Below are 115,343 nucleotides of genomic sequence, written 5' to 3' on the forward strand. Positions count from 1 at the left end.
GTCGTTGGCTGTGTGTGGTAACCACCAACCTAAGAGGTCTTCACCTATTCACGATGTAACCAACGTCCTGACCCAGTACACCTAGTCGACGAACTCGGACTGCGTTTCGATGAAGTCCCAGTCAGCTGCCGTCAGCACTGCCGCAGGATTGTCCGGGTGCGGTCCGCCCGCTTCAGCGATGCCCTGGAGCACCGGCAGGGGCAGGTCACCCGTCCGAAGGTTCTCGCGCAGCCACTCCTTGCTGTCCAGGTCTAGGTCCAGCCACCACATGAAGATTTCCATGCCAGATCCACCTGCCTTTCGTTGACTTAAACGTTAGGCGCGGGCGAATCCCGGGACAAGGCTCCGCCCGCCCGTACAGGTACTACTCCCGGGCACAGATCGGGTACCGGCAAGTAACCTGGCGGGCTTCAGTCCGGGAAAGACGAGTACACCCTACTGAGGACCTTCCCTGGCGCCGCCCCTAGCCTGAAAACTCAAGCAAGCTGACCGTGCCGCTGGGGCATACGGGCGCCACCGCTGGCCTTTCCCAACCATGGTCCGTTTCACGCAATCAAACTGGGGAGATCACCATGAAACGCACCATAGGAACCCTCGGCGCCGTAGGCCTGGCGGCGCTCGTCGTCGCCGCCCCCGCAGTAGCCGACCGTGGCTGGAGCGATGACGATAAGGTCATCATCTGCCATGCCGGCTCGGGCTCGAACGCCGATCACTACACCGTGAACGCGGTTGCGGTCCCGTCACTGAACGGTCATGACAAGCACGGCAACGACATCATTCCGCCCAACGACGGCCTGAAAGACGGGCAGAACTGGGATGCTGCGGGACAGGCCATCTACAACAACGGCTGCGTTGCGGCGCCTCCGGTCGACAACCCACCCGTGGACAACCCGCCCGTCGATAACCCGCCGGTCGACAACCCGCCCGTCGACAACCCGCCCGTCGACAACCCACCTGTCGATAACCCGCCCGTGGACAACCCACCCGTCGTCAACCCTCCGGTCAACAACCCTCCGGTCAACAACCCGCCCGCGGTGACGCCCGTTGTCCCACCCGCCACAACACCAGCCGTGGTGACTCCGGCAGTGCCCGCCCAGCCCGCCGCCACCCAGGTGCAGCAGGCAACCGGTGCGGTGGCCGCTGCACCCGTCGGCAAGGGCACCAACCAGGGCTACAACGCCCAGACCGCCGTCGGCGCCAACCCGGCATCACCCGCCTGGCTGGGCGGCATCGGCGCACTGGCTGCGGCCGGGGCTGCGGTGGCCATCCGCCGCCGGTCTGCTTCCTCGCCAATGGCCCGCTGACGCCGTCGTCACCCCCGCAACGCTGCGGCCCCTGACAAGGAAGGCGTTCCGCCAGTGCCCGGCGGGACGCCTTCCTTCCTTTCACCAGTGACCCACCGGAGGAGCAAAATGGCCGAGGAGAACAGCCGCCCGGAGCCACCAAAGCGGCCGTGGCATCTCCTGAACCGCGCTGACCTGGCAATCCTGCTGTGCGGTGTCACGGCAGCCTTGGGCATCACGTTCGGCACGCCGCTCCTGCAGCAGGGCCAGCCTCCCGCCGTCGTCAACGCCGTGGCGGCCGCACCGGCCACCGCCGAACCTGTCCCTTCCGCCACTCCCATTGCCGCACCCAGCAGCACGGCACCGGCGCTTGACCCCCTTGCCACAGGGGCACCGTGGCAGGCGACACCGGGACCTGCACTTCCGGAGGCGGCGGCCCCGGTCCGCATCAGCTACCCGGCCGCCGATCTCGACGTGCCGGTCCACCCGCTGGAACCCGACTCGGCCGCGGCCGCCAGCCAGACCATCGTTCCGCCGGAAACCAAGGACGCCTACTGGCTGACTCCGTACGGAGTACCCGGCAACCACTCCGCCAACACCACGTACGTCATCGGCCACAGCTGGGACGGCGCAGACGCCCCCTTCAACCACCTGAGTTCAGCCGCCAAAGTGGGCGACAGCTTCACTATGGAGACCGGCACCGGAGCCATCCCCTACCGGGTGGACAGCGTGACCACCTACGTGAAGGCCAGCCTCAAGGACAGCCCCATCTGGGAGATCGTCCCCAACAGGGTGGTCCTCATCAGCTGCTATACGGAGGATCCGTGGGGCAAGAACGTGGTGGTCACCGCCTCTCCCGCTGGCCCCTGACAAACGCCGGCGGGACCTGTTCACCTGCCGCGTCCCGGGCGGACAATGGGCTATGACATCCGAACGGTTCAGCGGTACGGCTCCGCTTCTGGTGGGCATCATGCCAAAGCAGCATCCGGAAGTCCTCCACACCGCTGCCAGCCTGGCCGCCAGGCTGGGCCAGCCACTGCTCTGCGCGTATGTGGACGAGGCCAGCTACCTGGTGGAATGGGACCCCGCACGGTCCGCCCACCGGCTTTCCCTGCATCCGGACGCCGACGACGAAGACATCCGGGCACTGACCACCGGGCTGAAGGCGGACATCCTGGCAGCCGTGGAAAAGGTTCCTGCCGGCAGTGGAACGGTGGAATGGACGCTCCGCACGCTCGCCGGCGACCCCGCCCGGGCGCTGGCCCGCCTGGCAGCCGAAACCAATGCGCCCATGATCGTGGTGGGGACCTCCGAACGGGGATTTTCGCACCGGCTATCGGAGGCACTGAACGGATCGGTGGGCGCCTGGCTCAGCCATCACCAGAGCCTGCCGGTACTGGTGGTTCCGTACAGGATGCCGGCGCACCAGGACAGCTGAGTTCCGGCGTTCACCCGCTGAAAGCACGTTAAATCCAGGTCCCAAATAATAAAGCGAAAGTACTTATTCCGGGTGCTGGCGGAGTTCCCTACCAGACAGTAAGCTAAATCCTGCAGGCCGGTTCCGCAGTGAGTAGATGCCGGGCTTGCCCAAGAGCTGCTCCGGAGTGCGTATCCCCCAATAACGCACTCCGGAGCTTTTTTGTGTCCTGACTTAGCCAGCTTAGATACCCCCTGGGGGTACTTGCGTCCATACCCCAACGGGGTATAGGTTGAAGGCATGGACGCCATCGAAGAGGCCGTAACCGCGCAACCCACAGAGCTGGCACCGCAGCGTGCGGCCGAGCATGGATACACGGCCAACAAGGATGCCTACCTGCGCCGCCTCAAACGCATTGAGGGCCAGGTCCGGGGTATCGCGCGCATGGTGGACGAGGACAAGTACTGCATCGACATCCTCACCCAGGTATCCGCCGTCACCAAAGCCCTGCACGCCGTCAGCCTGGGGTTGGTGGAAGAGCACATCGGCCACTGCGTGGTGGGTGCCGCTGCAGAACCGGACCCTGAGGCACGCGCCGAAGCAATCGATGCCAAAGTCAGGGAAGCCGCGGAAGCCATCGGCCGCCTGCTGCGCTGACAGCAGCCCCCACGCCTGAACCACCATCCATACCGGCCACCGCCGGAAGCTACGAAGGAGCAGCCATGAGCACCACCTCCCCCACCACCACCAAAGTCAGCGTCTCCGGCATGACCTGCGGCCACTGTGTTTCCGCTGTCAGTGAGGAGCTCGAGGCCCTCACCGGTGTGGAAGCAGTGGACGTGGACCTCAACGCCGGCGGCATTTCCACCGTTACCATCACCTCCACGGGCAAACTGTCACCCTCCGAAATCGGTGAAGCCGTGGCCGAGGCCGGTTACTTGGTCGTCGCCAACGAAGCGTAGGGACCCCCGCGCACCGTACCAACCCCTGAGAGGACGGCATGGCCCACCAGGAACTGCTGCAACCGCCCGGCACCCGCGTGGTGGAACTGGACATCCAGGGCATGACCTGCGCTTCCTGCGTCAACCGGGTGGAGAAGAAGCTCGGCAAACTGGAAGGTGTGGCAGCCTCGGTCAACCTCCCGCTGGAATCGGCCCACGTCACGGCTCCGGAAGGGATCACCGACGACCAGCTGGTGGCTACCGTCAATGCCGCCGGCTACACCGCCACCGTGCGTACGCCGCCTGCACCCTCGGACACCGGCGGACCGGAGGCGGGTGGAACTGACCATCACATGGCGCACGGCGGCACGGCCACGCAGCTGCGTCCGCGCCTCATCCTGGCGGCCATCCTCACTGTTCCTGTGTTCCTGGTATCCATGGTGCCCGCGTTCCAGTTTCCTCATTGGGGCTGGGCAGCAGGAGCCCTCGCACTTCCGGTGGTCACCTGGGCTGCCTGGCCATTTCACCGCGCCGCGGCCGTCAATGCGCGGCACCTGGCCTCCACCATGGACACGCTGGTCTCCATCGGCGTGACGGCGGCCTACCTGTTCTCGGTCTGGCAGCTGGCAGCCGATCCGCGGATGACCGAGCACCCGGGCATGGAAGGCATGGACGCCGGCGGCCTCTACTTTGAGGTGGCAGCGGTGGTCACCACCTTCCTGCTCCTGGGCCGCTACCTGGAGGCCAACGCCAAGCAGAAGGCCGGGAACGCCCTCAAGGCCCTGATCAGCCTGGGTGCCAAGGACGCCGCAGTCCTACGCGAAGGGCTGGAACAACGGGTTCCCGCGGACCGGCTGCAGGTGGGGGATGTCCTGGTGGTCCGCCCGGGTGAGAAAATCGCCACCGACGGCGTGGTCCTCGACGGGTCCTCGGCGGTGGACGCCTCACTGGTGACAGGCGAGTCGGTGCCCGTGGAGGTGGGCCCTGGAAGCAAGGTCACCGGAGCCACCATCAACACGTCGGGCAGGCTGCTGGTCCGGGCAACCCGCGTGGGCGCCGAATCCACGCTCGCGCAGATGGCCCGCCTGGTTTCACAGGCGCAGACCGGCAAGGCGCCCATCGCGAGGCTGGCGGACCGCATCAGTGCCGTCTTCGTCCCGGTGGTGCTGGCCATTGCCGCGGCGACGTTCCTGCTGTGGCTGTTCATCGCGGAACCGGACGGAACGGACAGCGGGCTGCGCGCCGCCTTCACCGCCGCCGTCGCCGTTCTGGTCATCGCCTGCCCGTGCGCCCTGGGCCTGGCCACCCCGGTGGGCCTGCTGACGGGAACGGGGCGCGGCGCCCAGTTGGGGATCCTGATCAAGGGACCGCAGGTCCTGGAGGATACCCGCACGGTGGACACCATCCTGCTGGACAAGACGGGCACCGTGACTACCGGTGTACTGGCGGTTGAGTCCGCCGTCGCCTTCGGCGGATTCGACAGGCAGCAGGTGCTGCGTCTCGCCGGTGCCGTTGAGTCTGCGTCCGAACACCCCGTGGCGCGGGCCATTGCGACGGCGGCGAAGGAGGTCGTTCCGGCACGCCCGGGCGGTGCCGCGGACGACGACGGCCGCCTGCCCGCCGTCGATGGCTTCCGTTCGGCTCCGGGTGGCGGAGTCACGGGAACGGTGGAGGGCCTGCTGGTTTTGGCCGGCCGCACGGGCTGGCTCCGCGACAACGGGGTGGAGCCCTCTCCTGGGCAGCTGGAAGCACTGGCGGAAGCGGAGGCAGCCGGCGCCACGGCCGTCTGGCTGGCCGTTGACGGCGTCCCCGCAGGAATCGTCAGCCTCCGGGACACGGTCAAGGAAGGCTCACCCGTCGCCGTAAAACGGCTGAAGGACCTTGGCCTGCGCCCCATCCTGCTGACCGGAGACAACCCCGCCGTGGCCGCCCAGGTGGCTGCCGCCGTCGGGATCCCCGCTGCAGACGTGTATGCGGGAGTACTGCCGGAAGGCAAGGTGGAGGCCGTACGCAGACTGCAGGCCGCGGGAGCAACCGTAGCCATGGCCGGGGACGGCGTGAACGATGCTGCCGCCCTCGCGCAGGCGGACCTGGGGATCGCGATGGGGTCCGGAACTGATGTGGCCATCGAGGCCGCGGACCTCACGGTGATGGGAAACGACCTTGCCCAGGTGGCACAGGCCATCGAGCTGTCCCGCAGGACCCTGGCCACCATCAAAACGAACCTGTTTTGGGCCTTCTTCTATAACGCCGTCGGGATCCCGGTGGCAGCGCTCGGCCTGCTCAACCCCATGATCGCGGGCGCTGCCATGGCCGCCAGTTCGGTGCTGGTGGTGGCCAACTCGCTGCGGCTCCGGAGCTTCGGAAAGTAGCGGTTCACCTCTAGGGGGCTGGGTTCAGGCAGCACCGTAGCGGACGGCGGCGCGGGCCCGGGCCTTGGCGGCTTCCTCGTCGCGGTCCTTGGGCGGCGCCTGGGTCACCAGCGCGTCCAGCAGGTGCTGGGTGATATGGGCGATCTCGTGGACCGCGTCATCGAACGCTTCCTGGTTGGCCTTGGACGGCTTGGTGCTGCCGCTGATCTTGCGCACGTACTGCAGCGCGGCGGCGTGCACCTCCTCGGAGGTGGCGTGCGGCTCGAAGTTGTGAAGGGTTCGGATGTTCCGGCACATAGGCCCATGCTAGGCTCTGGAACGCCTAAGATCGACCCTTCTAGGCTTGCTTTATCAGCAGGTTGAGCGGGCCCGTCCATGGGGAGGACAGCATGGGCAGGGGTGCCCATCGACACTCCTTTGAGCGCCGGGATAGGTTTTAGGCAATGGATCTTCCGGATGAGCCGGGGGGCCGCTGGGGATGCCGACCTGGTTCGGATCCACTTACCAACAAGGAGATACTGATGGCTATTTGGGGTGCAGACGTTCAGCAGCTTCGTCAGCTGGGCAGCAAGCTTCAGGCAGGTGCGTCCGAGATCGAGACGCAGAAGTCCACTCTCACCAAGGTTCTGAGCAGCACCAACTGGGAAGGCCCCGACGCTGACAAGTTCCGCAACGAATGGTCGGGCCAGCACACCACCATGCTGACCAAGGTTGCCGAAGCACTGAAGGAAGCCGGCGACAAGGCCAAGCGCAACGCTGAAGAGCAGGACCAGGCTTCCCGCTAAGCCCCGGTTGCGCAGGACCTGTCACCAGGCACCTGTTTGTAACGGCGAGGGCCCGGACACCGCAAGGTGTCCGGGCCCTCGCGCGTTTAACCGCTGTATAAAGTGCCGGACCTGCGGCGGGCGAGGGTGCGCGGGCATCCGCGCACGCTGGGGCACTCAGGGCACGGGTTCGACGTCGTTCGCGTGCTCGAGCGGTGAGGTTGCCTTCGCCGCTGGCTGGCCGGGCGCGGGTTCCACCGCGGGAGCCCGGAGTTCGTCGAGCCGGACCAGGAGGACGCCGCCTACGATGAGCACTCCGCCCACAAGCTGGATGGCACCGGGCAATTCGCCCAGCAGCAGCCAGGCCCAGAGGACGGCGAACAGCACCTCGGTAAGTGAAACAAACGAGGCCACCTTGGAGCCCAGGGCGCGCGCCGCCATAATCCCCGAGACGTAGGCCAGCACCGTTGCCAGGACCACCAGCCCGGCCAGCGAAACCCACCACGGGCTCACCCAGGGCCCGAGTTTCGTGTCTGCAGTGTTGAACGCCATGGGCAGCAGTCCGGTGGCACCGGCCAGCCACATGACGGCGGCGCCCACCATCAGGCCGCCCGATGCCAGTACGAGGGGCGGCAGGGTGTCATTTTCCTTGGCGGTGATGAAGAAGTAGATGGCAAGGCAGACCGCTGCGGCGATGCCCCAGAGGACCCCCACCGGGTCCACCTTCACGGCCCCGGTGAGGTCCAGCACCAGGACCAGGCCCGCCAGGGACAGCAGGGTTCCCCCGAAGGTCAGCGCGCGCGGCCGTTTTCGGCTGGCTGCCCAGATCCACAGGACGATGATCACCGGAGCCAGGTACTCGAGCAGCAGGGCGACGCCCACGGAGAGCCGCTCCACCGCGTTGAAGTAGAACAGCTGGCATGCTGCCACGCCGATCAGGCCAAAGAGCACGATGGTGAGCCAGTTGTCCCGCAGCTGGTGCCAGCGGCCCCTCAGGGCGATGACCGCCGGGATGGCGAGGATGAGCGCGGCGCCGGTGAGCCGTGCCGTGACGGCGGCGCCCGGGGACCATCCCGTTTCCAGCAGCGCCTTGCCGAAGGATCCCGACGTGCCGAAGACGGCGGAGGAGAACAGGGCGATGCCCAGGCCGGAGGCCAGGAAGCTGCGGCGGGGTGCCACCGGACTTGTCGTGGCGGGATGGTTCTTTGCGGCAGGCACCGTCGCCTCCTGTCAGGAGTAAAGTGGGGTATTGGTCATGACAGTACGCTTCGGCGCTGTAAGGAGTCAAGATGGTATTTGCCCCTGACACTGAGGTTGCGCTGCGCAGCGTGGTCAACCTCATCAATTCCGGTGCCAACGGACGCGAGGACCTGGAGTCCCAACGGGATCTGGACAGGTTCCTGGCGGCCGAGCAGTTTTCAGGCTCCAGGGTGCGGGATGAGGCGGAGCTGGCCAGCGTCCGGCGGTTGCGCGGCGAACTGGCCGGGGCCTGGGTGGCGGGGGAAGACCGCGCGGTGGAGACCATCAACCGCCTGCTCCGCGACGCCAACGCGCTCCCCCAGCTGGTGCGGCACGATGGCTGGGACTGGCATCTGCACGCCACCACACCCGAGGCCCCGCTCGCGGACCGGATCAGCACGGAGGCGGCAATGGCGCTGGCGGATGTGGTGCGCAGCAAGGAGATGGACCGGCTGCGCGTCTGCGAGGCCGAGGACTGCGACGCGGCGGTACTGGACCTCAGCCGAAACCGGTCAAAGCGGTACTGCGATACAGGCAACTGCGCCAACCGGGCGCATGTGGCGGCCTACCGGGCACGCCAGGCGGCGGCGGGCTAGCGGCCCGCCGAACCTTCAGTGCCGCCGTCGTGGTCCTGCTGCCCGGGCGAGCCGGAGGCACTGGTTCCACCGAAGCCGTGGGACGTGTTCTTGGCCGAGCTGAGGTTGACGCCGGATCCCTTGCCCAGGTGCTCGGCGTTCTCCTTGTAGCTCATCGACAGCATGGCCGCAATCACCAGGGTGACAATGAAGGCGATGCCGGCAGCCGTGAAGGCGAGGTCGAATCGCGGAGCGCGGGCACTGCCGCCGGAAGCGAAAATCACCACGGCGAAGAAGGCCACAACAGCCCAGAACGCGGAGAACATCAGCGGGCCCTTCACAGAGGTCCGCAGGTTGCGCGGTTTTCCCTGGTGCTGGTCTGCCACGGTAAGTCCTCCCTGCGGGCGGCATGGATGGCCGGCCCGGTGTACGTTGTGGGTGGTCCCGGCGAAATTTCTACAGCGAGTAGAACCGGGACCTTCCTAGTTTACGGCTTCGCGGCCGTACTGCGGGAATCGTGCCTGAGCGTCAGCCCGGACAATGCCCACAGCACACCGAGAATGATGGCCCCGCCGCCGGCCACGCCCAGCAGGGCGTGCGCACCGAGGCTGATGAAGAACGGCAGGATCGCCGCCGTTCCGAGGCTGATGAGTCCAGAGGTGATCCAGTCCCGGGCCAGGACGTGCCGGCCCCGGTTCCGGAGACCGCACGCCAGCTCCAGGGCTCCGGCGACGCCGAGCCCCAGCGCCGCGATGACACCGAACAGAAGGTCACTGTGCAGCAGGAGCACCGCGAATCCTGCTCCCGCCAATACCGATCCGGCAGCCGAGAGTATCTTCCCGGCCACAGAGTCGCGCCCGAATCCGGTGGCCGGGATACCCCAGAGGGTGACGGCACCGATGGCCAGGAGGTACAGGCCGCCGGCCCAGCCCATGGCTTCCACGGAGGGCGTGGCCCAGAAGATCGTTACGGCTCCGAACACCAGCGAGGCAGCGGAGCGCAGCAGGACCGGCTTCCACAGGTCGGTGCGGGGGGCGGTTCCGTGGGCGGCGCCTGCGGGCGTCAAGGGTTGTGTCACGGCTCCAGTTTAGTTGCGCGCCCCGGTTAGGCCGAACCCAGCACCATCCACCTGTCACTCCGGGCGCGCAGGCCCAGGGTGAGCGCCCGTGCGGCCATGTATCCGATGGCGAATGCTGCCCAGAGCCAGCCGAGTCCCGCAATCCCTGAGGCCCCGGAAAACGCAACAGCCGCCAGCAGTGGGGCATACACGGCAACATTCAGCAGGCCGGCCAGGGCCAGGTAGCGGGCATCCCCGGCCCCGATAAGCACGCCATCCAGCACGAAGACGTATCCGGCAATGGGCTGGCTGGCGGCCAGGATCCACAGGGCGACGGCCAAAGCGGCTTGCACTTCCCGGTCCGGGGTAAAGAGGGCGCCGGCCCATGGTGCCGCCACCGCGAGGAGCAGCCCCGTGACCACGCCAAAGCCGATGCCCCACCGGATCATGGTGGTTGTCAGCAGCCGTGCCCGGGCCGCGTTGGATCCGCCCAGCTCCTTGCCGATCAGTGCCTGCGCCGCGATGGCCAGGGCATCCAGGGCGAATGCCAGGAAGGAAAAGATGGTCATGGCGAGCTGGTGTGCCGCCAGGTTGACGGCGCCTTGGCCGGTCACCACCAGGACCGTCACCAGGATTGCGGCCCGCAGGCTGAGGGTGCGCAGCATCAGCCAGGATCCCACCCGGGTCATGCTGCGGATGCCGTGCCAGCTGGGCAACAGAGACACGCCATGCCGGAGGGCGTTGCGCCGCACCATCAGCACGTAGACAGCCGCCATGCCCCATTGCGCCACACTGGTGCCCACGGCGGAGCCGGTGACGGACCAGTTGAGTCCGTAGACCAGCCAAAGGTTCAGGACGATGTTCAGCCCGAAACCGGCGGTGGCCACCACCAGCGGTGTGCGGGTGTCCTGGAGTCCGCGGAGCACACCGGTCCCGGCAAAGACCAGCAGCATCGCCACAAGTCCCGGCATGGACCAGCGAAGGTAGTCGACGGCGAAGGCGCGCACCTCGCCTTCTGCGCCCATGAGCCCGATCAGCGGTTCTGCTGCCACAAAGCCTGCCGCCGCCAGGACGACGCCCAGCAGCAGGGCCAGCCAGACGCCGTCGCGCCCTGCGGCCAGGGCTTTGCCGAGCTGGCCATCGCCGATGGCCCGGGCCACCGCTGGGGTGGTGGAGTAGGCGAGGAAGACCATCAGTCCGACGACGGTGTGCAGCACGGCCGATGCCAGCCCCACACCTGCCAATTGGGCCACGCCCAGATGTCCCACAATTGCAGAGTCCGCCAGCAGGAACAGTGGTTCGGCGACGAGTGCACCGAACGCGGGGACAGCGAGACGGAGGATCTCGCGGGCATTGCCCCGGCGCGACGCTAGAGGCGCGGAGGTGGAGGGATGGGACACCGTGCCAGCTTAACGGCCATAGAGCGGGGAGGCGGCTGACTGTGACGTCACGGTCATGACATGTCCCACAGAACGCTTCGATTAGTTGACTCTTCAACCAATCCTGCGAAACACTGGAAGGGTTCAACGCTGCGATCCGGCCCCTGCTTGCATGTGTCCAGCTCCGACCGATATCCGAAACGGTGAAACCCCATGAACCAGTCCCGCCTGACCACCACCGCCATCACAGCCCTCCGGATTGTCCTGGGCTTCCTCTTCGCAGCCCACGGCTGGCAGAAGTTCAACGAATGGACCATCGCCGGCACCCAGGCGTCTTTCGCCAAGATGGGCGTGCCCGCAGCCGACGTCATGGCCCCGGCCGTTGCCGTCCTTGAACTCGCCGGCGGCATCGCCCTGATCCTGGGCATCCTGACCCGCGTGGTGGCCGCCCTCCTGGCCCTCGACATGCTGGGCGCCCTCTTCCTGGTGCACGCTTCCGCCGGGGTTTTCGCTGCCAACGGCGGCTACGAGCTGGTGCTGCTCCTCGCGGCGGCGGCGTTCGCCCTGGCCCTCACCGGCGCCGGCCGCGTTTCCGTGGACCGCGCCCCCTTCGGACGCCGGAACTCCAAGCTGGCAGTCCTGGCCTAAGCCAAAACGCCCGACGGCGGCCGCGCACCCCGGTGCGTGGCCGCCGTCGTGGTTTAACTCCACCCGGGACGCTGGAACGGTGCGAATTCGCTGTTCCGCTACAGCGATCTGGCGCCGTTCCAGCGATTTCGCGAAGTTACGGCCCGTCACACGTCTCTTGCGGCTAACGCTGGGGGCCGAACCGGCCGGTAACCGGGAGCCTCAGTATGATCGGCAGCATGACTGAGACCGGCACGCCCAACTCCGTGACCCTCCGCTTCCTGGCGGCACCCACCGACGTTGGCCACAGCGGCTCCGTGGACGCCGGGACAGTGCTGGAGTGGGTGGACAAGGCCGCCTACGCCGCCGCTGTAGGGTGGGCAAAGTCCTACTGCGTCACGGCCTACGTGGGCAACATCCACTTCGCGGACCCTGTGAACAGCGGCGACATGGTGGAGGTGGAGGCCACCATCGTCTACACCGGCCGGTCCTCCATGCATATCCGCACCGTAGTCTCCTCCAGCGACCCCAAGGGCGGCCCCGCCACCATGCGCAGCCAGTGCATGGTGATCTTCGTGGCGGTGGGCGAGGACGGCAAGCCCACCCCCGTCAAGCAGTTTGAGCCTGTCGGTGACGCAGAGATCGAACAGCGCGACCACGCCCTGGCCCGGATCAAGGTCCGGGAACAGATCGTCGAAGCTATGAACCATCAGGAATATACAGATGCCGGCACTGCCGAGCGGGTGACGCTTCGGTTCATGGCGGCGCCCACCGATGTGAACTGGGGCGGCAAGGTCCACGGCGGAATTGTCATGAAATGGATCGACGAGGCCGCGTACGTCTGCGCGTCGCGCTACTGCGGCCAGGATACGGTGGCAGTGTTTTCCGGCGGGGTGCGCTTCTACCGGCCCCTCCTGATCGGGCACGTAGTGGAAGTGGAGGCCCGCCTCGTCTACACCGGCACCAAGGGGATGCACATCGCCGTCCACGTCCGCTCCGGCGATCCCAAAGGCCGTGAACTGAACCTCACCACGTACTGCCTCACGGTCATGGTGGCGCGCGACGGCGGAGGCAACTCAGTGCCTATCCCGGCGTGGGTGCCGGTCAGCGACGAAGACAAGCGGCTTCACGCCCACGCGCGGGAACTGCTGGAGATCAGGGGCACGGCGCCTGGGAACCGGCTGCCGAACCACCTTCTGGCCGGGGACTGACCCTGGGCGGGCCGCTCCGGCGTCGGGCCTAGAAGCCTCCGCCTCCGCCGGCGTCACCGGCCATGTTGGCGAACCGGGAGTAGTGGCCCTGGAACGCCACCACAATGTCCTTGGTGGGACCGTTGCGGTGCTTGGCGATCAGGATGTCGGCCTCACCGGCGCGCGGGGATTCCTTGTCGTAGACGTCCTCACGGTGCAGCAGGATGACCATGTCCGCGTCCTGCTCGATGGAGCCGGATTCGCGCAGGTCGGAGACCATGGGCCGCTTGTCCTGGCGCTGCTCGGATCCACGGTTCAGCTGGGACAGAGCAATCACCGGAACCTGGAGTTCCTTGGCCAGGAGCTTGAGTGCACGGGAGAACTCGGAAACTTCCTGCTGGCGCGACTCAACTTTCTTGCCGGAACTCATGAGCTGCAGGTAGTCCAGGATCACGAGCTTAAGGTCATGCTGCTGCTTCAGGCGGCGGCACTTGGCGCGGATCTCCATGAGGGACATGTTGGGGCTGTCATCGATGAACAGCGGAGCGTCGTTCATGCGGCCCATGGTGGTGGCGATCTTGGACCACTGTTCGTCCTTGATGGTGCCCTTGCGGAGGTCCTGCAGGCCGATGGTGGCCTCGGCCGAGAGGAGGCGCATGGCAATCTCGTTCCGGCCCATTTCCAGGGAGAACATGACGGTGGCCAGGTTGTTCTTGATGGCGGCCGAGCGGGCGAAGTCCAGCGCGAAGGTGGACTTGCCCACCGCGGGACGGGCGGCGATGACGATCATCTGGCCCGGATGCAGGCCGTGGGTAAGTTCGTCGAGCTCATAGAAGCCGGTGGGCACACCCACCATGCCTTCGCCGCGGTGGCCGGAAGCCTCGATCTCGTCCACGGTGGATTCCATGACGTCCTTGAGGACCACGTAATCTTCCGCCGTGCGGCGCTCGGCAACGGCGTAGACCTCTGCTTGGGCCTGGTTGACCAGGTCCTCCACTTCGCCGTCAGAGCCGTAGCCCAGCTGGACGATCTTGGTCCCGGCGTTGACGAGGCGGCGCAGCACCGCGCGTTCGGCAACGATTTCGGCGTAGTAGCCGGCGTTGGCTGCCGTGGGTACAGTCTGGATCAGCTCGTGCAGGTACGCGGGTCCACCGATCCTGTTGATCTCGGCCCGCTTGGTCAGCTCGTCGGAGACTGTGACGGCGTCCGCGGGCTCACCGCGGCCGTAAAGATCGATGATTGCTTCGTAAATGGTTTCATGGGCGGGGCGGTAGAAGTCCTGGCCGCGAAGGATTTCCACGACGTCCGCGATGGCATCCTTGGACAGCATCATGCCGCCCAGGACGGACTGTTCAGCCGGGATGTCCTGCGGAGGCTTTCGGCTCGCGTCTGATCCGCGGGTGGTTTCGACCTCGTCCAGATGCGCGATTGACAAAGCTGCCGTCCTCCATAGTTGCCGGGCCCGCCCGGTGGTTGCCGTCCTGCATAGGCTTCGCCGGAAATCCGGGTTCCGCCACCTGTCCAATGTCTACCGGCAGGGTCCGACACTGCGGCCGGCCCGGCCCCAGACCGCACTTGTGCACAGGAGTTATCCCCAAATCCACAGGTTTTCCACAGGGACCCCTCCCCCGGGGTTTACCGCTGCTGTCCGGCCTGCGTTCCATGCAGGTCCGCGGGCCGCAATTGATCCCCGGAACAGGTACCCCGCCACGCTAGCGGCCTCCGGCTCCACCGCAAAGTCCACCGCCGTGAATGCCTGTGGATAACCTGTGCACTAACCGGCATAGCTTGTGCACAGCCTGTGTGGAAAGTTGTGGAAAAGAAAAAAGTTTGACCCTAGTCATGGCTCTGACCTGCGAAAACTCGCCGTGAAACATGTGGAGCAAATATTTCTTCTGTGGAATTTCATCCACAGCGGCGTGTCGGGACATGCCGCTCCTGCGCGTGTTGCCGGCATCCGTGATACAGCTCATCCAGGCCTGGGGACGGCTGTCATATTCCCTCGAAGGACTGTCCGGCCACTCGGTGGACCGAGCATGCAACGCGGTGAATATTGCTGTGGATAACCCGGATCTGCCCTAAGCTCGTAGGTATGGCCGAACTATTCCTGGTTCTGTTGCCTGCGACAGTCCTGGTGCTGATGATGCGGGGTCTTGCAACGGCCGCCGGCCCCGGGTCAATTCCACAGCGATCCCGGCCACGTCCGCAGCAGCAGGTAGAAAGAGAACGGCTTTAGAACCATGGAATCGCTTGTCATCCCCGCCCTCATCCTTGTGGCTGTGGCAGTGGCCGTAGTGCTGGTTTCCCGGGCGCTGGGCAAGAAGAAGGCTGCTCATGACGCCACTCCCCGGCAGGCCGCACCCGGCGCCGCGGAACTCGCCCGTGCGGCAGCGGCCAAGCTGTCCGAGACCGAACACCGGCGTATCTACGCGCTGATCGCGCAAGGGCAGGCGATGGCCGCCATCAAGCTGTACTACGAGGCGACCGGGGACGGCCTGCGGGCCTCCCGCGACGCCGTCGGGGCACTGGCCGCCCACCCGCAGCCCTACCGCGGCCCGGAAGCGCCCGGAAGCGCGCTGGCGGACGACGAGGACGACGAGCCCCAGCGCTTCCCGTACCGTTACCGGGCCATCGCCAGCAAGGGCGATGTGACCCGTGAAGTCAGCAGCAACATGCTCAATGACGAGATCTACGGCAGGATCCGCACACTGGCCCGCAACGGAGACGCAGAGGCGGCAGCTGTGGCCCTGACGCGCCACTCCGACATCTCGATGACGCAGGCGCGGGAGTTCATCGAACTCCTCGACGACTAGGGGCGGGCCGGCGGTAAGCTACGCTGCTGGTCAGTTGGTTCCGGAGATTCCCGCGAGCAGCTGCTCGAAGGGAAGGGATTCCATGGGGGCCAGCTTGCGGCCCGGCTGCAGCCCTTCCAGGAGTTGCGAAAATTCGCCGGATGCCCGGTCCACCCTGCTTGCCAGGGAGGTGCCGGCGTCGCCCGCGGTGCCCCAGTCCTGCGGCCCGGCGAACACGGCCGTGGCCGCGATCCGGGTGCGGAGGTAGCTGAACAGGGGGCGCATGGCGTAGTCCAGGACCATCTGGTGCCGGTCCGTCCCGCCCGTGGCGCCGAGCAGGACCGCCTTGCCGTCAAGGGATTTGGGGTCCAGCACGTCGAAGAACGACTTGAAAAGCCCGCTGTACGAGGCGCTGAAGACCGGGGACACTGCGATGATGCCGTCCGAGGCTTCAACCGCGGCAATCACGTCAGCCAGGTGCGGTGCCGCGTAGCCGGTGACGAAGTTGTTGGCGATGTCCACCGCCAGGTCACGCAGCTCGACGGTTTCCACTTCCGCGCCGTATCCGGCGGCCTCCAGTTGCCGCTTGGCCGACGCCGCCAACTGGTCGGCAAGCAGGCGGCTCGACGACGGGACGCCGAGCCCGGCGGAAAGGACGGTGATGCGGCGGGTTTCCATGGCATTCTCCTGTTGCTGGTTCATAGATCGTACATGCATTTGCATCTACTTGTTGAACAGGGGCTGCTTACGGAGTATTCCCGGCACGGGGTAGGAGACCTAAAGCATGACGGTCCCGCGGATGCAGGTAGCGGAGTGGCCACCCACCCAGATGTTCGATCCCTCAGCGGAGATGTGGACCCGGCCTGCACGGCCCAGGATGGTGCCCTGCGCCGCCACGTAGTGCTCCGGCGCCCGCCCGGTGCCGATCAACCATTGGGCCGCGCCTGCGTTGAAGCTGCCCGTCACCGGATCCTCCACCATGGCATCACCCGGAATGAAGGTCCGGACCTCGAAATCGGCGTCGCCACCCGGCTGGTGCGGGCCGATAACCCCGATCTTCAGGCTTCCCATGGCAGCCAGGTCCGGTTCGAGGGACAGAACCAGATCAGCAGATTCCAGCAATACGCCGATCCATTCGGGGCCGTTGACCAGCCAGGATGCGTCAAGGATGTCGGGCCCCGGCAGCCGAAGAGCGGCGGACAACTGCCGGCGGACGGAACTGTCCACGGGTTCGAAGCGGGTGAGCGGCGGCGCGGCGAAGGCGAGCCGTCCGCCGTCGCGCTTTATCCTCACCAGGCCAGCTCCGCATTCCTGCACCAGCCAGTCGGCTGACTTCGGGATACCGCCGGCCTCAAGCCAAGTATGCGCCGACCCCAGCGTCGGGTGCCCGGCAAAAGGAAACTCCTCTGTGCCGGTGAAGATGCGTACCCGGTAATCCGCCTCAGGGTGTGTGGGCGGCAGCAGGAACGTGGTTTCGGAGAGATTCGTCCAGTTGGCGAAATGCTGCATCTGCCCCGCGGACAGGTCATCGGCGTCAACCACCACGGCCAGCGGGTTGCCGCGGTACGGTTCGGCGGAAAAGACGTCGGCCTGGTGGAACGGGCGGATTCGCATGCTCTGGTTGGTCACCGGTGCAGGCTATCACCGGTGTGGCCGCACCCCGGATGCGTCTGCAACACTACGTCCATGGCAGAGAACAAGACCGCCCCCACCGGGGCTGACGTCAGCGCATTCCTGGCAGCAGTGGAACACCCGGTCCGCAGGGCCGACGGCTTCGAACTGCTGGAACTCATGCGGAACGTCACCGGACAGGATCCGGTGATGTGGGGACCCACAATCGTGGGCTTCGGCAGCTACCACTACAGGTACGCCACCGGCAGGGAGGGCGACTCGGCCGCAGTCGGATTCTCCCCGCGTAAGGCCAACCTTGCCCTCTACGGGCTGACGTACGGGCCCGACGCCGGTCCGCAGCTTGAAGCCCTCGGCAAGCACAAAGCCGGGGCCGCCTGCCTGTACATCAACAGGCTGGCAGACGTTGACCGCCAAGTACTGGAGGCCATGGTCAGGAGCGGCTACCAGCACGTCATGGCCGAACTCCACCGGCCCTGACCGCAGATGCAAAAGACCCCCGCCGCCGTTATCCGGCAGCGGGGGTCTTCGGTGCAGTCAGAAATTACTTTCCGGCTACGACGTCGAGTTCGATCACAGCGGCAACATCCTCGTGGAGACGGACGTTGGCCTGGTAGGAACCAACCGACTTGATGTGGACCGGCAGTTCAACCTTGCGCTTGTCGATGCTGCCCAGGCCTGCGGCCTCAACAGCGTTGGCAACGTCGGCCTGCTTGACGGTGCCGAACAGGCGTCCGGTTTCGCCGGCCTTGACTACCAGCTGGACAGGCTTGGACTGCAGTGCAGCGGCCTGCTTCTGAGCATCTTCCAGGGAAGCGTGTTCGCGGGCGGCGCGGGCAGCCTTGATGGACTCAACCTGCTTCTCGCCACCCTTCGTCCAGGTCAGGGCGAAGTTGCGGGGCAGCAGGAAGTTACGTGCGTAACCGTCCTTGACCTCGACAACATCGCCAGCAGCACCGAGGCCGGTGACTTCGTGGGTCAGAATGAGCTTTGCCATGTTAGTAAATCCCTTCCTTAACCGCGGCCAGCGCCGGAGTAAGGCAGCAGGGCAACTTCGCGGGCGTTCTTGATTGCCTGTGCGATCTTGCGCTGTTCCTGGACCGTGACGCCGGTGACGCGACGGGCGCGGATCTTTCCGCGGTCGGAGATGAACTTGCGCAGCAATGCTACGTCCTTGTAGTCGATGACAGTGATGTCAGCGGCCTTCAAGGGGTTGGACTTTGGTTTGGGCTTACGGAGTTCAGCCTTAGCCATCGTGGAGCTCCTATTCTAGGGAGCCCGTGGATATTGATCCACGGGATGGTGGTGGTCCGACGGCGATGCCCGCCACAGTGCCCACAGGCACCATGATGAGGTCCCGACGCCGGGCCGAGATGATTTTTTAGAAGGGCGGTTCGGAGTCGGGGCCGTTGCCCCAGCCACCTGCATTGGAGACGCCGGGCGTTGCCCAGGGATCGTCCTGTGCAGCCTGCTGGTTGCCGCCGCCACCCCAGTTGCCGCCGGAGTTGCCGCCCTGGTTTCCACCAGAGTTGCCGCCTCCAAAGCCACCGCCGCTGTTGCCGCCGCCGAAGCCGCCGCCACCCTGGCCGCCGGAGCGCTGGGTGCGGTTGACCTTGGCGTTTGCGTAGCGCAGGCTGGGGCCGATTTCGTCGACCTCAAGCTCGATAACGGTGCGCTTTTCGCCTTCTTTTGTTTCGTAGGAACGGCTCTTCAGGCGGCCGGTCACGATGACGCGCATGCCCTTTGTCAGGGACTCCGCGACGTTCTCGGCCGCTTCACGCCACACCGCCGCGCGGAGGAACAGGGTTTCCCCGTCCTTCCACTCGTTGGACTGGCGATCAAAGGTGCGCGGGGTGGAAGCGATGGTGAAGTTCGCTACTGCCGAACCTGACGGTGTGAACCGCAATTCCGGGTCATTGGTGAGATTACCGATGACCGTAATGGTGGTCTCGCCTGCCATCTACTGCCTCCTTGTTCGATCCTGGGTGAAGATTCGAGTCCTGCGGGATGAAGAATGAAGAGTGATACCGAAATTACTCGGCAACAACCTTCTGCTCTTCGGGGCGGGTGATCTTGGTGCGCATGATGGTCTCGTTAAGAGACAGCTGGCGGTCAAGTTCCTTGGCGGTTTCCGGCTTGGCGGTGAAGTTCACCACGGCGTAGATACCTTCGGACTTCTTCTTGATGTCGTAAGCCAGACGGCGACGGCCCCAGATGTCAACCTTTTCGATGGTTCCACCATCGTTGGTGATGACGTTCAGGAACTTCTGAAGCGACGGCTCAACGGTACGCTCTTCGACCTCGGGGTCGATGATTACCATCAATTCGTAAGGACGCATATGTGAACCCACCTCCTTTGGGCTAAGCGGTTACGGCATTTCCGTAACAGGAGGTTCATTTGCGATTCCATGCAAGCCCCGCCGCCGGAACGGTGGCTGGGGCGCAGCACAGACTTCAATATCTTAGTGCATTTGGACGGGATAGGCGATTCGCGCTTGACTCAAGGCTAGAGCCCGTGCAGCCGGGATGGCAGCACGGGCTCTCCTATGTGGAAAAGCAGCAGATTACGACGCCGGGCCCGCCTTGGCCGGGACGTCGTCGGCCTGGCCTGCGGAGGCTCCGCGCCGGCGGTAGCGCAGGACTCCGACTGCCACCACCACCGCGGCAAGCGCCACGGACAGGAGCAGGGATTCGCGGGTGGAATCCAGGATGACCATGCCGATGAGCAGGGCAACGATGCTGCCGATCGACAGCCAGGTCAAGTACGGGAAGAGCCACATCTTCAGGGCAAGGTCCTTGGCGGCGGCGCCCATCCGCTTTCGGAGGATCAGCTGCGAGGAGGCGATGACCAGCCAGACGAACAGCGCAATGGCACCGGAGGTGTTGACCAGGAACAGGAATACCGTGTCCGGTGCGATGTAGTTCAGGCCCACGGTGACGAAGCCGACGACCGTGGAGGCGAGGACCGCAGCGACCGGCACTCCGCGGCGGGAAATCTTTGTCCAGGACGAGGGGGCGTCGCCGCGCTTGGACAGCGAGAACAGCATCCGGCTGGCGGTGTAGAGCCCGGAGTTCAGGCAGGACAGGACCGAGGTCAGCACCACGATGTCCATGATGGTTCCGGCACCCGGAATCCCGAAGAGCTCAATGACGGCAACGTAGGGGCTCTTCGCCACGCTGGCATCGTTCCACGGCAGAAGGGTTACCACGATGGCGATGGAACCGATGTAGAAAACGAGGATGCGCCAGACGGTGGACTTGACGGCCTTCTTGACGGCATCCACCGGGTTCTCTGATTCGCCGGCGGCAATGGTGGCAATCTCGGCGCCGAAGAAGGAGAACACCACTACCAGGATGCCGGCGAGGACAGCGCCGGGACCGTTGGGCATGAATCCGCCGTTGTTCAGCAGGTTGTCGAGGCCGGGTGCGGGGACACCGGGCACGAGGCCCAGGATTGCCGCCACGCCGAACAGCAGGAACAGGATGATGGCCGTGACCTTGATGGACGCGAACCAGAACTCGAATTCCCCGTAGGACTTCACCGAACCGAGGTTGGTCAGGGTGAGGAGGACCATCAGGATCAATGCCCAGACCCACTGGTCGATGCCCGGAACCCACCGGTGCATGATGGCTGCCCCGGCGGTGGCTTCGATACCCAGCACGATGATCCAGAACCATGCGTAGAGCCAGCCGATACTGAATCCGGCCCAGCGGCCCAACGCCTTGTCTGCATAGGTGGAAAATGAGCCGGTCTCGGGGTTTGCAGCGGCCATTTCACCGAGCATGCGCATCACCAGGATGACCACGATGCCTGCGGCCATGTAGGCCACCAGGATGCCCGGGCCCGCCTGCTGGATGGCGGCACCGGATCCGACGAAGAGTCCGGCGCCGATGACGCCGGCGATGGCAATCATGGAAAGGTGCCGTGGTTTGAGCGATTTGGACAGTTGCTGGTCAGCGGGCATGCGTGCGCCGTCCTTCTGGTTATTGCGTGGAGTTGGGGCTACTGGCGGCGGCGGAGGTTCCCCGGGGCCCTTCCAGTGCGTTGGATCACAAGTTTCTCCCACCCTAGACCCGCTCCGGCTTCGAGGATTATGTGCATCGGCACAAGCTCGCAGTATCCAAATCAGAACTTCCTCCAGCTGCGGACATCTGAAGGCATCAAAAGATGCATGCAGGGCAACACCGAAATCTCGAAGAAACGAGGCGTCCAATCTTGAGCCAATCCAGCGCCTATTTGGATGGCAGCCCGAACTGCAGCCGCTATATATTCCTTTCTACGGCTGGGTTTCGCGCTGGAGGCGGGAACCAGCCGGGCCGGACCTCCGGGCGGGACCGGCGGTACGGCTGCAGTGCCGGATGTACTCGCGCAAGAATGCGGTCTCGTTCTTCACAGGATGGGGACCTCATGTCTTTGGTAGGCCGGAGTAAGGAACTGGACAGGATCCTGTCGGTGATTCGCGGACCCAAGGACTCCGCCCTGGTGGTGTCCGGCAGCAGGGGAGCAGGAAAATCTGCACTCCTTGCCGAAATCTCCGCCCTGTGCGACTACCCCACGGTGTTCCTCAGCGCCAGCACGTCCGAGTCCGACTGGCCGCTCTCCGGGATCACGGCCCTCCTGAACAGGATGGACGACCCGGTCCTGAACAGGATCGCGGACGAGCTCCTGCGGGACGCGGCGGGCACCCTGAACGTCCCCGCTTTCTCGGCGACGCTCCTCGCCGGCCTGCTCCAGCGGTCGTCATCGCGGACGGTTATTGCCATTGACGACGCCGACCGGCTCGACCCCGGGAGCCAGGCAGTGATCGGTTTCCTGGCCAGGCGGCTGACCGGAACCGACATTGCGCTGTTCCTCAGCGCCCGCGGCGCCCCGCACGACAGCCCCTTCAACGGACTGGAGTCGCTCGTACTAAGTCCGCTGAGCTACAACGAGACGGTGCGGATGCTGGAGGCCATCCCCGCAAAGCAGGCCACGACGGCGGCCGCCCACGCGGTTGCCTCGGCCACCACGGGAAATCCGCTCGCCGCCGTCGAGCTTTACCACCACCTGCTTGAGCGGCAGGCCGACGGGAAGTACGCCATGCCCATCCCGTTGCCCTGCAGGGGCAGCTTTGAAACGGAATTTGCCGCGGTGGTGGGCCGGCTGACTCCGGTGGCACGCGGCATCCTCGACCTTCTCTCCCTGTCCTGCCGGACCGACATCGGAGCACTGGAACAGGTCTGCGGGGACGTATGGTCCGGCGTCGACGAACTGCTGTCCGAAGGGCTGGTCAGCCGAACGGGACCGCATCTGCAGATCCGCGAGCAGTTATTGCGGGGTTACGTCTTTTCCACCATGACTCCTGCGGCCAGGACAGCCAGCCACCGTGCGCTGGCAAACGCGTCGGAGTCCTCTGATCCGTACGCGAGGCGCTGGCACCTGAGCTACACGGCGCTGGAGCGCCAAACGCCATTCAGCCTGCTGCGGCACGCGGTGGACCTGATCCGCGGCGGCGATGTGCCGTTCGCCGTCGAGTACGTTGAGCGGGCGCTGACCCTCAACCCGTGGGAGGCCGAGACCGCTGCCCGCCTCGCGGCCATTGCCGAACTGCTCTTCAGCCTGGGCAAATTCGTTTATGCCCGCCGCTATCTGGACTGGGCGCGCCGGGTCACCCACAATCCGGCCCTCATCCTGCGGCTGACCGGCCTGGCGTTCGAAATACAGTTTGCCCAGGGCGCTTCGGTGCGCTCCAGCATGGTGGTGCGCCTGGCCAAGGAGTTCGGCCGGCACGACCCCGCCTTCACCGCGGCCCTGCTGGCCGGCGCAGCCCTCTACTACGCGGAACGGTGGGAACTGGCGGACGCAGCCGAGGTGCTCCGGTGCGGCGCCGGCTTCCGGGATGCGGCGTCACCCGAGTGCCTGGCCATCGCAGAACGGGCGCAGACCCTGGCAGGTTCCATCGGCGGGGACGCCGCCAGCCTTGCCCGCAAGCATGAGCCCGCCGGGGAAGCCCGGACACTGTGCCTGCTGGTGCAGGGCCGGGCCCTCAGCTACGCCGAGCGGTATGAGCACGCGGCGGAGGCCTTCGCCATGGTGCGCGGTTCCGTCGAGGCCGGTGACACCAACTGGCGGGAGTGCGCCATGTTCCTGGCAGTGGACAACGAGGTGCGGGCGGGCAACATCCGCGTGGCGGTCCGGCTCATCGACGAACTGGAAGCGCAGGAGCCTGAGATCAAGTACTTCCGCGGGATGCGCCACCTCTTCCGGGTGTGGCGGGCACACGCATTAGGGGACGAAGCCCAGGCCACCACGCACGCCACGGAGGCCCACCGGTTCGCAGCGTCCGAAAACCATCCCGCGCTCTCAGCCCAACTGGCAGCGATGCAGGGCCATTTTGCGCTCCTGCGGGGCGACCTGGCGGAAGCCTGCGCCCAGCTGTCCCGGGCCGCGGAAATCGGGATGTGCTTCGGCAACCCTACCCTGCTCCGCTGTGAAGCGGACCTGGTGGAAGTCTTGGTGCGGCTTAACCGGCACCGTGAGGCAACGCTGGCCCTGCAGCGGCTGGAAAGCCGCTCCGTGGGCCTGCGGTCGCCCTGGCTGATGATGGCCGTGGCGCGGAGCCGCGCCATGCTCGCCGACGGGGAACAGTCCCTGCAGCTCTTTGCCCGGGCACTCGAAGCCAGGACCGGGCATGAATCGATCCTTGAGCGTGCCCGCACCCTGCTGTGCTACGCCGAACGACTCAGCGCTTTCGGACGGCTCCGGGACGCGCGGGATGCGCTCATGCGCGCCAAGGTGATGTTCGACGAGGCCGGCGCAGATGCGTGGACCCAGCACGTGGATGTGCTGCTGCTGGACGAACGGGTGGAACCTGCCCGGCCGCAGGGCAACCCGGCCATGATGCTGCTGGCCGACCATGAACGTGCCTTGGCCCGGATGGTGGCGCGGGGGCTCCGCAATAAGGAGATCGCGGCAACCCTCTATGTGTCGGTCCGGACGGTCGAAGTGCGGCTGACGGCCATCTACCGGAAGCTCGGCGTGGAGTCCCGCGCGCAACTGACAGCCCTTGCGAGCACGAAGGAACCGACGCCGTCGGAGCCGTACGTGCTGCCCGTCCTGTAGGCCCCAAAGCCTGTAAATGCAGGTATCCGCAGTATCCACACTGATCCCCGGACAGACCCACAAAGCCCCTTCTGAACCCCGCCGGGCCGGCATTTTGAAAGCTAGTTTTTCTTCACGGCCAGACGTCAGCGGACATGCCGGGAAGGGGTCACCATGGCAGAGATACCAGTAGCCAGAACCCGGCGTGCCGGCCTTCACTGGCCCGTTGCGCCCGTTGCTGCACAACGGATGACAACACCGCAGTTGGCGGCGGCGGATACCGCAGGAACCCGGTTTCTGCGGCCGCCAACTGCACATCCGGCCAGCGCTACTTCCAACTCCCGGGCCCTTCCTCCGGCGGGCGGGAACAGGGCGGCAGTGTCATGGCTCTCCACCCACGTCAATCTGCTGCGGGTGACTGATTCGTTCCTGGTCCTGGGGGCGGTGGCCGTCGGCTGCCAGCTGTCCTACGTGGGATTCGCACCGGCGGACCCAGGCGATGCGGGAACGGTGGCCTCGGCAGCTGTGATTGCCCTCCTGTGGCTCATCGGCCTCGAGGTCTACCGGACACGGGATGCCAAGCTGTTGGGGATCGGCGCCGACGAATTCAAGCGCGTCACCTCGGCAACCCTCCGGGTCTTCGGACTGATGGGGCTGGCCGCCGTGCTGTTCTCCCTGCACGGTGCAACCGCTTTTGTTACGGTTTCGCTGCCGCTTGGCCTGCTGGGGCTGACCGCAAACCGGTGGGCGTTCCGCCGCCGGCTGAAGGCCCAGAAGGCCCGGGGCCGGTGCCTGTCCCGGGCGCTGGTGGTGGGTGATCCTGACGACGTCCGCTACGTGGTGCAGCAGGTCCTTCGGAAATCGGGACCGGTGTACCAGATCCTGGGTGTGTGCCTCCCGGGTGCCCGGCGTGGAGCCCTCCTCCGAGTGGACGGGCGGGCCATTCCGGTGCTCTGTTCCACGGATGACATCGCCCGCACGGTCCGGCTGGCGGAGGCTGATTCGGTGATCATCGCCGGGCCCCTCCCCGGTGGCAACCGTTTCATCCGCGAGCTCGGGTGGCGGCTTGAAGAATCGTCAACGGAACTGATCCTCGCGGCCACGCTGACCAACGTTGCGGGTCCCCGGATCCACTGGCGGCCGGTTGAGGGGCTGCCGCTGATGCACGTCGACATCCCGCAGTACACGGGCGCCAAGCACGCGATGAAGCGGGTGATGGATGTGGGGATGGCGCTATCAGCCCTCCTGGTGCTGTCCCCACTGCTCCTGGTACTGGCGGCCATCGTGCGCCTGGACAGCCCGGGCCCGGTGTTCTTCCGCCAGGACCGGGTGGGCCGGGACGGCCAGGCATTCGGCATGCTGAAGTTCCGGTCCATGGTGGTGGACGCGGAAGCCCGGCTGGCAACGCTGGGTGCGCAGAACGAGGGCGCTGGGGTGCTGTTCAAAATGCGCGACGACCCACGGGTGACACGCTGCGGCCGGTGGATGCGCAAATACTCCCTCGATGAGCTGCCGCAGCTGTGGAATGTGGCCCGCGGCGACATGAGCCTGGTGGGGCCGCGGCCGCCGCTGGCACGGGAGGTCAGCGGGTATGAACGCCACACCCACCGCCGCCTGCTGATCAAACCCGGCATCACGGGGCTCTGGCAGATCAACGGGCGCTCCGACCTCCCCTGGGACGAGGCCGTCCGGCTGGACCTCTACTACGTCGAAAACTGGTCCCTAGCCGGGGACCTGCTGATTCTGTGGCGGACGTTCCGGGCAGTCGTCCGGCCGTCCGGCGCCTACTGACCCAACCGCACTCCGGAAAGAAAGTGATATGAGATCCTTCCCGAATCCTTTCCAGGCCCACACCCACCGGCAACCGTCGCAGAAACTGCGCATCGCCGTCGTCGGCGCCGGGTACTGGGGGCCCAACCTGGCCCGCAACCTGCACGCCAGCCCCGACTGGGACCTCGTTGCCATCTGCGACCTGGACCTGGAACGCGCACGCAAGCTTGCGGCGTCGGTGGGTGGGATTCCCGCCGTCGAATCCCTGGACGAAGTGCTGGACACGTTCGACGTGGACGCCGTGGCGATCGCGACGCCGGCCCGCACCCACCATGGCACCGTGATGACGGCGCTGCGCGCCGGCAAGCACGTCCTGGTAGAGAAACCGCTGGCGGACAGCCGGGCTCACGGGCTGGAGATGGTGGCTGAGGCCGAAGCCAACGGCCTGGTCCTCATGGCGGACCACACCTACTGCTACACACCCGCCGTCCTGAAGATGCAGGAACTCGTCCAGTCCGGGTCGCTGGGCGAGATCCTGTTCGTGGACTCCACCAGGATCAACCTGGGACTGGTGCAGCCGGACGTCAATGTGTTCTGGGACCTGGCCCCGCATGACCTTTCCATCCTCGACTTCGTCCTTCCGGGCGGGCTCAACCCTGCCGAGGTCTCCGCTTTCGGGGCAGACCCGCTGGGTACCGGGCGGGACTGCGTGGGCCACCTGAACTTCCGGCTTCCCAATGACGCCACGGCCCACGTGCACGTGAATTGGCTCAGCCCCACCAAAATCCGGCAGATGGTGATTGGCGGATCGCTGCGCACCCTGGTCTGGGACGACCTCAACCCCCAGCAGCGGCTCAGCGTGTACGACCGGGGCGTCAGCCTGGACCGGCAACCCAAAACTGCCGGGGAAAAGGCCTCCACCAACATCTCCTACCGGCTGGGCGACACGTGGTCCCCGGCGCTGCCGGAACGGGAAGCCCTCAGCCAGGTGGTGGCGGAACTGGCCTGCTGCATCCGCACCGGCCAAGAGGCCAGGACGGGCGGCGCATCCGGGCTTCGCGTGCTGTCCGTGCTTGAAGCGGTGACCCGTAGCCTGACGCAGGACGGCCAGCCCGCGGCCGTTGCGGGATCCGAGCTCGCTCAAGAGATGGAGGGAGTGCGGTGAGCCGGCTGGAGGGGGTCAATGTCCTGGTGACGGGCGGGGCCGGGACCATCGGCTCCACACTGGTGGATGCGCTGCTTCAGGCAGGCGCGGGCCGGATCGATGTCCTGGACAACATGGTCCGCGGCCGGCTTGGGAACCTTGACGCTGCCCTTTCATCCGGACGCGTGGAGCTGGTCCGGGGAACCATCCAGGACCGGGATCTGGTCAACGACCTGGTCAAGGGTAAGGACCTGGTGTTCCACCAGGCGGCCATCCGGATAACCCAGTGCGCTGAAGAGCCGCGGCTGGCGCTGGAGGTGCTGGTTGACGGAACGTTCAACGTCATCGAGGCGGCGGCCGCGCACAAGGTGGGCAAGCTGGTGGCGGCTTCCAGTGCTTCCGTTTACGGAATGGCTGAGGAATTCCCGACGGCGGAACGGCACCACCACGCCAACAATGACACTTTCTACGGGGCTGCCAAGTCGTTCAACGAGGGCATGGCCCGCAGCTTCCGCGCGATGACGGGGCTGGATTACGTGCTGCTGCGCTACTTCAACGTGTATGGCCCCCGGATGGACGTGCACGGGCTGTATACCGAGGTGCTGGTGCGGTGGATGGAGCGGATCATGGACGGGCAGCCGCCGCTGATCTTCGGCGACGGGCTGCAGACCATGGACTTCGTGTACACCACGGATGTGGCCCGGGCCAACGTGCTCGCCGCCGCCGGCGACGTACACGAGGGCGTCTACAACATCGCCAGCGGAACCGAGACGAGCCTCCTGGAGATGGCGCAGGCGCTGCTGCGGGTCATGGGCTCCGGCCTGGCCGTGGAGCATGGTCCCGCCCGGCAGGTTAACGGGGTGGTGCGTCGCCTGGCGGACACCACCGCCGCTGCCCGGGACCTCGATTTCAAGGCCGAGGTGGGTCTGGAGGACGGACTCCGGGAACTGGTGGCCTGGTGGAGGCCGCTGCGCGAAGAGATCGCTGCGTCCCGGAAGGCCGGTGTGTGATGAGTGCTGAAGCGGTGCTTTCGCGGATCAACGTCATGAAGCCGTGGCTGGGGGAGGAAGAAGCGCGAGCCCTGGCCGAGGTGGTTGCCTCGGGTTGGGTGGCGCAGGGGCCCAAGGTGAAGGAGTTCGAGGAGAAGTTCGCAGCGGCGCAGGGGGTGCGCCACGCCGTGGCGGCCTCCAGCTGCACCACCGCACTTCACCTGGCGCTGGCGGTGGCCGGCATCGGCCCCGGGGACGATGTGGTGGTGCCGTCGCTGTCCTTCATTGCGACGGCGAACGCCGTGACCTACCTCGGCGCGCGGCCGGTGTTTTGCGATGTGGATCCGGTTACCGGCAACGTCACGGCGGAGACCATCCACGCAGCGCTCACACTGGATACGCGGGCCGTGATCGTGGTGGACCAGGGCGGCGTGCCACTGGACCTGGACCCGATCCGTGTCCTGTGCGACCGGCACGAGATCACCATCATCGAAGACGCCGCCTGCGCGGTGGGATCCACATACCGTAGCCGGCCCGTGGGCGTCGGCGCGGACGTTGCTGTCTGGTCCTTCCACCCGCGCAAGATCCTCACCACCGGCGAAGGTGGGATGCTGACCACCAACAGGGCAGACTGGGCGGCCCGGGCCAGGACACTGCGGGAGCATTCGATGAGCGTGTCCGCGGCGGACCGGCACGGTTCAATGCTGGCACCGCCCGAGTTCTTCCTCGAAGTGGGGTTCAACTACCGGATGACGGACCTGCAGGCCGCGGTCGGCATCGTGCAGCTGGGCCGGCTCCCGGAGGTGCTGGCCCGGCGGCGGGAGATTGCGGCCAGGTATGTGGCAGGGCTGTCCGGCCTGCGTGGGCTGCGGCTGGTATCTGATCCGCCCTACGGCACCTCGAATTTCCAGTCTTTCTGGATCGAGGTGCTGCCCACCTTCGGCACCACGCGCGAAGGCCTGCTGGAGCGCCTCGCCGAGGCCGGCATCTCGGCGCGGCGGGGCATCATGGCCGCGCACCGGCAGCCCGCCTACAAGTGGCGTGACACGGGCAACGCCTGCCTGCAGCAGACGGAGCGGCTCAACGACAGGACGCTGATCCTGCCGGTCTTCCACGAGCTCGACGATGAAGGACTGAACCGCGTCATCAGTACCATCCGCGGCGCCGCGGCCGGAGCGGACGCATGAGCGAGCTGATCCTGATCGCTGCCAGCGGCCTGGCCCGCGAAGTCCTGGCGATGGTGCGCAGCAGTGGCCAGTACGACGTCGTCGGCCTGCTGGATGACGACCGGGAAATGGCGGGTGTGTCCGTGGACGGTGCACCGGTGCTGGGGACGATCGAGGACGCCGTGAACTTCAAGCACGCGTTCGTCCTGGTGTGCATCGGCTCGGGCAGGGCGCGCGAGGCTGTGGTGGAGCGGCTGACCGCCATGGGGTTCAGTGAATCGCGCTACGCCACGGCCATCGACCCCACCGTCCAATACCCGGAGGGGTGCCGGATCGGCAGGGGTAGCATCCTGTTGCGCAACGTCACGCTGACCGCGGCCGTAACCATCGGCGCCCACGTTGTGGCGATGCCGTCGGTGACCTTCACGCACGACGACGACGTGGCCGACTTCGCCACGTTCGCTGCGGGGGTGTCGCTGGGCGGCGGGGTCCGGGTTGGCCGGGCAGCCTACCTCGGCATGAACGCCAGCGTCCGCGAACGGACGTCGGTGGGTGCCTACGCCACCGTTGGGATGGGCGCGGCCGTCCTCAGCAACGTGCCCGACGGCGAGACCTGGGTTGGGGTGCCGGCCCACGAGATCGAGCGGGCGGCTTTCACGTATGGAGGTGCGCTGTGAGTGCTGGGGTTATGGGACGGCGGGCCCTGCGCGCGGCAGTCTCTCAAGAACCTGGCTATCCGGCGGCGAACGACAGGATGAGGATCCTGGTTTACCCACATGAACTGGCAATGGGCGGCAGCCAAATCAACGCCCTTGATCTTGCCGCCGCTGTCCGCGAACTCGGGCATGACGTATTCATCTATGCCACAGACGGCGTCCTGTTGGACAAAGTGAACGAACTGGGGCTGCCCTACATCCGTGCACCGCGGAGCCGGTTCTCCGTTGACCCAAGAACCATACGGAAACTGAATTCGACGGTCCGACAAATGAATATCGATATTGTGCACGCTTATGAATGGACCGCAATAGTTAATACCGCGTTTGGTCCTCATCTCACGGGGAAGCACAAAGCTGTCATGACGGTGCTTTCCATGGATGTTCCCAATTTTCTTCCACGTGATATTCCCATGATCGTGGGTACACAAGGACTCGCCGAAATGGAGGCGCAGCGCCGGGATGACATCCATGTCATCGAGCCCCCGATCAATACCGAACTTAACAAATCCACGGGGAAAGTAAGAGCGCGCCGGCAAATCGGAATTCACTCCCAGTCTCTGGTCATAAGTATTGTTGGCCGGCTCACCACGGATCTCGGCAAACTCGACGGTGTGCTGGCTGCCATAAGGGTCGTCGACAGGCTTGCCCATGCACAGGACGTTATCCTGGCCATTGCCGGTGAGGGTGAGGGGTCCACGGAGGTGCGCGGGCTCGCATCCAGCGTGAACCAACACCACGGGAAAGAATTGGTTCGCGTCCTGGGAAACGTCCTGGATCCCCGCCCCGTTTATGACGCGGCCGACATCGTTCTTGGCATGGGCAGTTCGGCGCTTCGAGGCATGGCCTTCGCTAAGCCCCTGATCGTGCAAGGACGTTGCGGCTTCTGGCGGACGGCCAGTCCGGAAACTGAAGCACCATTCCTGAAAGACGGATGGTTCGGGACCGTGGGCGCCGGTGAAGTCGAACTCGAAAGAGCCCTGTCAGAGCTTTTGGCCGATGCGCCACGGCGGGAGATGCTCGGAGACTACGGGCGCCGCCTGGTTGAAGAGAGGTTCGGCCTGGCCCAGGCAGCGGAACGTCTCGTCTCCATATACCGCGCCCAGCTTTCCGCGCCCAGGAAACCCGTCGCCCATGCCGCCTCTGTCGCCCGATCTGGATTCGAGACGGCGAAATTCCGACTCTCAATGCGAAGGCAGATGCGTTCCGTTCGCATGAACAGCTCCCCAGGGGGAACCTGACGTGCCGGCGACCGAAGGAAACCTGGACTCCCAGGTTCGGCGTGGAATCGCTTGGAGCAGCGTCAACAGCATGGTCCTCAAGCTTGGGACCTTCGCGATGGGGATTGTTCTGGCCCGGCTGCTTGCTCCGGAGCAGTTCGGTGTCTTCGCCGTCGCATTGACCGTGCAGCTTGTCCTTATGTCGTTTGCCGACCTCGGGATGACAGCGGACCTAGTCCGATCAGCTGCTCCCGAAAAGATTGCCCCCACCATCGCCACGTTCGGCTTCGGCTCCGGTGCACTGCTCACCGTCACGTTGATTCTGTCCGCCCCAAGTCTGGCCGCGCTGATGGGCACCCCCGAAGCAGGCCCTGTCATAGCCGTTATGGCTGTTTCACTGGTGCTCGCAGGAGCCGGAGTTGTTCCATACGCTTCACTGCAAAGGCGCTTTGCACAGAAGGAACTGTTCATCATCGCCCTGGCAGACTTTGCTGTCAGCGCAATGCTCACTGTCTTGCTTGTCCTGGGTGGCTTGGGCGTCATGGCCTTGGCGGTGGGGAGGATAGGTGCCCAATCAGTCACGCTTGTACTCCAGTTCGTATTCTCCGGCGAGCGGGTGCGGCCGGGCTTTGACAAGACCGTGGCCCCGGCAATTCTCGCCTACGGACTGCCTGTGGCCGGGGCCAACGTCCTGTCCTGGGCCCTTTTGAATCTGGATAATGTAGTCGTTTCGCGGCTTGCCGGTCCGGTTGCGCTTGGCTATTACTTCCTCGCATTCAACATCTCCAACTGGCCGATGAGTGCCATTGGCCAGGTGGTCCGCTCCATTTCCATCCCCGCTTTCGCCAGAGTTGCCTCCGGAAAGTCAGATAAGAGTCTCTCCGCAATGATGGGGCCGGTGTGGGCCATCGCGTTATTAGCGGGGCTGATACTCGCCGTCCTGTCCGCACCACTCATTGAATTTGTCTACGGCAGCCGTTGGCTTTCGGCGGCATCGATACTTGCTTGGCTGGGAGTCTTTGGCGCATTGAGGACCCTCTTTGACCTCTCCGCTTCGTATCTCCTCGCACGGGGCGCCGCCAACAGCACCCTCCTGGTGCAGGTGGCCTGGATAGCCGGGTTGACCCCCGCAGTTGTCCTCGCAATGCTGACCGGCGGAACAACCGGAGTTGCCCTCGCCCACCTGCTCACGGGGTTGCTGGTTGTGTCTCCGGCATACGTTCTCGCCCTCCGCCGGGCCGGCGCAGACGTCCGGTCCGTGGCAGCGAAGATCTGGCCACCCCTGGCGGCGGCCCTTCCTTCTGCCGCGGTAACGCTTTTTGTGACCCAAGCTGTCGCTGCGCCAGCGGCGGCTGTCCTCGTGGGAGCCGTAGCCGGCACCTGTATGTACGTCCTGCTGCTCTTCCGTTGGTTCCGCCGGCAACTGGTAGATGCCGCCGGCTTCCTGCGGGAAGTGCCCACAAACGATCCGCTTCGTCCCGCGGACCAAGTACCGCTGTCCACACCTTCTGGAGGTATGCCATGACAAAGACGGTCGTTCCCTTGGTGGATTTGTCTCACCAGCAAATCCAAATCAACGATCTCATTCGCGAAGGCTTCAACCGCGTAATCGCCGAATCAAGCTTCATCATGGGACCTCAGGTAGGAGAGTTCGAGGAAGCCTGGGCACGCTACTGCGGTGTTCCCTTCGCCATGGGTGTCGGCAACGGGACTGACGCTATCGAATTTGCGCTGCGAGCCGCCGGAGTCGGCCCGGGTACAGAGGTTGTACTGCCGGCCAACACGTTTGTGGCTACGGCAGGCGCGGTTCAAAGGTGTGGCGCCCGTGTGGTGCTTACGGACTGCAATGAGCATTTCCTGATCGACTCCGTCCAAGCCACCGACAGGGTTACGGCAAAAACGAGGGCAGTCATTGGAGTCCATCTGTACGGACAACCCGCAGCAGTTGAGGAGCTTCGCAGCGCTACCCCGCCGGAGGTGGCGGTCGTAGAGGACATGGCGCAGGCGCAGGGGGCCACGCGAAATGGCGTGCGCGCGGGTGCCTTGGGTGATGTGGCAGCGACCAGCTTCTACCCGGGAAAGAACCTGGGCGCTTATGGGGATGCCGGTGCCGTCATGTGTGCCACGCCGGAATTCGCCGATCGGGTCAGACAGCTCCGGAACCATGGCGGAATCAGGCGCTATGAACACCTCGTGGTGGGCTTCAACTCAAGGCTGGATACGCTTCAGGCCGTAGTTCTGAATGCGAAGCTTGCACTCCTTGACGAATGGAACTTGCAGCGCGTCGAAGCCGCAATGCGCTACGAGCAACTCCTTGACGACCTGGAGATGGTGACGCTTCCCAAGGCGGCGATTGGCAACGGCCACGTGTTTCACCTGTATGTGGTGCGGGTGCCAGACCGGGACAGGGTGGTAAGGGAACTGAATGCGGCCGGTATTGGAGCAGGAATCCATTATCCCAGCCCAGTGCATCTCCTGCAGGCGTACGCGCATTTGGGGCACCGAAAGGGAGACTTTCCAACTGCTGAGGAACAGTCCGCAGAAATCATGTCTCTTCCGCTGTTTCCGGGAATTACTGCCGGGCAACAGGAACAAGTGGCCGACTGCCTGCGCAGGGTGCTAGGAGCATGAGTACGCTCCAGGAGGCGTCTGAGCGCGTGTCACAACGAATTCGGGTCAAACCGCAAAGGACCAGACCCCACAAACCGAAGGTGTCAGTAGTTATTGCCTGCTACAACTACGCCCGATATCTTCCGAACGCGGTGCAGAGTTGCATTTCCCAATCGGACGTAGACGTGGAAATCATCATTGTCGATGATGCCTCCACAGACGACAGCTTTGCTGTCGCAGAATTGCTCCGGGAACAGCATCCCAACGTTTCTTTTATCCACCGCCCAGAGAACGGTGGGCCGGTGGAAGCGTTCAACGACGGCGCGCGCGTGGCCACCGGCGAATTCCTGGTGCGGCTTGATGCGGACGATTTGCTGACTCCCGGTTCCTTGGGGCGCGCCACCTTGGTTGCCCAGGCTTTTCCGTCGGTGGGACTGGTCTATGGGCATCCCCTCCACTTTTCGGATCTGCCGCTTCCAACCCCACGTGTACGGCCCACCGCATGGACCATTTGGCCAGGGAATGAGTGGCTGACCGATCGTTGCAGTTCCGGCAAGAACGTCATCACCTCACCGGAAGTCCTTATCCGCCGTTCCCTGCTCGAAAGGTACGGCTATCTGTCACCGTTGGCCCACAGCCATGACATGGAGCTCTGGCTGAGGCTGTCTGCGTTCTCCGATGTGGCCTACATCCACGGCGCCGACCAGGCGTGGCATCGCGAGCACGCCAGAAGCCTGTCGGCGACTTCAGTCAATGACCTTGTCGATTTTAGGGAACGTGCGGCCGCCTTCAGGATCCTTTTTGAAGGGCCTGCCGGCGCACACCCCGATTCCACCAGCCTTCATGCCCTGGCGCGGAGATCGTTGGCAAAAGAAGCACTCTGGAAAACACGGCACGAACTCGCCCGCGGCATACAGTTTTCATCGCTGCGAACAACCTGGCTGGATCTGTCCGCGGCCATGGATCCTGCAATTACCGGCAGTCCTGAATGGAACCGACTTCACCGGCCGCCGGCTGAATGGTTCCTACCACCCCTGTTGAGGCCACGAGCCGTCGCCTTGCGACTGCGGGGGCGAATCAAATCCGATTTGGCGTGGCATAGGTGGCACAGGACAGGGGTCTTTTAGATGCGGACCCAGGCCACCTTTCCCTCCCTAGTTTCAGACGAGGACGTGATCAAATGACTGAAACCCGCGTTCGGGAATTAGTCGAAAGAATTCGCACCCACGGTGCCGGGGATATCGGCCGCAGAGCCGTGCGGCGGTTTAGCAACAATCTTGCCGTTGCCTTCGCTACCTCAGCCCTTGATTTCCCGCTTCTGGCACAGGATGTCGCTGACTCAACCACACTTTGCCTGGCGCCGCCCCCAGGGAAGAGAGCGTCGCAGGAAGCCCTGAACCTGGCGTGGCTCTGCACCCCACCAGGTCCGGGATCCGGCGGCCACACCACTCTTTTCCGAATGGTGAAAGGGATGGAGGATCGGGGCCACAAGTGCACGCTCCTCCTGTACGATCGCCACGGCACCAACATGTCACGTGCAGCCGCGATAGTCCGCGAGTATTGGCCTTGGCTGCACGCCGACATACGTGTAATCCCAGCATCTATCCAAGGATTTGATGGGTGTGTGGCGAGCTCCTGGGAAACAGCACATGTCCTTGCGCGCCGGAGCGCTGCAGCAGCGATCCATCGCTTCTATTTCATTCAGGATTACGAACCCTTCTTCTATCCGAGGGGTAGCCTGTACAGCCTGGCAGAGGACAGTTATCAGCTTGGCTTCACGCACATAGCCTTGGGAAACATGGTGGCCGACGCGTTGTTTGAAAACGCGGGCGTCTCGTCTGCTGCAGTTCCCTTCGGATGCGACGGAGACACGTATGTCCTGGACAACCACGGCACGAGGAGCGGCGTGGTCTTCTACGCACGCGAAAGTGTGGACCGCAGAGGCACGTTGTTGGGTGAACTTGCAGTGGAAGACTTTCACAGGCGGCACCCGGAGCAGCCGATCCACGTGTATGGCGATCCACTTCCGTCATGGCAGGTTCCGCACCATCATCACGGGAAGCTGTCGCCGGTTCAGTTGAACCGCCTATATAACCAATGTCTGGCAGGGCTGGCCCTTTCCTTCACCAATATTTCCTTGGTGGCGGAAGAAATGCTTTCCTGCGGGATGGCACCGATAGTGAACGACCATCCCTTCGCGAGGAAAGATCTTGGCACCCCAGGTGTCCGGTGGGCACCGGCAACCCCTGGTGGTATAGCCGACGCACTCTGCCGGGCCGTCGAAGACCCTCCCTCGCCCGGAGAAGCCGCGCACTCAGCGTCCTCAGCGCGGAAGTCATGGGAGCTAACCAAGGCGAAAACTGCCGCCATTATAGAGGCGCAATCGTTCGGAAGGCTTCAACCGGGGGATGTCCACACATGACATGGAACATTGCCCGCGCTTCGAAGGGGAATCCTCCGGCAGTCCTCTACCTTGTCCTTTTGGCCACTCTTGTTCTGCCCTCGTATATGGTTATCCCGGCCCTCGGCGCAAGCGGAAGTGCAGGCCAGGTTCTGGCAGTAGGGACGTTCCTGCTATGGCTAGTAGCGTCGGGGTTAGGGCTGCATGACCCGATGCCTTTTGGTCATCCCGGCAGGGCAGCCATGCTCTTTTGGATCATCGCCAGCTGTGCCAGCTATGCAGCGATGTTTGCCGGTTTCAGCGGCGGCAACGACGCCGCCGGCAGAGCCGGAGCCGATCGATGGCTGATATTGCTGCTGGCAGGTGCCGGCGTGACTTTGCTGACCACCGAAACGGTCCGGTCAGTTGAATCTGTTAAATCCATTGTGCGGTGGGTCATGGCCGGGGCTGCCTTCTGCTGCGTCGTCGCTTTGGTCCAATTTGCCCTGCGGATAAACCCCATGGAATGGGTGGCTTCCATGATGGTCGGATTTGAGGACAACGGCTCCGGCACCGCTTTCCAAGCGCGGGAGGCATTCATGCGTGTTGCTGGAACTACGATGCACCCGATCGAATTGGGTGTTGTCTGTTCCATGCTTTTGCCTTTGGCCATCTGGTGGAGTCTGTTCGATTCAGCAGCACGAAAGTCAGCCCGTGTTCTGCTACCGATACTGATCTTTGCCGGGAACGTCATCACCGTGTCCCGCACGGGCCTCATTGGTTTAGCCATTGCAGCAGTCATCCTCATCCCGTACCTGCCGGACCTGGCGAGGCGATGGGCCATGGTGGTGGTTCCTCTGGGAATCGTAAGTCTCTTCCTCTTGGTTCCCGGGATGGTTTCCACTCTCTTTTCTTCCGCTACAGCAGGTTCATCGGACTCTTCAATAACTTATAGGACTGACGACTACCCGCTGGCCTGGCAATTATTCTTCGATCGTCCATGGTTTGGTCTGGGACCGGGGTCCTGGCTGCCTACAGATGCAAAGGACATCTTCGACAACCAATATTTGCTGACCATAGCAACAATGGGAGGAATAGGACTTGCGGCACTGCTGGCCTATTTTCTGGCCCCACTCTTTGCCAGCCTCACTGCAGCGCACCATGCAAAGACACCTGAGACGCGGGTGCTGGCAGGAGCGGTAGGTGCCGCAATGCTCGTGGCCGCCGTGTCTGCGGGAACCTTTGACGCCCTGTCATTCCAGACGTTCGCCTTACTTTGCCCCTTCTTCGTGGGGCTCAGCGGCGTGGTCTGGCTTTTGGTCAAGAATCAACTTTTCGTATCACACACTGGCGGCGGTACCGCCGCCAGAACGTAGAAGAACTGGGGAAGGAACAATATGGACCCGCTGACAGTCTTGACCACCCTTTGGCGGCACAAGTGGGTGGCCCTGCCCGTAGTACTGCTGACAATCGGCGCCTGCGTCTATGTCTATCTCTTCGCACCTAGATCCTACGAGGCAACGGTGTCATACGCCCTGACGGCACCCGATGTCCCCTCAAATCTGGAACTGGAGAGGGACCCGGATCTTGCCAAATTGAATTCTGATAACCCGTACCTGCGCAGTAACGACAGTTCCCTCCTTGCTCAGGTTGTTATCACCAAACTCTCCGATCCGGCATACGTCGATCAACTTAAAGAGGCGGGCTCGGCCAGTGACTTCAAGATCGCACCTGTTTCAAGTATTGGAATGGGCTTGGTGACAGTAACAGCAACCGCGGATTCCGAGACCGAAGCCGTGGCCACCGCAAAGCTCGTTGGCGAACAATTCACATCCACCCTGTATTCGGTACAGAAGGTCAATAAGGCTGATGACCGCTATCTGTACTCGCCCATCCTGGTCCGCGGCCCCGGTCCGGCAAAAGAGCTCTTCTCAAACCGCTTAAGGTCGTTGATCATGGTCGGAATTGCCGGAAGTGTATTGCTCTTTGGTGCCGTGTCGCTGGCGCGGGCCAGAACCTTACGGCGTGACGGAAAGCAAAACAGCATCACCTTCCTTCCGAAGGAGGCGCCTGATCTCCCCTCAGTGGAAATTTTCCCAGATACGCCCAGAGATGTCCCTGCGCCAGAGACAATCCATGTACCAAGGAAGACCGGACGGCGTGCAAGCACAACGGCTCCGCCTGCCGTAACGGCCGATATGGAATACAGGAATGCCAGTACGGCGACTGCTGCATCAGAACACGATGAGAACGATACAAAGCATCTCGTGGCGGCAGGCGAAAAGTCTCCCGTCCGATAATCAATCCTGGGAGAGCGTGAATGAAACCGCTAAAGCGGGCCGTTCTAGCGGTGTCACTTACCGCCGCAGCAATAGCCATCAATGCATGCCAAGGTTCACTCGCGGTTCAGGAATTTAGAAAAATTGCCACTGAGCGCAATGAGCTAGCGCCACCGCGATCTCTACGGACCGTTGATGGCGGATTGAACTATTACGGAAGATTCAATAATCCCCTACCAGCGACACCGGACTACTTTCCTGTAGGCATTTGGCTGGAAACCATCCTGAATCAGGACGATGTTAGAAATGACAGCGAAGCCGGGATCAACCTCTACGTTGATCTAGCCCCCGGTTCCGACCTCAGCCTTCTGGACGGCCTCCAGCCTTATGCGCTATCCAGCACTCCTGCACCCGGAGATAACGGCGCCGTCCTGGCTGACGAGGCCGACATGTGGGCCGGTCCAGGCGAGGCTGCATGGACCGGAAACTGGCCAGGACAAGGTCCCATCTGCGAACCGGAAAACAGCCCGTGCGGCTATTCGCTACAAAAACAGCTCGCCGCCAGCGCTGGAAACTCCAGGTTGATTTATGGCAACTACGGCAAAGGTGTCACGTTCTGGGAAACTGATGCCCAGGCAGCACGCTTTATCAACGATTACCAGAATGTAGTATCGGCAGACAACTACTGGTTCACCGACCCCAACATCTGCGGCCAAGGTGAAGGTGGAGCGTTAATAGGTGGCGATCGTCAATTAACAGACTCCGAATGCCGTTTGGCGGCGAATTATGGTTGGACTGTGGACCGTGTGCGATCTTTGGTCAACCCACTAGGCAGCATACCTGTGTGGTCCTTCGTTGAGCTCGGACAGCCCTTCGAAGCATCGGCGGAGGCGATAACTGGGGCGCAGATCCGGGCGGCCGTGTGGAGCAGTATTATCCATGGGGCGCGGGGAATCGTCTATTTTAACCACAGCTTCGGCGGCAATTGCCGTTCATTCCATCTCCTCCGCGAACCATGTGCCGCACAGATGAGGGCTGATGTGACAACTTTAAATAGGCAGGTCGCGGAACTCGCACCCGTTCTCAATTCCCCATTCCTCGATGGCGCGCTCACTCTCACCGGCCAAGTACAAAGCGCTGTCAAAATCCATGGCGAGTCGCTCTACATTTTCGCCGGTTCCGCCCAGGTTGCATCCCAGAAGGCACGGTTCGACATTCCCTGCCTGGCAAATGGCGGCGGGACCGTATTGGTTCTCAATGAGGACCGCAGCATCGAGATGTCAAACGGCAGCTTCAGCGACACCTTTGAGAACGGGAATTCGGTCCACCTCTATCGAATCGACGGAGCTGCTACTCTGTGCGCGCCATAGCGGAGTGCCGCTGAGGCCGGCGGAGATCCGCCCCCGGTTCCATAAAGGGGCCGGATCGCTCCACTGCTACCCCGTTCTTTTACAGCCTGCTTGACTCGTCGCTCTCCCACGCTGCTGATTCGAGACCCACCCACCGGCGGCCGTGAAGCCGGCCTGCCAAGGCAAATACAGCGTAAACGCCAGCTTCCACCGCGGATCTCGGACCGCTTACTGAACCGACTAAGTCCCTGAGTGTCTGTATAGTGTGGGACCCCGGAACATCGCGCAACAATACATTGCTGCGATAGTTCCTGCCCAACGTCTTCAAAAGACTCCCGGTTGTGCGGGGTGTTCGAACCGTCGCGGGCGCGCACTGCACAACCGCCTTTTCCTCGTCACTGTACAGCCGGTCAACCAAGCAGTCATCGGCAGCTACCGAGGGAAATTCGGGGAGCCGCGCCTTCCCTTTCCGGCTGATTGCATACACGCCCGCTCCCCATATGGATTCAGCTGGCTTCGGAAGACGGTTCCGTGCCCTGTAGAACGCCCGGACGGGCCACGAAGCGCCGCTAAAGTCATAGCGGTAGGCCGGACGAGCGCAAAGAACGGTTCCGCCCTCACCCAGAAGCTCCAGCGTGGCACACAACGCTTCCAAAGGAAGTTCAATGTCGGCATCAAGATACATCCGCGGCCAACGGGTTGCCACATGATCTCCGGCATTCAGGGCTGCGGTCTTGGAGGCTTCCGCAACTTCAATCACCCTGGCGTCCTTGTAGGAGCGTGCCATCGATGCGGTGTCGTCGGTGCAGCCATTGCATGCAACGATGACTTCCACCGTCCCACCCGCCATGGCCGGGACAAGAGCGTCCAGTGTCCGTCGGAGCACGGTGGCCTCGTTATGGGCTGGGATGATGACCGTGCCAGTCGGTATCGCCACGGGGACACTTACCCCTTCAGGGTAGATCTCGGCGTGAGGCAATTCACCCCACGATCCTTCACGAAGCACCGCCGCGAGGACTCCGATTCCACGGGCCACAGGCACCCGCAGCAAAGCCGAGAGGATAACGGCGCTCCGAAATGTCCGCGAGTACAGTCGGGTGTGGAACTTGCGAATGTACTTGATCCGGTTGATCGCCATTAAGGCGTTTAAGGCCAGTGACGTTCCCGAGCCACCTCTGGAATGGCTCATCACTGCTTTGGACTCGAACCATATCTCCCATCCTGCCTGGCGGACCCGATGCATGAAGTCAGTTTCTTCCGAGTAGAGAAAATAGACCTCGTCCCAATCCCCAACTAGTTGTGCAACGTCGCGATGAATGAGGAGTGCTGCTCCTGTGGCCCAGTCCACTTTATGGGCGTGCATATAGCTTTCTTTGTCGAAGTCCATTTCAGAGAGCCAGGCTGGTCTTCCGGAGAGTTTGCTACCCATGACCGCGTCGCCAATTGCCCTTGTCACGGTGGGTTCGCGGCGCAGCGAGGGGTAAACATTCCCATCGTCGTCTTTGAGGAGCGGCACAACAACCCCGGCTCCCGAGATCGCCATCCGATGACGCATTGCGCGTATGGAACCCGGTTCAACCTGTAAATCCGGATTCAGTACCAGGAAGGAACGGGCAGCACCAATTTCCTGCATGGCTAAATTAATGGCACCGGCATAGCCCAAATTTCCGCCGGTCGCAATCGCATGCACGTCCGAAAATCCTTCCAGGGCCGCGAGTGTGGAGGGACCCGGGGAGTTGTCTGCGACTATGACTTTGATGGTTTGCTCCCGTGACTCCCCTCGTAGGCTTTTGAGAAGCAGCGGAATATCCCGTTCATTGTTGTAAGTGACTATGATGACCGCGACATCCGTTTCCGACGTCAGAGGTGAAAACCCTTCGTCCGTCAGGTCTTCGCTGGCGTAATCCTGCGGCTGTTGTCGAGGCGCAAAGCTTTCCCGGCCAAAGGAACTGACTGACAGCAACCTGAGATACGCCTCCGGCCCCTGAACCAGGTACCGATTGGCCAGGCGCCGAGGTTCCAAGGCCAAGCGCCAGGCCCATTCCATGCCCACGTTCTGGGCGACCGCCGGTGCGCGCCGGACACGTCCCCCCAGGAAATCCACTGCGGCGCCGAAGGCCAACATCACGTTGGCTCCAGTCTGGGATCCGTACTCTGCGATCCACAGTTCCTGACGCGGCTTTCCCAGGCACACAATCAGTATGTCTGTGTCGGTGGCAGCGATCCGGGTGGCAAGGGACGAGGAAGACACATGGTCGGCCAGCTCGCTTCGGGCCGGCGACCAAAAGCCCGAAATCACGAGCCTTGGATGGCTCGTGGCCAACCTCGACCGTACCTGCGTGTGAACTTCCTCGGATCCGCCCAGGAAGCCCACCCGGATGCCGGCCAGCTCCGCGCGGTCCAATATTGGCCCAATCAGATCACTGCCCGAGAGCCGTGGCCACGTTCGGCCCGTCATCCCTTGTACGTGGCGGACCAAAGGAGCTCCGTCCAGCAACGACAGCCACTCGGGCGTATCTTGCCGTTCAAGGATCCCGGCCCAACGGGCACCTGCACCGAAATGCTGGAGGTGGTCAAGGTTCGCGGAGGCCACGGCCAGCGGCGTGCGTCCAGGCCGTGATCGCTGCATGATCAGTTCGACTGCCTCCTCAAAATCCAGGAGCCGAACTGGAGAACCACCCAGTGTGACCCAGTCGTCGTCCGCGGAAAGTTGGTGGGGCGCGCCAGATTTGGCGTTGACGTCTCCGGCAGGATGCCGGGAGGTCGTCCCATCCAACCAAGCTGCCGGCTGCACAAGTGCGCGAAGTGAAGCAGACATTGTCATAGAGCAACCTTTCGAAGGACGGGCTCGAACTAGGAGCGGTTGAAGACGAAGTCAACCCAGTAATTCGTGCTGCGGAACGTCTCTGTGGGGAAGGCACTCGCCCCGTAGACATAGACTCCGTTCGGCCCGTCGATTCCATTCGCGAGGGCATGCAGGGGAGCGTTGTCTACTCCTGAGTTACTGAAGTAGTCCCGGCTGGATGAATAGAATCCGGCGGGTGCGTAGTAGGACACTACGTACGTCGTGTTGGCCTGGATGGCTACGGGGCTGGAGAATAGCGCTTCCTGCCAACCCGAAGCAGACTCGTTCGCGAAGGTGGTCGTGGCCAGCAATGTGCCGTTCGCCGTCCAAAGATGGCCTATGTGTGTGCCGGTGTTGGAACTGCCCTTATAGAAGCGGACACCCGTGATGGTCCCGGCAACGTCAGAACGGAACTTCATCCCCACTTCGGTAGCCTTGCGATCATTTGTGTTTACCGTTGTAGGCACGGCAGCCGGGCTGAACACACTGCAGGGGCAGGCTGCCGGTGGCGCCTTAGTGGTGAAGGACCAGGAAAACGGCGAAGCCATTGCGGTCCCGGACGTGCTGATAGCAGCAGTGACAGTGGCGGTATAGGTAGTTTGATACGCCAAAGCAGCTTGGGGAGCAAACGTAGCCGTGTTGGTAGCGGCGTCGTATCTTATGGATCCTGCGACGTTCGTTCCGGCGGCATTCTTGACTGTAAGGCCAATGCTGGAAGCAGTGACGGACTGATTGAACGTAGCAGTTGGCTGCACCTGCTCGGACACACCGGTGGCAGCGTTCGCTGGTGACACGGCTGCGACCGCCGGTGCTGTCCCAGAAGACGAGGCGGTGAAAACGATATCCACCCAGTAGTTGGTGTTGTTGTAGCTGTCACTGGGGAAGGCTGAGGCACCGTAGCGATAGACGCCGTTTGGCCCGTCAACACCCGCGGCCAAGCCGTGCAAGGGGGCGTTGTCGGCCGAAGTATTGAAGTACCCGCTGTCTGCTGAGTAGAAGCCGTCTGGAGCGAAATATGACACGACATAGGTTGTGCTCGCGGCCAGGGGCACCGGTGAGGAGAAGAGCGCTTCCTGCCAGCCCGACGAAGACTCGTTGGCAAAAGTCACCGAGGCCAGCAAGCTGCCTGTTGAGGACCAAAGGTGCCCAACGTGCGTCCCCGTGTTGGAGGTCCCCTTGTAGAAGCGAATGCCAGTAACCGTCCCGGCTGTGTCAGCCCGGAACTTCATCCCAACCTCAACTGCATTTGAATCGAGGGCGGTAACCGTCCCCGGAACAGACGCCGGACTGAAGATGCTGCAAGGGCAGACCACGGGTGCAGTCTCCGTTGTAAAGCTCCAACTGTAGGGGGCAGTCATGGCCTGGCCAGTCGCATTCGTGGCTCCGCTGACTGTCGCCGTATAGGCGGCTCCGAAGGCCAACGCCGAGGCCGGGGTGAAAGTTGCAGTCCGGCTGGTAGCGTCGTAGGTCATCGATCCTTGGACTGAATTGTTCGATGCTCCCTTGAGCGTGAACAGCACACTGGAGGGTGTGACGTCCTGGTTGAATGTTGCACTGGGTTTCGTATTGGCGGGCACTGCACTGGCATTGGTTACCGGTGACGTACTGGTAACTGCCGGCAGCAGGGGCGCCGCACTGGTGCTGAACGTCCAACTGAATGGCCCAGCCATTCCTTGTCCCGCAGAGTTGGTAGCGCCGCTGACGGTCGCCGTGAAAGTGGTGTTGTATGCCAATGCGGCTGCCGGTGTGAATCTGGCAGTGTTGGTGGCCGGGTCGTAAGCGACGGCTCCTGCAACGGCACTGTTGGCGGCATCCCGCAGCGTAAACGTCACTGATGAGGCAGTCACCTGCTGGTCCAACGTGGCGGACGGCTTCACATTCACGTCCACACCATTGGAAAGATTTACCGGCGTCACTGACGTAACACGCGGCGCGGTGGAGGAGGATGCGGAACTGAACACCACGTCCACCCAGTAGTTGGTCGCATTGTACGTCTGGTTCGGGAAGCCCGATGTGCCATAGCGGTACACGCCATTGGGCCCATCAGCGCCATTGGACAAGCCGTGGAGGGGCGCCTTGTCGCGAGACGTGTTGAAGGAGCTCACGTCGGCGGAGTAGGCCCCATTAGGGGCGTAGTAGGACACTACGTAGGTAGTGTTTGCCGCAATGGACACCGGGGTTGTGAAGTTCGCCTGCTGCCAGCCGGCGGCTGATTCACTTTGGAAACTCACCGTGCCAAGCAACGTTCCTGTGGCGGACCATAGATGTCCTGTATGGGTGCCTGTGTTCCCTGCGCCCTTATAAAACCGGACACCTGTCACAGTTCCGGCCACGTCAGACCGGAACTTCATGCCAACTTCGACGGCGCCGGGATCATTTTCGGAAGGAACAGACGGAGTATCCGCTGGACTGAAGACAGAACACGGGCAGGCACCAGGAGCGGCAGCCGTGGTGAAACTCCACGAGTAGGGTGCCGACATGCTTTGCCCGGCCGCGTTGGATGCGCCGCTGACGGTGGCTGAGTACGTGGTGTTATAGGCCAACAGTCCAGCCGGGGCGAATGTGGCGGTGTTGGTTGCACTGTCGTAGGCAACGGATCCGGTCACTGGGTTGTTGCCAGCGTCCTTCAGGGCGAAGTTGATCGAACCGGACGATACCGCTTGGTTGAAGGTGGCATTAGGTTTTGTGTCTACAGGAACAGCCAAAGCGTTGTTTGCCGGGGAAACCGCGGCTACCGCTGGTGCCGGCGGTGGCGCTCCGGTTGTGAAAGTCCAAGTATAGGCGGACGCCATGGTCTGTCCTGCGGAATTGGTTGCTCCGCTAACAGTTGCTGTGTAAGTGGTCGAATAGCCCAAAGACGCCGCTGGGGTGAAAGTCGATGTGTTTGTCGCCGGGTCGTAGGTAGTTGTGCCTGCCACGTTGGCGCCTGCGGCGCTCTTGACGCTGAACACCACGGAAGGCGCTGTCACGTTCTGGTTGAACGTGGCAGAGGGCTTGATTCCGGTACTTACGTCCGCCGCATTATTGATGGGAGACACCGACGAGACTGCCGGCTGTACGGACCCTGAGGGTGTGAATGACACATCAACCCAGTAATACTCAGCGTCGTAAACCTGGTTTGGGAAGGAACTTGATGCCCCGTATCGATATACCCCGTTGGGAGATCCCGGAAGACTTCTGGGGAAATGCAGCGGTGCGCTGTCCAGCTGGTTTACCGCGCCGGCCGGCGATGGATTGTTGTAGAAGAATCCGGTGTCCTGGGAGTACCGTCCCGCAGGTGCGAAATATGAAACGACATACGTTGTATTTGCAGATATCACCAAGGGAGGCGACAGGGCAACGGACTGCCATCCACTGGCCGACTCATTAGTGAACGTTGCGGTTGCGAGCCGTTGGCCGGAACTGCTCCAGATGCTCCCAATGTGTGTGCCAGTGTTCCGAGTGGCTTTGTAAAAGCGGATGGAGTTGACCGTGCCAGCGACCTCTGAGTAGAACTTGGCTCCCACTTCGATGGCTGCCGTATCGCCGGAGTCAGCCATGGCGGGAACCCTATTCACCCCCGTGATGGAGCAGGGGCACGAGACACTGATGACGGACCCGGCAGAGGCCCCTTCCAGGTTGCCACTGTCGTCCACGGCCCGTGAACGGAGAACGGACGTAGGGCTACCGTGGGCAGTCCAGCTGTATGACCAATTGTTGGTTCCCGTGGCCCGCCGCCAAGTGTTGCCGCCGTCGGTTGAGACCTCCACGCCAGCAACCACTCCGCCGCTGTCGGTGGCCGTCCCGGAGACCGTAACCACAGTCGAGTCCGCAACGGTGGCACCGGCGGCAGGCGTGGTAATGCGCGACGTGGGGGCAGTGGCGTCCGTAGACGCCTGCGCCGCGGAAAGCCCTGCCATGAGAGTCAGGGGTTGGGTGCCCATGTCTGCAAGCAGGTTGACCGTCGCCTGCTGCATGTTCCGGTCGACCGTTTTGCCTGTTGTGTAGGCATCCAGGCCCCAGGTCCATTGGACGGTTCCCGCGCCAAAGACCAGAGCTCCGCTTGAAGCCTTGTAAAGCGTCAGGTTGTGCGTGGCCGTCCCGCCTTGCTGCGTGCTCGAGCCGTAATCCGTAAAGGCCTCTGCGGTGGTACTGGTGGTCTCGGACAAGCGGAAGGTGCCGGCTGGACGGAATCCGTTATCAGCGTCGACGTCCCATTCATAGCCCAAGGTGCCGAGCCCGGAGCCAAGGGTGACCGAAGTTCCCGAAGCCATGTTGGGAATGGACGTTCCCCGCCACAACCGAAGCTGTTTATAAGCGGCCGGGACCACTATGTCTGTGGTGCCGGAGTTCACCACGAAGTACTGACCAGTCAGGGCATTCTCGGGGTTGCCTCCGCCGGTAGCAGTACCGTAGCGCGGGTCGCGCCAAGTTCCCGTCCATGAGATGGGATCCGTGGGTGCGTTGAAATGGGTGTCCTTGTACGAAACCAAAGTCCGCCCCGCCGTGTTGCTTCCGTCTGAACTGGGTTCCCACCTGGTCTTCCAGAACATCTCGTTCCCGCTCAAGAAGGCGAGATTCACGCCTGCGTCACGGGCAGCTGTCACGTTGGTGCGCTGTTCGGCGGACCAGTATTCGTCATGCCCAACTGACAGGAAGGACTTGTGGTTCAGGAGCAGGGGACCCCGGGTGGCGGCATCAAGACCGCTTAAGTAGCTGACGTCATAACCGTTTGCCTCAAGGAACCGGATCATGGGATATTCGGCATACATGAGCCAGTTCTGGCCCTGGGCATCACCCGCTGTTATGAACGGGCGGTTGTACGAAACCTTATAAGCCGCTTTGTACGCCAGCGGGTTGCCTGCCGGGCATGCAACGGTGCAGGTGTAAAGGCTGTTGCCGCCATACGAGTTGTAAGCCTGCCAGGTGGTATCCGAGGTCTGAAACAGAACATCCGAATGAGCAGCATCGTCGCGAACCACGAACGGGATGACGCTCGCCCCGCTATTGTCAGTGCGGACCAGTCGGGCGATGTACACCCCGGAAACGGCCGTCGCCGGAACATTCCAGGACGCGGATACCGCCCAGTTTCCACAGTCGATCAGTCCTGTTGCAGAGAATGTCAGGCAGTTGGGCTGTGACTGCGGCAGCGGCACGCTGGGGAGGATGTTGGCTGCGATCTTGCGGGCCCCGAGCCCCTGGTAGTAGCCGAGGCGGTAGATGTCGATGCGATAAGCCGAAGCGGTTGTCTTGACTTTGAACGTGACGGTCTGCCCGATATTCACGCTCATGGACGTCGCGTAACCCTGGATGGTGGTATTGCCCGCCCCGGCCACCTGCCACTCGGAGGGTGGATTCCCCGGCTGCGTGTTCTCGCACGCCACCTTGCTCACAACGGGCGCGTCGCACGGGCCCGCCGCCCGTGCGGGTGGAAGCCAGGAGGGGTCCACGGCGATGGAGAACATAGAGGCAATCAGGGCTAAAACCAGGGCCGGTACCCAGCGGCGGATGGTAAGCCGGGGAAGTACTCCAGGTGCAGACGTCATCTCATGGCTCCATCAGTCGCGGCACGACCAGGAAAGTAGCCGGACCCGGGGTCTGCACTCCCCATCTCCGCCTGGCCGGCAAGAGCCGGTACCTCACCCGTCGCGTCAGTCAGTTATGACAGGCGACCCGTTGGGTAGGACCGTTTGGTCCCCCGAAGCGGCCCGGAACCGTGGACCGCCTACCCGTGGGGCTCCCGTATGGCACCACCGTAGGGGCGGGGCCTTTACCCTGCCAGCTGGCAGGGGCCCGGGTGTGGGTACCCGCACGGAACAATGTGGGCACCCCCGACGGGCAGTTAGGAAGCTGTCCCGAAGAACAGTTCCGCCACGGAAGCCAGCCGCAGGGGATCCTTCACCCCGCACAGCTCGCGGGCGGAATGCATGGACAGCAGCGCCACACCCACGTCCACAGTCCTGATTCCCAGCCGTGTGGCGGTCAGGGGGCCGATGGTGGAACCGCACGGGATCGCGTTGTTGGACACGAACTCCTGGTAGGGCACGCCCGCTTCACCGCACAGGCGGGCCCACAGCGCCGCCCCTGCAGCATCCGTGGCATACCGCTGGTTCGCATTGATCTTCAGCAGCGGCCCCCCGTTGAGCACGGGATGGTTGGCGGGGTCGTGCCGCTCGGCGTAGTTCGGGTGGACGGCGTGCCCGGCATCGGCGGAAACACAGAACGACGCCGCCAGGGCCTGCCGCCGCTGGCTCACCGATGCGCCGAGGCCGTCGGAAATCCGCACCAGCACGTCCTCCAGGATGGGTCCGCACGCACCGGAACGCGAGTTGGATCCGATTTCTTCGTGGTCAAACGCGGCCAGCACGGCGATCGGCGCATCAGGGTCACCCGAAGAGCCGGACGAAGCGTGCGCTATCAGCGCCGCGAGCCCGGCATGCGTGGACGAAAGGTTGTCCAACCGCCCGGAGGCGAAGAACTCACCCGCGCCTCCGAAAACTGCGGGTGCCTGCGTGTCCGCGATGACGACGTCGTACCCTCCAATGTGGGCCGGATCAACGGAGGCGCCTTCCACGGAGGAGGCAAGTACCCGCAGGACGTCGAAGTCTGCCGGGTTACCCAGCCCCCACACCGGATTCATGTGCCGCTGCTTGTCCAGCGTCAGCCCGTCGTTCACGGCACGGTCCAGGTGGATGGCCAGCTGGGGGAACCGCAGCAGCGGTCCGGTGGCGGCCAGGTGCTCGGTGCCGTCCAGCATCACCAGCCGGCCAGCCAGCCGCAGTTCCCGGTCCAGCCAGGAGTTCAGCAGCGGACCGCCGTAAACTTCCACGCCCGCCTGCAGCCACCCGTAGGCGCCGGTGGTGGGTTTGGGCTTGAGCTTGAACGACGGCGAATCCGTGTGCGCGCCGAGAATGTGGAATCCCGTTGTGGGTCCAGCCTTCTCCGGGACCACCCAGGCGATCAGCGCGCCGTCCCGGATGATGAAGAACGATCCGGCACCGCCGTTCCACGGCTGCAGCTCATCCAGCCGGACAAAGCCCGCCTCCTCCAGCCGCCGGCCCGCTTCGTGCGCTGCGTGGAAGCTCGACGGCGACGCGCTGACATATGCGCCAAGGTCCTGGATGTGGTCTGCGGCTGAGGCGTGGATAGGCATGCTCCCGAGTCTAGATGGTGACGTTGAGCCCCGCCGTGTACCCCTCCGCCGCCGAGCCGGTCATCGTGGCCAGCTGGTAGATGCCGCCGTCGTCGCCGAAGACGTTGTCCGACTGCAGGGTGGTGCGCAACATGTTAGAGACGCTGCGTTCGTACCCGGCCGTGGCGTACACGTCGTCGCAGGCCGCCTGCGTGAGCGCAATCTGCGACACCGCCAGCACTTGGCCCGCCGCCGTCGCGTTGTTCATCGACTCGAACACCTCAAAATGGATGTGCGGCCACCGGCCGGAGTAGGCGCCCGGGAAGATGGACGTGAACGTGACCTGGCCGTTCGAATCAGCTTCCTGGACTCCGCGCAGGTAGTTCTCGTTGCTGAGGCTCGAATCGTACATGGAGTACTTGCCGTCCCGGTCGCAGTGCCACGCATACACGGCGGCGCCGGCCATGGGCGTGCAGCCGTTGGCGTTGTCCAGCAGGGTCAACGTAAATGTCAGCGGGACGCCCTCCGCGGTGGCCGAGGCCGAGCCGAAGCTGGACGTGATGTCTTTGCGGACCACCCCGGACGCCTCAAGGACGTTGGGGCCGTTGGAACCGTCACCGGGATACGGGCCTGCGGTTTCCTGCGGGGTTTCCACGCCGCATTCGGCGATGGCCCGGGTCAGCGTCGGAGACGGAGTGGCGCTGGCGGAGGTTGCCGCGGACGGGGAAGCGGACCCCGTGGCCGAAGCGGTGGCAGCGGACGACGACGGCTGGCTGGCTGTGGAGGAACCACCCGGCGTGCAGGCGGCCAGGGCAGCCGCGGCACCGCCGGCGCCAAGGAACAGTCCCAGCGACCGCCGGCTCAGCATCGTGGACAGGTCGAACTCCAACCCCCTGTCGTGGTTCGGGTGGGGCTGCTGTTCCTCAGGACCGGATTCATGCGGCGGAAGCGAAGTCATGGATCCATCAAAGGGCCTGGCCCTATGTCCCGCATAGGGCCTTCCTGTGCACCGGCTGTCAGTAGTCCGGGTTGCTGGGCACCACCAGCCCGGTCTCGTACGCGTATACAACCGCCTGCACCCGGTCCCTGAGGTGCAGCTTGGTGAGGATCCGGCGCACATGCGTTTTCACCGTGGCTTCGGACAGGAAGTACCGGTGCGCGATCTCGGCGTTGGACAGCCCCTCCGCCATCGCCTCGAGCATCTCGGTTTCCCGTGGCGTCAGGTCCCCCAGCAGCGGGTCGGGAGACTGCGCAGCGGGAGCCGGGGCTGACGCACCGCGGACGTACGTTTCCAACAGGCGCTGGGTGACCCTCGGCGCCACCACGGCGTCCCCGCTGGCCACCACGCGCACGGCCTGGATGAGCTCCGACGGCGCCACGTCCTTGAGCAGGAAAGCGGACGCTCCTGCCTGGAGGCCGGCAAAGGCGTACTCGTCCACGTCGAAGGTGGTGAGGATAATGATGCGGGCCGGGGACCCTTCGGCAGTGATGGCGCGGGTGGCCTCGAGACCGTCCAGCACGGGCATCCGGACGTCCATGAGCACCACGTCCGGGGTGAGGTTCCGGACGAGTTTGACGGCTTCGGCGCCGTCGGAGGCTTCACCCACGATGTGCAGGTCGTCCTCGCCCTCCAGGATCAGGCGGAATCCCATCCGCAACAGGGGCTGGTCATCCACCAGCAGGACGGTGATCGGTGCGTGTTCAGTCATGCCTTGCCTTGGAGTTCGGGAGGTGCGGTGATCGGTTCGGGGCGTTCATCGGCCGGGCAGGTCAGGACAGCGTGGACGCGCCAGCCGCGCCCGCCCGGCCCGGCGGTCACGGTCCCGGAGTAGATCCGGGCCCTCTCGGCCATGCCGGCGAGCCCCTGGCCGGTCCCAAACGGCAAACCCGATCCCGCCGATGCGTCGGCCTGGGCGCCACCGTCATCGGTGCGGTGGGCACTCCCGCCTGCGCCGTCGTCGTGCACGTCAATGGTCACCGTGGCACCCTGGCGGGCGATGTCCACGTCCACCCGTCCCAGGGACCGCCCGTAGCGGAGCACGTTGGTGAGCGATTCCTGGACTATCCGGTACACGGTGAGCTGGAACGCGGCATCGGTGGGCAGGGCCGGGCCGGTATGCGAATAGTGCAGCGGCAACCCGGCAGTGCGGAAACCTTCCAGCAGCTTCGCCAGGCTCTGCCCCGCCGCCAGCGGAGTCCTCGGGGCGGCCGTCCCGGCGTCGTCGCGCAGCACGCCCAGCACCCGCCGCATATCAGCCAGTGCTGTCCGTCCCGTCCGGGACAGTTCGCCCAGCACCTCGCCGGCCCGCTCGGGACTTTTCCGGACCACGACGCCGGCGCCGTCCGAGAGGCTGATCATCACCGTCAGCGAGTGGGCCACCACGTCGTGCATTTCCCGTGCGATCCGGTTGCGTTCGTTGACGGAGGCAAGCCGGGCGGTCCGCGCGGCCCACGCAGCAACCTGCTGCTCGTGTTCGCGTCGCTGCTTCACCCCGATGCCGATGCCCGTGGCGATGACGTTGGACAGGGCGATGGTGGCACCGGTAGCGATGCTGGTGAGCAGGCGGAAGTCCGCCGGGTTGGCACCCTGGTCCTGGACGAAGGAGTTTTCCATGGGCCCGACGGCGGCCAGCAGGTAGAGGAGGGCCAGCGGTGCCGTGGCTGCCGCCATGGTGATGAGCGCGAAGCGCCGGGTATGCACCACCGCCACGGAATACAGCGAGAACCACAGGCCGGTGGAGACGTTGGACCCCCAGGGGTGCAGCAGCGTCACGGCGACTTCCATGACCGCCACGAAGGCCACCAGCCCCACCGGGTGGAAGCGCCGCAGGAACAGCGCTCCGGCCACAGCCCCCAGCAGCGCGGCTGCCAGCCACTTGCCGGAGACCAGGGCATCCACGGCGGTGGGCGCCACCAGGAGGATGTAGCTGAGCGCCACCACGGCGTCCATGACGCGCGGGTGTTCGTAGAGGTAGCGCCGGAACCTGCCCCGGCGCCTCTCGTTAAGCTCGGCAAAGGACGCGGCGGCCTGCCAGTTGCCGGCGACCAGCGCGTCCTTTGCCGTTGATGCTTCGTTCATGCCGTCCGAAGGGTCAGACGTCGCGGTTCTTGAGCACGATCATGGCCGGCACCAGGAAAAGCAGTACGTAACCCAGGAAGAGCAGTCCCCCCTGCCAGGGGTCGATGTAAGCGTCGATTTCGCCGATGGCCAGGAACCGGCCGCCTGCCTCGCTTGGAATGTACTGCGGGACGTATTTCCAGAACTCGCCCGGGATCAGAGAGGCAAAGCCCGCGGCGATGGGAATGACGAAGAAAATGCCAACCAGCACCGTGATGGCGCCGGCCGAATTGCGCAGCAGGGTGCCCAGGGACAGGCCGATGAGGGCCACTCCCGCCACATACAGGCCTCCGGTGAAGACGCTGTAGACCACGCCGTCAGTGGACCAGGAGAGGTCAAGTCCCAGGCCCTGGAACATGGGGACGGACAGCAGGAAGGTAACGGCGCCGGCCACCGTGGTGATGACGTAGGACACCACCGCCAGGATGATGGCCTTGGCCGCGAAGGCCGGCGTGCGGGCCGGAACGGCGCTCATGGTGGAGCGGATCATGCCGGTGGCGTACTCGGAGGCCATGAACAGGACGGCCAAGGCACCGAAGATCAGGATGCCGATCTGAAGCCCCGCGTTGGGCAGGTTGTACAGGTCCAGGCCGGAGCCCGGCGGCATGGACTGCTCCAGCATGTCGGAGGACGGTTCCAAACCCTGTGCCCTGGCACTGGCGGCCATCGAATCGAGGATGTTGTAGCGGACGAACGCGGTCAGGACACCGACGCCGATGATGGCTGCGAATGTCAGCACCAGCAGGATGCGGGTGGACAGCAGGGAGAACAGCTTGATCCATTCGGAGCGCAGGATGCCGCCGAAGGTCAGGCTGTGCCGGGCGCCGGCAGCGGAACGTGACGCGGGGGCGTTGTGGGTTGTTGTGCTCATGGTCCTTACTTTCCTGCCGTCGCCGGAGCCGGGGCTGCCTGCGGCTGGCTGCCCGCGGGGCCGCCTGCCAGGTGCGAGTGGTATTCCACTTCGTCCTTGGTGAGGTCGAAGTAAGCGTCTTCGAGCGAGGACACCTTCGGGGTGAGCTCGTAGACCAGCACCTCGTTGTCCAGAGCCACCCGGGCGATCTGCCGCGGATCCAGGCCCGTCACGGTGAGGGTTTCAGGCTCACTCTGGTCCACCGTCACGCCATTGCCCGCCAGCAGGGACTGCAGGAACTGTGCATCATCCGTGCGGACCAGGGTCTTGGCCTGGCGGGTTCCGGCGATGATGTCCTTGACGGGTGCGTCGGCGATGATCCTGCCACGGCCAATGACAATGAGGTGGTCCGCGGTCTGGGCCATCTCGCTCATCAGGTGCGAGGACAGGAACACCGTCTTGCCCTGGTTCGCGAGATAGCGGACCAGGTTGCGTACCCACAGCACGCCTTCGGGGTCCAGGCCGTTGACCGGCTCGTCGAGGATGAGCGTCTGCGGGTCCCCCAAAAGGGCGGCGGCGATGCCCAGCCGCTGCCCCATGCCCAGCGAGAAGCCGCCGGCCTTCTTCTTGGCCACAGCCTCCAGGCCGGTCATCTCAATAACCTCGTGGACCCGGGCTTTGGGGATGCCGTGCGTCGCGGCCATGGCCAGCAGGTGGTTGTAGGCACTGCGGCTGGTGTGCACCGCCTTGGCGTCGAGGAGGGCGCCCACCTCGTGCAGCGGCGCCTTGTGCTGGGCGTAGGGAAGACCGTTCACCGTGACGGAGCCCGACGTCGGCCGGTCCAGTCCCATGATCATGCGCATGGTGGTGGACTTCCCGGCGCCGTTGGGTCCCAGGAAGCCCGTAACCTGTCCGGCCCGGACTGTGAAGCTGACCCCGGCCACGGCGGTCTTTCCGCCGTAGGCCTTGGCCAGGTCTGTTGCCTCAATCATGGAGTGTTCCTTTGATCGGCAGCGCTGGGCTGCGGAATGCATTTGGGAGGTGGTACCCCCTACGCTACCGACGCCTGCCGCGCTTTTCGCCGGTCTCAGGGATGATTCAGGGGCGAATCAGGGTAGTCCCGACGGATGACCGCCCCGGGACGTCCGGTCGGCGGCATGCTGCCGGCGGCCCGCAGGCGGGTGCGCCGCAACGGACCTTAAGCCTGCGGCGAGTAGTAGACCAGGGCCCTGGGGACCACCCGGTAGTGCACCTTGCGCACCCCGGCCAGTGCCTCGCCGTCCACTGCCAGGGCCATCGGCGCGCCGTCAGCGTGGATAGTGACCTCGGTTGCTTCCCGGAGGTGGGTGATGCTGGAACTCGCCACGGTGCCGGTCAGGACCGCCCACAGCAACCTCAACCGAGCGAATGATTCATCCGCAGAGAAGATCCTGAAATCCAGCACGCCGTCGTCCAACACGGGCCGGAGCAGCGGCGCATGGTCCCTGGGGTAGTAGCGGCCACGGCCCACGTACGCTATCCACACCCGGTGCGGGGTACCGTCCACGTTGAGCGTGATGGGCGTTCCGGCGGCGAAGGTCCGGAACATGGCCACTACACCCGCAAGCGGCTTTCCGAGGGCCGGCTGCAACTGTTCACGCCGCCGCACGAGGTTGGGGTACAGGCCGATGCTTGAGGTGTTCAGCATGATCAGCTCGGACACTTCCGGCGAACCGGCAAGGCCGCGCTCTGCGGTAACAAACCCGATGTCAGCCTTTGCCGCCTCGCCGTTGGACGCCGCCGCCACCGCCTGCTGGAGATTCCCGATTCCGGCATCCCGGGCGAAGTGGTTCAGGGTGCCGCCGGGGAGCACCAGCAATGGCAGGGACCGCTCGATGGCGGCAGCCGCCGCTGCTCCGACCGTACCGTCTCCGCCCCACACCCCGAGGGCTTTGGTTCCGGGACGGTCCGCTGTGGCACTGATCTGCTCCGCCAGGCCGTCTTCAGGACGCACTGTCTCAATATGCGCCTCAGGGAATACTTCCCGGAGGGCATCGGCTGTCTCATCGGTGAATGATCCGCCCAGCGCGTTCACCACAATGCTGAGTCCCCTTCCGCCGGGCAGTTCCGGGGCAGAGGCCGCGGTGCGCTGCGTCTTGGGGATGGGTGGCCGCACAGGCCACCAGTGGCGGGTGACCAGGGCGGCGCCCGCCCCCAGGGCAGAGCCGAACAGGACGTCCGAAGGCCAGTGCGCCCCGGTGTGGACCCGGGAGTACGCCACCCCCGCCGCGGCGGGGGCAAGTGCCGCGCCGATGGCCGGACGCACCAGGCCCACGCCTACAGCAAAGGCCACGGCGGAGGCGGAGTGACCGGAAGGCATGGATGAGCTGGTGGGTTGCGGATGCACGAAGCGGAACACTGGAAGATGTTCCGGCAGCGGCCTCCGCCGCGGCAGCAGGGTTTTGAAGATGACGTTGGTGACGGTGGACGCGACAACTTGGGCCAGGAGCCCGTGGACTGCTGCCCTGCGGGTCTTGCCGGGGAATGCTGACATGCCGGCGGCGATCGCTATCCACAGTTTCCCGTTGTTGGCGGAAGCGGAGAGGCGGCGGAAAAAATCGTCATGGTTTCCGCCCGGCAGGTTTGATACATGCCGGACAAGGTACCTGTCCATTCGGCTGATCCATTTGTGGTTGCCCCGCCATGTGCTCTGCATTCCCACACCCTACCGCCGCCCGGCCCGCAGGCGTCTCCTAGTCGGTCTTGAGCGGCCGTGCGGCTCCGGCCAGGAGCAGTGCGAGGACTATGGGTGCCATGATGGCCAGCAGCGCCTGGTGGATCCCCACCACGTCGCCGAGGTAGCCCAGCAGGGGCGGGCCGGCCAGGAAAGATATATACCCCAAGGTGGATACAACGCTGACCCGCGCTGCAGCGCGGGCGGGATCGTCAGCTGCAGCGGACATGCCCATGGGGAAGGCCAGCGCCGCACCGATTCCCCAGAGGGCTGCGCCAACTGCTGCTATCCAGACGTTGTCCGCGAGGACGAACAGGCCCAAGCCTGCAGCCGCCGCGGCCATGCTGGCACGCAGCACCGCAACCCTGCCATGCGCGTCGATAACGCGGCCGCCCAGGAACCGCATCGCCGTCATGGCAAGGACAAAGAGCGCGAACATCAGCGCGCCGGTTGAATCGGCAGTTCCCAGCCCGTCCACAGAGGCCTTGGCAATCCAGTCGTTGCCCGCGCCCTCGGTGAGGGTGGCACCGAGCACCACCACGCCGATAAGGAGCGTCCTGCTGTCCCGCCACGCGGACGGCCCCTTGGCTGGTTTCGACTCGCCCTCTGGAAGTGCGGCCGCCACGTGGGGGAGGAAGTAGCGCGGCGCAACAAGTGTTGCCAGCAGCACCACGCCTGCGATGACCAGCAGGTGGAGCGGCAGCCCCACGCCGAGGTTGGACAACCCGGCACCCACCAGCGCACCCACGAAGGCTCCGCCGCTGAAGGCCGCGTGGAACTGGGGCATGATGGTGCGCCGGAGCCGGTGTTCGACGTCGGCGCCCTCAATGTTCTGCGAGACATCCCAGAGGCCGATGGCAATCCCGAAGAAGAACAGGGAGACTGCAGTCCCCGGAATGGACGCGGCGGAGAGGGACACGGCGATGCCCACGCCGGCCGCCGCTGCCAGCACACCGCCGAAGCGGACGGTGTTGGCCGTTCCGATCCGCCCCACCACCAGGCCTGCTGTAGGCAGCGCAAGCAAGGATCCCACTGCGGTGCACAGGAGCAGGGTTCCCATCTGGCCCGAAGTGATCTGCAGGATTTCAGTTACGGCCGGGATGCGGGCCGCCCAGCTGGCAAAGACGAGTCCGTTGATGCCGAAAACCACGAAGGTGGCAGCGGCCGCAGCCGTCACTCCGGCCTCCCGGACCGTGCCGCTTTTAGTGTTCATACGTTCACTGCTTCCACTGGATACCTGCGGATTCGGTTCGGGGCTATGAGTGCGCTGTTACGCCTGCCTGCCGTGGCCCCCGGCAAGGTGTCAGCGTGCACGTTCAACGCGCTTCTCGTCCCACACCGGCTCCGCGGATTCGTAGACCTTGCCGTCGGAGCCGAAGACGAGGAACCGGTCGAAGGTCCGGGCGAACCAGCGGTCGTGCGTCACGGCAAGGACGGTGCCTTCAAAGTGGTCAATGGCCCTCTCCAGTGCCTCGGCCGAGTGCAGGTCCAGGTTGTCCGTGGGCTCGTCGAGCAGCAGCAGGGTGGCACCGGACAGCTGCAGGAGCAGGATCTGGAACCGTGCCTGTTGTCCGCCGGAGAGCGATTCATATTTCTGCTCCGACTGGCCGGCCAGGCCGTACCCGTCCAGGGCGCCCGCCGCCGCTTCACGGCCGAGGCCGGAACGGTGCTCGTCTCCCCGGTGCAGGATCTCCAGCAATGTCTTGCCCAGGAGGTCTGGCCGGACGTGGGTCTGGGCGAAGAAGCCGGGGCGGATCCGCGCACCCAGTTTCACGGTCCCTTCGTGCGGGACCTCCGCGATTTCCACGTCGGATACGGGTACATGCTCGCGTTCGGGGTCGGTGCCGCCCGTGGCGAGCAGCCTCAGGAAGTGGGATTTTCCGGACCCGTTCGAGCCCAGGACTCCCACGCGGTCGCCGAACCACACCTCCGTGGAGAAGGGCTTCATCAGCCCGGTCAGCTCCAGCCGCTCGGCCACGATGGCGCGCTTGGCTGTCCTGCCGCCCTTGAGCCTCATCTGCACGTTCTGTTCCACCGGCAGGGCCTCGGGCGGGCCTGCCTCAAGGAACTTGGCCAGCCGGGTCTGGGCTGCGTGGTACCGGTTGGCCATGTCCGAGCGGAAGGCCGCCTTGTTCTTATACATATTGACGAGTTCCTTGAGCTTCGTGTGCTCCTCGTCCCACCGTTTGCGCAGTTCCTCAAAGCGGGCGTTGCGGTCTGCCCGGGCTTCCACGTAGGAGCCGAACCCGCCGCCGTGGATCCAGGCCGCTGCGCCGTTGATTCCCGGTTCCAGGGTGACGATGCGCCCGGCAGCATTGTTCAGCAGTTCCCGGTCGTGGCTGATGAAGAAGACGGTCTTCCGGGATTCATTGAGCTTGTCTTCAAGCCAGCGCTTGCCGGGCACGTCAAGGTAGTTATCCGGTTCGTCGAGCAGCAGCAGGTCATCCGGGCCGGCAAACAGGGCTTCAAGGACCAGGCGCTTCTGTTCGCCGCCGGAGAGGCTCGACGCCGGGCGGTGCTGCGCGCGGTCGAACGGCAGGCCCAGCGCCGCCATGCACACCTCGTCCCACACGGTCTCCACGTCGTATCCGCCGGCGTCGCCCCAGTCCACGATGGCCTGGGCGTACCGCATCTGGGCGGGCTCGTCGTCGTTCTCCATCATGGCCAGCTCCGCCTCGTCCACCTCGCGGGCGGCCGCGGCCAGCGCCGGGGGAGCTGCGGAGACCAACAGGTCACGGACGGTTGAATTATCGCGGACCTGGCCCACGAACTGGCGCATGATGCCCATGGTCCCGGAGCGGCCCACAACGCCCTCGTCGGGAACCAGATCGCCGGCGATAATCCGGAACAGTGTGGTTTTTCCCGTACCGTTCGGTCCGATCAGGGCTGTCTTGGTGCCGTCCGGAACCTTAAAGGTCACCCCATTCAACAGCTGGGTGCCGTCGGAGAGGAAGTAGTCGATGCCGGAAACGTCAATATGAGCCACGGACTCCATCTTCCCACGCCCGCCGCAGAGTTTTTGGGCAGATACCAGGGCTTACACACCCCTGAAGTCCCCGTATCTGTTCGAAAACTCTAGCCGGCGGCGGTGAGGAAGGCCTTCAGCAGCGGGCCCGAGGTGGTGGCGCCCAGGCCGCCGTCCTCCACGAAGACTGCCACGGCGAGGTCGCCGTGGGTGGCCACAATCCAGGCGTGGGTCTTGGGCGGGTTTTCGTTGCCGAATTCCGCGGTTCCGGTTTTGGCTCCCACGGGTTGGCCGGGGACGCTGGACAGGAACCCGGCGTGGCCGGAGGTCACCACGGCGCGCATCATGTCAGCGAGGGAGGCTGCCTCCGCGGCGGTGATCGGTTTGTCCGACGCGGTTGACGGGGCTTCGGCACTTGCCGTCGCGGAGGGTTGCGCGGACGGTGCAGCGGATCCGCTGGCCGTCCCGGCGGCGGCAGCACCGCCGTCGGGATTGAGGACAAGCTGGGGCGAAACCGGCGCACCCTTGGCCACTGCGCCGGCCATCATCGCGGCGGCCAGCGGAGAGAGCAACACCTTGCCCTGGCCGATCATGGAAGCGGCGTGCTCCGTTCCGGCGGCGGCCGCGGGCACCGAGCCCAGGAAGGCGTCGGCGCCCAGGGACGGCGCTTCAACGGCCAGTCCCATGGCGAGTGCCGCTGCCTCCAGTTGGCCCTGGGACACCGAATCCCGGGCGGCGATGAACGCCGTGTTGCAGGAATGCGCGAAGGCATCCCGGAGCGTCACCGAGCCGAGCGAGCCTTCGGGGTAGCCCTCGGCATTCTTGAACGTGCGCCCGTCGACGTTCAGCGTGGGGGTGCACTGCACCTTTGAGTCCGGTGTCAGCCCGTTGCGGAACATGGCGAGCGAATCAACCATCTTGAACGTCGAGCCGGGCGCGTACTGCCCCAGCATGGCCGTGTTGTAGCCGTTGCTGCCCGGACCGGAGGCTGCGGCGAGGACGGCGCCGGTGGATGGACGGAGTGCCACGATCGCCGAGGCCGGCTTCACGTCCTGGAGGGTGGTCTCGGCCAGGGTCTGCAGGCGCGGATCCAGGGTGGTCTTGAGCGGAGTGCCCGGCTGGGGCGCGATTTCGAAGAGGACGCGGCGCGGGTCCGTGGCCGCGGACTGGATCTGTTCACGGGTCAGGTCAGCGCGCTGGGCGCGGATCACGACGGCGTCAGTTCCCCTGAGCTGCTCGTCGTACTGCTGCTGCAGGCCGCCGACGCCGGTCGCATCTCCGGCGGTCAGCTTGCCTTCCGAGGCTTCGATCTGTTCCGCCGTGGCCTGGCCGACGGACCCGAGCACGGCGCGGGCGAAGGTCCTGTTGGGCGCGAGCGGCACCGAGTCCGGAATGGCGCGGGCACCGGGGATGGCCGCAATCTGTTCGTTGGTGACTGTGCGGCCTTCTTCGCGCAGGGTGATGGCGGGGACGAACGCTTCCGCGCCCGAGGCCTTGACCTGTTGCGTGTACCCGGCCGGGTCCACTCCCACGAGGGCCGCCAGTTTCGCGGCGGAGTCGGCCGGATCTGCGGCGCCCAGTTGCGGCTTGTCGATCCCCACGTTCACCACGGGCCGGTAGGTGACCAACGGGACGTCTCCGGCTCCCAGGATGTCGGCGCGCTGGGGCGACCGGGTGCCTTTGGTCAGGATCTCCGAGTCATTGAGGTCCGGCGCCAGGCTGGCAGGGTTCCAGACCGTCAGCCACTTGTCCCCGGACTTCCGGAAGGCAGCGGACGTGGTGTACTTCCAGTCGCTGTCGGCGATCTTCCAGCTGTAGGTCAAGGGCGCGGACGCATTGTCGCCGTCCAGGGTGATTTCTCCCGCCTCCACGGTGGGCTTGGCCGGGTCCAGGGATGCGAAAACGTTCTTCAGCTGCTCGTTGGCTGCCGCAGTGTCTTTGCCGTCAAAGGCGACACCGCCAACATCGAGTCCGGAAACGGCTGATGCCAGCTGCCGGGCTGCGGCTTCAGCGCCGCCCCGTCCGTCGTCGCACGCCACCAGCGACGTTCCGAGAACGAGCGCAGCTACGGCAAGCGAAAGTTTTGTTGATTTCCCCATGGCGCCATTATCCACCGAGTTGGATGCGCTTTTCCCACGCCACGGCGACGCCGGACGGGCAGGACGGTGGGACCTCGAGGATCCTATGACCCGCCCAGGCCGAGCGTCGGGAGCCCCAGGCCGAACATGTCCCTGAGGGCATACGTGGCGGCGTGCATCCCGGGCATGCCGGTAACTCCGGGACCGGGAGGCGTGGCGGAGGAGCAGAGGTACACCCCGGGCAGCGGGGTCCGCCACGGCACGGGTGACACCACCGGCCGCTGGATGAGGCCCCTGAGGTCCATGGTCCCCACGCTGAAATCCCCGCCAATATAGTTCCTGTTGTAGCGGGCGAGTTCCGCCGCGGTGACGGTGTTGGAGTCCACGATCAGGTCGCGGAATCCGGGAGCGAACCGTTCAAGCTGGGCCGTCACGGACTCGGTCATGTCCTTGGTGGACCCGGCAGGAACGTGGCAGTAGGTCCACAGCGTGTGCCGTCCTGCGGGTGCTCGGGTGGCGTCGAAGCGTGAGGGCTGTGCCACCAGGACATATGGGCGGTCCGGGTGCCGTCCCGCGGTCACCTCATTTTCCGAGCGTGCAATTTCCTCGCGTGTCCCGCCCGCGTGCACGGTTCCCGCGTCAGCCAGTCCGGCGGCCTGCCAGGGAACCGGACCGGACAGGATGAAGTCCACCTTGCAGGAGCCGTTTCCGTAGCGGAAGGATTCCAGCGACGACCGGTAGCGTGGCGGCAGCGCGTCGCCGGCCATGCCGGCGAACCCGCGCGGGGAAACGTTGAGCAGGGATGCCTGCGCGGGCGGAAGGTCGGCGAGCCGGTCCACCGGGGTGTCCGTGTGGATGAGCCCGCCGTGGTCCCGGATGTCCTGTGCCAGCGCAGCCGCGATGGCCGCGGAACCGCCCACCGGAATGGGCCATCCGCCCGCGTGGCCCAGTGCTCCCAGCATCAGGCCCGCGCCGGAGGCCGCCAGTGAGGGTTGGTGGGAGATGGCATGCGCGGCCACTCCACTCAGGAGCGCCGGGGCCTTGTCTTCCCGGAACCTAAGGTTCCACAGGTGGGATCCCTGCTCTGCGGTCCGCGCCCCGAAAATCCCGGCGGCCACCGGATTGCTGGGGATCCGCAGCAGCTGGTCCTGGGTGAAATCCATGATGTCCGCGGTCCGGGCAACCAGCGGCGCCATGAGGTGCCGGTACGCAGCGCCGTCTTTCCCCAGCTCGAACGCCGTCCTGTCCAGTGACCGGTATGCCAGGGCGGCCCGGCCGCCGTCCAGCGGTGAAGCGTAGGAGAGTTCAGGAGTGACCAGGTCCACCCGGCGTGCGAGCTCGAAGGCCCGGAAGAAGGGGGAGGCCAGTGCCATGGGGTGGACAGCCGAACAGACGTCATGGAAGTGGCCCGGCTGCATGAGTTCGGCGGTGCGGGTACCGCCGCCGATTGACCCGGCAGCCTCGAAGACTTCAACGGACAGGCCCGCGCGCGCCATGATGGCCGCAGCCGCAAGTCCGTTGGGTCCTGCACCGACCACGTTGACATCAGGCATGGGTGGATTCCTTCCAGTGCAGCAGCGACCCGGACGTCCGGCGGAAGTCCAGGCGAAGCCGGTCGGATGCGTTGCTGAACGGGCCGCCGTGCGGATCATCAAGGTTGTGCCGGCGGATGGGGTCGTAGCGGGGATCGTAGATATCCCAGATGACCCGGGCCATAAGGTAGGCCAGCGCAATCATGTGCGCTGCCACCGCCAGCACGTAGTAGGGCATGTCCAGGTTGTGCTGGGAGGAGCCCGCGCTGGTCACCTGCCCAAGGTACATCCACACCGCGGCCCAGTGCAGGCCCTCGATTCCCTGCCACACCAGGAAATCCCGCCACTTTGGACGGGCCAGCGCAAGCAGCGGAATGAGCCAGAGCACGAACTGGGGGGAATAGGCCTTCCCCGTCAGGACGAAGGCAGCCACCAGCAGGAACACCAGCTGGGCCAGGCGCGGCCGGCGCGGAGCAGACAGGGCAACGACAGCGAGCAGGATGCACGCTAGGGCGAACAATCCGGTGGACAGCAGGTCAGTTGCATCCGGGCTGATGACGGGCCGCTGAAGCTTGGCCGCCACAAGGTTGTAGGCGAACCACGGCGAACCATATCCAGCGTCCTGGCTGGCGTTAAATTGGAAGTAATAGGCCCAGCCCGCGGGATTAGCTGCTGCGAACGGAAGATTGACCGCTGCCCAGCTGACCGCCGCGGCGGAGGCGGTGGCGAGCAGCGGCCGGAATTTTCCGGTCCGTACGGCCAATAGGAGGATGGCGGCGGGGAACAGGAGGGCATAGGCGTTGGCCGCTACCGCCAGTCCGGTCAGGATTCCGGCCGCGACGGGACGCTGGGCGGCAAAAAAGTACATGCCGACGGCCAACAGGCATACAGCCCAGAGGTCCCAGTTGACGGTGCCCGCCAAGACCAGGCCGGGCGCCACGGCCACCATGGCCGCATCCCACGGACGGCGGGCAGAAATCCGGGCTGTAGCAAGAACGGCAATCATTGCGGCCACGGCGAGCAGGACGGCGTTGATGTCGAAGAAAGCCAGCACCCGGGCATCGGAGATGCCCTGGCCCGGGACCAGCAGTGATGTCACACCCGCAACAAGGCCCACCACAACGGGGTACTCGAAAGCGCTGCTGACGACGGGGAAGGCGCCATCGGCAAGGCCCCGGTTGCGGAACAGCTCGGGAAGGTCGGAATAGCAGGTGGCGTAAAACTGCGTGGGGGATTCCCATCCGTACGCCCGGCAGTACCCCTTAACAAGGATTCCCAGGAGGGCGGCAGCGAGGGTCAGCAGAATCAGCACACGATCCACGGTGAACGGGCCGGGGGATACCACTCCCGGCTCCGATCTGCGCCCCAGCGGTCCGCCCACCAGCTCGGTGAAGTTCCGGAGCAGCACGTCGCTGCGGCTGGGAACAACCAGCCTGGACCGTCCACGGTGCCCCCGGGGCTCGGTGTCCTGCATGTTCCCGAGCTTACAGCCCGCCCCCGGGCGGGAAGCCACGGGGGCGGGTGTCAGCGCAGGCCTCCCATTTGCTGGTGCATCAGTGCGAAGGCGTCGTCGCGGCGCTGTTCCAGCAGCCGGCTGTTGAACCCGGCCTGGGCCGGCCTACTGCGGATGCGGGCCAGGAGCTTGCGAATTATTCGGATCAAGGTAATCACCCCCTTTGGAAGGTGCAAGGAAGATTTTGGGCACGGCAAATAGAGCCATTGCCGAAAGGGAATTTGGGCATAAGGAATCACCGAAAATGGCGCATCGAAATTCGGTGAATCAGGCGGCAATTAAATGCGTGCCCGGATAAACGGGAATACCGTCAGAAGGAGGCAGGACCCGGATGCGGCCGCGGGAGGAACGGGCACCTGTGCAGGGGAAGCCAAGGCAACCCCGGCAGGCCGGCAATAGCGGCATGCACAGGGCACGGCTCTCAGCTAAATTACACTCAGGCTTCCGGCAGGTCCGGCATCAGGCAATCCGCCGCCAATGCAGCGGGATCACGGGCTAGTGGCCGGCGCGGCCCTGCGGAAAGTGCACCTCGTGCGCGGAAGCCGGGGCAGCGTTGACGGCCACATTCCATTCGCCAGTCAAAGTCATCATTCTCCCAACCTCCTCTTCTTTCATTCGCGGCATCGTGGGGATGCCGCAGCACGGGCAATGCCCCGGCAGAAAAGTCCTGGGGCTAGGAATAAAGGTACACCACGAATTACGCTGCGGCCATCCTTTTGTGCACGAAAAACATAAATTCTTTAAGGAACTGGTTTTCAGAGTCCCCAGCGGACAATTGCGGGAGTTTTCTTATCCCATCCGAGCGTGCATACCTTTGCCGTGCCGAGGACGAAATGCCGGCCCTCAACCGGAGGCAGTTCCAGCCAGCGTGCCGTCAGGATGCGGGAAAAATGCCCATGGGCCACCACCAGCACGTTGTCCATTCCCGATTCGAGGACCCGGCCGATGATCTTGTCAGCCCTCGCCGCCACTTCGTCCAGGCTCTCGCCATTAGGCACCCCGTTGGTCCAGATCAGGTAGTCCGGGTTGTCCTTGCGGATGAGGTCGGAGCTGATGCCCTCGTAGTCACCGTAATTCCATTCGACGGCGAGGGGTTCGTGCTGGGCATCAGGGAAGCCCGCCAGCTCAGCCGTCCGGCGCGCACGGCGCAACGGGGACGTGAGGACCAGGTCGAAGTCAACGCCATCCAGTACCTTGCGGGCTTCAACGGCCTGCTGTTCACCTTCAACGGTGAGCGGCAGGTCCGTGAGCCCCGTGTACTGGCCGCTCTTGGACCACTCCGTCTCCCCGTGGCGGAGGATCCAGAGCTGGGGGCGCGGGGCGAGGGCGGGATTGGTCACTTGGACTCCTCAACGTGGGACGGTACGACGCCGGCGGGGGACTCTCCGTCCGCCGGTTCGGCAGGTGCTGCTTCAGGCTGTTCGGCCCACCAGCGGAGGAGCCTGGCCTCCGCGTCGTCGGCGGCCAGTGGTCCATGCTCCATCCGCTCATTGAGGAGGAACTTGTAGGCCCTGCCCACAACCGGTCCGGGCTTGAGGCCCAGCAGGGACATGATTTGCGCCCCGTCCAGGTCCGGGCGGACCGCCTCCAGGGACTCCTGTTCACGCAGCGCCGCGATCCGTTCCTCGAGGTCGTCGTAGGCGAAGGACAACCTGTCGGCCTTGCGCTGGTTGCGGGTGGTGACGTCGGAGCGGGTAAGGCGGTGCAGCCGCTCCAGCTGGGGCCCGGCATCGGTGACATAGCGGCGGACGGCTGAATCGCTCCACCCGGCGTCCCCGTAGCCGTAGAAGCGCATGTGCAGTTCCACCAGGCGGGCCACGGACTTGATGGTGTCGTTGTCAAAGCGCAGGGTTTTCATCCGCTTCGTGGTGAGTTTGGCACCCACCATGTCGTGGTGCCGGAAGCTCACCGCGCCGCCCTGTTCGAAGCGGCGCGTAGCCGGCTTGCCGACGTCGTGCATCAACGCCGCGAACCGCAGGACGAAGTCGGGGCCGGGGACGGGTCCTTCCGCGTCTGTTTCAAGAGCCGCCGCCTGCTCCAGAACCTGCAGCGAATGCTGGTATACGTCCTTGTGCCGGTGGTGTTCGTCAGACTCGAGCCGGAGCGCGGACACCTCGGGCAGCACAAACTCGGCGAGGCCCGTGTCCACCAGCAGGTCCACACCCACGCGGGGGCGGGCGCCGCAAATGAGCTTGACCAGTTCGTCGCGGATCCGCTCGGCGGAAATGATGCCGATCCGTTCGGCCATGCCGGTCATGGCCTTGCGGACGTCGTCGTGGACGGACACACCCAGCTGGGATGCGAACCGGGCGGCCCGCATCATCCGCAGCGGATCGTCGGAGAAGGACGCCTCTGGCGACCCCGGCGTCGCCAGTACGGAGGCGTGGAGGTCCCGGACCCCGCCGAAGGGATCCACCAGTTCCATGGACGGGAGTTTCAGGGCCATGGCGTTGATGGTGAAGTCGCGGCGCAGCAGGTCGTCAGTTAGCGATGATCCAAAGGCCACCACGGGCTTCCGGGAGTCTGGATCGTAGGCCTCGGCCCGGTAGGTGGTGATCTCGATCTGGAATCCGGCCTTGCGCATGCCGATGGTTCCGAAGGCGCGGCCGATTTCCCAGAAGTTGTCCGCCCACTTCTTAATAAGGGCAACTGTCTGGTCCGGGGTGGCGTCGGTAGTGAAGTCCAGGTCCGGCGAGGTCCGGCCGAGAAAGAGATCACGCACGGGGCCGCCCACCAGCGACAGTTCGTGGCCGGCGTCGACGAAGCGCTGGCCAAGCTCCAGGACCACCGGGTCCACCTGGAAATCGACGGTGTGGGAATCAGTCTTGTGATGTGCGTGCGCCATAGTTACTTAAGCTTGGCAGAAACCGGGGGCACGGCAGGCCAAAAAGTCCGTCAAGATCCGTGGGATTCACGGGCCGCCGCGAAACTGCGTCATATGCCGTCCATGTTTGCGTCATGTTCCGGTCATCACGAACGGGCAACAGTCGTTAGAGTGGACTCCATGGCCCATCCAGTACCGAGCGCTCCAGGCAGGAGGACAAACGCACCATTGCCGTCGGCAATCGGTGCGCACGTTGCCCCTGCCACGCACTCGGCGCCTGCGTCGCTGCCAACGGTGGAGGAAGTTTCCGCCGGCGGCGTGGTGGTTGACACGTCCGACGCCGAGCTTCGGGTTGCGATTATCGCCCGCCTTAACCGCGGGGGACGACTGGAGTGGTGCCTGCCCAAGGGCCACCCGGAGGGCAAAGAGAACAACGAAGAGGCTGCGGTCCGCGAAATCGCCGAGGAAACCGGCATCGAGGGCACCATCCTGGCCCCCCTGGGCAGCATCGACTACTGGTTTACCGTCAGCGGCCACCGCGTCCACAAGACAGTGCACCACTACCTGCTGCGTGCCACCGGCGGTGAACTGACCATCGAGAACGATCCCGACCAGGAGGCCGTGGACGTTGCCTGGGTTCCCATCCAGGAGCTGGCCAGGAAGCTTTCATTCCCCAATGAGCGGCGCATCGCCGACCTCGCGCGTGAGGTCCTGCCCGGCCACCTCTGACGGCGGAAAGGCCCGGCGTGCAGCGGCGTTGCGGTGTTAAGCGCCTCCGGGTGAGACGATGAACTCGATGTCAGCTACCAACTTTCCTTCCGACAATGCGGGCCGGACCGGCAATGCCGCGCCGGAAGGCCTCCCCGAAGAACCTGCGGCTCCGGCCACCGCGCCAGCATCTTCAGGAGCCAGCGAAACCCGCTCCAGCGCCATCATGGCCGCCGGTACCCTGGTGTCCCGGTTCCTGGGCTTCGGCAAGACCTGGATGCTCGGAACGGCCCTGGGCCTCGGCTCCACGGTCAACGACACGTTCATCAATGCCAACAACCTGCCCAACCTGATTTTCCTGCTGGTGGCCGGCGGTGTCTTCAACGCCGTCCTGGTGCCGCAGATCATCAAAGCCAGCAAGGCTCCGGACAGGGGAGCGGACTACATCAGCCGCCTCCTGACCCTTGCAGTCCTGCTGTTGCTGGGTCTCACTGCACTGGTGACGCTGGCTGCGCCGCTTGTCATCGACATCACCACGCAGGGATACAGTCCGCAGCAGAAGGCCCTGGCCGTCACCTTCGCATTCTGGTGCCTGCCCCAGATTTTCTTCTACGGCCTGTATGCCCTCCTCACCCAGGTCCTCAATGCCAACGGGGCTTTTGGGCCTGCCATGTGGGCGCCCATCCTGAACAACCTGGTGGCCATTGCCGGCCTGGGGATGTTCATCTGGATTTTTGGCACCAATGAGATCAGCCCGCACACCCTGGATAACTGGGGGTCCACGCAGACGCTGTTCGTGGCAGGGTTCTCCACCATCGGTGTGCTGGCCCAGACGGCCATCCTGATGATTCCGGTCTTCCGGCTCAAACTTGGCCTCCGTCCACGGTTCGGGTGGCGCGGCGTGGGACTCGGCCAGGCAGCCAAGCTGAGCGTGTGGACCCTGCTGACGGCCGCCGTCGGGCAGCTCGCCTTCCTGTACGTCATGCGCATCGCCACGATTCCCGGCGCCGAACGCCTCCGCCTCGCGCAGGCGGACAATCCAGCCGCGGACATGCTGCCCGGCAACGCCGTGCTGGAGGTGGCCAGCCAGCTGTACCTGCTGCCACATTCGATCATCGCCCTGTCCCTGGCCACGGTCCTCTTCAACCGGATGACCCGGGCTTCCCAGGACGGCAACCGGGCGGAGCTGCGGGATGCCCTCTCCCACGGCCTGCGGACCATGGCCGTGGCCACCGTCTTCGGCGCCCTGGCACTCTTTGCCCTGGCCGGACCGCTGGGTATGTTCTTCTCCGGCGGCTCGCGTAACGACGGCGTCATGCTGGCCCAGACGCTCACCATCCTGGCTCTGAGCACGCCATTCATGAGTGCCAACTTCATGATGTCCCGCGTCTTCTACGCCAATGAGGATGCACGCACCCCGTTCTACGTCCAGCTGCTGCTCGCCGTGGTGTACGTGGTGGGGGCCTTTGCCATCCAGTTCATGCCGGTGGGCCAGATCATCTATGCAATCGCCGTCCTGTACATGGTGGGCAATATCCTCTCCGTGGTGATCAGCGCGTTCTTCCTGCGGCGCCTGCTCGGCAACCTGGACGGTCCGCGGATTGCCAATGCCTATATCCGCATGGGCTATGCCGCACTGGGCGCGGCGATCGCGGGCGCCGGCGCCCTGTGGCTGATGGGCAGCTACAGCCCGGACGGCTTCGCCTGGAGCGGCCGCATCCAAGCCCTGGTGACGCTCATCGTCGTGGGCCCCGTGATGCTGTCCGTGTACTTCCTGCTCCTCAGGCTGTTCCGCGTCTCCGAGCTGACGGACATGCTCCGGCCCCTGCTCGGACGGCTTGGACGTGGCGGCCAAGTGGCGCCCGCAGCGGCAGGCGGGGTCCCGCCGTCGTCCGCTCCCGAGGGCACCCCCTCAGTGGAAGCCGGGCCGGCAGCGGAGCGTCCCGCCCGTGCAACCACCTCGGTGGACACTGGCCTCATTCCGCGCATTTCCGGCGAGTTTGATGCCGTGTCGTTCAGGGCAGGTCCGGAGCCTGAGCGGGAATCCTCCAGCGCGCAGTACGACGACGGCGCCTCGGGACCGGACGACGGCAGCTACCTGCCCGGAGAGGAGCAGTCCAGCACTGCGCGCGGCGGATTGCTCCGCGAGCAGATTCCGCTGCCGGGCCGGCGTACTTTCCAGGGCAAGGCGGGCCAGAACCCCTATTTCAGCCGCCGGCGCCCCCGGAAAAAGTGACGTCGACGCTGTTTCTGCGCTTCGTTCTCCGCAGCCGCCCACCCTCAATCGGCTAGGATCGGAAGGGTACAGGGGGAAGTTGTATCCGGGAGACCGCCGTATTGCCGTCCGCGGACGGCAGGGTCATCCATGCCGGAAATCCCGGAAAATCTAGGAGGAACACGTGTCCAACCCGATCGATGTCGGATCAGTACTGGGCGGCCGCTACAAGGTTACGGCCACGGTATTGACCTCGCATGACCACGATCTGGTGCTGGATGGTGTGGACCAGGTCCTCAACCGCCCGGTCAGCATCCTGGTTGCCGGACCCCAGAACACCGAACAGGTGGCCCAGAGCGCACGCGAAGTAGCCACCGGCGAACGTCCCGGCACGGTGCAGGTGCTGGACCTCGGCGTCACCGAGGCCGCCACGTACCTCATCACCAACCACACGTCGGCAGCAGACCTGCTGGACCTCGTGGTGGCTTCCAACCCGCCCTACGTGGAGCCGTTCTTCACGGACACGCTGGGCAGCGAGATCTTCGGGCAGGCCCGCTCGTACGAGCCCGAACCCTATGACGAAGAAGAAAACGTCGAGGCCGGCTACATCAATTACTCTGACACGCACCCCAGCCAGGTCGATCCCTACCGGGATGCTCCTACTGTGCCGCCCAAGCCTCCGGTGCGTCCCGCCACGGCACCTGTTGCACCTGCCGCCGCCCGCAACAGCGGTTCCGGCGCTGCAGCCGCCGGCGCCGGGGTTGCCGGTGTGGGTGCGGCGGCCGCTGCTGCCGGCCGTACTCCCTCTTCCGCGCAGGCCGATGCCGAGGCCACTGCTGCCCACCCCATGCAGCCTTCTGCCGGCCGTTCCCCCGAAACCAACGGTAGTGGGCCAACTGCCGGTCCCTCAGACTCCGGGCGTCCAAAGGTTTCCCTGTGGTCCGACGACGACTACGCCCAGGCGGATACCCAGGACGACTACGACTACCAGTACGAGGAAGAACCGGTTGAGGAGCGCGCTCCGGCCAACAAGAAGGGCTCACTCTTTGCCAGGGCGGCAGCACCGGCCGCCGCTGGCGCGTCTTTCGCAGGCCGGGGCAATGATGACGATGACCGTGAGGACTACGACGACGACCAGGACGACACAGCGCGCGAGCCGCGGTCCATGCGGTGGCTTGTTGGGGGACTCCTGGCAGTAGTCCTCATCGCCGGACTGATTTTTGCCGTGACCAACCTCGGCAGCCTCTTCACCCAGCCGCAGGCCGGAAGCCCGGCACCCGCAGCTACAACCGGCGCTCCCGAAGCTTCGGCAGCTCCCACGCAGGCGCCCACGTCCGCCGCACCGGCAGTTCCCCCTGCGATCGAAAGCGTGACCCGCCAGGGCAACTTCGACTTTGCAGCCACCTTCGACGGCGACCTGGTCAAGGCCTATGACGGCAACGCTGCCAGCTACTGGTCTGACATGGAATTCGCCACGGAGAACTGGGGTGGACTCGCACCCGACGGCGTCACACTTGCGGTCAAGCTGAAGAGTGCGGCCACGGTCTCCTCCATCACGCTCTCGCAGCTTGGGGGATCGGGCGGCAGCATGACCGTTTACACCAATGACCGGCCATCGCTTGACGGTGCCAAGTCCGTGGGAACCAACAGTTTCACGTCCGGTGACCTGAACCTGCCGCTTGCTGAACCCGTCAAGGCGCAGTACGTCATCGTCGCCATCAATGCGCTTCCCAAGCTCGCGGCACCCAAGACCCGGTACGGCTACGGTCTTCGCCTGGCCGAGATCAAGGTTCAGTAGCCAGCCACGGTAACCTCTACATGCCGGCCCGGGCATGCCCTGTAATCTGGAAAGAGCGTCCTGCTGAGATAGCTCCTTTCCATCTGTCTGTGATCTTCTCTGCCTGGACGCCGGAATATTCAGCATCTAGAAGCAGTTGTGCCATGTGGCCGGCCTTCACACGGAGGCACGTCGAACAAGGAAGAGGTTCACCGTTCAGTGACCATCGCAGAAACCACCGCGTCCGAAGTACGTGATGTCATCATTGTCGGCTCAGGCCCGGCGGGTTACACGGCAGCCGTCTACACTGCCCGTGCCAATCTCAAGCCTCTACTGTTCGCAGGATCGGTTACCGCCGGTGGCGAGCTCATGAACACCACAGACGTGGAAAACTACCCCGGGTTCCCCGAGGGCATCATGGGTCCGGACCTGATGGAAAACTTCGAGAAGCAGGCCACCCGCTTCGGAACCGAGATCCAGTTTGAGGATGTCACCGCTCTGGATCTCGAAGGGGCCGTCAAGTCGGTAACCATCGCAACGGGGGAGACCTTCCAAGCACGGTCCATCATTCTGTCCACTGGCTCCGCGTACCGCGAGCTCGGCCTGCCCAATGAAAAGCGGCTGTCAGGCCACGGTGTGAGCTGGTGTGCAACCTGCGACGGTTTCTTTTTCAAGGACCAGGACATCGCCGTCATTGGTGGTGGCGACTCTGCCATGGAGGAGGCTCTCTTCCTCACAAAGTTCGCCAAGTCCGTGACCGTAGTGCACCGCCGCGATTCCCTGAAGGCATCCAAGATCATGGCGGACCGCGCCCTGGCCCACGACAAGATCAAGTTCATTTGGAACAGCACCGTGGAAGACGTCATCGGCGAATCGAAAGTCACCGCGCTGAAGTTGAAGAACCTGGTGGACGGAGACGTTACCGACCTCGCCGTTACGGGTGTCTTCGTTGCCATCGGCAATGACCCCCGGACCGACTTGGTGAGCGACGTCCTTGACCTCACCCCGCAGGGCACCATTGCAGTACAGGGCCGGAGTTCCAAAACGAGCATCCCCGGCGTCTTCGCAGCCGGCGATGTCGTGGACCCGACGTACCGTCAGGCTATCACCGCGTCCGGTTCGGGCTGCGTGGCCGCAATTGACGTTGAACACTACCTGGCGGAACTTCCCGCCTAAACGCTGACGAAAACATACCGAGAAGAAAGAGTGGCTATGAGCAACGCTAAAGACGTAACCGACGCAAGTTTCGGCACCGACGTACTGTCTTCGGAGAAGCCGGTGATCGTGGACTTCTGGGCTGAGTGGTGCGGTCCGTGCCGCAAGCTGGGTCCTATCCTGGATGAGATCTCCGTGGAGTACGGCGAGAAGGTTGACGTCGTCAAGGTGAACGTCGACGACAACCCCGCCATCGCTGCCGAATACGGCATCACCTCCATCCCCGCCGTGTATCTCTTCCAGGGCGGCGAAGTGAAGAACACGGTTATTGGTGCAAAGCCGAAGCAGTTCTTCGAAAAGGAATTTGCTGACGTTCTTTCCTAGGTGCATCCCCCGGTAGGGGAGTTGATGCCTCATTGAGTGGCCATCGCCGTTTAGGCGGTGGCCACTCTTCTTTTAGTTGATCATCCTATTCAGGCTTCAAGAGCAGACAGTAGAAACTGCTTGGATACTTCTCACAGTTGCTTTCCTAAACAGTCAGCGACGGGTTACGAAATGATCCAGACTCGTTGCGCTTGGTTTCACGTGAAACAGCACTAAGGGCATTTGAGCTTTGCTTTGTTCATTGCCACCTAGTCGCCCCATCACGTTGACCGCTGCGGGACATTGAGGATCTCAACCCATCTGCGTGGGGTTTGCGGCCGCTATCTAAATAGACACGGACAAATCGAGAAAACGCCTCCGTCTGATCCTTCGCCCTGCAGCCGAAACCGCCGGATACATGCAGACGATGAGAAACCGCGAAATTGCATTGTGTTGTACCTCAAACTGCGGCGTCCCTAGAGAATACTTTCGGAACTACAGCGCGTACCCTGAGAGCTGGGCGTTTCACGTGAAACACCAGTCCCTTCTAGGGAGTTATCGCAGCAGCTCTTCCCGCCCAGCGCCGCGCATCGCAGCCCGCAGCCCGCAGCCCGCAGCCCGCAGCCCGCAATGAGATTTTCCATCTTCCGGTACTCACGGATGACACGACTAGACACTGCTCCGCCGGAAGTCGGCCTATCCGAGAGCACGTTGACCGGATTCTGTGGGCAGGCACCAACTTGGCTACTTCCAAGATGTCTTGGAACTCGGAATCAGATGGAGACTCCGACGATGCAATCCAGGAGTTGTGGGTCGCACGTAAGCCATCGCGGACTGCAACTGCCCGTGGCCAGGTCCGGTGCCCATCCATTCCATGAGCCACATCGCCGTCGCAAACGTCGGAGCGAACGCATGCCGTCGAACATGCACTAATGCGAGTCGCCCCATACCCGCGGGTGAACCCCGAAGACAGCGGTGGATCATGCGGAAGAAGCGAAGTGACGCAACCAGCGTTCCTCAGAAGCATCACCCGCCGGCATCCGATGCAAATCCATAATGCCCTCTTCGTTCTTGGCTGTCGCGCGGTCAATGGACCTCCGGACCACTCGCCGCAGTAGGTCAGGCACAGCCCCTCTGCAACTAGCTATGTGGCTCCTTTCGCAGCCATCACCCCGCCATAAGGGCCTATTGGACAGCACGAAGACATTCAGTCAGCGTACGAGGCGTCCGTCTGTGAATGCCGCACGCGCCTGAATGGCTCTATTGCTGTTTCGCAAGGTCTCCTCAACCAACTAACGTCGTCAGCGCAGGGCATGGGTGGACGGTCTGCGGCGAAGTAGGTTTCACGTGAAACACACATGCAGACCGTGAGATCTCACCCTAGATATGCGTGTCCTACGGGGCCCACACCCAAGTGGAGAAAGCAGACCCGCCCAATATTGAACGCCTCCAGCGGGCGCTCACCATGAAGCCGCCAAGATGGATGAGTGCGGCCGGCTAGCTGGCCGCCTTGCACCGACCATAAATTGCAGGCAGAGGAGGGGCGAGAGTGTTTCACGTGAAACTATATAGAGCCCATCCTCAAGTCGGGGGACTACTAGTGATCTATCAGTTTCACGTGAAACGTTCACCGCGACGCGGGTGGAAAGCGGGTGCACCGGCGCTGTGCACTGTCAGGCTGGGCGCATACGCCTATTCAATTTCTAAGTGTGCTGAGCTTTCACGGTTCGGAAAGAACTCCATCTCTCCAGGGGCAAGGACGTTCATTGGATCGAATGTCACGGCACACCACTCAAACGGCCAGCGCCGTCAACCGACCAAGTACGTCAACCGCTAGGCCCAGTTACCTGCCGACGATGCCTTCCGAGACCACTGGGTAAGAGCAGACAACTCCACGCGCATGCAGGGACGGAATGACCGGTGGCATCCCAGGATGGACACCTAGCCAGCATTTGATGGACTCTCAGCACCATACCCCTTCTTCATCTCACAGCGAGTAGCAAAGACAAGGACACGCGGCAGAGTCAGCCTGCGGTAAGAAGAAGAATGCCACGAGACGAAACTCGGCAACTGCCCCGGGACTACCTGCCACCTCCTAGTTGCGGGCAGCACAGTGCGGACGCTGCGGATCCGTTATCCAAAGTCCTTTCAACGGTGAAGGCGTGCAGATCGGCCTACAAGCCAACGTCGGTGACCACCCTCAACAGGTGCGCACCAAATGTCTACCCGATTCCTAGAGTTCTCTAGCTCACCGCCACCTAGGGCAGGTATACGGCTTCCCACGACCTGAGGGCAGCCGGACAACTCGGCATCCCTGGTGGACGTACAGAGAGCACCTTGGAGCCGGATTGGAGACAACCTCGACAACTGAGCTCATCAGCTTTCCGACGCAACATTGAGCCCGGTGACCACCCGCACCGAAAGGATGGACAAGCCACCCGAGGGCCTATCCAAGTGCTGCGGAGAGTCCTTTCTGTAAGTCAATCATGAGCCACAAAACAAGCCGGCAGCCACTGCAGGGCCGCGAGGCCACACCCCAATGCCTCCCCTCTTGTGAACAGCGGCAGCTCTCATGCAGCCTGATAGCCCGACAGCAGGTGTGTTCTTTCCCACATGTTTATCCACAGGCACTGCGCCCGCTATCCACAGAGTTATCCACAACGAGTATGTGGGGTACCAGACGCACTTCGGCGCTTGGTGATTCAGGCCGAACGACCTGCCGGCCCGCCATCCTTCACCCCTCTGACTTTGGCTGAAAGAGGAACGCCGTGACACGTCGAGAGCTGGCTCCGCTAGCCCGAGGAATCAGCCAAATCTTTGCTATTTTGGCATTTTAAGACCGGGATGGTGTCGCTACTTCGGACGCCACCAAAAGTCCGTTCGGTTTCACGTGAAACGCCCGTCGTCCAGCTAGGATTCTTCGTAGACCGGCGCCAACTTTTGCGTAGCCTTGTAGACGATCGAAACGGCGGGGCCCGCTCTTGTGCACAGGACTATCCACATTGTTATCCACAGGGTTATCCACTTCCGGGACTTGGGCGATGGGTGGTGGCTTTACCGTCCCTAGCATCATCTACTGCGATCGGCGCTACATACTGCCCGATCATCATCACTGGAAGTCCGGACTCATTGAGCCCGCCCGGGTACCTAGCGGCCTGTTTGGTGTTGCCCACACAGACCACCACAGGAGGTTCAGGGCCTAAGCTGGGTCCAGTATTGGTCTGTACGGTTAGCCATTCTCCTAACGTGGACATGGATTTTCTCGGCAACCAAACGGGGGAGCGTAGTACTCCTGGGACGGGCTCAGAGGGGGCGGCAAATGGTCCGAGCCTGACATTGCGAGATGCGTGGCTGAATGCAGGGGGGGGAATTTCGAGCGCACCGCACCCGGTGCCGGCAAACCATCTGCTGACTATTTCCTTCATAGTCCGCTATGACATTGTGGCCACCCCAAGCGCAGGACCGCTTGTTCAATTGTTACTGCCCACCCAACGGTCCGGTGCTCCACTACAGACATGACTGGTCGGATCGAAGGTTGTGGACAGGTAGGCCCGGTTGTCATCCATGACCTGGCTGAGAGCGCACCCCGGCGCGGCCACGGACTACTACGTGCTCCGCGGGCCGGACTCCGCCGATGGCGCCAAGGATCCCCGCAGGGTCCGTCCAGTCACCCCTACGGGCTGCAGTCCTCGGCGTAGAGAGGACGCTTTGGTTGGACAACTCTGTCTTACAGAGGGCGCGATATAGACCTCGCTATGCCAAGGTTTTGGTACATGCCGAGCAGTTCCACTTGGGCTGGGCCGAGATAATCCTAACCCGCTGGCCACTTCTCGTTATGGCCTTATGACCCCCAGCCAGTTCATACGCTCATACCAGTGATGCACTGCTATTGGGCCCTCACCGCAGTTTCACGTGAAACATGATCATGGCAGCTGCGGCCAGTGCCAAAATTCAACGAGCACGGGCTTGGAGCTGAAGCCTGTCTTCTTCGGTCTTTGCTCTGGAATCTGACGCTAGAACAAGGAACTTTTACGTGAAACGGCACGCCTTCCCGAAAGAGACTCAAATGTTCCCCAGTACGACCCTCAAGCAGAGTCATGTCTAGATGTTCCACGTGAAACATTGTCGTTGACTTCCTGCGATTTCCTGCTGCTTACCGCTCAGAGCTCGCATTCACCACTCGATTCTCGAAGTCGACGGGCAGGGGAAGCAAACATGAACCGGGGGAGTCCCAGCCACTCGCCCCGGGTGGTGAGGCGCCTTCCCCTTGGTGCGGTCCATGGACGGCCGCGTCGAGGGGTGCGTCGACTTTGGCCGTGCCGGAGGCGAGACACACGGTCTAGCTAAGCAGACTCCTTGAGCAACGGACTAGGCGCATAAGTTCGCCCGAATAAGTAGTCAATGTCGAACTCCCCACCTCTTGGCAACTTCCGAAGGCGCTGCCAAGGACGATGTCCCGTCACTGCGGTCGTACCACGGCTAAAGTCGTCGCGATAATTCATCAACGCTTATGCACTTAAAGGCACTACTGACCTCCGCAGCGAACCGATGTCGAACCCCAGGCTAAGATCCATCCCGGAAATCGCCGCTAATTTGCGACTGACGAGTCTACGGAAGCTGTGAGTCTGATTGCCTGCCACCCCTAGCCTGACAGCAAGCAGATACGACATCGATGCAAGAGAACTCGGGAATTTGAGCATCTTCCCGTCGTTCAATTGACATGGAAGACGGGTACCCGTCACCCGGAGGCGGCAGATGATCAGCCGCGGAAGTGTCGGTAGTCTCACTTGGCGAGCCGTCTAAGTGGAATACTGTCGCTCGGTAGCCACATATCAGGCCGTTGAATGGGACGGCAACCATTCATCTGTTGTATCGGAGCAGTCCGTCCATAGACTGGCCTGCGCCCACAGCAAACTGCCGACGATCAATAGCAATGGGTCACGGCACATACCGCTTGCCTAAGTTCAGGCGCGCATTGGCCACGGGTCTGAACGTGGCGGGCAAAGGAACTGGAGCTGTTTCACGTGAAACACCTCCATCCGATCAGCAAAAGCCCGCCACTAATCCAGGCTCACTCAGCGGATGCTCTTGCCGGAAATGGCGTCAGACGCCAGCGTGTAATTCTTTCTGAGGTTGCAATACGAGTGCTGCCACTTTCCTCGGCCTGAACTGCAGGCTGGTCATAGTGATTGGCATCTATTCGGTCCCATCGGACGCATCAATCACAGGGTCCACTATGTTGAAAAGAGAAGAGGCCCGGTTCAAAAGAACCGAGCCTCCCGTGATTCACTGCAGCTAGTTGGCCGAGTCCGGAGCCAGAACGTCCATAATCCGGTTCAGGTCCTCAACACTGGCGAATTCGATGCTGACCTTACCTTTACGGACTCCCAATGAGATCTTGACGTTGGTGTCCAACCGGTCGGAAAGAGACGATGCCAGGTAATCGAGCCGTTCGTGCCGCGCGCCGGGCCGGGGGACGTTGCTCTTGGCCGGGGTGGCAGGGTCCTGGTGCAGGGTTACAGCCTCTTCAGTGGCCCTTACGGACATTCCCTCAGCGACGATCTTCTGGGCCAAGCGCTCCATCGCAGCGGCATCTGGCAGGGCCAGCAGCGCCCGCGCATGGCCGGCCGAGAGGACACCTGCCGCTACGCGGCGCTGCACCAGCGGGGGGAGCTTGAGAAGGCGGAGAGTGTTGGATACCTGCGGCCGGGATCGGCCGATCTTGTCTGCCAGCTGCTCGTGCGTCGTCCCGAAATCCTCCAGCAGCTGCTGGTAGGCGGCTGCCTCTTCGAGCGGGTTGAGCTGGCTGCGGTGCAGGTTCTCCAGCAGGGCATCGCGCAGAAGGTCATCATCGGTCGTTTCACGGACGATGGCGGGGATGGTGTCCAGCCCGGCAGCCTGCACTGCACGCCACCGGCGCTCACCCATGACGAGCTCGTACGGCTCGATACCGTCTTCAGTTGATTTACGGACAACAATTGGCTGGAGGACGCCGATTTCACGAACAGAGTGAACAAGCTCTGCCATATCGTCTTCATCGAAGACGGAACGCGGCTGTTTCCGGTTGGGATGGATGTCTGTGACGGAAATTTCGGCGAAGTGGGCGCCAGGGACCTCCACCAGGTCCACCCCGTTGTCGGAGGCTCGGACATCGGCCACCTCCGTGGACGGTGAGTTGTCTGTCGGGGGCGAGGAGGGGGTCTTCTGTGCGTCGGCCTTAGGTGCCAGCGCAGCCGGCACCGACGGGGCTTCCAGGACATCCTCAGATGGCGACGCGTCGTCTGCACCCGCGGCGGCCTTGACGGCCGCTGTGGACTTCTTGGTGGTGCTGCCGACGGTCCGCGGAGCACTGGTGGTTTTCCTGGACGCGGGAGCTTTTGCGGGCGCTGCCTTCTTAGTTGCAGGTGCGGGCTCACTTGGAGCTGCCACTGATGAACGGTCGGGCGTGCCCGTACCCTCTGCTTCAACGGAATCTGACTTCTTACGGCCTTCCGGGAAGAATAGATCCACCGGACGCGACGCAGCGGCACCATTGCCCTGACCGTTGGACGAGCCCGAACTAGGAATCAGCGCGCCAAGACCGCGGCCAAGGCCCCGTCGCTTCTCGCTCATGGGTAAATCCCTCCAGTGGTAGAACCGGGCGTAGTCCCGACTCCGGTCGATGCAGTATTGAAGATTTTAGCGTTCTGCTATTTCAGCAGCGGCTTCCAGGTAGGACAGGGCACCGCTGGAGGAAGGGTCATACGTCATGACAGTCTGCTGGTAGCTCGGCGCCTCGGAGATGCGTACGGACCGGGGAACGACTGCAGAAAGCACCTGTTCGGGGAAGTGCGTGCGAACCTCGGCCGCCACCTGGGCAGCCAGGTTGGTACGGCCGTCGTACATGGTGAGCAGGATGGTGGACACGACCAGATCGGCATTTAGGTGCTTCTGGATCATCTCAATGTTCTTGAGAAGCTGGCTCAGTCCCTCCAATGCATAGTATTCGCACTGAATAGGAATGAGGACCTCACTGGCCGCGCAGAATGCGTTAACAGTCAGGAGGCCCAGGCTGGGCGGGCAATCGATGAAGATGTAGTCGAGCCGCTCCTCGCCGTTCTTTTCCCGGGCCTTGGCATAGACATCGATGGCCCGGCGCAGCCGCTGTTCGCGCGCAACGAGGGACACGAGCTCGATCTCCGCCCCGGCGAGGTGGATGGTGGCAGGAGCGCAGATGAGCTTCTCCATGTCGGGGCACTGCGCCACGACGTCGGCCAGCGCCACGTCATTGATGAGGACATCGTAGATGCTGTCCACGTCGGCATGGTGCTCGATGCCAAGGGCTGTGGAAGCGTTGCCCTGCGGGTCGATGTCAATCACCAGGACGTTCAGCCCGGCAGCAGCCAATGCGGCAGCGATATTCACCGTGGTGGTGGTCTTGCCAACACCGCCCTTTTGGTTCGACACGGTAAAGATCCGGGTCTTTTCGGGACGCGGCAGGCGCCGGCCCATCAGCTTTTCGCGGCGCTTGGTTTCATGGGCGAGCTCGCGGGCAATGGGGCTGGAATCGTCAATGGCATCGATAACGTTTGATCGACCCCCTGCGGTGGTTTCACGTGAAACCAGCACGGAGGAAGAGTTGTTCGCAACCGGTTTCGGGTGGTTTCCGCCGCGTCCAGGAATACTGACCGGGCCAGAGACAGAACGTGCGGACCCCAGTGTCACAAACGGCGGTATCCGTTGTGTGGAGGCTTCACTACTTGTCACTGGGGCACACTCACTCTCGTTCAGCCAATTTTGCTGCCGTTGTCTAGCCTAACTGCTGCGCCCGGCAGACCGAGGTCACCGGGCCCTTACTAGGACTTCTTTTGGGGCTTGTTTACAACGATGCGCACTACCGTGGTGGGCTCCTCCAGGAGGTTGTCACCCACGGTAAGCACTGATGTCTCAACGCCACCCAGTTTTCGGATGGCTTTGGCGGCCTTCTCAATCTCTTCACCGGCACTGCGGCCCTTGATGGCAACTACTTCGCCCTTACCGCCAAGCAGGGGAATGGTGAGGCCGGCAAGGTTCGTCAGGGCAGATACGGCCCGGGCCGTTACAACGTCGGCTTCGACATGGCCCACGGCAAGCTCAGCCCGGCTGCGCATGACCGTAACGTTGTCCAGGCCGAGGTCATCCACCACTTCCTGGAGCCAAATTACCCGGCGTTCCAGCGGTTCGATGAGCGTCAGCTCAAGATCCGGCCGGGCTATAGCCAGGCACAGCCCGGGAAGGCCGGCACCGCTTCCAACGTCCGCCACATGGCTTCCCTGCGGAATCTCGCTTTCGATGACGGCACAATTGAGGACGTGGCGGCTCCAGAGGCGTGGAATCTCCCGAGGGCCGATAAGTCCCCGCTCAGTTCCGGACGTCGCCAAGTGCTCAACGTAGCGCTTCGCCAGATCCAGCCGATCGCCGAAAATCTTCTCAGCAGCCCGCAGTTCGGCAGCCGTGATCTCAACCATGGTTAGCGGCAGCAATTCTCTAGTGAGCGGATACAACGATATGGCGGCCGTTGCCTTCGCCCTCGGACTCGCTCACGAGTCCCAGGTCGGCTACGGCGTCGTGGACAATCTTGCGCTCGTAGGCACTCATCGGCTCAAGCGCGACGGGCTTGCCGGTCTCCTTGACCGACGCAGCAGCGTCTTCGGCAATCTTCTGCAGGTGGCCGGTTCGCTCCTGCCGGTAACCGTTGATGTCCAGCACCAGGCGCGAGCGGCTTTCCGTGGCAGACAGGACCGCAAGGCGCGTCAGTTCCTGGAGGGCCTCGAGGACTTCACCGTCCTCACCAACCAGGCTTTCCAATCCATCGGTCTCTTCTTCAGCGACGATGGAAATGTACGTGCGGCCGTTGCGGACCTCGATATCGATATCGCCATCGATATCAGCGATGTCCAGCAGTTCCTCGAGGTAGTCGGCCGCGATGTCGCCCTCTTCCTCCAGCCGGCTGGCGGCTGAAGATTTTACGGGCGAAATGTCCGCAGTGCCGGACTCGTTGCGGTCCTCGACCACGTCTTCGGAAAGGGCGTGTTCGGTGCTCTCGGCTGACATCTACTTCTTCTTCCTGTTCTTACGTTGTGGCTGTACGCGCTGTCCCTTGGCTTCGACGATCGCGGCCTCGGCTGCAGCGTCGGCCGCGTCGTCCTTCTTTCCGGTCAGGACAGAGAGCGCGGGAAGGCCTTTGGCGGCCCGGCGTTCGGCAAGGGCTTTGGCAGCGGGGGAACCAGGTGTGGGCATGCGGCGGATGACGAAGAACTGCTGCCCCATGGTCCAAAGGTTGGTGGTGGTCCAGTAGATCAGGACACCGATGGGGAAGTTGATGCCACCTACACCGAACACGATGGGGAGGATGTACAGCATCATCTTCTGCTGGCGCATGAACGGGCTGGCCATGGCCTCTTCGGACATGTTCTTGGCCATGATCTGCTTCTGCGTGATGAACTGCGACGCCGTCATGGCCAGGATCATCACGATGGAGAGCACGACGACCGCCACGTTGGTGGCTCCGCCGTGAAGCAGTGCGGCGGAGAGCGGAGCCCCGAAGATGCTGGACTCGTCGAACTGCACCACCTGGTCGTGGCTCATGGCACCGACGCCCTGGCCCGCCTTGGCGTTGTTGCTGATCCCGGAAAGCACCTGGAACAGCGCAAAGAAGAATGGCATCTGGATCAGCATGGGCAAGCAGGCAGAGAACGGGTTGGTCCCGTGCTTCTTGTACATGGCCATCTGCTCCTGGGCCATGGCCTGGCGGGAGAGCTGGTCTGTCTTGCCCTTGTACTTGTCCTGCAGCTTCTTCAGGTCAGGCTGCAGGAGCTGCATGCCGCGCTGGGCCTTAATCTGCTTGACGAACACCGGAATCAGGGCAGCGCGGATCACCAGCACCAGCCCAATGATGGACAGCGTCCACGTCCAGCCGTTTGCGGCCGGCAGGCCAATGAGGGTCAGGCCCTCGTGAAAGCCCACCATGATGATGGAAACCAGCCACTTGAACGGAAACATGATTGTTTCAAAGAAGTCCATACGATATCCCTATTCGTCAGGCCGCACTGCGGCCTTCTTCATCAGTCCGAGCAACCAGGTACCTGTCCGGATTGTTCAGCACAACAATTGTGGGGGTCTGATTCTCAGGCCATTCCCTCTTCCCGGCGGGGACATGGTCCACTCCGCCGGCGTTCCATGGGTGGCAGCGGCCCAGGCGGCGGACGGCCAGCCAGGTTCCCTTGACAGCTCCATGGACGGTGACAGCTTCAAGGGCGTAAGCCGAGCATGAAGGAAAAAACCTGCAAACCTGGCCGTACAAGGGTGAAACCACCTTGCGGTAGGCCTTCAGCAGGAGAATGAGGATGTTCCGGGGCACGTTCCAGAGGAACAGCAGGACGGCGGCGGGAACAGGATGAAGATGGGCGACGACGGCGGTGGCATTAGGCACGCGGTGTCCCCTTCTGTGTTGTACCAGACGAACCCTTGGCAGCAGCCCTTTGGGGGCGGCTGGCCAGCCGGTTCAGCGTCGACTCAAGTGCAGCGTTATAGTCCCCCAGCAGCTGGTCCCAGCTGGCGGAAGCGGACGCAGGCAGCGCCCTGACCACTATGGCGAGGCCGGTGCCGTGTTCGCGCAGCGACGCAGCACCTGCCTCCCGTAGTCTCCTCTTAACGAGGTTCCTGACCACAGCGTTCCCGACACTCTTGGAAACGATGAACCCAATCCGGCTTGGTTCGTCGGCAGCAATGGCTGCCGTATATAACACTACGTTCCGGCGTCCATTGCGGACACCGGAACGTACGGTTGTTGAAAAGTCGGCGGAAGTCCTCAGGCGGTTGCGGGTGGCCAGCACCTTAAACTCGCAAGGAAGGTATCTACCGACAAGTCAGTTATTTAAGCCGACAGCTCGGTGCGGCCCTTGCCACGGCGGGCTGCCAGGATGGCGCGGCCGGCACGGGTACGCATACGAAGGCGGAAGCCGTGCTTCTTGGCTCGACGGCGGTTATTCGGCTGAAAAGTCCGCTTGCTCACGTTAGTTACTCCAGTGGATCAAAGGTGCGTCCACCCGATCAATAAGGGGAAGAACTGGCCGACGCTAAGTTTTGTATATGTACGCTTCCCCCTGCTGCCCAGGCGCACTGCACTTGGGAGAATCAGTCGGGGCCAAAAAGCGGACACAAAGGACTTCACAACGTTAGGGCAATTTGGACCCCCCAGTCAAACCGGACGGGGTCCCCACCACTATCCCCAGCTGTGTCTAACTACCCATCAGTGCCTGTGGATGAAGTGGCTCACAGGCACCAAACGGGAACCACAACGGTGTAATTATCCACAAGCAGTTTCCCAGCTATCTTCTAGGCTTTTCATCCCCTAGAGTGGCTCAGTAGCCGATTATCCACGGACTGTGCATAACCCTGTGGATGAAGCTGGGCCAGCATCTTGGTTCCGGGTCCGGGGCTGCAGGTAATGCAGGGCAAAGCAAGTTTTGAGGGAACCGATTGATGACAGTAGACGAAGCCAACCACGCCAATACTGTCGGAAGTTCCTGGCGGCGCGTTATCAGCCTGCTGGAGAACGACCATCGGGTAACACCCCGCCAGCGTGGCTTTGTCATCCTCGCCCAGGCCCAGGGCCTGATCGGATCCACCCTCCTGGTAGCCGTTCCCAACGAGCTCACCCGCGAGGTGCTGCAAACGCAGGTCAAGGATGCCCTGGACGACGCCCTGCATAACGTCTTCTCCGAGGACATCAGGTGTGCCATCGACGTCGACACCGATCTGGTCCCCATCCACAAAGAGCCCGAGCCCGTGGTTGAGCCTGCCTATGCGCAGGACCAGCTGATCGAGCAGAAGCCGCAGCCCATGCTGCCAAGCACTTCCCACGAATTTGGCCGGCTCAACCCCAAATACGTCTTCGACACGTTCGTGATCGGTTCATCCAACCGTTTCGCCCACGCTGCCGCCGTCGCTGTCGCTGAGGCTCCTGCCAAGGCCTACAACCCGCTGTTCATTTACGGCGACTCCGGCCTTGGCAAGACGCACCTGCTGCACGCGATCGGCCACTATGCCCGCCGGCTCTACAGCGGTATCCGGGTGCGTTACGTAAATTCCGAGGAGTTCACCAACGACTTCATCAACTCGATCCGCGACGATGAGGGCGCCAGCTTCAAGACCACTTACCGGAATGTGGACGTCCTGCTCATTGACGACATCCAGTTCCTCGCCGGCAAAGACCGGACGCTGGAAGAGTTCTTCCACACCTTTAACTCGCTGCATAACAACAACAAGCAAGTGGTGATCACCTCCGACCAGCCGCCCAAATTGCTTGCCGGCTTCGAGGACCGGATGAAGTCACGCTTCGAGTGGGGCCTGCTGACGGACATCCAGCCCCCCGAACTGGAAACCCGCATCGCCATCCTCCGCAAGAAGGCCCTCAGTGAGGGACTTTCCGCGCCGGACGACGCGCTGGAATACATCGCATCCAAGATTTCCAGCAACATCCGCGAACTTGAAGGTGCGCTCATCCGCGTCACCGCGTTCGCCAGCCTGAACCGGCAGCCCGTGGATGTTGCCCTGGCCGAGATGGTCCTGAAGGACCTCATCACCGACGACGGCGCCCAGGAAATCACGTCCGGCCAGATCCTGCAGCAAACCGCTGACTACTTCAAACTCAGCATGGAAGAGCTCTGCAGCAAGTCCCGGACGCGGACACTGGTCACCGCCCGGCAGATCGCCATGTACCTGTGCCGCGAACTGACGGACATGTCCCTTCCCAAGATCGGCCAGGAGCTCGGCGGCCGCGATCACACCACCGTCATCCATGCTGACCGGAAAATCCGTGAGCTGATGGCAGAACGGCGTGTGATCTACAACCAGGTCACGGAACTGACCAACCGCATCAAGCAGCAGCAGCGCGACTCCTGATCCCCGCCTCTATACCTTATTAACAGGTGCATGTGGATAAGCCTGTGGATAGTTAAGGGGACAAGCGCGCTTAATGGGCTTAAAACCCTTAAGGCGTCTGTGGATCGTTAAAAAACGGCCTCTGGGTTGTCCCCATCCACACCCTGTTTAAAACCCAGTTAACTCACAGTCCGTGAACAGGGCTTAACCGCGGATCTCCGCCGCGAAACGGGGTTATCCACAGTTTCCACAGCAGTTATTAACACTACGAATCCCAAAAAATTGAAAATCCCTCAAACAACAAGATCCTTCCCCTCGCATCATCCGGGGACCATCGGCCCCTGAAGGGGCCGGCGAGGTTTTGGGGGATGGGTTAATCCCGGATCTTCCGGCTAAGCTGTCAGCAGCGCTCCCATCCCCGGGTTTTTGTGTGGTTTCCGTTCAGCGCGGACCATGCACCTGCCGGAATCGGGTGCATCATTTTCCGGAACCACCCCTGCGGAGGTTCCGGCCTACTTGGCAGCAGCAATGAAAGGCGGCATCCCTCCGTGAAGTTCAGAGTCGATCGGGACGTCCTGGCAGAAGCCGTTACCTGGACAGCCCGCTCGTTGTCTCCGCGGCCGCCAGTGCCAGTTCTCTCCGGCCTGCTCCTCAAGGCAGAAGCCGGAACCGTCAGCCTTTCGAGCTTCGATTACGAAACATCGGCGCGCCTTGAGATCGCTGCCGACATCCGTGATGAAGGCACCATCCTGGTATCGGGCCGCCTCCTCGCGGACATCTGCCGCAGCCTGCCGTCGGCACCAGTCGACGTCGAAACCGACGGCAACAAGGTCACGCTTACCTGCCGCCGAAGCAGCTTCCACCTCGCCACCATGCCTGAGGCCGAATACCCGCCGCTTCCGGCGCTTCCCGCCATCAGCGGCACCGTTCCCGGTGATGCGTTCGCACAGGCCGTTTCCCAGGTGATTATTGCCGCCAGCAAGGACGACACCCTGCCCATCCTCACCGGTGTGCGCATGGAAATCGAAGATGACCTCATCACCCTCCTGGCCACCGACCGCTACCGCCTTGCGATGCGCGAGGTGCCGTGGAAACCCGTCACTCCGGGCGTCTCCACCAGTGCGCTGGTCAAGGCCAAAACCCTCAACGAAGTAGCCAAAACACTGGGCAACAGTGGCGACATCAGCCTGGCGCTGTCCGATGACGACACGCGCCTGATTGGCTTTGAAAGCGGGGGACGCACCACCACATCCCTGCTGGTTGACGGCGATTACCCCAAGATCCGGTCGCTTTTTCCGGAGTCGACCCCCATTCACGCCACCGTCCAGACCCAGGAACTGGTGGAAGCTGTCCGCCGTGTGTCGCTGGTGGCTGAGCGCAACACCCCGGTCCGCCTGGCGTTTACTGCCGGGTTGCTGAACCTGGACGCCGGCACCGGCGAAGATGCCCAGGCGTCTGAGGAGCTCGAAGCACAGCTCTCCGGAGACGACATCACGGTGGCGTTCAACCCCCACTACCTGGTGGAAGGCCTCAGCGTGATCGAAACCAAGTTTGTGCGGTTCTCGTTCACGTCAGCGCCCAAGCCCGCCATGATCACCGCCCAGGCTGACGCTGACGGCGAGGACCAGGATGATTACCGGTACCTGGTGATGCCGGTCCGACTCCCCAACTAGGCCCCACCCACCGCCACCCTCGCGGCGCGGGATCAACCCAGTTGAGCAACCCCTTCCCAACCAGCGCAGAAAAGAGTTCACCATGCACATTGGACTGATCGGCCTCGGCAAAATGGGATTCAACATGCGTGAGCGGCTGCGCAATGGAGGCATCGACGTCACGGGTTACGACCGGAACCCCGATGTGACCGACGTGGCTACCGTTGACGATCTCCTTGCAGCCGTTCCCGCACCGCGGCTGATTTGGGTGATGGTTCCCGCCGGAGCGGTCACGGATGCTGTCATCACCGAACTCTCAGACAAGCTGGACCAGGGCGACCTGGTGATTGACGGTGGAAACTCACGCTTCACTGAGGACCAGAGACACGGTGAACTCCTCGCCGGAAAAGGCATCCGGTTCGTGGATTGCGGTGTGTCCGGCGGCGTCTGGGGGCTGCAGAACGGCTATGGCCTGATGGCCGGCGGCGACGCTGCGGATGTGGAACTTGCCCTGCCCGTCTTCGATGCCTTGCGCCCGGAGGGCGACCGTGCGGACAGCTTCGTCCATGTGGGCGGCGTCGGCGCGGGCCATTACGCCAAGATGGTCCACAACGGCATCGAGTATGGCCTGATGCAGGCGTACGCCGAGGGATACCAGCTGCTCGCTTCGAAGGACATCATCAGCGACCTTCCCGGCACTTTCCGCGCCTGGCAAAAAGGTACGGTGGTCCGGTCGTGGCTGCTCGACCTGCTGGTCAAGGCCCTGAAAGAAGACCCTGGCCTGCAGAACATCGATGACTATGTGGAGGACTCCGGCGAGGGCCGCTGGACCGTGGAGGAAGCCATCGCCAACGCCATCCCGGCACCCGCGATCACCGCAGCGCTTTTCGCTCGTTTTGAGTCCCGTGAGGACAGCTCACCTGCCATGAAGATGGTGTCCGCACTCCGGCACCAGTTTGGCGGGCACGCCACCCGTCCCGCCAAGTAGCACCCACCGGGGACCGCCGATGTCCCCAGAATTGTCGAAGCCCGCGTGTATCTGGAACACCTCTCCCTGACCGATTTCCGCAGCTACGCCCAGGTGGACCTTGCCCTCAGCCCCGGCGTCACCGTATTGGTGGGCTACAACGGCATCGGCAAAACCAACCTGATGGAGGCCATCGGGTACCTGGCCACGCTCAGCTCCCACCGGGTCAGTTCGGACGGCCCCCTCCTGCGTTTTGGCACCGAACGCGCACTGGTGCGGGCGAGGCTGGTGCGCAATGGCCAGACCACCGTGCTGGAACTGGAAATCAATGCCGGCAGGGCCAACCGCGGCCGCATCAACCGCAGCAACCCGGTCCGGGCGCGGGACCTGCTGGGCATCTGCCAGACGGTGCTCTTTGCACCCGAAGACCTTGCCTTGGTCAAGGGGGATCCATCCAACCGCCGCAGGTTCCTTGACGAGCTGCTTGCCAGCCTGGTCCCACACCACGCCGCAACCCGCAGCGATTACGACCGCGTGCTGAAACAGCGCAACGCACTGCTGAAATCGGCCCGCGCCGGGAGGGTGACCGCCGCCCACGAAGCCACCCTCGATGTGTGGGACCAGCACATGGCGAAGGCCGGTGCGGAGCTCCTCCACGCACGGCTCGAACTGGTGGAACTTCTCCGGCCCCACCTTGCCCGCGCCTATGCGGAGCTCACCGACGCGTCCAAGCCGGCTGACGCGACCTACCGCTCCACCCTGCAGAACCAGATGGACGACGACGGCGCATCGTTGGGTGCCACGGGCCGGCCGGCGCCGGGGGACACTGCCGCTGCCGAAGACCTCCGCGGCCTCAGCATTGAGGAGCTGACCCAAAGGTATATCCGCGCGTTCGGCGAATCACGGAAAAAGGAGCTTGAGCGAGGCATCTCCCTGGTGGGCCCGCACCGCGACGATCTTGAACTGGTGCTTGGACAGGCACCAGCCAAGGGTTATGCATCCCATGGCGAAACCTGGTCCATGTGCCTTTCCCTAAGGCTGGCGTCCTATTACGTCATGCTCGACGATGCCCGCACCGGCGGCTCCGCTCCCATCCTGATCCTTGACGATGTTTTTGCCGAGCTGGACGTCCAGCGGCGGCGTAAACTGGCCGCTATAGTTTCCGGCGCGGAACAGGTCCTGGTGACCGCCGCCGTCGACGCCGATATCCCGGAGGAACTGTCCGGACGGCGGGTGAAAGTGGTCCCGGGAGGCATTGATGAGCAGGGAGAGTGATGCCGGCGGGCTGCAGCCCGGACGGGATCCCGACCAGATCGATGCTCCGCAGGCCGCGCTCAACCGGATGCGCGAAGCCGCGGCCGCCCGCGGAGAAATCCGCCGTAAGGCACAGCGGCCCGGACAACAAAAGACCCGGGGCAGCATCCGGGACACCCGCGGCTTCAGCCAGTTCCATGCCACAGGCCGCGATCCATTGGGGCTCGGCAAGGTGGTGGGGCGGCTGGTGGCCGAGCGGGGCTGGACATCGCCCGTGGCTGTTGGTTCCGTCATGGCCGAATGGGCCACCCTCGTGGGTCCGGAAATCTCGGCACATTGCACTCCGGAAAGCTTTACCGACACCACCCTGCACGTGAGGTGCGATTCGACCGCCTGGGCAACCCAGCTGCGGCTTCTCAGTGCCAGCCTGCTGGAGAAATTCAGGGTCGAACTGGGCGAGGGCGTGGTTACCAGCATCCAGGTTCTGGGTCCTTCGGCGCCCAGCTGGCGCAAGGGCGGAAGAAGTGTCAGTGGCCGCGGACCGAGGGATACCTACGGATAGCCCGGCGGCAATCCCTTGATAATCGGCCTGCGGCCGTGTAGGCGCCTGCAAGGGCTGGAGCCTGTATAGGCACCAAGAGGCAGTTCCATTAGGGCGCCCTAGGCGGGGCCAGCGGCCTGCCATGGCCACACGGCACCGCGTCCACGCCCCTGGAATGCGGGGATATGCGGCGCTTCGCGGTAGAATTGTTGCAGATAACTGGGCGCGGGTGAGACGTTGACTGAGTCCGTTTTCCGCGCACTCCGGTCCGCGGTCTGCGGTTCCCCACAACGTCAACAAGTCACCGGCGCCATAAGTTTGTGCCTGTTGGCAGGTGACTTCCTGTATTTACCCAGGGAGGAACCGGCCGGCCATCATCGAGAACGAGGAGTCGACAGCGCCTGTGGCTAACGACAATACAGATATTCTGGCAGTTGACCCCGCAGCCGGTGATGCCGGCGGTCCTGACGCACCAGCGGAAGCGGCCACCCCACGGGAGTACGGCGCCAGCGACATTACTGTCCTCGAAGGCCTGGAAGCGGTGCGCAAACGCCCCGGTATGTATATCGGTTCCACCGGTCCCCGCGGCCTGCACCACCTGGTGTACGAAGTGGTGGACAACTCGGTCGATGAGGCACTGGCCGGCTACTGCACCCACATCGAGGTAGTCCTGCAGGCCGACGGGGGCGTCAAGGTGGTCGATGACGGCCGCGGTATTCCTGTGGACATGCACCCCACCGAGCACAAGCCAACGGTTGAAGTGGTCATGACTATCCTGCACGCCGGCGGTAAGTTCGGTGGCGGCGGTTATGCAGTGTCCGGCGGCCTCCACGGTGTTGGCATCTCCGTGGTGAACGCCCTGTCCAGCCGGGTGGATACAGAGGTCCGCCGTCAGGGGCATGTTTGGCGGATGTCCTTTGCCAACGGTGGCAAGCCCCAGGGCAGCCTGGTCCAGGGTGAGGAAACGGAACGCACCGGCACCACACAGACCTTCTACCCCGATGCAGAGATCTTCGAAACCACCGAGTTCGATTTCGAAACCCTCCGCGCACGCTTCCAGCAGATGGCCTTCCTCAATAAGGGCCTGCGCATCACCCTCACCGATGAGCGCGTGGCTACCCAGGACGAGTCCGACGCCGATCCGGACCTGGACGGCATGGTCACCGAAGGCGAGATCAGCGCCGAGCACCGCACCGTGGTGTACCAGTACGACGAAGGCCTGCTGGACTACGTCAAGCACCTGAACTCCGGCAAGAAGGTCGATGTGGTCCACGAGGACGTCATCGCCTTCGAAACGGAGGACAAGGACCGCAAGATCGCCCTGGAAATGGCGATGCAGTGGACGAACGCCTACTCCGAGAGCGTCCACACCTACGCGAATACCATCAACACCCACGAAGGCGGCACCCACGAAGAGGGTTTCCGCGCGGCCATGACGTCCCTGGTCAACCGATACGCCCGGGAAAAGGGCATCATCAAGGAAAAGGACGACAACCTCACCGGCGACGACATCCGTGAGGGTCTGACCGCCGTTATTTCGGTGAAGCTCTCCGAACCGCAGTTCGAAGGCCAGACCAAGACGAAGCTTGGCAACTCCGAGGTCAAGGGCTTCGTCCAGCGAGTAGTGACGGACGGCCTGGGCGACTGGCTGGAACGCAACCCCGGCCCCGCCCGCGATGTCATCCGGAAGGCCATTTCAGCCGCCCAGGCACGCATGGCAGCACGAAAGGCCCGCGACAACGCACGCCGGAAGAGTCCGTTGGAATCCTTCGGCATGCCCGGAAAGCTCTCCGATTGCTCGTCCAAGGATCCGGAAAAGTGCGAGGTCTACATTGTGGAGGGTGACTCTGCAGGCGGTTCCGCCAAGCGCGGCCGGAACCCCGAGACGCAGGCAATCCTTCCGTTGCGCGGAAAGATCCTCAACGTTGAACGCGCGCGCCTGGATAAAGCCCTTGGCAACGCCGAAGTGCAGTCCATGATCACTGCCTTCGGCACGGGCATTGGCGAGGACTTCGACCTCGCCAAGCTGCGGTACCACAAGATCGTGCTGATGGCCGATGCCGACGTTGACGGCCAGCACATCACCACACTGCTGATGACGCTGCTGTTTCGCTACATGCGGCCCCTGATCGAAAACGGCTACGTCTACCTTGCCCAGCCCCCGCTGTACCGCATCAAGTGGTCCAACGCCCCGCACGACTACGTCTACAGCGACCGCGAACGCGACGCCAAACTGGTCTCCGGCCAGGCAGCAGGCCGCCGCATCCCCAAAGACAACGGCATCCAGCGCTACAAGGGCCTCGGTGAAATGGACTACACGGAACTGTGGGACACCACCATGGACCCGGACAACCGGACCCTGCTCCAGGTCACCATGGACGACGCCCTCGCCGCCGACCAGATCTTCTCGGTCCTGATGGGCGAAGACGTGGAGTCACGGCGCAACTTCATCCAGCAGAACGCCAAGGACGTCAGGTTCCTCGATATCTAGGACATAGCTCCTATATTCGATAACCGACATATACCTGAAACGGAAAAAACAAAATGAGCGACGAAACACCCGAGAACCCGGCCCCCGAGGCCGGGAATCCGGAGACCGTTCTTGAAGGCGATGTGCTGATCGACCGCGTGGAGCAGGTGGATCTGCAGACGGAAATGCAGCGGTCCTACCTGGACTACGCCATGGCCGTCATCGTGGGACGAGCCCTCCCGGACGTCCGGGACGGACTCAAGCCCGTGCACCGCCGCGTTCTCTACGCGATGTTCGACGGCGGCTACCGGCCCGACCGTTCGTTCAACAAGTGTGCCCGCGTGGTGGGCGAGGTCATGGGCCAGTACCACCCGCACGGTGACACTGCGATCTACGACGCCCTGGTACGCCTCATCCAGGACTGGACCATGCGGTACCCGCTGGCCCTCGGCCAGGGCAACTTCGGCTCGCCGGGCAACGATGGCGCAGCCGCCCCCCGTTACACCGAAACCAAGATGGCCCCCCTGGCCATGGAAATGGTGCGGGACATCGACGAGGAGACCGTCGACTTCCAGGACAACTACGACGGCAAGAACCAGGAACCCACCATCTTGCCGGCCCGTTTCCCCAACCTGCTGGTCAACGGGTCCTCGGGCATCGCCGTCGGTATGGCCACCAACATTCCACCGCACAACCTGCGCGAAGTGGCGGACGGCGTGCAGTGGTACCTTGCCAATCCGGCGGCAACCCGCGAGGAACTGCTGGAGGAACTCCTCCGCCGCGTAAAGGGACCCGATTTCCCCACCGGTGCCACCATCCTGGGCCACAAGGGCATCGAGGATGCGTACCGTACCGGCCGTGGCTCGGTCACCATGCGTGCCGTGGTCAACGTCGAAGAGCTGCAGAACCGCACCTGCCTGGTGGTCACCGAACTGCCATACCAGGCAAACCCGGACAACCTGGCCATCAAGATTGCCGAACTGGTCAAGGACGGCAAGATCCAAGGCATTGCCGACCTCCGCGATGAGACGTCGGGACGTACCGGCCAGCGCCTGGTCATCGTCCTCAAGCGCGATGCCGTGGCCAAGGTTGTGCTGAACAACCTTTACAAGCACACGGAACTGCAGAGCAACTTCTCGGCCAACATGCTGGCCATTGTGGACGGTGTTCCGCGCACCCTGAGCCTGGATGCCTTCATCCGGCACTGGGTCACCCACCAGATGGACGTCATTGCACGCCGGACCCGCTACCGCCTGCGCAAGGCGGAAGAAGAAGCGCACATCCTGCGGGCGCTGCTGAAGGCATTGGACATGTTGGATGAGGTCATCGCCCTGATCCGCGCATCCAACACCACCGAAGCAGCCCGCGACGGCCTGATGGAGCTGCTCGACATTGACGAACTGCAGGCCCGGGCCATCCTGGACATGCAGCTGCGCCGCCTTGCAGCCCTGGAACGCCAGAAGATCCAGGACAGGCACGCCGAACTTGAGGCCCTGATCGCCGAATACAACGCGATCCTCGCTTCTGAAGAGCGCCAGCGCGGGATCATCAGCACCGAGCTGGGCGAAATCGTGGACAAGCACGGCGATGACCGCCGCACCAAGATCCTGATGGGCTTTGACGGTGACATGTCCATGGAGGACCTCATCCCCGAAGAGGAGATGGTGGTCACCATCACCCGCGGCGGCTACGTCAAGCGGACGCGGAGCGACAACTACCGGTCCCAGCAGCGCGGCGGCAAGGGCATCAAGGGTGCCCAGCTGCGCGGCGACGACGTGGTGGAACACTTCTTCGTCACCACCACTCACCACTGGCTCCTGTTCTTCACCAACCTGGGCCGCGTTTACCGCGCCAAGGCTTATGAGCTGATGGAAGCCGGCCGTGATGCCAAGGGCCAGCACGTGGCCAACCTGCTGGCTTTCCAGCCCGACGAACACATCGCCCAGGTGCTGGACCTGAAGGACTACCAGCAGTCGCCTTACCTGGTGCTCGCCACCAAGCGCGGGCTGGTCAAGAAGACCAGGTTGGAGGACTACGACACCAACCGTTCCGCCGGTGTCATCGCCATCAACCTGCGGGACGAAGACGAACTGGTCTCCGCCCAGCTGGTCTCGGAAACCGACGACCTGTTCCTGGTATCCCGCATGGGCCAGTCCATCCGCTTCACCGCCACCGACGACGCCCTGCGTCCCATGGGGCGTGCCACTTCCGGCGTTACCGGCATGAAGTTCCGTGAGGATGATGAGCTGCTGGCCGCCGATGTGGTCACCGACGGGTCCTTCGTGTTCATCGTGACCGAAGGCGGCTACGCCAAGCGCACTGCCGTGGAGGAATACCGCCTCCAGGGCCGCGGCGGCCTGGGTATCAAAGTGGGCAAGTACCAGGAAGAACGCGGCCACCTCGTGGGCGCCCTGATTGTCCAGGAAGAGGACGAAGTCCTGGTGGTCATGGAGGGCGGCAAGGTTGTCCGTTCCTCCGTCGCCGGAGTCCCTGCAAAGGGACGCGACACCATGGGCGTCATCTTTGCCAAGCCGGATAAGAACGACCGCATCATCGAGGTTGCCCGCAACAGCGAACGTGGTCTCGAGGACGAAGAATCAGCGGAGGATGACGTAACGTTGGCTGAAGAATCACCGGCCTTTGAGTCAGAGGACGCCTCGGGCGACGCTGAGCCGAACGACGACAACACGGAGGTAACCGAGTGAGTAATTCCGACTCATTTCCCAAGCCGAACAGCACCGTTCCCGATGGCAACCGGCCCTCGGCGGCACCCCGGGTGAATGCCCCTGTCCGTCCGCAGCAGCGGCCTTCCGCGCCCGCGGGTGCTCCGGGCCAGCGTCCTTCGGTTCCCGGCCAGCGTCCGTCCCAGCCCGGCCAGGGAAGCCAGCAGGGCCAGCCCGGCCAGCGTCCGGCCCAGGGACAACGCCCCGCCTCTGCCGGACCGCGCCCGCAGGGTGCCCCGGGCCAGGGCGGTCCGGGGCTCGTGAAGCCGGCGCCGAAGGCCAAGGCACGCCGTGCCCGCCTGCTCATCAGTAAGGTAGACCCTTGGTCCGTCCTGAAGATGGCGTTCCTGTTGTCTGTAGCCCTGGGAATCGTCACGGTCGTGGCAGCCATCGTGCTGTGGACCGTCCTGGATCTCACGGGCATCTTCGACCAGGTGGACAGCCTGCTCGGCACGCTGGCAGGTTCCGAGGGCGGCGGCTTCGAACTGAAGAAGGTGGCCTCACTGGGCCAGGTAGCCTCCTTCGCCACGATCATCGCCGTGGTGAACGTGGTCCTGCTGACCGCGTTGTCCATGCTCTCGGCTGTCCTCTACAACATCTCTGCCACCCTGGTGGGCGGCATCGGCGTGACCCTCACCGACGATTAGGACACCGCTTCCACCGGCCCCGGAGCCGGTGGAAGAGCCCGATTTGAGATCGGGCCGGGATGTGCTGTAAAGTCATGTCTCGGCCCGATGAGGCATCGGGGCGTATAGCTCAGGCGGTTAGAGCGCTTCGCTGATAACGAAGAGGTCCCAGGTTCAAGTCCTGGTACGCCCACGGAACCTGTGCAGGTTCAAGTTGAGGTTTGTTTGCGGAACACTGCAGCAGGCCGGAACGGGGAGCATGTGAAGAAGTTGCTTGTACTGGCAGCGGCGATCGCAGGCGTCCTGCTCTACCGGAAAGCACAGGAATCCGAAGCCCGGAAAGATGTCTGGAGCAAGTCCACCGACACGGTGAACTAGGCCGGACACCCGGTCCGGGAGCTGGTCAAAGGCTCCGCGGTTCTAGGGTATGATTGACGGGTTGCTTCTTATGGGGGCATGGCGCAATTGGTAGCGCACCTGCTTTGCAAGCAGGGGGTTCGGGGTTCGAGTCCCCGTGCCTCCACCATAAGAAAGTCCCGGTCCGCGGAAATGCGGACCGGGACTTTTGCTTTGTCAGCCTTATTTCCGGTGATGGCCATAGCGTGAGGGGGTAGTGCGGTGACCCTGTTCATTGCAGCCATGGGTGTCCTGGGCGTTGCATCGTCCGGGCCGCTGATCGCAGCCACCCTTGGGGCCACCAGCGTCAGTGCCCTGGCCATTGCCTTCTGGCGCAACGCCATCGCAGCGGTGGTGATGGCAGGTCCCACCCTGGTCCGAGAGCCGCGCAGGTTCGGCAGCATCACCGGACGCGAGTTCCGCTGGTCCCTTCTTGCCGCCGTCGCCCTCGCCCTGCACTTCGCCTGCTTCATCACGTCCCTCCAGCTCACGTCCGTGGCCGCCGCTACGGCGCTCGTTTGCCTGCAGTCGGCCTGGATTGCCATTTTCCAGCTGCTGCGCGGCACCCGGCACCGCTGGCAGGTGCTTGCAGGGCTGGGGATCGCTTTCGGCGGGGTCGTCGCCATCACAGGATTCGACATGGGATCGTCGCCTGAGGCGCTGCTGGGTGACATGCTGGCGCTGGCCGGCGGAGCCTTGGCGGGGCTGTACACACTAGCGGGCGGCAAGGCCCGGCAAAGCATGACCACCGGCACCTACACGGCGCTCTGCTACGGCATGTGTGCTGCCCTGGTGGCGGTGCTCGCCCTGGCCACCGGGCAGCCGCTCGCCGGGTTCGACGCCGGAGGCTGGCTGGGGATCCTCGCCATCACGGTGTGCGCCCAACTGGTGGGGCATACCGCCTTCAACCACCTCCTGGCGACCATGAGCCCGCTGCTGGTCTCCATGATCATCCTCCTGGAGATTCCCGGTGCAGCCCTCCTGGCCTCTGTGTTCCTTGGTGAGACCCTGCCGGCGGGGACTTACGCCGGGCTGGGCCTGATCATGGTGGGGCTCGCCGTCGTGGTGGCCGGGCAAAGGTCCGGAAGGGCACGGCTCCGGAGCAAGGCACCCGGCGACGAGCCGGCGTCGGACCGGATCGCGGAGCTCGGTACGGACTAGGGGCCTGCGAAGGCAGGCTACTGGCCGCCGCGCCGGACCGGCTGGGCCGTGTTGACCGTGTGGATGGCCCGCAGCAGCTTGGCGGGAAAGTAGACCGAAAAGAAGACCACCATGGGCGCCTTCAGCGCCATCTTTTTAACGTTGTGCGCCTTGTACGTGCGGTCGAACCGGGTGACGTAATAGCGATAGTCCCGCGGGGAGTCCTCGAGCCTGCGTGCGGACATCCCGGACACCATCTGCGGCCAGTATTGGACCTTCAGGTCGTGCTCGGCCAGGTGGAGGGACAAGTCGATGTCCTCATGCATCTCATCTTTCTCATCCCGGCACGTTTCGGCACGGATAGTGTTCCACGCGGTGGACCGCAGTGCCATGTTGGAGCCGAACAGGAAGTGGTACTGCTGCTTCGCCAATTTCAGCATGAGCTGGCGCATCTTGTCGTCGGCCTTCAGTCCGAAGCGCCGCATGGGCATGTCGTAATAGACCACCGGGCCTGTGGCGGCCTGCACCGATGGGTCCTGAAATGCCTTCTGGACCTGTTCCACCCAATCCGGCTCCACCACCGAGTCCGCGTCGATCCGGCCGAGGACGTCCCCGGTGGCGTGGTCGAGGCCGAAGTTCCGGGTGGGGATGAGGCCCTGCTCGCTGTCCTGGGTCAGCAGCAGGATGGGACTTTCCGGGTACTCCAGCTGCATCTGCCGGACAATGGCGGCGGTCCGGTCCGTTGAGAGGTTGTCCACCACGATGATCTCGTGCGCGGGCACGGACTGGTAGATGGCAGCGATGAGGCACTGCCGGATGACGCTCTCCTCGTTGTACGCCGGGATCACAACGGACACGCGGGGCAACTCGGCTGCGTCGTTCAAGGGATCCCCAGAGGATTGATCGGCTGACATCAGTCCAAATCTAGCATTGCTGCCTTTCCCGCCCGGGAGCCGGCCGGCACCTCTCCCAAACGGCGTGACGGCCTGGGAAAACAGCAGCAGGGGTCCCGTTCCGAAGAACGGGACCCCTGCTGTGGACGTGCTGGACCGGGATCAGGCCTGCGTGGTGCCCTTATCCCCGTTGTGGATGCTGTTGGCGATGTTGCGGGTGGCCGTCTTCGCATCGGTTGCCACCTTGGGAGCAGCGTCTGCTGCATCTTCGGCAACGTGCTTGGCTTTGTCGGCTGCGTCCTCTGCCTTTTCCTTGGCCGCATCGGCAGACTCGGATACCTTGTCAGCGCCGGCCGCAGCGAAGGAGCCTGCCGCGTCCGATGCCTTTTCGGCCGCATCGGCGGTGGTTTCCTTGACCTCGTTGACCGTGGTGGCCGGAACCGGGGCGGGCGTGGGCGTCACGGGCGAGGGCGTCTTCCACGGATCCTCGACGGGCTTTGAGGCCTTCCAGGCGGCAACTCCAGCAGCGACCGCTGCGGCGATAACGCCGAACACCAGCCAGCCGCGCTTCTTCTTCGGCTCCGGCTTGGCCAGCTGGATGCCTACGCTGCGACCGGCCTCGGCGGCAGCTGCCTTCAGCTGGGTGCCGGTGGCCTGCGCCTGCTCCTGGATGGAATGAACGATTCCGGCGTCACCAAGCCGCTGGGCGACGGCGTCAACGCGGGCCGGAGCGCCTTCGAGCGTGCGGTGAACGGCCTCAGAGGCGACACCGAGCTGGTCCGAGAGCCTGGGCAGGTATTCAACAACTACGCGGTCGCGGGCATTGAGGACCACGGGGGTGGCCTTGTCCAGTGCCTCGTGAAGCTTGGGGGATGCACTCTCGACAACGTCGTTGATCCTGGGCGCCAGCTGCGCCAGGCCGTCCTGGAGCCGCGGGGTCACGGTGGCCACGCCGTCGGCAAGGTTGTGGGCGGCGGACTTCAGCCCCTCCTGGATTTTGGGTGATGCTGTGTCCAGGCCGTGCTGCAGGCGGGGAACTGCCCAGTCAACAGCGGCTTCCACGCGGGGGGTTGCCCAGTCTTTGGCATTTTCCACGGCATGGGTGACCGACTGCTCAAGGTCACGGGCAATACGATCAGACTTCTTCACAACTACCTCCCGATTAATATGACGGTGCTGTGGTTAGCCTACGTGCCTGAGACTTCACGGGCTATTCACTCTGCGGATTTCAGGGGGATTTCACCCAGCGCGGAACTGGTACAGGGGCCGCCAACGTCATAGTCCGCCATGGAAGAATGGGCCCTATGACTGCCATCGCAACCGCAAAAGCAACCATCCACACCAGCCTCGGCGACATCGTGGTAAACCTCTTCGGCAACCACGCGCCCAAGACCGTCAAGAACTTCGTTGGACTCGCCACTGGCGAGCAGGACTGGACCCACCCGGAGACGGGCGAGGCCAAGACCGGCACCCCGCTGTACAACGGAACCATCTTCCACCGCATCATCAAGGACTTCATGATCCAGGCCGGCGACCCGCTGGGCCGCGGCACCGGTGGCCCCGGCTACCGCTTTGATGACGAGATCCACCCCGAACTGAGCTTCAACCAGCCCTACAAGCTGGCAATGGCGAACGCCGGCATCCAGATGGGCAAGGGCACCAACGGTTCGCAGTTCTTCATCACCACCATCCCCACCGACTGGCTGCAGGGCAAGCACAGCATCTTCGGTGAAGTGGCCGACGACGAATCCAAGAAGGTCGTTGACGCTATTGAGGGCGTCCGCACCGGCATGGGCGACCGCCCGGTGGAGGATGTCACCATCAACAGCATCGACATCGAACAGCTGTAATCCCGCACCATGAGCTACGGAATTCCGTCGGCCGAGCCGTCCGCCCAGGACCCGGTATGCCCCCGGCACCCTGACAGGCCCTCCTACGTGCGCTGCCAGCGGTGCGGGCGTCCCGCGTGCCCCGACTGCCAGCGGGCGGCCGCCGTCGGATTCCAATGCGTTGACTGCGTCAACGAAACACGGCGTACGACGCCGGAAGTCCGGTCGGTCTACGGCGGCGCCGTTGCCACGGGCAAGCCCATGGTGACGTTCGGGATTATCGCGGTCTGCGCGGTGCTGTACGTCCTGCAGTGGATCATCCCCAACGACGCGGTTTATCAAAGCCTGGGTTTTGCAAATATTTACGCCGAACCGCGGTACGGCGAGTTTGAGCCGTGGCGGATGCTCACGGCAGCATTCCTGCATTCCCAGGGATTCATCCTGCACATCGCATTGAACATGTACATGCTGTGGATCTTTGGGCAGGCATTGGAGCCCCTCTTGGGCCGGGTCCGTTTCCTGGCGGTGTACCTGCTGTCTGCCTTGGGCGGTTCAGTGGGGTACCTGCTCCTCACGCCCCTCTACGTTCCCGGCCAGCCCCTGTACGGAGTGGTAGGCGCCTCGGGTGCCATCTTCGGTCTCTTCGGTGCCATGCTCCTGGTACAACGCCAGCGCGGCGGGGACACGCGCCAGCTGTGGATACTGATCGCCATTAACGGCGCCATCGGCTTCCTGGTCCCGCAGATCGCCTGGCAGGCCCACCTCGGCGGCCTGGTCACGGGCGCCTTGTGCGCGGCCGTGATCGCGTACACGCCACGCGGGCCGCGCCGGGGGCTGGTTCAGGCCGTGGGCCTGCTGGCGGTCCTGGCGCTCCTCGCAGCAGCTGTATGGGTGCGCGTCTCCATCTGATGTAGTCCACGCGGGCGTGACGCCCGGAACCCCCAGCCTCCTTGTGGAGACTGGGGGTTTTCTTTATCCACAGCCCTTATCCACATTGTTAATAACTTACAAGCGTGTAGTTCGGAGCCAAGACGCCGTGAAACCGCCTGCTGGCATGGCAGGGACAGTACAGAGCCGAATTTTCTCCACATCTGTGGATAACTGCTGGGGATAGGGCTGTGCTTAAGTGGACAAAACCGCACCTTCCCGGCTCCGCTGTGGATAACTCTGGCTTATTGGGCTTTACCTGGCACTTTTGCAGCGCTCAAGCGCCGTCCGTCAACAGCTTTTGCACACTGTTAATAAGTCACAGACCTCTAAGACCACGGTGAAAAATCCCCGGATTACCGCGGTTTGGGGGATTCAGCGGCAGGAGCCTCCACGGAATCCACAGCTGTGGATAAGTTGTGGGTATTCCTTTGTTGGTAAGTGGAAAACACCCAGGTCCCGCTCAACGCCAGCAAGCTGGCCGCCGGATTCAGGTTCCAGCGCTCGGAGCTGGGGATAGAGCCCCGCGTTCCTGTGGGTACCGGCGGGTAACTCCGGTGCCGGCGATTTATCCACAGGGTATTCCACAGTGTTAATAACTGCATCCCAGCCGCGGGTTTCCCGGAAAGCCCGGCTTCCGCGGGCCTGGAGGGGCAAGCCAAGGACGGAACAAGCGTTATCAACACTGTGGATAACTTTCCCCACAGGCCAAAGCGCCGGAGACAACAAAACCCCCGCTGCCGGCGTCCGGCAACGGGGGGTTCGGATTGGGACCCAGGACTCAGGACGGCAGCGGCCACACGCCCGAGGAGCCCCGCCGGTGGCTATTCACAAGGTGTGTGTCCACCATGCCGATGGCCTCCATGAGGGCGAACATGGTGGTGGGGCCAACGAAGGCAAACCCCTTCCGGCGGAGCGCCTTGGACAGCGCTACGGATTCCACCGACTGAGTGGGGATATCCGCGTACGCCGTGGGCTGCGGAGTGGTGGAAGGCTGGAATCCCCAGACGAAATCCACCAGCCCGCCCTCTTCCCGCAGGGCGATGGTGGCGCGGGCATTCTTGATGGTGGCAACAATCTTCAGCCGGTTCCGGACAATGCCGGAGTCCTGCATGAGGCGGTCCACGTCGCCGTCCGTGTACAAGGCCACGGCGTCGGGGTTGAAGTCGGCGAAAGCGGTGCGGAACGCTGGCCGCTTCCGGAGGATGGTGGCCCAGGAGAGGCCTGATTGGAAGCCCTCAAGGCAGATCCGCTCGTACAGGCCGTGCTCGTCCCGGACGGGCAGGCCCCATTCCTGGTCGTAATAGGTCCGCATCAGCGGATCCGTGGAGGCCCACGCCGGCCGCGCCAGGCCGTCGTCGCCCACTATGAGGTCAGCACTCGGTGACATGGCCGGCCTTCGTCAGGAACGGTTGCGGCGGTGCGTGGCGGGCATGGTTCAGGAGCGCCAGCGTGTGGTCATCATGAAGCCTACGATGGCGATGCCAAAGCCGGCGACGATGTTCCAGGAGCCCCACGGCTGCACGGGAAAACGACCCTCGCTGATGTAGAACGTGATGATCCAGAACAGGCCGATGATCATCAGTCCGAACATGACCGGCTTGAACCACACCGGGTTCGGCTTGTAGGCGTCCGGTGCGGCCTTTTCTGCGGTGCTGGCGGCCTTCTTACGGGGCTTTGACTCGGGCACTGGCTCTCCTTGGCGGCTGTCAAGTACGGCGTCCGGGGCTTGATATCCTACAAGAAGGAAATTGCCAGCGGTCTGCTCGATCTTGGTCAATTCTTACTAGCAGCCAATTCTAGCCGGAGTTCCCGGGCCGCCGGTGCCCATTGGAACCGCCCCCGAGGAGAACGCGTGGTATTGCAGGAGAAGGCGAGGCCCGCCGCCCCGCCCACTGCCGGCGTCGTCATCCTTCGCGGCGCAGTACAGGTGGCTGGTGAACTGCTCATCACCGCCGGCGTGATCCTCTTGCTGTTCGTGGCGTGGCAACTGTGGTGGACGAACGTTGAATCCGACGCCAAACAGAGCGAAGTCATCAAGGAATTCGCCCAGGACCTCGGCGCTGCGCCAGCTCCGGCGCCCACGGCCCCGCCCGCAGAAGGCGAGGATTTCGGCGAGCCCGTGGTGGGTGCCGCCCCCGGCCACGCCGGAACCATCGGAATCATGTACATCCCGAGGTTCGGACCTAATTACACACGGCCCATTGTGCAGGGAACCAGCCAGGATGTCCTGGATACCCTTGGCCTGGGGCACTACGACTCGACGGCCATGCCGGGGGCCGTAGGAAACTTCGCCGTTGCCGGCCACCGGCAGACCCACGGTGCGGTGCTGGACAACATCCACACGCTGGTGCCGGGAGACAAGATCTACGTCCAGACCAAGGACGGCTACTACACCTACATTTTCCGGAACAACCAGATCGTGATGCCTTCGCGCACCGACGTCCTGGCCCCGGTGCCCACCCTCCAGGGCGTGGCCCCCACGGAAAGGTTCCTCACCATGACCAGCTGCAACCCGCGGTTCGGCGCGGAGGAACGCATCATCGCCTACGCCCTGATGGACAGTTGGCGTCCCGGCTCGGCCGGACCGCCCGCTGAGATTGCCACGCAGGTGGCCGCAGCGATCGGGAAGGGCTGAGCATGTACGGCTGGATCTTCCGCCACCTCCCGGGGCCGCTCTGGCTGCGGATCGTCACAGCAGTGGTGCTGGTGGCGGCCGCACTGGTATTGATGGTCCAGTTCCTGTTTCCCTGGATGTCCGAGTACACCCAATTCACCGACTCAACGATTGGTGCAGCAAGCCAGCCATGACCACAACCAAGATCCTCGTGGTGGATAACTACGACAGCTTCGTCTACACCCTGGTGGGCTACCTCCAGGAACTCGGCGCCGAGACCACAGTGGTCCGCAACGACGACGTCACACTCGCCGAAGCGATCGAACTTGCCGGCGCGCGTGACGGCGTCCTGGTGTCACCGGGCCCCGGCAACCCTGCCGAGGCGGGCATCTGCATTGAACTGATCAAGTGGTGCGGTGAAAACAGCGTCCCCATGTTCGGCGTTTGCCTGGGCCACCAGGCACTGGCAGAGGCCTTCGGCGGGAAGGTGACACATGCCCCCGAGCTCATGCATGGCAAGACCTCGCAGGTGGAACACATCGGAACCAGCGTGTTTACCGGCCTCCCCTCCCCCATCACCGCTACGCGCTACCACTCCCTGGCGGCAGTCCGTGAGTCCATTCCGGATGTCCTGGAAGTCACCGCGCAGACGGCGTCCGGCGTGGTCATGGGGCTGCAGCACCGCACGGCCCCGCTGTGCGGAGTGCAGTTCCACCCGGAATCCGTCCTGACAGAAGGCGGTTACCAGATGCTGGGCAACTGGCTCGAATCGTTGGGAATGGCCGGGGCGGCTGCGCGGGCAGCCAAGCTGAGCCCACTGATCCAGCACTGAGGAGCCCATCCCCGGGATGAACGGCTGGGCCGGCTCATCCCGCCGGGGTGCCGGCTAATCCCGGTCCCTGTTGCCCTTCGTTGAGGTGGGGGTCGGCGTCGGAGTCGCGGTGGGCGGTGGCGGCGGTGCTTTGGCCACCACGATGGTGATGGTCTTTCCCTGCTCCACCGCCGCATTGACGGCGTCGCTTTGGTCCGTCACCCGGCCCGCCTCAACCTGGCCGTTTTCCGTTTCGACGACATTCGGCACCAGGCCCAGGTCCTTCAGCGCTGCTTCCGCCTCCTCGCGGGTGCGGCCGCGGAGCTCCGGAACCGCCACCTTGCCCGTGGAAACCACCAGTTCAACGGTGGTGCCAACGCCAACACTTTGCCCCGGTGCGGGACTGGTGGTGATCACGATACCGGCCGGCACGGTTGCGCTGTTGGCCGTGGTGGTTGACGGCGCACCCACCAATCCCACCTGGCGCAGGACATCACGGGCTGCGGCCTCCGTCGAACCGGGGATGGTTTCCGGGATCTTCACCGCGCTGGGGCCCTCGGAAATGTTCAGGATCACCTCTGCGCCCGGATCGAGTTTCTCGCCGGACACCGGGTCGGTGCCGATCGCGATGCCCTTGGGGACGGCGTCGTTTTGCGAACGCGTAATCTTCGGCTTCAAGTTGGCGTTGTATAGCTCCTGCAGCGCTGCGGACTCTGTCATGGAGGCCACCGCCGGGATGTCTACCTTCGGCGGGGGCGGCGCAGGCCGGTTCACCACGCTGTAAACCCACAGGCCGCCACCGGCCAGGATGAGCACGGTGAAGATCACCAGGGTTGCAATCCACGCCCGACGCCGGGACTTCTGCCGCGGGGAAGGCTCGCGTTCCGGGGAGAGGCCCAGTGGCAGGGCCTCAGCGTCGCCGGGCTCGTCCGCAACGCTCAGCGGTGCCCGGGTGCCGCCGTCGTTCCCCCCCGTGACGGCGAGGCGGCCGGTGGGCGCATCGTCCAGGAAACCGGCGCCCGCGGCGGCAGCGAAGGCCTCCGTTGGCGGGCTGTCCGGTGCCGGTACATGGTCATTGGGGTCCGTGGGGGCTTCGGAAGCCGGTACCGCGGGTACCGCGACGCCGGACCGGGCCGCCCGGAGGGCGCGCTGGAAGGCTGCCGCGTCCTGGAACCGGTCGTCGCGGTTCTTTTGCAGCGCCTTGGCCATGACGGTGTCGAGCGCCGCTGAGACCTCGGGATTGAGGCTGCTGGGCGGCGCCGGGATTTCCCGGACGTGCTGGTAAGCCACGGAAACGGGGCTGTCGCCGATGAACGGCGGCCTGGAGGTCAGCATTTCGTAGAGCAGGCAGGCAGCCGAGTACAGGTCGCTGCGGGCATCAACGGTTTCACCCCGGGCCTGTTCCGGCGAGAGGTACTGGGCCGTGCCCACCACGGCCTGCGTCTGGGTCATGGTGGCCGAGGAGTCTGCCATGGCGCGTGCGATCCCGAAATCCATCACCTTGATGGAATTGGTTGCCTTGCAGTACATGACGTTGGCGGGCTTGATATCCCGGTGGACGATGCCTGCACGGTGGCTGTACTCGAGGGCCCCGAGAACACCCAGCGTATAGTCGATCGCCTGGCCGATGCTGACTTCCTTGGCCCGGATGAGGTCCCTCAGCGTCCGGCCGTCCACGAACTCCATCACGATGTACGGCAGCCGGACCGATTCCTCCGAACCGTCGTGGACCTGCTGTTCACCGGTGTCGTAGATGGCCACGATGGACGAGTGGTTAAGCGCGGCGACGGACTGTGCTTCACGCTTGAAGCGTGCTTGGAACTGGGGATCCCGGGCCATATCAGGCCGCAGGATCTTGATGGCTACCGTCCGCCCGAGCCTCGTGTCCGTACCGCTGTAGACGTCCGCCATGCCACCGCGTCCAATGAGCCCTCCCAGCTCATAGCGGCCGCTCAGGACACGCTTGTTGTCCACCGGGACATTGTCCTCCCGGTGGAGCGGTGCACGCGATGACTCGTTCACGTTCAGGTCCGTTTACCGTGCGCAGGTGGGCGGGGTGCCCGGCTCCTGGCCGGTGGAACAGGTGGGCAGGGGCAGCTGCGGGGAGGGAGCTGACTGCGCGGTGGAGGGGGCCGTCGCGGTCGGTGCCTCCGAGGTGGGTGCCTGGGAGGTGGGCGCCGGCGACGGCGCGATGGCGTAGGTGACGGTGATGGTTGAGCCCGCAGGGACGGGACCCGTGGGATTCAGGTCAAGGACGGTACCGGGATCTTCGGAGCTCTCCTGCTGGACGCCATTGACCACCAGACCCAATGCGGACAGTTCCGACTGGACGGTGCGGTAGTCCTTGCCGAGGTACGCATCCGGGATCACGTTCACGGTTTCCTGGGTGGGCGTGGGCGTCGGGGTGGGCGTATCCTGCGTCGGGGTCGGGCTGGGTGCCTGCGATGTCCTGGTGGGTGTGGCGCTGGTGGTCTTCGGGCTGCTTGAGGTGGCAACCGACGTGGGGCTGTTGGACGGCGAGAACACCCCCATGTTGTTGAGCAGGAAGCCCACCAGGGCGAACAGGACGAGCAGGATCAAGGCAATCAGGGGCCACGTCCACGGGCTGCGGCCCTTGCGCTGTGGCTGATCGGCCGGCTCGTCGTCGTACGTGGTCTCTTCATGGTCCCAGTTACGCTCGGCGGCCAGTGCGTTGGCGCGGGCCAGGGGGCCCTGGGGTGCGTTGCCGTCCGCGGCGTCGCCATCAGCGGCGTTCGCTGCGGCAGCACCGGCGGCCGCTCCGGCTGCGGCGGCTCCCACCACCGGGAGCGCGGACGTGGCAGTCGGTGAGGAATCCCGCTGTGCACCGATCACGCCGGTGGGAGCGGTGGCAGTATCCACCGGTGCGGTGATGGGGCCGGTGTCCGGCGCGTCGAAGAGCAGCATGCCGGGTACTGCGGCGCGGGCTGCGCCGACGTCCCCGTTGCGGATGGCTTCAGCGGCCTCGGCGAGCTTAATGGCGTTAGCCGGCCGGTTCTTCGGGTCCTTGGCCAGCATGGACATCAGGAGCGCGCGGACCGGTGTAGGCAGGGTCTCGGGCAGGGGCGGCGGTGCGTCATTGACCTGTGCCAGGGCGATGGCGATCTGGGATTCGCCGGAGAAGGGCCGGTGGCCTGTCAGGCACTCGTACCCGATGACGCCGAGGGAGTAGATGTCCGAAGATCCCGTGGCAGTCTGTCCGGTGGCCTGTTCCGGGGCCAGGTACTGGGCGGTGCCCATAACCTGGCCGGTCTGGGTGAGCGGCACCTGGTCGGCCAGGCGGGCGATGCCGAAGTCGGTGACCTTCACGCGCCCGTCCGGCGTGATCAGGAGGTTGCCGGGCTTGATGTCGCGGTGCACCAGGCCCTGGGCGTGTGCAACAGAAAGCGCCCGCGCCGTCTGGGCCATGATGGACAGGGTGCGGTCCGGTGACAGCACGTGTTCATGCTCGATGATGCTGCTGAGGGGCTGGCCGGGCACCAACTCCATGACCAGGTAGGCGGAGCCCTCCTCCTCGCCGTAATCGAAGACGTTGGCGATCCCCACGTGGTTCAGGAGTGCGGTGTGGCGGGCCTCCGCGCGGAACCGCTGCAGGAAGCCGGGGTCCCCGGTGTATTCCTCCTTCAGCACCTTGATCGCGACGATGCGGCCGAGGACGAGGTCCTTTGCTTTCCAGACTTCGCCCATGCCGCCGATCGCGATCCGCGTGGTCAGCTGGAATCTGCCGCCGAGGGTGATTCCGGTTGTAGGCCTCACTTATTCAACACCGCCTCAAAAATTTTCTTCGCGTTCGGACTGGTCAGCTGTGCTCCGGTGGTGATGTCCACGCCCTCCATGACGATGGTGACGCTCACCTGCGGGTTGTTTGCGGGGGCGAAGCCGGTGAACCAGGAGTTGTTGGTGCCGTTGCCCAGCTCCGCGGTTCCGGTCTTCCCCGCCACCTGGACGCCCGGGACGCCTGCTCGGTTCGCAATTCCTTCGCTGACCGCGCTGACCATCCAATCGGTGATCTGGTTGGCGATCTCCGGTGTGGTGGAAGTCCGGAGCTGCTCAGGCTGCGGCTCATCGATGACCCGCAGGTCCGGCGAGCGGAGGGTCTTGATGAGGCTTGGCCGCATCTGCACGCCGTCGTTGGCTATCGCGGACGTCATCATGTTCACCTGCAGCGGGGTGGCGCGTACGTCCTTCTGGCCGATCGCGGACTGGGCAAGGCCAGGTGCGTCGAGCTCGTCCGGGAAGCCGTTGCCGCGGGCGTAGCCGAGCTTGAGCTGGTCTCCCAGGTCCTCGCCAAAGCCGAACTTCTGTGCCTGGGAAGCGATGGCGTCACGGCCCAGGTCCAGGGCGATGCTTGCGAAGGGGGTGTTGCAGGACTGCTGGAGGGCAAACGCGAAACTGGCGGTGTCCCTGGTGTAGCAGTTGCCCCCGGCGTAGTTGGGAAGCCGGTAGGAGATGCCGTCGAAGGGCATTTCGGCGGGGTTGGGAAGGACGCTGTCCGCGTTGTACTTCCCGGAGGAAAGGGCTGCCGCCGTGTCCACGAGTTTGAATACGGAACCAGGGGCCAGCAGTTCACCCGTGGGACCGCTGACATTCTGGTTCAGGTTGATGCCGGGGATCTTCAGGAACTCGTTGATGCTGGCGCTTTCCGCCTCGGGATCCTGGACAGCCACCTTGTTGGGATCGTAGGAAGGCTTCGATGCCATGGCCAGGATGGCACCCGTTTTGGGGTTTGTGACCACGATGGAACCCCGCTGGCCATCGGGAATGAGGCTGTAGGTGAGCTGCTGGAGCTGGGGATCTATGGTGAGCTCAACGGAGGCGCCCTTGGGCTGGTTGCCGAGGAAGAGCTGGCCCACCCGGTCCAGGAACAGCTGGTCCGAGTCACCGGTGAGGACTTCACCCATGGCCCGCTCCAAGCCGGTGGCGCCGTAGTTCTGGGAGAAGTACCCCGTCAGGCCGGCATACAGCTCCGGCTGCGGGTAGGTGCGCTGGAACTTGCAGGTTTCGGAGCCCGTTTCCACGGACTCGGCCACCGGGGTTCCGCCCACGATGATGGCGCCGCGGTCGCTGCAGTAGTTCTGCAGGATGGCACGCTGGTTCAGGGGGTTGGCCTTCAGTTCATCGGCGCCCACCACCTGGACGAAGCTGAGCGCGCCGAAGAGCAGGGCGAACATGGCCACGGCTGCTATCCATGAGTGTCGTATGGCCTGGTTCATGCCTGCTTCACCGCCTCGGTTGGAGTATCAATGCCTGTCGTGTCTGCGCTCTTGGACGGCGGCAGCGGGGTAGTGTCCACCGGGCCGCGGGCTGTGTGCGAAATCAACAGCAGCAGGCCCACGATGATCCAGTTGGCCAGGAGGGAGGATCCACCGGCCGCCAGGAACGGCGTGGTGAGGCCGGTCAGCGGAATCAGGCGGGTAACCCCGCCGATCACCACGAAACACTGCAGAGCCACGGCAAACGAGAGTCCGCAGGCAAGGAGCTTCCCGAAGGCGTCCCGGGTTCCGAGCGCCGCCCGGAAGCCGCGGGTCACCAGCAGCAGGTACATCAGCACGATGGCGAAGATACCGATCAGTCCCAGTTCCTCGCCGAGGGACGCGATGATCATGTCGCTGTTGGCGAAGGGAACCAGGTCCGGCCGGCCCTGGCCCAGTCCGGTGCCCACCAGGCCGCCGTTAGCCATGCCGAAGAGGCCCTGGATCACCTGCCGGCTGCCGTTTTCGTAGACCTCCGGCGTGAAGGCGTTGATCCAGCCGTTGATGCGCTGCTCCACGTGGGAGAACACCCGGGAGGCGACGAAGCCGCCGCCGAGGATCAGGGCCAGGCCGATCACCACCCAGCTGATCCGGCTGGTGGCCACGTAGATCATGACAATGAACAGGCCGAAAAACAGGACGGATGAACCGAGGTCCCGCTGGAAGATCAGCACGCCGATGCTGACCAGCCAAGCGGCGATCATGGGTCCCATGTCCTTGAACCGGGGGAACTGCAGCGGACCGATCTTCCGGCCGGCCAGCAGGATCAGGTCCCGGTTAGAGGAAAGATACCCCGCGAAGAATATGGCCAGGGTGATCTTTGCGACCTCGCCCGGCTGGAACGTCATGGGGCCGAGCCGGATCCACACCCTGGCACCCAGGATTTCCCCGGCACTGATGCCGGGAACGAGCGGCAGGACCAGCAGGAGGGCGCTGGCGGCCAGCGAAATGAACGTGAAGCGGCGGAGGATGCGGTGGTCCTTCAGGAACCAGATGACGGCGATGGCCACTGCCATGGCGATCAGCGTCCAGCGGAGCTGATTGTTGCCAGTATCCGCTCCCGGCGGATCAAGGCGGTGGATCATGGCCAACCCGAGTCCGTTGAGGGCAACCACCAGGGGAAGCATTACCGGGTCGGCATACTTTGCCCGGAAGCGCAGGACACCGTGGAAGGCCAGGGCTGCCACCGCAAGAAGGCTCGACTGGAACCAGAAATCGGAGTCGAAGGCCTTTTCCTTATCCACGCCAACCATCATGTTGGCGCCGATGCCCACGGCAAGGGCGAGGACCAACAACGCAAGTTCAACATTGCGTCGCGGCTTCAGTGCGGTGCTGAGCTGGCTCACTTGGCTCCCTCGCAGTTGACGGTGGGGCTCGGCGACGGAGTGGGGCTGCCGGACGCCGGAGCGGCGGATGGTGCTGCCGCTGACGCCGTAGCCGACGGAGCCGGAGTGGTGGGAACCGGGGTGGGCGACGGCGATGCCGTAGCTGCGGGGCACTCCTCTTCAGGCGAAGTGGTGCCGGTAAGTTCGAGGTTTTTCACGATCCGCTGTGCGTCGTAGAGGTCGCTGGCGGGGACGGTCTGGCGGACCCGCTGCTGGGAGAACTGGGGGAGTGAATCCATCCGGATATCGGTCACGGTTTCCAGGCTGGAGAGCTGGATGGGGCCAAGCCGCTGGGAGACGCCATTGAAGATGGCAACGCGTGAATCGGACTCGCCCACGTAGTAGCGGGTCTGGGTCCAGGCATAGCCGAGCCACAGTCCAATACCCAGGACCACCACCACAGCCGCCGCCACGGACCAGGTGATCCAGCGGCGCGGCTTCAGCGGCACCAGCGTTTCGTCGTCGTCACTGGCGGCCGGTTCAGCCTTGTGCGTGAGTACTGTGGCGGCTCTGCGGGCCACGGTACGTCCGGCGATGGTGGGGATGGAACCGGACTCGGCGGCGGTTGCGGCGGCGCCTACCAGTTCATGGGGACGCGAGGACAGCTCTTCGCGCAGGACTTCGGCGGACAAGTGCTCCCCGAGGTGGGGATCCGTGGATCCCGGGTCTGGTGCCTTGTCTTCCGAAGGTTCGGTATCGGGTTCGCTTCCGCCGGACGCGTGGCCACCCGTCTGCACGGATTTTGCCTCCGTGTCACGGGCATCCGCTGCGTCGGAATCGGAGGCCTCCGGGGTTTCTGCAGCCGGTGCGGCGGACCCGGCGGGCGCGTCAGCGGACTCGGCGGCCTGGGCGGCGGGAATGACGTCGACGGCGGCGGTACTGACGTCGTCAGGCGTTTCCTCCGCAATCTCGAGCATGATGACCGTGACGTTGTCCGGGGAACCGGCCTCCAAGGTGAGGTCCACCAGGGTTTCCACGCATTCGCGGAGGTTCGGGGTTTCCTTGACGGTCCGTTCTACCGCGTGGCCGGCAACATAGTTGAGGCCATCGGAGCAGAGCAGCCAGCGGTCGCCCGGCCGGGCCTCCAAGGTGTCCAGATCCAACTCGGGGCTGGCATCCACATCACCCAGTACCCGCATAAGCACGTTCTTGTGAGGATGAGTTTCCGCTTCTTCAGGCTTGAGCCGGCCCTCATCGATCAGCCGCTGGACGAACGTGTGGTCCACGCTGACTTGTTCAAATTCGCCGTCCCTGAGCCGGTAGGCGCGCGAATCGCCAATGTGGGCAAAGTGCAGCTGGCCTTCCGCGAGCAGCAGTGCTGTCACGGTGGTACCCATCCCGGCAAGCTTGGGATTGATGTGGACCAGCTCGGAGAGCAGGGAATTGGCTGTCTGGATCTCGTCGGCGAGGATGGTGCCGGCGTCACCCTCGTAGTCCGCGCGGTCCAAGTGGATCATGTCCAGGACTGTGGCAGCGGAGGCTACGTCACCGCCGGCATGTCCGCCCATACCGTCCGCTACGACGGCCAGGTGCCGGCCGGCGTAGGCAGAGTCGTCGTTTTTGGAACGGATCCGGCCGACGTCGGACCGGGCCGCGTAGCGCATGATGAGGGGCCGCGGCGCGGGCTGGGGCCCGGTTGCGGGGGTCTCGGAAACGGCCACTGCTACGGCCTCAATTCGATGACCGTCTTGCCGATTCTCACAGGTACGCCTGGCTCAACGGGCAGGGCACGGGTAAGTTGCTGGTCCGCAAGATACGTGCCGTTGGTGGATCCGAGGTCTTCGATGAACCAGCGGCTGCCCTGCGGAAACAGCCGCGCATGGCGGCCTGAGGCGTAGTCGTCCTCGAGTACCAGGGTGGCTTCCTGGGCACGGCCCAGCAGGACCGGGCTGGCGGCCAGCGGAAGGGTTGTTCCCTTCAACGGGCCCTCCACTACTACGAGTTGCCTGGCCTGCTGCTTCACGGGCTGCGGCGGAGCTTCAGCGAGATCCGGGTTCTTGCGGACTTCCCGGGCGGTGGGGGCTCCGGAGGCAGCCTTACGGCCCACCATCAGGTCCCGGCGCATGGCAGAGACAATGCTGAAGATCAGCACCCACAGGAGCAGCAGGAAGCCGAACCGCAGCGCGGTGATGGTCAGGTCGCTCATGCGTGGCCACCAGGGTTGGCAGGAAGCAGGCGGAAGATGATCTTTGTCCGTCCCATCGTGATGGTGGAGCCGTCGGTGAGTTCGGTGCTTCCGGAAACCCGCTGCCCGTTGACGTAGCTTCCATTGGTGGAGCCCAGGTCCACGGCGCTGGTGGCACCGTTGGCAGTGCGGATTTCCAGGTGACGGCGGGAAACTCCGGTGTCCTCCACGTGGATATCGGCCTCGGAGGACCGGCCCAGCACGATGGAGGGAGCGTTCAGGGAGTAGCGCTGGCCGTCGATGTCCAGGACCGGCTGCAGCCTGACAGGCTGGCGGCTCGGAGCGGCCGGCACTGTGGGGCGCGACGGCTGGGTGCTGCCGTTGCCTTTGGACTTTTCGGTGGAGGACGCGATCTCGAAATCCCCGGCCCGGAGCTCGGAATCACGCCGGAACGAAATGCGGACAGATCCCTGCAGCGTATAGCCCTGGCTGCGGACGTGGTTGATGACGACGTCGCAGAGTTCCTCGGCCAGCGGCGTCCCCCATTCCTGGGCCCGCTTGAAGTCGTCGTCACTGAGTTGGACATCGAAGACGTTGGGGGCGAGGGTGCGTCCGGCCGCGACGGTGAGGGCCTTGTGGTCCACTTCCCGGCGCAGCCTGCTGGCGATTTCGACAGGTTCAACCTGCGCCTTTGAGCCGGTGGAGAAGACCCCACGGACGGCCTTTTCGATGCCGCGCTCCACTTTGTCCAGCAGACCCATGGTTCTCCTCCTTTCCCTCCGGCTGAGGGGCAGTTCGCAGTCCGGAACTTCACCCGGCGTTCAGTAGACACTCGCTGGTATGGCTGCGCACGGCAGCCACTCCTACATCCGATACTACTGGGCTGGCCTGCGAATGACCTTAATCCGCAACGGCCCGCCGCCGCCAAAAGTTCGGGCCCCGTGCCCTCCGGTCCCCGGCAGAAAGGCCCTGACGGCGGGTGGCCGGGCTCCGATAATTGGCGTCCTGCGGCCGGGCCCGGGTGGTCTCCTCCGCTCAATTGGTGTTTTCCGGTATGTGTCCGTTATGCTTGATCTCGCTG

Annotated in this window: 96 protein-coding genes and 2 tRNA genes; 48 read left to right on the forward strand and 50 right to left on the reverse strand. The window is 63.9% G+C overall.

All coding sequences use genetic code 11. The features are described from left to right. Positions 1 to 81: 81 nt before the first annotated feature. Entirely contained in the window at positions 82 to 282 is a 201-nt protein-coding gene (locus UC32_RS10580) for a hypothetical protein (RefSeq protein ID WP_045731195.1), read from the reverse strand. Positions 283 to 572: 290 nt separating this feature from the next. Between UC32_RS10580 and UC32_RS10585 the strand changes: the two genes are divergently transcribed. From UC32_RS10585 to UC32_RS10610, 6 genes are all read left to right on the forward strand, one after another. Further along, positions 573 to 1,304, forward strand: coding sequence for a hypothetical protein (locus UC32_RS10585; RefSeq protein ID WP_045731196.1), 732 nt, complete (start codon positions 573 to 575; stop codon positions 1,302 to 1,304). A gap of 108 nt (positions 1,305 to 1,412) precedes the next feature. Then, on the forward strand, positions 1,413 to 2,153 hold the full coding sequence (locus UC32_RS10590) for a class F sortase (protein ID WP_045731197.1): 741 nt from the start codon (positions 1,413 to 1,415) through the stop codon (positions 2,151 to 2,153). 52 nt (positions 2,154 to 2,205) lie between these two features. Next, on the forward strand, positions 2,206 to 2,721 hold the full coding sequence (locus tag UC32_RS10595; protein ID WP_045731198.1) for a universal stress protein: 516 nt from the start codon (positions 2,206 to 2,208) through the stop codon (positions 2,719 to 2,721). Positions 2,722 to 3,000: 279 nt separating this feature from the next. Continuing rightward, a complete protein-coding gene (locus UC32_RS10600; RefSeq protein ID WP_045731199.1) occupies positions 3,001 to 3,357 on the forward strand; it encodes a metal-sensitive transcriptional regulator in 357 nt (118 codons plus the stop codon). A 65-nt stretch (positions 3,358 to 3,422) separates the two neighbouring features. Then, positions 3,423 to 3,662 (forward strand): heavy-metal-associated domain-containing protein, encoded by a 240-nt coding sequence (locus UC32_RS10605; RefSeq protein WP_045731200.1) that lies wholly within the window; start codon positions 3,423 to 3,425, stop codon positions 3,660 to 3,662. 38 nt (positions 3,663 to 3,700) lie between these two features. Beyond that, on the forward strand, positions 3,701 to 6,013 hold the full coding sequence (locus tag UC32_RS10610; RefSeq protein WP_045731201.1) for a heavy metal translocating P-type ATPase: 2,313 nt from the start codon (positions 3,701 to 3,703) through the stop codon (positions 6,011 to 6,013). Between the two features lie 24 nt (positions 6,014 to 6,037). Here the strand turns inward: UC32_RS10610 and UC32_RS10615 are convergent, their stop codons facing one another. After that, the gene (locus UC32_RS10615) at positions 6,038 to 6,310 is read right to left on the reverse strand and encodes a DUF2277 domain-containing protein (protein ID WP_045731202.1); all 273 of its coding nucleotides are present in this window, start codon (positions 6,308 to 6,310) and stop codon (positions 6,038 to 6,040) included. Positions 6,311 to 6,534: 224 nt separating this feature from the next. Between UC32_RS10615 and UC32_RS10620 the strand changes: the two genes are divergently transcribed. Then, positions 6,535 to 6,798 carry a WXG100 family type VII secretion target gene (locus UC32_RS10620; RefSeq protein ID WP_045731203.1) on the forward strand — a complete coding sequence of 88 codons (264 nt, stop codon included), beginning with the start codon at positions 6,535 to 6,537 and terminating at the stop codon, positions 6,796 to 6,798. Positions 6,799 to 6,954: 156 nt separating this feature from the next. Here the strand turns inward: UC32_RS10620 and UC32_RS10625 are convergent, their stop codons facing one another. Further along, positions 6,955 to 7,995, reverse strand: coding sequence for an EamA family transporter (locus tag UC32_RS10625; protein ID WP_045731204.1), 1,041 nt, complete (start codon positions 7,993 to 7,995; stop codon positions 6,955 to 6,957). A gap of 71 nt (positions 7,996 to 8,066) precedes the next feature. Here UC32_RS10625 and UC32_RS10630 point away from each other — a divergent pair, with 71 nt between their 5' ends. After that, entirely contained in the window at positions 8,067 to 8,612 is a 546-nt protein-coding gene (locus UC32_RS10630; RefSeq protein WP_045731205.1) for a CGNR zinc finger domain-containing protein, read from the forward strand. On the opposite strand, the gene UC32_RS10635 is transcribed toward UC32_RS10630, so the two are convergent. The 3 genes from UC32_RS10635 to UC32_RS10645 all read right to left on the reverse strand — a co-directional run bounded on the left by UC32_RS10635 (position 8,609) and on the right by UC32_RS10645 (position 11,048). Then, positions 8,609 to 8,977 (reverse strand): hypothetical protein, encoded by a 369-nt coding sequence (locus UC32_RS10635; protein ID WP_045731206.1) that lies wholly within the window; start codon positions 8,975 to 8,977, stop codon positions 8,609 to 8,611. The genes UC32_RS10630 and UC32_RS10635 overlap by 4 nt on opposite strands. 101 nt (positions 8,978 to 9,078) lie before the next feature. After that, positions 9,079 to 9,669: a hypothetical protein gene (locus UC32_RS10640; protein WP_045731207.1), complete on the reverse strand. Its 591-nt coding sequence runs from the start codon at positions 9,667 to 9,669 to the stop codon at positions 9,079 to 9,081. A gap of 26 nt (positions 9,670 to 9,695) precedes the next feature. Beyond that, positions 9,696 to 11,048, reverse strand: a complete 1,353-nt coding sequence (locus tag UC32_RS10645; protein WP_045731208.1) for an MATE family efflux transporter — start codon at positions 11,046 to 11,048, stop codon at positions 9,696 to 9,698. Between the two features lie 192 nt (positions 11,049 to 11,240). Between UC32_RS10645 and UC32_RS10650 the strand changes: the two genes are divergently transcribed. After that, positions 11,241 to 11,675: a DoxX family protein gene (locus UC32_RS10650; protein WP_045731209.1), complete on the forward strand. Its 435-nt coding sequence runs from the start codon at positions 11,241 to 11,243 to the stop codon at positions 11,673 to 11,675. 218 nt (positions 11,676 to 11,893) lie between these two features. Next, entirely contained in the window at positions 11,894 to 12,865 is a 972-nt protein-coding gene (locus UC32_RS10655; protein WP_045731312.1) for an acyl-CoA thioesterase, read from the forward strand. Between the two features lie 28 nt (positions 12,866 to 12,893). Here UC32_RS10655 and dnaB read toward each other — a convergent pair whose 3' ends face one another. Beyond that, entirely contained in the window at positions 12,894 to 14,279 is a 1,386-nt protein-coding gene (dnaB, locus tag UC32_RS10660; RefSeq protein ID WP_015939029.1) for a replicative DNA helicase, read from the reverse strand. Between the two features lie 805 nt (positions 14,280 to 15,084). Between dnaB and UC32_RS10665 the strand changes: the two genes are divergently transcribed. Beyond that, complete coding sequence (locus UC32_RS10665; protein WP_045731210.1) at positions 15,085 to 15,657, forward strand: hypothetical protein; 573 nt, start codon at positions 15,085 to 15,087, stop codon at positions 15,655 to 15,657. 30 nt (positions 15,658 to 15,687) lie between these two features. On the opposite strand, the gene UC32_RS10670 is transcribed toward UC32_RS10665, so the two are convergent. Both UC32_RS10670 and UC32_RS10675 read right to left on the reverse strand, forming a co-directional pair. Beyond that, positions 15,688 to 16,314 carry an FMN reductase gene (locus tag UC32_RS10670; RefSeq protein ID WP_045731211.1) on the reverse strand — a complete coding sequence of 209 codons (627 nt, stop codon included), beginning with the start codon at positions 16,312 to 16,314 and terminating at the stop codon, positions 15,688 to 15,690. Between the two features lie 99 nt (positions 16,315 to 16,413). After that, on the reverse strand, positions 16,414 to 17,250 hold the full coding sequence (locus UC32_RS10675; protein WP_200896373.1) for a PhzF family phenazine biosynthesis protein: 837 nt from the start codon (positions 17,248 to 17,250) through the stop codon (positions 16,414 to 16,416). Positions 17,251 to 17,322: 72 nt separating this feature from the next. On the opposite strand from UC32_RS10675, the gene UC32_RS10680 reads away from it, so the two are divergent. Then, positions 17,323 to 17,745, forward strand: a complete 423-nt coding sequence (locus tag UC32_RS10680) for a DUF1801 domain-containing protein (RefSeq protein WP_045731213.1) — start codon at positions 17,323 to 17,325, stop codon at positions 17,743 to 17,745. A gap of 64 nt (positions 17,746 to 17,809) precedes the next feature. On the opposite strand, the gene rplI is transcribed toward UC32_RS10680, so the two are convergent. The 5 genes from rplI to UC32_RS10705 form a co-directional block, all read right to left on the reverse strand. Continuing rightward, complete coding sequence (rplI, locus tag UC32_RS10685; protein ID WP_015939034.1) at positions 17,810 to 18,262, reverse strand: 50S ribosomal protein L9; 453 nt, start codon at positions 18,260 to 18,262, stop codon at positions 17,810 to 17,812. A 17-nt stretch (positions 18,263 to 18,279) separates the two neighbouring features. After that, positions 18,280 to 18,519, reverse strand: a complete 240-nt coding sequence (rpsR, locus tag UC32_RS10690; protein ID WP_003800144.1) for a 30S ribosomal protein S18 — start codon at positions 18,517 to 18,519, stop codon at positions 18,280 to 18,282. Between the two features lie 127 nt (positions 18,520 to 18,646). Beyond that, positions 18,647 to 19,225, reverse strand: a complete 579-nt coding sequence (locus tag UC32_RS10695) for a single-stranded DNA-binding protein (protein ID WP_045731214.1) — start codon at positions 19,223 to 19,225, stop codon at positions 18,647 to 18,649. Between the two features lie 73 nt (positions 19,226 to 19,298). Continuing rightward, on the reverse strand, positions 19,299 to 19,604 hold the full coding sequence (gene rpsF / locus UC32_RS10700; RefSeq protein WP_015939036.1) for a 30S ribosomal protein S6: 306 nt from the start codon (positions 19,602 to 19,604) through the stop codon (positions 19,299 to 19,301). 225 nt (positions 19,605 to 19,829) lie between these two features. After that, positions 19,830 to 21,230 carry an amino acid permease gene (locus tag UC32_RS10705; protein WP_045731215.1) on the reverse strand — a complete coding sequence of 467 codons (1,401 nt, stop codon included), beginning with the start codon at positions 21,228 to 21,230 and terminating at the stop codon, positions 19,830 to 19,832. Between the two features lie 443 nt (positions 21,231 to 21,673). Between UC32_RS10705 and UC32_RS10710 the strand changes: the two genes are divergently transcribed. The 14 genes from UC32_RS10710 to UC32_RS20360 all read left to right on the forward strand — a co-directional run bounded on the left by UC32_RS10710 (position 21,674) and on the right by UC32_RS20360 (position 39,987). Next, the gene (locus tag UC32_RS10710; protein ID WP_045731216.1) at positions 21,674 to 24,367 is read left to right on the forward strand and encodes a LuxR family transcriptional regulator; all 2,694 of its coding nucleotides are present in this window, start codon (positions 21,674 to 21,676) and stop codon (positions 24,365 to 24,367) included. 228 nt (positions 24,368 to 24,595) lie between these two features. Beyond that, complete coding sequence (locus tag UC32_RS10715; protein WP_045731217.1) at positions 24,596 to 26,137, forward strand: sugar transferase; 1,542 nt, start codon at positions 24,596 to 24,598, stop codon at positions 26,135 to 26,137. 28 nt (positions 26,138 to 26,165) lie between these two features. Then, positions 26,166 to 27,281: a Gfo/Idh/MocA family protein gene (locus UC32_RS10720; RefSeq protein ID WP_045731218.1), complete on the forward strand. Its 1,116-nt coding sequence runs from the start codon at positions 26,166 to 26,168 to the stop codon at positions 27,279 to 27,281. Next, positions 27,278 to 28,270: an NAD-dependent epimerase/dehydratase family protein gene (locus UC32_RS10725; RefSeq protein WP_045731219.1), complete on the forward strand. Its 993-nt coding sequence runs from the start codon at positions 27,278 to 27,280 to the stop codon at positions 28,268 to 28,270. The genes UC32_RS10720 and UC32_RS10725 overlap by 4 nt, the downstream gene beginning before the upstream one ends. Then, positions 28,270 to 29,436: a DegT/DnrJ/EryC1/StrS family aminotransferase gene (locus tag UC32_RS10730; RefSeq protein ID WP_045731220.1), complete on the forward strand. Its 1,167-nt coding sequence runs from the start codon at positions 28,270 to 28,272 to the stop codon at positions 29,434 to 29,436. The genes UC32_RS10725 and UC32_RS10730 overlap by 1 nt, the downstream gene beginning before the upstream one ends. Then, positions 29,433 to 30,092 (forward strand): acetyltransferase, encoded by a 660-nt coding sequence (locus tag UC32_RS10735; RefSeq protein ID WP_045731221.1) that lies wholly within the window; start codon positions 29,433 to 29,435, stop codon positions 30,090 to 30,092. The genes UC32_RS10730 and UC32_RS10735 overlap by 4 nt, the downstream gene beginning before the upstream one ends. Beyond that, positions 30,089 to 31,369, forward strand: coding sequence for a glycosyltransferase family 4 protein (locus tag UC32_RS10740; protein WP_235423641.1), 1,281 nt, complete (start codon positions 30,089 to 30,091; stop codon positions 31,367 to 31,369). Before UC32_RS10735 ends, UC32_RS10740 begins: the two co-directional genes overlap by 4 nt. A 1-nt stretch (position 31,370) precedes the next feature. Then, the gene (locus UC32_RS10745; protein ID WP_052690561.1) at positions 31,371 to 32,873 is read left to right on the forward strand and encodes a lipopolysaccharide biosynthesis protein; all 1,503 of its coding nucleotides are present in this window, start codon (positions 31,371 to 31,373) and stop codon (positions 32,871 to 32,873) included. Continuing rightward, positions 32,870 to 33,979: a DegT/DnrJ/EryC1/StrS family aminotransferase gene (locus UC32_RS10750; RefSeq protein WP_045731222.1), complete on the forward strand. Its 1,110-nt coding sequence runs from the start codon at positions 32,870 to 32,872 to the stop codon at positions 33,977 to 33,979. Before UC32_RS10745 ends, UC32_RS10750 begins: the two co-directional genes overlap by 4 nt. Further along, on the forward strand, positions 33,976 to 35,085 hold the full coding sequence (locus UC32_RS20355; protein WP_082072059.1) for a glycosyltransferase family 2 protein: 1,110 nt from the start codon (positions 33,976 to 33,978) through the stop codon (positions 35,083 to 35,085). Before UC32_RS10750 ends, UC32_RS20355 begins: the two co-directional genes overlap by 4 nt. Before the next feature lie 53 nt (positions 35,086 to 35,138). Beyond that, positions 35,139 to 36,380: a rhamnosyltransferase WsaF family glycosyltransferase gene (locus tag UC32_RS20715; protein WP_045731224.1), complete on the forward strand. Its 1,242-nt coding sequence runs from the start codon at positions 35,139 to 35,141 to the stop codon at positions 36,378 to 36,380. Beyond that, positions 36,377 to 37,714, forward strand: coding sequence for an O-antigen ligase family protein (locus tag UC32_RS10765; RefSeq protein WP_161797267.1), 1,338 nt, complete (start codon positions 36,377 to 36,379; stop codon positions 37,712 to 37,714). The genes UC32_RS20715 and UC32_RS10765 overlap by 4 nt, the downstream gene beginning before the upstream one ends. Positions 37,715 to 37,735: 21 nt before the next feature. Next, a complete protein-coding gene (locus tag UC32_RS10770) occupies positions 37,736 to 38,638 on the forward strand; it encodes a YveK family protein (protein ID WP_052690564.1) in 903 nt (300 codons plus the stop codon). Between the two features lie 20 nt (positions 38,639 to 38,658). After that, positions 38,659 to 39,987, forward strand: a complete 1,329-nt coding sequence (locus UC32_RS20360; protein ID WP_045731225.1) for a hypothetical protein — start codon at positions 38,659 to 38,661, stop codon at positions 39,985 to 39,987. A gap of 79 nt (positions 39,988 to 40,066) precedes the next feature. On the opposite strand, the gene UC32_RS20365 is transcribed toward UC32_RS20360, so the two are convergent. From UC32_RS20365 to UC32_RS10860, 17 genes are all read right to left on the reverse strand, one after another. Next, a complete protein-coding gene (locus tag UC32_RS20365) occupies positions 40,067 to 42,784 on the reverse strand; it encodes a WecB/TagA/CpsF family glycosyltransferase (protein WP_235423642.1) in 2,718 nt (905 codons plus the stop codon). 35 nt (positions 42,785 to 42,819) lie between these two features. Then, positions 42,820 to 48,255: a DUF4082 domain-containing protein gene (locus UC32_RS10790; protein WP_235423643.1), complete on the reverse strand. Its 5,436-nt coding sequence runs from the start codon at positions 48,253 to 48,255 to the stop codon at positions 42,820 to 42,822. Positions 48,256 to 48,632: 377 nt separating this feature from the next. Then, positions 48,633 to 49,943 (reverse strand): M18 family aminopeptidase, encoded by a 1,311-nt coding sequence (locus UC32_RS10795; RefSeq protein WP_045731227.1) that lies wholly within the window; start codon positions 49,941 to 49,943, stop codon positions 48,633 to 48,635. 10 nt (positions 49,944 to 49,953) lie between these two features. After that, a complete protein-coding gene (locus tag UC32_RS10800; protein WP_045731228.1) occupies positions 49,954 to 50,880 on the reverse strand; it encodes an intradiol ring-cleavage dioxygenase in 927 nt (308 codons plus the stop codon). 58 nt (positions 50,881 to 50,938) lie between these two features. Then, on the reverse strand, positions 50,939 to 51,631 hold the full coding sequence (locus UC32_RS10805; RefSeq protein WP_045731229.1) for a response regulator: 693 nt from the start codon (positions 51,629 to 51,631) through the stop codon (positions 50,939 to 50,941). Next, positions 51,628 to 53,001, reverse strand: a complete 1,374-nt coding sequence (locus UC32_RS10810) for a sensor histidine kinase (RefSeq protein ID WP_045731230.1) — start codon at positions 52,999 to 53,001, stop codon at positions 51,628 to 51,630. The genes UC32_RS10805 and UC32_RS10810 overlap by 4 nt, the downstream gene beginning before the upstream one ends. Before the next feature lie 13 nt (positions 53,002 to 53,014). Beyond that, complete coding sequence (locus tag UC32_RS10815; protein WP_045731231.1) at positions 53,015 to 53,911, reverse strand: ABC transporter permease; 897 nt, start codon at positions 53,909 to 53,911, stop codon at positions 53,015 to 53,017. A gap of 5 nt (positions 53,912 to 53,916) precedes the next feature. Then, entirely contained in the window at positions 53,917 to 54,882 is a 966-nt protein-coding gene (locus UC32_RS10820) for an ABC transporter ATP-binding protein (RefSeq protein ID WP_045731232.1), read from the reverse strand. A 206-nt stretch (positions 54,883 to 55,088) separates the two neighbouring features. Next, the gene (locus tag UC32_RS10825; RefSeq protein WP_045731233.1) at positions 55,089 to 56,585 is read right to left on the reverse strand and encodes a bifunctional phosphatase PAP2/diacylglycerol kinase family protein; all 1,497 of its coding nucleotides are present in this window, start codon (positions 56,583 to 56,585) and stop codon (positions 55,089 to 55,091) included. 37 nt (positions 56,586 to 56,622) lie between these two features. Beyond that, a complete protein-coding gene (locus UC32_RS10830) occupies positions 56,623 to 57,816 on the reverse strand; it encodes an MFS transporter (RefSeq protein WP_045731234.1) in 1,194 nt (397 codons plus the stop codon). Positions 57,817 to 57,906: 90 nt separating this feature from the next. Continuing rightward, positions 57,907 to 59,589 (reverse strand): ABC-F family ATP-binding cassette domain-containing protein, encoded by a 1,683-nt coding sequence (locus UC32_RS10835; RefSeq protein WP_045731319.1) that lies wholly within the window; start codon positions 59,587 to 59,589, stop codon positions 57,907 to 57,909. Positions 59,590 to 59,678: 89 nt separating this feature from the next. Further along, positions 59,679 to 61,667, reverse strand: a complete 1,989-nt coding sequence (locus tag UC32_RS10840) for a penicillin-binding transpeptidase domain-containing protein (RefSeq protein WP_045731235.1) — start codon at positions 61,665 to 61,667, stop codon at positions 59,679 to 59,681. Between the two features lie 83 nt (positions 61,668 to 61,750). Next, positions 61,751 to 63,199: a phytoene desaturase family protein gene (locus UC32_RS10845; RefSeq protein WP_045731236.1), complete on the reverse strand. Its 1,449-nt coding sequence runs from the start codon at positions 63,197 to 63,199 to the stop codon at positions 61,751 to 61,753. After that, positions 63,192 to 64,652: a glycosyltransferase family 87 protein gene (locus tag UC32_RS10850; RefSeq protein ID WP_045731237.1), complete on the reverse strand. Its 1,461-nt coding sequence runs from the start codon at positions 64,650 to 64,652 to the stop codon at positions 63,192 to 63,194. Before UC32_RS10850 ends, UC32_RS10845 begins: the two co-directional genes overlap by 8 nt. Positions 64,653 to 64,702: 50 nt before the next feature. Continuing rightward, positions 64,703 to 64,840: a hypothetical protein gene (locus UC32_RS20785; RefSeq protein ID WP_200896368.1), complete on the reverse strand. Its 138-nt coding sequence runs from the start codon at positions 64,838 to 64,840 to the stop codon at positions 64,703 to 64,705. A 606-nt stretch (positions 64,841 to 65,446) separates the two neighbouring features. After that, positions 65,447 to 66,031 carry a histidine phosphatase family protein gene (locus UC32_RS10855; protein WP_045731238.1) on the reverse strand — a complete coding sequence of 195 codons (585 nt, stop codon included), beginning with the start codon at positions 66,029 to 66,031 and terminating at the stop codon, positions 65,447 to 65,449. Further along, positions 66,028 to 67,536 carry a CCA tRNA nucleotidyltransferase gene (locus UC32_RS10860; protein ID WP_045731239.1) on the reverse strand — a complete coding sequence of 503 codons (1,509 nt, stop codon included), beginning with the start codon at positions 67,534 to 67,536 and terminating at the stop codon, positions 66,028 to 66,030. Before UC32_RS10860 ends, UC32_RS10855 begins: the two co-directional genes overlap by 4 nt. 159 nt (positions 67,537 to 67,695) lie before the next feature. Here UC32_RS10860 and UC32_RS10865 point away from each other — a divergent pair, with 159 nt between their 5' ends. From UC32_RS10865 to trxA, 5 genes are all read left to right on the forward strand, one after another. After that, positions 67,696 to 68,244 carry an NUDIX hydrolase gene (locus UC32_RS10865; RefSeq protein WP_235423644.1) on the forward strand — a complete coding sequence of 183 codons (549 nt, stop codon included), beginning with the start codon at positions 67,696 to 67,698 and terminating at the stop codon, positions 68,242 to 68,244. Between the two features lie 67 nt (positions 68,245 to 68,311). After that, on the forward strand, positions 68,312 to 70,459 hold the full coding sequence (gene murJ / locus UC32_RS10870; RefSeq protein ID WP_045731241.1) for a murein biosynthesis integral membrane protein MurJ: 2,148 nt from the start codon (positions 68,312 to 68,314) through the stop codon (positions 70,457 to 70,459). A gap of 163 nt (positions 70,460 to 70,622) precedes the next feature. Next, positions 70,623 to 72,236, forward strand: a complete 1,614-nt coding sequence (locus tag UC32_RS10875; protein ID WP_045731242.1) for a protein kinase family protein — start codon at positions 70,623 to 70,625, stop codon at positions 72,234 to 72,236. Between the two features lie 198 nt (positions 72,237 to 72,434). Then, entirely contained in the window at positions 72,435 to 73,391 is a 957-nt protein-coding gene (gene trxB, locus UC32_RS10880) for a thioredoxin-disulfide reductase (RefSeq protein WP_045731243.1), read from the forward strand. 36 nt (positions 73,392 to 73,427) lie between these two features. Beyond that, positions 73,428 to 73,754 (forward strand): thioredoxin, encoded by a 327-nt coding sequence (gene trxA / locus UC32_RS10885; RefSeq protein ID WP_015939073.1) that lies wholly within the window; start codon positions 73,428 to 73,430, stop codon positions 73,752 to 73,754. Positions 73,755 to 79,028: 5,274 nt separating this feature from the next. Here the strand turns inward: trxA and UC32_RS10890 are convergent. From UC32_RS10890 to rpmH, 8 genes are all read right to left on the reverse strand, one after another. Then, a complete protein-coding gene (locus UC32_RS10890) occupies positions 79,029 to 80,345 on the reverse strand; it encodes a ParB/RepB/Spo0J family partition protein (protein ID WP_045731244.1) in 1,317 nt (438 codons plus the stop codon). 66 nt (positions 80,346 to 80,411) lie between these two features. Further along, positions 80,412 to 81,341 (reverse strand): ParA family protein, encoded by a 930-nt coding sequence (locus tag UC32_RS10895; protein ID WP_412178022.1) that lies wholly within the window; start codon positions 81,339 to 81,341, stop codon positions 80,412 to 80,414. Positions 81,342 to 81,568: 227 nt separating this feature from the next. After that, a complete protein-coding gene (gene rsmG, locus UC32_RS10900) occupies positions 81,569 to 82,219 on the reverse strand; it encodes a 16S rRNA (guanine(527)-N(7))-methyltransferase RsmG (protein ID WP_045731245.1) in 651 nt (216 codons plus the stop codon). 19 nt (positions 82,220 to 82,238) lie between these two features. After that, positions 82,239 to 82,805 carry a Jag family protein gene (locus UC32_RS10905; protein ID WP_045731246.1) on the reverse strand — a complete coding sequence of 189 codons (567 nt, stop codon included), beginning with the start codon at positions 82,803 to 82,805 and terminating at the stop codon, positions 82,239 to 82,241. After that, positions 82,806 to 83,774 (reverse strand): membrane protein insertase YidC, encoded by a 969-nt coding sequence (gene yidC / locus UC32_RS10910; RefSeq protein ID WP_045731247.1) that lies wholly within the window; start codon positions 83,772 to 83,774, stop codon positions 82,806 to 82,808. Positions 83,775 to 83,790: 16 nt separating this feature from the next. Then, the gene (yidD, locus tag UC32_RS10915) at positions 83,791 to 84,183 is read right to left on the reverse strand and encodes a membrane protein insertion efficiency factor YidD (RefSeq protein WP_200896369.1); all 393 of its coding nucleotides are present in this window, start codon (positions 84,181 to 84,183) and stop codon (positions 83,791 to 83,793) included. Beyond that, positions 84,176 to 84,586 (reverse strand): ribonuclease P protein component, encoded by a 411-nt coding sequence (gene rnpA, locus UC32_RS20370; RefSeq protein ID WP_082072064.1) that lies wholly within the window; start codon positions 84,584 to 84,586, stop codon positions 84,176 to 84,178. The genes yidD and rnpA overlap by 8 nt, the downstream gene beginning before the upstream one ends. Before the next feature lie 41 nt (positions 84,587 to 84,627). Then, the gene (rpmH, locus tag UC32_RS20375; RefSeq protein ID WP_003800212.1) at positions 84,628 to 84,765 is read right to left on the reverse strand and encodes a 50S ribosomal protein L34; all 138 of its coding nucleotides are present in this window, start codon (positions 84,763 to 84,765) and stop codon (positions 84,628 to 84,630) included. Positions 84,766 to 85,235: 470 nt separating this feature from the next. Between rpmH and dnaA the strand changes: the two genes are divergently transcribed. From dnaA to UC32_RS10970, 12 genes are all read left to right on the forward strand, one after another. Further along, positions 85,236 to 86,657, forward strand: coding sequence for a chromosomal replication initiator protein DnaA (gene dnaA, locus UC32_RS10920; protein WP_012630740.1), 1,422 nt, complete (start codon positions 85,236 to 85,238; stop codon positions 86,655 to 86,657). Positions 86,658 to 87,184: 527 nt separating this feature from the next. Further along, positions 87,185 to 88,309, forward strand: coding sequence for a DNA polymerase III subunit beta (gene dnaN, locus UC32_RS10925; protein WP_045731249.1), 1,125 nt, complete (start codon positions 87,185 to 87,187; stop codon positions 88,307 to 88,309). A gap of 82 nt (positions 88,310 to 88,391) precedes the next feature. After that, positions 88,392 to 89,276, forward strand: a complete 885-nt coding sequence (gene gnd / locus UC32_RS10930) for a phosphogluconate dehydrogenase (NAD(+)-dependent, decarboxylating) (protein WP_045731250.1) — start codon at positions 88,392 to 88,394, stop codon at positions 89,274 to 89,276. Positions 89,277 to 89,321: 45 nt separating this feature from the next. Continuing rightward, the gene (gene recF / locus UC32_RS10935) at positions 89,322 to 90,530 is read left to right on the forward strand and encodes a DNA replication/repair protein RecF (RefSeq protein WP_045731251.1); all 1,209 of its coding nucleotides are present in this window, start codon (positions 89,322 to 89,324) and stop codon (positions 90,528 to 90,530) included. Next, the gene (locus UC32_RS10940) at positions 90,514 to 91,071 is read left to right on the forward strand and encodes a DciA family protein (protein ID WP_045731252.1); all 558 of its coding nucleotides are present in this window, start codon (positions 90,514 to 90,516) and stop codon (positions 91,069 to 91,071) included. The genes recF and UC32_RS10940 overlap by 17 nt, the downstream gene beginning before the upstream one ends. Before the next feature lie 382 nt (positions 91,072 to 91,453). Continuing rightward, positions 91,454 to 93,541 (forward strand): DNA topoisomerase (ATP-hydrolyzing) subunit B, encoded by a 2,088-nt coding sequence (gyrB, locus tag UC32_RS10945; RefSeq protein ID WP_045731253.1) that lies wholly within the window; start codon positions 91,454 to 91,456, stop codon positions 93,539 to 93,541. Positions 93,542 to 93,594: 53 nt separating this feature from the next. Further along, the gene (gene gyrA / locus UC32_RS10950; RefSeq protein WP_045731254.1) at positions 93,595 to 96,225 is read left to right on the forward strand and encodes a DNA gyrase subunit A; all 2,631 of its coding nucleotides are present in this window, start codon (positions 93,595 to 93,597) and stop codon (positions 96,223 to 96,225) included. Beyond that, positions 96,222 to 96,890, forward strand: a complete 669-nt coding sequence (locus tag UC32_RS10955) for a DUF3566 domain-containing protein (protein WP_045731255.1) — start codon at positions 96,222 to 96,224, stop codon at positions 96,888 to 96,890. Before gyrA ends, UC32_RS10955 begins: the two co-directional genes overlap by 4 nt. A 98-nt stretch (positions 96,891 to 96,988) precedes the next feature. Continuing rightward, positions 96,989 to 97,062 (forward strand) — tRNA-Ile (locus UC32_RS10960). A 68-nt stretch (positions 97,063 to 97,130) separates the two neighbouring features. Then, positions 97,131 to 97,247 carry a DLW-39 family protein gene (locus UC32_RS20955; RefSeq protein ID WP_208858419.1) on the forward strand — a complete coding sequence of 39 codons (117 nt, stop codon included), beginning with the start codon at positions 97,131 to 97,133 and terminating at the stop codon, positions 97,245 to 97,247. 72 nt (positions 97,248 to 97,319) lie between these two features. Beyond that, a tRNA-Ala gene (locus tag UC32_RS10965) sits at positions 97,320 to 97,395 on the forward strand. Between the two features lie 92 nt (positions 97,396 to 97,487). Continuing rightward, the gene (locus tag UC32_RS10970) at positions 97,488 to 98,426 is read left to right on the forward strand and encodes a DMT family transporter (RefSeq protein ID WP_045731256.1); all 939 of its coding nucleotides are present in this window, start codon (positions 97,488 to 97,490) and stop codon (positions 98,424 to 98,426) included. 17 nt (positions 98,427 to 98,443) lie between these two features. Here UC32_RS10970 and UC32_RS10975 read toward each other — a convergent pair whose 3' ends face one another. Then, positions 98,444 to 99,319: a glycosyltransferase family 2 protein gene (locus tag UC32_RS10975; RefSeq protein ID WP_045731257.1), complete on the reverse strand. Its 876-nt coding sequence runs from the start codon at positions 99,317 to 99,319 to the stop codon at positions 98,444 to 98,446. 141 nt (positions 99,320 to 99,460) lie between these two features. Beyond that, positions 99,461 to 100,447 (reverse strand): hypothetical protein, encoded by a 987-nt coding sequence (locus tag UC32_RS10980; protein ID WP_045731258.1) that lies wholly within the window; start codon positions 100,445 to 100,447, stop codon positions 99,461 to 99,463. A 155-nt stretch (positions 100,448 to 100,602) separates the two neighbouring features. Here UC32_RS10980 and UC32_RS10985 point away from each other — a divergent pair, with 155 nt between their 5' ends. Both UC32_RS10985 and UC32_RS10990 read left to right on the forward strand, forming a co-directional pair. Continuing rightward, on the forward strand, positions 100,603 to 101,148 hold the full coding sequence (locus UC32_RS10985) for a peptidylprolyl isomerase (RefSeq protein WP_012630752.1): 546 nt from the start codon (positions 100,603 to 100,605) through the stop codon (positions 101,146 to 101,148). A gap of 9 nt (positions 101,149 to 101,157) precedes the next feature. Then, positions 101,158 to 102,036, forward strand: coding sequence for a rhomboid family intramembrane serine protease (locus UC32_RS10990; protein WP_045731259.1), 879 nt, complete (start codon positions 101,158 to 101,160; stop codon positions 102,034 to 102,036). Positions 102,037 to 102,835: 799 nt separating this feature from the next. Here UC32_RS10990 and UC32_RS10995 read toward each other — a convergent pair. Beyond that, positions 102,836 to 103,444 (reverse strand): DNA-3-methyladenine glycosylase I, encoded by a 609-nt coding sequence (locus tag UC32_RS10995; RefSeq protein WP_045731260.1) that lies wholly within the window; start codon positions 103,442 to 103,444, stop codon positions 102,836 to 102,838. A gap of 48 nt (positions 103,445 to 103,492) precedes the next feature. Beyond that, positions 103,493 to 103,744 (reverse strand): cell division protein CrgA, encoded by a 252-nt coding sequence (locus UC32_RS11000; protein ID WP_045731261.1) that lies wholly within the window; start codon positions 103,742 to 103,744, stop codon positions 103,493 to 103,495. 165 nt (positions 103,745 to 103,909) lie between these two features. Between UC32_RS11000 and UC32_RS11005 the strand changes: the two genes are divergently transcribed. From UC32_RS11005 to UC32_RS11015, 3 genes are read left to right on the forward strand one after another with little or no spacing between them, the layout of a single operon-like run. Then, the gene (locus UC32_RS11005; protein ID WP_045731262.1) at positions 103,910 to 104,692 is read left to right on the forward strand and encodes a class E sortase; all 783 of its coding nucleotides are present in this window, start codon (positions 103,910 to 103,912) and stop codon (positions 104,690 to 104,692) included. A 2-nt stretch (positions 104,693 to 104,694) separates the two neighbouring features. Then, on the forward strand, positions 104,695 to 104,865 hold the full coding sequence (locus tag UC32_RS20790; RefSeq protein ID WP_045731263.1) for a hypothetical protein: 171 nt from the start codon (positions 104,695 to 104,697) through the stop codon (positions 104,863 to 104,865). Further along, a complete protein-coding gene (locus tag UC32_RS11015) occupies positions 104,862 to 105,503 on the forward strand; it encodes an aminodeoxychorismate/anthranilate synthase component II (RefSeq protein WP_045731264.1) in 642 nt (213 codons plus the stop codon). Before UC32_RS20790 ends, UC32_RS11015 begins: the two co-directional genes overlap by 4 nt. 54 nt (positions 105,504 to 105,557) lie before the next feature. Here the strand turns inward: UC32_RS11015 and pknB are convergent, their stop codons facing one another. The 7 genes from pknB to UC32_RS11050 are packed head-to-tail and all read right to left on the reverse strand — an operon-like array spanning position 105,558 to position 115,023. Beyond that, positions 105,558 to 107,504, reverse strand: coding sequence for a Stk1 family PASTA domain-containing Ser/Thr kinase (pknB, locus tag UC32_RS11020; RefSeq protein ID WP_045731265.1), 1,947 nt, complete (start codon positions 107,502 to 107,504; stop codon positions 105,558 to 105,560). A 12-nt stretch (positions 107,505 to 107,516) separates the two neighbouring features. Beyond that, the gene (locus tag UC32_RS11025; RefSeq protein WP_045731266.1) at positions 107,517 to 109,256 is read right to left on the reverse strand and encodes a protein kinase domain-containing protein; all 1,740 of its coding nucleotides are present in this window, start codon (positions 109,254 to 109,256) and stop codon (positions 107,517 to 107,519) included. Continuing rightward, positions 109,253 to 110,713 carry a peptidoglycan D,D-transpeptidase FtsI family protein gene (locus UC32_RS11030; protein WP_045731267.1) on the reverse strand — a complete coding sequence of 487 codons (1,461 nt, stop codon included), beginning with the start codon at positions 110,711 to 110,713 and terminating at the stop codon, positions 109,253 to 109,255. Before UC32_RS11030 ends, UC32_RS11025 begins: the two co-directional genes overlap by 4 nt. Next, positions 110,710 to 112,098, reverse strand: a complete 1,389-nt coding sequence (locus UC32_RS11035) for an FtsW/RodA/SpoVE family cell cycle protein (RefSeq protein ID WP_045731268.1) — start codon at positions 112,096 to 112,098, stop codon at positions 110,710 to 110,712. The genes UC32_RS11030 and UC32_RS11035 overlap by 4 nt, the downstream gene beginning before the upstream one ends. Next, positions 112,095 to 113,798, reverse strand: a complete 1,704-nt coding sequence (locus tag UC32_RS11040) for a PP2C family protein-serine/threonine phosphatase (protein ID WP_045731269.1) — start codon at positions 113,796 to 113,798, stop codon at positions 112,095 to 112,097. Before UC32_RS11040 ends, UC32_RS11035 begins: the two co-directional genes overlap by 4 nt. A 2-nt stretch (positions 113,799 to 113,800) precedes the next feature. Continuing rightward, complete coding sequence (locus UC32_RS11045; RefSeq protein ID WP_045731270.1) at positions 113,801 to 114,283, reverse strand: FHA domain-containing protein FhaB/FipA; 483 nt, start codon at positions 114,281 to 114,283, stop codon at positions 113,801 to 113,803. Then, entirely contained in the window at positions 114,280 to 115,023 is a 744-nt protein-coding gene (locus tag UC32_RS11050) for an FhaA domain-containing protein (RefSeq protein WP_045731271.1), read from the reverse strand. Before UC32_RS11050 ends, UC32_RS11045 begins: the two co-directional genes overlap by 4 nt. Positions 115,024 to 115,343 lie beyond the last annotated feature (320 nt).

The organism is Pseudarthrobacter chlorophenolicus, assembly GCF_000962805.1.
Lineage (GTDB): Bacteria > Actinomycetota > Actinomycetes > Actinomycetales > Micrococcaceae > Arthrobacter > Arthrobacter chlorophenolicus_A.

Excerpts from the sequence above, each read along its gene's own strand:
- rplI (WP_015939034.1), bottom strand. The coding sequence starts at position 18,262 with ATGGCAAAGCTCATTCTGACCCACGAAGTCACCGGCCTCGGTGCTGCT.
- UC32_RS10610 (WP_045731201.1), top strand. The coding sequence starts at position 3,701 with ATGGCCCACCAGGAACTGCTGCAACCGCCCGGCACCCGCGTGGTGGAA.
- UC32_RS11015 (WP_045731264.1), top strand. The coding sequence starts at position 104,862 with ATGACCACAACCAAGATCCTCGTGGTGGATAACTACGACAGCTTCGTC.
- murJ (WP_045731241.1), top strand. The coding sequence starts at position 68,312 with ATGTCAGCTACCAACTTTCCTTCCGACAATGCGGGCCGGACCGGCAAT.
- UC32_RS10940 (WP_045731252.1), top strand. The coding sequence starts at position 90,514 with ATGAGCAGGGAGAGTGATGCCGGCGGGCTGCAGCCCGGACGGGATCCC.
- UC32_RS10860 (WP_045731239.1), bottom strand. The coding sequence starts at position 67,536 with ATGGCGCACGCACATCACAAGACTGATTCCCACACCGTCGATTTCCAG.
- UC32_RS10995 (WP_045731260.1), bottom strand. The coding sequence starts at position 103,444 with ATGTCACCGAGTGCTGACCTCATAGTGGGCGACGACGGCCTGGCGCGG.
- UC32_RS20790 (WP_045731263.1), top strand. The coding sequence starts at position 104,695 with ATGTACGGCTGGATCTTCCGCCACCTCCCGGGGCCGCTCTGGCTGCGG.
- UC32_RS10850 (WP_045731237.1), bottom strand. The coding sequence starts at position 64,652 with ATGCAGGACACCGAGCCCCGGGGGCACCGTGGACGGTCCAGGCTGGTT.
- UC32_RS10665 (WP_045731210.1), top strand. The coding sequence starts at position 15,085 with ATGGAATCGCTTGTCATCCCCGCCCTCATCCTTGTGGCTGTGGCAGTG.
- UC32_RS10600 (WP_045731199.1), top strand. The coding sequence starts at position 3,001 with ATGGACGCCATCGAAGAGGCCGTAACCGCGCAACCCACAGAGCTGGCA.
- UC32_RS10990 (WP_045731259.1), top strand. The coding sequence starts at position 101,158 with ATGAGCTACGGAATTCCGTCGGCCGAGCCGTCCGCCCAGGACCCGGTA.
- gyrA (WP_045731254.1), top strand. The coding sequence starts at position 93,595 with ATGAGCGACGAAACACCCGAGAACCCGGCCCCCGAGGCCGGGAATCCG.
- UC32_RS10820 (WP_045731232.1), bottom strand. The coding sequence starts at position 54,882 with ATGATTGAGGCAACAGACCTGGCCAAGGCCTACGGCGGAAAGACCGCC.
- UC32_RS10840 (WP_045731235.1), bottom strand. The coding sequence starts at position 61,667 with ATGGGGAAATCAACAAAACTTTCGCTTGCCGTAGCTGCGCTCGTTCTC.
- UC32_RS11050 (WP_045731271.1), bottom strand. The coding sequence starts at position 115,023 with ATGGGTCTGCTGGACAAAGTGGAGCGCGGCATCGAAAAGGCCGTCCGT.
- UC32_RS10985 (WP_012630752.1), top strand. The coding sequence starts at position 100,603 with ATGACTGCCATCGCAACCGCAAAAGCAACCATCCACACCAGCCTCGGC.
- UC32_RS10680 (WP_045731213.1), top strand. The coding sequence starts at position 17,323 with ATGGCAGAGAACAAGACCGCCCCCACCGGGGCTGACGTCAGCGCATTC.
- UC32_RS10595 (WP_045731198.1), top strand. The coding sequence starts at position 2,206 with ATGACATCCGAACGGTTCAGCGGTACGGCTCCGCTTCTGGTGGGCATC.
- UC32_RS10695 (WP_045731214.1), bottom strand. The coding sequence starts at position 19,225 with ATGGCAGGCGAGACCACCATTACGGTCATCGGTAATCTCACCAATGAC.
- UC32_RS20360 (WP_045731225.1), top strand. The coding sequence starts at position 38,659 with ATGAAACCGCTAAAGCGGGCCGTTCTAGCGGTGTCACTTACCGCCGCA.
- UC32_RS10770 (WP_052690564.1), top strand. The coding sequence starts at position 37,736 with ATGGACCCGCTGACAGTCTTGACCACCCTTTGGCGGCACAAGTGGGTG.
- UC32_RS10630 (WP_045731205.1), top strand. The coding sequence starts at position 8,067 with ATGGTATTTGCCCCTGACACTGAGGTTGCGCTGCGCAGCGTGGTCAAC.
- gnd (WP_045731250.1), top strand. The coding sequence starts at position 88,392 with ATGCACATTGGACTGATCGGCCTCGGCAAAATGGGATTCAACATGCGT.
- UC32_RS10825 (WP_045731233.1), bottom strand. The coding sequence starts at position 56,585 with ATGCAGAGCACATGGCGGGGCAACCACAAATGGATCAGCCGAATGGAC.
- UC32_RS10765 (WP_161797267.1), top strand. The coding sequence starts at position 36,377 with ATGACATGGAACATTGCCCGCGCTTCGAAGGGGAATCCTCCGGCAGTC.
- UC32_RS10845 (WP_045731236.1), bottom strand. The coding sequence starts at position 63,199 with ATGCCTGATGTCAACGTGGTCGGTGCAGGACCCAACGGACTTGCGGCT.
- rpsR (WP_003800144.1), bottom strand. The coding sequence starts at position 18,519 with ATGGCTAAGGCTGAACTCCGTAAGCCCAAACCAAAGTCCAACCCCTTG.
- UC32_RS10730 (WP_045731220.1), top strand. The coding sequence starts at position 28,270 with ATGAGTGCTGAAGCGGTGCTTTCGCGGATCAACGTCATGAAGCCGTGG.
- UC32_RS10795 (WP_045731227.1), bottom strand. The coding sequence starts at position 49,943 with ATGCCTATCCACGCCTCAGCCGCAGACCACATCCAGGACCTTGGCGCA.
- UC32_RS10675 (WP_200896373.1), bottom strand. The coding sequence starts at position 17,250 with ATGCGAATCCGCCCGTTCCACCAGGCCGACGTCTTTTCCGCCGAACCG.
- UC32_RS10585 (WP_045731196.1), top strand. The coding sequence starts at position 573 with ATGAAACGCACCATAGGAACCCTCGGCGCCGTAGGCCTGGCGGCGCTC.
- UC32_RS10735 (WP_045731221.1), top strand. The coding sequence starts at position 29,433 with ATGAGCGAGCTGATCCTGATCGCTGCCAGCGGCCTGGCCCGCGAAGTC.
- UC32_RS20365 (WP_235423642.1), bottom strand. The coding sequence starts at position 42,784 with ATGTCTGCTTCACTTCGCGCACTTGTGCAGCCGGCAGCTTGGTTGGAT.
- UC32_RS10830 (WP_045731234.1), bottom strand. The coding sequence starts at position 57,816 with ATGAACACTAAAAGCGGCACGGTCCGGGAGGCCGGAGTGACGGCTGCG.
- UC32_RS10615 (WP_045731202.1), bottom strand. The coding sequence starts at position 6,310 with ATGTGCCGGAACATCCGAACCCTTCACAACTTCGAGCCGCACGCCACC.
- rpsF (WP_015939036.1), bottom strand. The coding sequence starts at position 19,604 with ATGCGTCCTTACGAATTGATGGTAATCATCGACCCCGAGGTCGAAGAG.
- UC32_RS10670 (WP_045731211.1), bottom strand. The coding sequence starts at position 16,314 with ATGGAAACCCGCCGCATCACCGTCCTTTCCGCCGGGCTCGGCGTCCCG.
- UC32_RS10815 (WP_045731231.1), bottom strand. The coding sequence starts at position 53,911 with ATGAGCACAACAACCCACAACGCCCCCGCGTCACGTTCCGCTGCCGGC.
- UC32_RS20355 (WP_082072059.1), top strand. The coding sequence starts at position 33,976 with ATGAGTACGCTCCAGGAGGCGTCTGAGCGCGTGTCACAACGAATTCGG.
- UC32_RS11030 (WP_045731267.1), bottom strand. The coding sequence starts at position 110,713 with ATGAACCAGGCCATACGACACTCATGGATAGCAGCCGTGGCCATGTTC.
- UC32_RS10650 (WP_045731209.1), top strand. The coding sequence starts at position 11,241 with ATGAACCAGTCCCGCCTGACCACCACCGCCATCACAGCCCTCCGGATT.
- UC32_RS10750 (WP_045731222.1), top strand. The coding sequence starts at position 32,870 with ATGACAAAGACGGTCGTTCCCTTGGTGGATTTGTCTCACCAGCAAATC.
- rsmG (WP_045731245.1), bottom strand. The coding sequence starts at position 82,219 with ATGGTTGAGATCACGGCTGCCGAACTGCGGGCTGCTGAGAAGATTTTC.
- UC32_RS10620 (WP_045731203.1), top strand. The coding sequence starts at position 6,535 with ATGGCTATTTGGGGTGCAGACGTTCAGCAGCTTCGTCAGCTGGGCAGC.
- yidC (WP_045731247.1), bottom strand. The coding sequence starts at position 83,774 with ATGGACTTCTTTGAAACAATCATGTTTCCGTTCAAGTGGCTGGTTTCC.
- UC32_RS10720 (WP_045731218.1), top strand. The coding sequence starts at position 26,166 with ATGAGATCCTTCCCGAATCCTTTCCAGGCCCACACCCACCGGCAACCG.
- UC32_RS10605 (WP_045731200.1), top strand. The coding sequence starts at position 3,423 with ATGAGCACCACCTCCCCCACCACCACCAAAGTCAGCGTCTCCGGCATG.
- trxA (WP_015939073.1), top strand. The coding sequence starts at position 73,428 with ATGAGCAACGCTAAAGACGTAACCGACGCAAGTTTCGGCACCGACGTA.
- UC32_RS10580 (WP_045731195.1), bottom strand. The coding sequence starts at position 282 with ATGGAAATCTTCATGTGGTGGCTGGACCTAGACCTGGACAGCAAGGAG.
- UC32_RS20715 (WP_045731224.1), top strand. The coding sequence starts at position 35,139 with ATGACTGAAACCCGCGTTCGGGAATTAGTCGAAAGAATTCGCACCCAC.
- UC32_RS10710 (WP_045731216.1), top strand. The coding sequence starts at position 21,674 with ATGTCTTTGGTAGGCCGGAGTAAGGAACTGGACAGGATCCTGTCGGTG.
- dnaA (WP_012630740.1), top strand. The coding sequence starts at position 85,236 with ATGACAGTAGACGAAGCCAACCACGCCAATACTGTCGGAAGTTCCTGG.
- UC32_RS10790 (WP_235423643.1), bottom strand. The coding sequence starts at position 48,255 with ATGTTCTCCATCGCCGTGGACCCCTCCTGGCTTCCACCCGCACGGGCG.
- UC32_RS10865 (WP_235423644.1), top strand. The coding sequence starts at position 67,696 with ATGGCCCATCCAGTACCGAGCGCTCCAGGCAGGAGGACAAACGCACCA.
- UC32_RS10715 (WP_045731217.1), top strand. The coding sequence starts at position 24,596 with ATGACAACACCGCAGTTGGCGGCGGCGGATACCGCAGGAACCCGGTTT.
- UC32_RS10705 (WP_045731215.1), bottom strand. The coding sequence starts at position 21,230 with ATGCCCGCTGACCAGCAACTGTCCAAATCGCTCAAACCACGGCACCTT.
- UC32_RS10800 (WP_045731228.1), bottom strand. The coding sequence starts at position 50,880 with ATGACTTCGCTTCCGCCGCATGAATCCGGTCCTGAGGAACAGCAGCCC.
- UC32_RS10655 (WP_045731312.1), top strand. The coding sequence starts at position 11,894 with ATGACTGAGACCGGCACGCCCAACTCCGTGACCCTCCGCTTCCTGGCG.
- UC32_RS10805 (WP_045731229.1), bottom strand. The coding sequence starts at position 51,631 with ATGACTGAACACGCACCGATCACCGTCCTGCTGGTGGATGACCAGCCC.
- UC32_RS10905 (WP_045731246.1), bottom strand. The coding sequence starts at position 82,805 with ATGTCAGCCGAGAGCACCGAACACGCCCTTTCCGAAGACGTGGTCGAG.
- UC32_RS10890 (WP_045731244.1), bottom strand. The coding sequence starts at position 80,345 with ATGAGCGAGAAGCGACGGGGCCTTGGCCGCGGTCTTGGCGCGCTGATT.
- UC32_RS10975 (WP_045731257.1), bottom strand. The coding sequence starts at position 99,319 with ATGTCAGCCGATCAATCCTCTGGGGATCCCTTGAACGACGCAGCCGAG.
- UC32_RS11045 (WP_045731270.1), bottom strand. The coding sequence starts at position 114,283 with ATGAGCGACCTGACCATCACCGCGCTGCGGTTCGGCTTCCTGCTGCTC.
- UC32_RS10590 (WP_045731197.1), top strand. The coding sequence starts at position 1,413 with ATGGCCGAGGAGAACAGCCGCCCGGAGCCACCAAAGCGGCCGTGGCAT.
- UC32_RS10810 (WP_045731230.1), bottom strand. The coding sequence starts at position 53,001 with ATGAACGAAGCATCAACGGCAAAGGACGCGCTGGTCGCCGGCAACTGG.